99 protein-coding genes, 1 tRNA gene and 1 pseudogene (1 of these 101 cut by a window edge) are annotated in these 108,669 nt (G+C 42.2%); 46 read left to right on the top strand and 55 right to left on the bottom strand.

Going from position 1 to position 108,669, the window contains the following annotated elements; all coding sequences use genetic code 11:
• The 5 genes from IEY40_RS14565 to hemC form a co-directional block, all read right to left on the bottom strand.
• Nucleotides 1-985 (bottom strand): retention module-containing protein (locus tag IEY40_RS14565; protein ID WP_188957402.1); only part of this gene is annotated, 985 nt, incomplete at its 3' end.
• Nucleotides 986-1,332: 347 nt separating this feature from the next.
• The gene (locus IEY40_RS14560) at nt 1,333-2,502 is read right to left on the bottom strand and encodes a heme biosynthesis HemY N-terminal domain-containing protein (protein WP_188957400.1); all 1,170 of its coding nucleotides are present in this window, start codon (nt 2,500-2,502) and stop codon (nt 1,333-1,335) included.
• Nucleotides 2,499-3,740, bottom strand: coding sequence for a uroporphyrinogen-III C-methyltransferase (locus tag IEY40_RS14555; protein WP_188957398.1), 1,242 nt, complete (start codon nt 3,738-3,740; stop codon nt 2,499-2,501). Before IEY40_RS14555 ends, IEY40_RS14560 begins: the two co-directional genes overlap by 4 nt.
• Before the next feature lie 75 nt (nt 3,741-3,815).
• Nucleotides 3,816-4,544 (bottom strand): uroporphyrinogen-III synthase, encoded by a 729-nt coding sequence (locus IEY40_RS14550; protein ID WP_188957396.1) that lies wholly within the window; start codon nt 4,542-4,544, stop codon nt 3,816-3,818.
• A gap of 25 nt (nt 4,545-4,569) precedes the next feature.
• Nucleotides 4,570-5,499: a hydroxymethylbilane synthase gene (hemC, locus tag IEY40_RS14545; protein ID WP_188957394.1), complete on the bottom strand. Its 930-nt coding sequence runs from the start codon at nt 5,497-5,499 to the stop codon at nt 4,570-4,572.
• A 289-nt stretch (nt 5,500-5,788) separates the two neighbouring features.
• Between hemC and IEY40_RS14540 the strand changes: the two genes are divergently transcribed.
• On the top strand, nt 5,789-8,245 hold the full coding sequence (locus IEY40_RS14540) for a class I adenylate cyclase (protein WP_188957419.1): 2,457 nt from the start codon (nt 5,789-5,791) through the stop codon (nt 8,243-8,245).
• An 82-nt stretch (nt 8,246-8,327) separates the two neighbouring features.
• Here the strand turns inward: IEY40_RS14540 and cyaY are convergent, their stop codons facing one another.
• A complete protein-coding gene (gene cyaY / locus IEY40_RS14535) occupies nt 8,328-8,663 on the bottom strand; it encodes an iron donor protein CyaY (RefSeq protein WP_188957393.1) in 336 nt (111 codons plus the stop codon).
• A 67-nt stretch (nt 8,664-8,730) separates the two neighbouring features.
• Here cyaY and lptM point away from each other — a divergent pair, with 67 nt between their 5' ends.
• The 6 genes from lptM to IEY40_RS14510 all read left to right on the top strand — a co-directional run bounded on the left by lptM (nt 8,731) and on the right by IEY40_RS14510 (nt 13,451).
• Nucleotides 8,731-8,898 (top strand): LPS translocon maturation chaperone LptM, encoded by a 168-nt coding sequence (gene lptM / locus IEY40_RS20310; RefSeq protein ID WP_368855375.1) that lies wholly within the window; start codon nt 8,731-8,733, stop codon nt 8,896-8,898.
• A gap of 47 nt (nt 8,899-8,945) precedes the next feature.
• Complete coding sequence (gene lysA / locus IEY40_RS14530; RefSeq protein WP_188957391.1) at nt 8,946-10,190, top strand: diaminopimelate decarboxylase; 1,245 nt, start codon at nt 8,946-8,948, stop codon at nt 10,188-10,190.
• 41 nt (nt 10,191-10,231) lie between these two features.
• The gene (gene dapF / locus IEY40_RS14525; RefSeq protein ID WP_188957389.1) at nt 10,232-11,059 is read left to right on the top strand and encodes a diaminopimelate epimerase; all 828 of its coding nucleotides are present in this window, start codon (nt 10,232-10,234) and stop codon (nt 11,057-11,059) included.
• Nucleotides 11,060-11,166: 107 nt separating this feature from the next.
• Nucleotides 11,167-11,796, top strand: a complete 630-nt coding sequence (locus IEY40_RS14520) for a DUF484 family protein (protein ID WP_229777121.1) — start codon at nt 11,167-11,169, stop codon at nt 11,794-11,796.
• 15 nt (nt 11,797-11,811) lie between these two features.
• On the top strand, nt 11,812-12,711 hold the full coding sequence (xerC, locus tag IEY40_RS14515; RefSeq protein WP_188957385.1) for a tyrosine recombinase XerC: 900 nt from the start codon (nt 11,812-11,814) through the stop codon (nt 12,709-12,711).
• Nucleotides 12,711-13,451: an HAD-IA family hydrolase gene (locus tag IEY40_RS14510; RefSeq protein WP_188957383.1), complete on the top strand. Its 741-nt coding sequence runs from the start codon at nt 12,711-12,713 to the stop codon at nt 13,449-13,451. The genes xerC and IEY40_RS14510 overlap by 1 nt, the downstream gene beginning before the upstream one ends.
• A 54-nt stretch (nt 13,452-13,505) precedes the next feature.
• On the opposite strand, the gene IEY40_RS14505 is transcribed toward IEY40_RS14510, so the two are convergent.
• The 6 genes and pseudogenes from IEY40_RS14505 to IEY40_RS14480 form a co-directional block, all read right to left on the bottom strand.
• Nucleotides 13,506-14,039 carry an AlbA family DNA-binding domain-containing protein gene (locus IEY40_RS14505; RefSeq protein WP_188957381.1) on the bottom strand — a complete coding sequence of 178 codons (534 nt, stop codon included), beginning with the start codon at nt 14,037-14,039 and terminating at the stop codon, nt 13,506-13,508.
• Nucleotides 14,040-14,244: 205 nt separating this feature from the next.
• Nucleotides 14,245-14,730: pseudogene (locus IEY40_RS14500) on the bottom strand (hemerythrin domain-containing protein); the annotation flags it as partial.
• Between the two features lie 131 nt (nt 14,731-14,861).
• Nucleotides 14,862-15,986 (bottom strand): Kelch repeat-containing protein, encoded by a 1,125-nt coding sequence (locus IEY40_RS14495; RefSeq protein ID WP_229777117.1) that lies wholly within the window; start codon nt 15,984-15,986, stop codon nt 14,862-14,864.
• 151 nt (nt 15,987-16,137) lie between these two features.
• Nucleotides 16,138-16,476 (bottom strand): hypothetical protein, encoded by a 339-nt coding sequence (locus IEY40_RS14490; protein WP_188957377.1) that lies wholly within the window; start codon nt 16,474-16,476, stop codon nt 16,138-16,140.
• Between the two features lie 8 nt (nt 16,477-16,484).
• On the bottom strand, nt 16,485-17,267 hold the full coding sequence (locus tag IEY40_RS14485; protein WP_188957375.1) for an anti-sigma factor family protein: 783 nt from the start codon (nt 17,265-17,267) through the stop codon (nt 16,485-16,487).
• Nucleotides 17,264-17,752: an RNA polymerase sigma factor gene (locus tag IEY40_RS14480; RefSeq protein WP_188957373.1), complete on the bottom strand. Its 489-nt coding sequence runs from the start codon at nt 17,750-17,752 to the stop codon at nt 17,264-17,266. The genes IEY40_RS14485 and IEY40_RS14480 overlap by 4 nt, the downstream gene beginning before the upstream one ends.
• Nucleotides 17,753-17,892: 140 nt before the next feature.
• On the opposite strand from IEY40_RS14480, the gene IEY40_RS14475 reads away from it, so the two are divergent.
• The gene (locus tag IEY40_RS14475; RefSeq protein ID WP_188957371.1) at nt 17,893-19,275 is read left to right on the top strand and encodes a S8 family serine peptidase; all 1,383 of its coding nucleotides are present in this window, start codon (nt 17,893-17,895) and stop codon (nt 19,273-19,275) included.
• Here IEY40_RS14475 and IEY40_RS14470 read toward each other — a convergent pair.
• From IEY40_RS14470 to prmA, 5 genes are all read right to left on the bottom strand, one after another.
• Nucleotides 19,258-20,190 carry a surface lipoprotein assembly modifier gene (locus IEY40_RS14470; RefSeq protein ID WP_188957369.1) on the bottom strand — a complete coding sequence of 311 codons (933 nt, stop codon included), beginning with the start codon at nt 20,188-20,190 and terminating at the stop codon, nt 19,258-19,260. The two genes, IEY40_RS14475 and IEY40_RS14470, sit on opposite strands and share 18 nt — an antisense overlap.
• 78 nt (nt 20,191-20,268) lie before the next feature.
• Nucleotides 20,269-21,171, bottom strand: a complete 903-nt coding sequence (locus IEY40_RS14465; RefSeq protein WP_188957367.1) for a hypothetical protein — start codon at nt 21,169-21,171, stop codon at nt 20,269-20,271.
• Between the two features lie 227 nt (nt 21,172-21,398).
• Entirely contained in the window at nt 21,399-21,704 is a 306-nt protein-coding gene (gene fis / locus IEY40_RS14460; RefSeq protein ID WP_011494902.1) for a DNA-binding transcriptional regulator Fis, read from the bottom strand.
• Between the two features lie 23 nt (nt 21,705-21,727).
• On the bottom strand, nt 21,728-22,690 hold the full coding sequence (gene dusB, locus IEY40_RS14455; protein WP_188957414.1) for a tRNA dihydrouridine synthase DusB: 963 nt from the start codon (nt 22,688-22,690) through the stop codon (nt 21,728-21,730).
• A 297-nt stretch (nt 22,691-22,987) separates the two neighbouring features.
• The gene (gene prmA / locus IEY40_RS14450; protein WP_188957365.1) at nt 22,988-23,869 is read right to left on the bottom strand and encodes a 50S ribosomal protein L11 methyltransferase; all 882 of its coding nucleotides are present in this window, start codon (nt 23,867-23,869) and stop codon (nt 22,988-22,990) included.
• A gap of 300 nt (nt 23,870-24,169) precedes the next feature.
• On the opposite strand from prmA, the gene IEY40_RS14445 reads away from it, so the two are divergent.
• The 4 genes from IEY40_RS14445 (at nt 24,170) to IEY40_RS14430 (ending at nt 28,513) form a co-directional block, all read left to right on the top strand.
• The gene (locus IEY40_RS14445) at nt 24,170-24,880 is read left to right on the top strand and encodes a fumarate reductase cytochrome b subunit (protein ID WP_188957412.1); all 711 of its coding nucleotides are present in this window, start codon (nt 24,170-24,172) and stop codon (nt 24,878-24,880) included.
• A gap of 12 nt (nt 24,881-24,892) precedes the next feature.
• Nucleotides 24,893-26,887, top strand: coding sequence for a fumarate reductase flavoprotein subunit (locus IEY40_RS14440; RefSeq protein WP_188957364.1), 1,995 nt, complete (start codon nt 24,893-24,895; stop codon nt 26,885-26,887).
• Complete coding sequence (locus IEY40_RS14435) at nt 26,884-27,621, top strand: fumarate reductase iron-sulfur subunit (protein ID WP_188957362.1); 738 nt, start codon at nt 26,884-26,886, stop codon at nt 27,619-27,621. Before IEY40_RS14440 ends, IEY40_RS14435 begins: the two co-directional genes overlap by 4 nt.
• Before the next feature lie 190 nt (nt 27,622-27,811).
• Nucleotides 27,812-28,513 (top strand): hypothetical protein, encoded by a 702-nt coding sequence (locus IEY40_RS14430; RefSeq protein ID WP_188957360.1) that lies wholly within the window; start codon nt 27,812-27,814, stop codon nt 28,511-28,513.
• Nucleotides 28,514-28,659: 146 nt separating this feature from the next.
• Here IEY40_RS14430 and rho read toward each other — a convergent pair whose 3' ends face one another.
• Together rho and trxA are read right to left on the bottom strand one after the other, a co-directional pair.
• A complete protein-coding gene (gene rho / locus IEY40_RS14425; RefSeq protein WP_188957358.1) occupies nt 28,660-29,922 on the bottom strand; it encodes a transcription termination factor Rho in 1,263 nt (420 codons plus the stop codon).
• Nucleotides 29,923-30,146: 224 nt separating this feature from the next.
• Nucleotides 30,147-30,473, bottom strand: coding sequence for a thioredoxin TrxA (trxA, locus tag IEY40_RS14420; protein WP_160051807.1), 327 nt, complete (start codon nt 30,471-30,473; stop codon nt 30,147-30,149).
• A gap of 153 nt (nt 30,474-30,626) precedes the next feature.
• Here trxA and rhlB point away from each other — a divergent pair, with 153 nt between their 5' ends.
• The gene (rhlB, locus tag IEY40_RS14415; RefSeq protein WP_188957356.1) at nt 30,627-31,934 is read left to right on the top strand and encodes an ATP-dependent RNA helicase RhlB; all 1,308 of its coding nucleotides are present in this window, start codon (nt 30,627-30,629) and stop codon (nt 31,932-31,934) included.
• Nucleotides 31,935-32,861, top strand: coding sequence for a Ppx/GppA phosphatase family protein (locus IEY40_RS14410; protein WP_188957354.1), 927 nt, complete (start codon nt 31,935-31,937; stop codon nt 32,859-32,861). It abuts the gene before it with no gap.
• 73 nt (nt 32,862-32,934) lie between these two features.
• On the opposite strand, the gene IEY40_RS14405 is transcribed toward IEY40_RS14410, so the two are convergent.
• The 13 genes from IEY40_RS14405 to rraA all read right to left on the bottom strand — a co-directional run bounded on the left by IEY40_RS14405 (nt 32,935) and on the right by rraA (nt 44,507).
• Nucleotides 32,935-33,486, bottom strand: coding sequence for a thioredoxin family protein (locus tag IEY40_RS14405; RefSeq protein WP_188957352.1), 552 nt, complete (start codon nt 33,484-33,486; stop codon nt 32,935-32,937).
• Between the two features lie 181 nt (nt 33,487-33,667).
• Nucleotides 33,668-34,678, bottom strand: coding sequence for a porphobilinogen synthase (hemB, locus tag IEY40_RS14400; RefSeq protein WP_188957350.1), 1,011 nt, complete (start codon nt 34,676-34,678; stop codon nt 33,668-33,670).
• A gap of 14 nt (nt 34,679-34,692) precedes the next feature.
• Nucleotides 34,693-36,618, bottom strand: a complete 1,926-nt coding sequence (locus IEY40_RS14395) for a sensor domain-containing diguanylate cyclase (RefSeq protein WP_188957348.1) — start codon at nt 36,616-36,618, stop codon at nt 34,693-34,695.
• On the bottom strand, nt 36,618-37,433 hold the full coding sequence (locus tag IEY40_RS14390; protein ID WP_188957346.1) for a TatD family hydrolase: 816 nt from the start codon (nt 37,431-37,433) through the stop codon (nt 36,618-36,620). Before IEY40_RS14390 ends, IEY40_RS14395 begins: the two co-directional genes overlap by 1 nt.
• 17 nt (nt 37,434-37,450) lie before the next feature.
• Nucleotides 37,451-38,005, bottom strand: a complete 555-nt coding sequence (locus tag IEY40_RS14385; RefSeq protein WP_188957344.1) for a hypothetical protein — start codon at nt 38,003-38,005, stop codon at nt 37,451-37,453.
• Between the two features lie 54 nt (nt 38,006-38,059).
• Nucleotides 38,060-38,812: a twin-arginine translocase subunit TatC gene (gene tatC, locus IEY40_RS14380; protein ID WP_188957342.1), complete on the bottom strand. Its 753-nt coding sequence runs from the start codon at nt 38,810-38,812 to the stop codon at nt 38,060-38,062.
• A gap of 3 nt (nt 38,813-38,815) precedes the next feature.
• The gene (gene tatB / locus IEY40_RS14375) at nt 38,816-39,229 is read right to left on the bottom strand and encodes a Sec-independent protein translocase protein TatB (RefSeq protein ID WP_188957340.1); all 414 of its coding nucleotides are present in this window, start codon (nt 39,227-39,229) and stop codon (nt 38,816-38,818) included.
• Between the two features lie 6 nt (nt 39,230-39,235).
• Entirely contained in the window at nt 39,236-39,481 is a 246-nt protein-coding gene (gene tatA / locus IEY40_RS14370) for a Sec-independent protein translocase subunit TatA (protein WP_188957338.1), read from the bottom strand.
• A 110-nt stretch (nt 39,482-39,591) separates the two neighbouring features.
• Entirely contained in the window at nt 39,592-41,241 is a 1,650-nt protein-coding gene (gene ubiB, locus IEY40_RS14365) for a ubiquinone biosynthesis regulatory protein kinase UbiB (protein ID WP_188957336.1), read from the bottom strand.
• Nucleotides 41,238-41,858: a ubiquinone biosynthesis accessory factor UbiJ gene (locus IEY40_RS14360; protein WP_188957333.1), complete on the bottom strand. Its 621-nt coding sequence runs from the start codon at nt 41,856-41,858 to the stop codon at nt 41,238-41,240. The genes ubiB and IEY40_RS14360 overlap by 4 nt, the downstream gene beginning before the upstream one ends.
• Nucleotides 41,858-42,613, bottom strand: coding sequence for a bifunctional demethylmenaquinone methyltransferase/2-methoxy-6-polyprenyl-1,4-benzoquinol methylase UbiE (gene ubiE, locus IEY40_RS14355; RefSeq protein ID WP_188957331.1), 756 nt, complete (start codon nt 42,611-42,613; stop codon nt 41,858-41,860). The genes IEY40_RS14360 and ubiE overlap by 1 nt, the downstream gene beginning before the upstream one ends.
• Before the next feature lie 268 nt (nt 42,614-42,881).
• A complete protein-coding gene (locus IEY40_RS14350) occupies nt 42,882-43,910 on the bottom strand; it encodes a formimidoylglutamase (protein ID WP_188957329.1) in 1,029 nt (342 codons plus the stop codon).
• A 111-nt stretch (nt 43,911-44,021) separates the two neighbouring features.
• Nucleotides 44,022-44,507 carry a ribonuclease E activity regulator RraA gene (gene rraA / locus IEY40_RS14345; RefSeq protein WP_188957327.1) on the bottom strand — a complete coding sequence of 162 codons (486 nt, stop codon included), beginning with the start codon at nt 44,505-44,507 and terminating at the stop codon, nt 44,022-44,024.
• Nucleotides 44,508-44,890: 383 nt separating this feature from the next.
• Between rraA and IEY40_RS14340 the strand changes: the two genes are divergently transcribed.
• The 3 genes from IEY40_RS14340 to IEY40_RS14330 all read left to right on the top strand — a co-directional run bounded on the left by IEY40_RS14340 (nt 44,891) and on the right by IEY40_RS14330 (nt 47,030).
• The gene (locus IEY40_RS14340) at nt 44,891-45,139 is read left to right on the top strand and encodes a YgjV family protein (protein ID WP_188957325.1); all 249 of its coding nucleotides are present in this window, start codon (nt 44,891-44,893) and stop codon (nt 45,137-45,139) included.
• A gap of 256 nt (nt 45,140-45,395) precedes the next feature.
• Entirely contained in the window at nt 45,396-45,911 is a 516-nt protein-coding gene (locus tag IEY40_RS14335) for a phosphatase PAP2 family protein (RefSeq protein ID WP_188957323.1), read from the top strand.
• Nucleotides 45,912-45,980: 69 nt separating this feature from the next.
• On the top strand, nt 45,981-47,030 hold the full coding sequence (locus IEY40_RS14330; protein WP_188957321.1) for an MJ1255/VC2487 family glycosyltransferase: 1,050 nt from the start codon (nt 45,981-45,983) through the stop codon (nt 47,028-47,030).
• Nucleotides 47,031-47,111: 81 nt separating this feature from the next.
• Here the strand turns inward: IEY40_RS14330 and rsd are convergent, their stop codons facing one another.
• Nucleotides 47,112-47,579, bottom strand: a complete 468-nt coding sequence (gene rsd, locus IEY40_RS14325) for a sigma D regulator (RefSeq protein WP_188957319.1) — start codon at nt 47,577-47,579, stop codon at nt 47,112-47,114.
• A 452-nt stretch (nt 47,580-48,031) separates the two neighbouring features.
• On the opposite strand from rsd, the gene hemE reads away from it, so the two are divergent.
• The 4 genes from hemE (at nt 48,032) to IEY40_RS14305 (ending at nt 51,144) form a co-directional block, all read left to right on the top strand.
• The gene (gene hemE, locus IEY40_RS14320; protein WP_188957317.1) at nt 48,032-49,096 is read left to right on the top strand and encodes a uroporphyrinogen decarboxylase; all 1,065 of its coding nucleotides are present in this window, start codon (nt 48,032-48,034) and stop codon (nt 49,094-49,096) included.
• Between the two features lie 458 nt (nt 49,097-49,554).
• The gene (locus tag IEY40_RS14315) at nt 49,555-49,743 is read left to right on the top strand and encodes a YgaP family membrane protein (RefSeq protein ID WP_188957315.1); all 189 of its coding nucleotides are present in this window, start codon (nt 49,555-49,557) and stop codon (nt 49,741-49,743) included.
• A 167-nt stretch (nt 49,744-49,910) separates the two neighbouring features.
• The gene (locus tag IEY40_RS14310; RefSeq protein WP_188957313.1) at nt 49,911-50,513 is read left to right on the top strand and encodes a class I SAM-dependent methyltransferase; all 603 of its coding nucleotides are present in this window, start codon (nt 49,911-49,913) and stop codon (nt 50,511-50,513) included.
• 193 nt (nt 50,514-50,706) lie between these two features.
• On the top strand, nt 50,707-51,144 hold the full coding sequence (locus IEY40_RS14305; RefSeq protein WP_188957311.1) for an energy transducer TonB: 438 nt from the start codon (nt 50,707-50,709) through the stop codon (nt 51,142-51,144).
• Nucleotides 51,145-51,210: 66 nt separating this feature from the next.
• On the opposite strand, the gene IEY40_RS14300 is transcribed toward IEY40_RS14305, so the two are convergent.
• From IEY40_RS14300 to IEY40_RS14285, 4 genes are all read right to left on the bottom strand, one after another.
• Nucleotides 51,211-52,668 (bottom strand): sensor histidine kinase, encoded by a 1,458-nt coding sequence (locus tag IEY40_RS14300; protein WP_188957309.1) that lies wholly within the window; start codon nt 52,666-52,668, stop codon nt 51,211-51,213.
• A complete protein-coding gene (locus IEY40_RS14295) occupies nt 52,668-53,402 on the bottom strand; it encodes a response regulator transcription factor (protein WP_188957307.1) in 735 nt (244 codons plus the stop codon). Before IEY40_RS14295 ends, IEY40_RS14300 begins: the two co-directional genes overlap by 1 nt.
• An 83-nt stretch (nt 53,403-53,485) precedes the next feature.
• On the bottom strand, nt 53,486-54,205 hold the full coding sequence (locus tag IEY40_RS14290) for a spondin domain-containing protein (RefSeq protein ID WP_188957305.1): 720 nt from the start codon (nt 54,203-54,205) through the stop codon (nt 53,486-53,488).
• A gap of 11 nt (nt 54,206-54,216) precedes the next feature.
• On the bottom strand, nt 54,217-54,918 hold the full coding sequence (locus tag IEY40_RS14285) for a spondin domain-containing protein (protein ID WP_188957303.1): 702 nt from the start codon (nt 54,916-54,918) through the stop codon (nt 54,217-54,219).
• A gap of 144 nt (nt 54,919-55,062) precedes the next feature.
• On the opposite strand from IEY40_RS14285, the gene IEY40_RS14280 reads away from it, so the two are divergent.
• Together IEY40_RS14280 and IEY40_RS14275 are read left to right on the top strand one after the other, a co-directional pair.
• Entirely contained in the window at nt 55,063-55,614 is a 552-nt protein-coding gene (locus IEY40_RS14280; protein ID WP_188957301.1) for a GNAT family N-acetyltransferase, read from the top strand.
• A gap of 40 nt (nt 55,615-55,654) precedes the next feature.
• On the top strand, nt 55,655-56,995 hold the full coding sequence (locus IEY40_RS14275) for an NAD(P)/FAD-dependent oxidoreductase (RefSeq protein WP_188957299.1): 1,341 nt from the start codon (nt 55,655-55,657) through the stop codon (nt 56,993-56,995).
• Between the two features lie 36 nt (nt 56,996-57,031).
• Here IEY40_RS14275 and nhaC read toward each other — a convergent pair whose 3' ends face one another.
• The 5 genes from nhaC to purH all read right to left on the bottom strand — a co-directional run bounded on the left by nhaC (nt 57,032) and on the right by purH (nt 62,959).
• Nucleotides 57,032-58,531: a Na+/H+ antiporter NhaC gene (gene nhaC / locus IEY40_RS14270; protein WP_188957297.1), complete on the bottom strand. Its 1,500-nt coding sequence runs from the start codon at nt 58,529-58,531 to the stop codon at nt 57,032-57,034.
• A 347-nt stretch (nt 58,532-58,878) separates the two neighbouring features.
• Nucleotides 58,879-59,103: a hypothetical protein gene (locus IEY40_RS14265; protein WP_188957295.1), complete on the bottom strand. Its 225-nt coding sequence runs from the start codon at nt 59,101-59,103 to the stop codon at nt 58,879-58,881.
• A 339-nt stretch (nt 59,104-59,442) separates the two neighbouring features.
• Complete coding sequence (locus tag IEY40_RS14260; RefSeq protein WP_188957293.1) at nt 59,443-59,853, bottom strand: hypothetical protein; 411 nt, start codon at nt 59,851-59,853, stop codon at nt 59,443-59,445.
• A gap of 128 nt (nt 59,854-59,981) precedes the next feature.
• Entirely contained in the window at nt 59,982-61,283 is a 1,302-nt protein-coding gene (gene purD / locus IEY40_RS14255) for a phosphoribosylamine--glycine ligase (RefSeq protein WP_188957292.1), read from the bottom strand.
• An 86-nt stretch (nt 61,284-61,369) separates the two neighbouring features.
• Entirely contained in the window at nt 61,370-62,959 is a 1,590-nt protein-coding gene (purH, locus tag IEY40_RS14250; RefSeq protein WP_188957290.1) for a bifunctional phosphoribosylaminoimidazolecarboxamide formyltransferase/IMP cyclohydrolase, read from the bottom strand.
• 316 nt (nt 62,960-63,275) lie between these two features.
• On the opposite strand from purH, the gene zntR reads away from it, so the two are divergent.
• The 3 genes from zntR (at nt 63,276) to IEY40_RS14235 (ending at nt 67,638) form a co-directional block, all read left to right on the top strand.
• Nucleotides 63,276-63,737 carry a Zn(2+)-responsive transcriptional regulator gene (gene zntR / locus IEY40_RS14245; RefSeq protein ID WP_188957288.1) on the top strand — a complete coding sequence of 154 codons (462 nt, stop codon included), beginning with the start codon at nt 63,276-63,278 and terminating at the stop codon, nt 63,735-63,737.
• Between the two features lie 2 nt (nt 63,738-63,739).
• Nucleotides 63,740-65,245, top strand: coding sequence for an SO_0444 family Cu/Zn efflux transporter (locus IEY40_RS14240; protein ID WP_188957286.1), 1,506 nt, complete (start codon nt 63,740-63,742; stop codon nt 65,243-65,245).
• Nucleotides 65,246-65,628: 383 nt separating this feature from the next.
• Nucleotides 65,629-67,638, top strand: coding sequence for a multiheme c-type cytochrome (locus IEY40_RS14235; RefSeq protein WP_188957284.1), 2,010 nt, complete (start codon nt 65,629-65,631; stop codon nt 67,636-67,638).
• Between the two features lie 117 nt (nt 67,639-67,755).
• Here IEY40_RS14235 and IEY40_RS14230 read toward each other — a convergent pair whose 3' ends face one another.
• Complete coding sequence (locus IEY40_RS14230) at nt 67,756-68,562, bottom strand: S1/P1 nuclease (RefSeq protein WP_188957282.1); 807 nt, start codon at nt 68,560-68,562, stop codon at nt 67,756-67,758.
• 253 nt (nt 68,563-68,815) lie between these two features.
• On the opposite strand from IEY40_RS14230, the gene IEY40_RS14225 reads away from it, so the two are divergent.
• Nucleotides 68,816-71,989, top strand: a complete 3,174-nt coding sequence (locus IEY40_RS14225; RefSeq protein ID WP_188957280.1) for a TonB-dependent receptor — start codon at nt 68,816-68,818, stop codon at nt 71,987-71,989.
• A 68-nt stretch (nt 71,990-72,057) separates the two neighbouring features.
• On the opposite strand, the gene IEY40_RS20255 is transcribed toward IEY40_RS14225, so the two are convergent.
• Both IEY40_RS20255 and IEY40_RS14220 read right to left on the bottom strand, forming a co-directional pair.
• On the bottom strand, nt 72,058-72,180 hold the full coding sequence (locus IEY40_RS20255) for a hypothetical protein (RefSeq protein ID WP_268244202.1): 123 nt from the start codon (nt 72,178-72,180) through the stop codon (nt 72,058-72,060).
• 241 nt (nt 72,181-72,421) lie between these two features.
• Nucleotides 72,422-73,357 (bottom strand): LysR family transcriptional regulator, encoded by a 936-nt coding sequence (locus tag IEY40_RS14220; protein WP_188957278.1) that lies wholly within the window; start codon nt 73,355-73,357, stop codon nt 72,422-72,424.
• 96 nt (nt 73,358-73,453) lie between these two features.
• Between IEY40_RS14220 and IEY40_RS14215 the strand changes: the two genes are divergently transcribed.
• From IEY40_RS14215 to IEY40_RS14200, 4 genes are read left to right on the top strand one after another with little or no spacing between them, the layout of a single operon-like run.
• Nucleotides 73,454-74,548 (top strand): HlyD family secretion protein, encoded by a 1,095-nt coding sequence (locus IEY40_RS14215; RefSeq protein ID WP_188957276.1) that lies wholly within the window; start codon nt 73,454-73,456, stop codon nt 74,546-74,548.
• 1 nt (nt 74,549) lies between these two features.
• Nucleotides 74,550-76,166, top strand: coding sequence for a DHA2 family efflux MFS transporter permease subunit (locus IEY40_RS14210; protein WP_188957275.1), 1,617 nt, complete (start codon nt 74,550-74,552; stop codon nt 76,164-76,166).
• Between the two features lie 45 nt (nt 76,167-76,211).
• Nucleotides 76,212-76,673 carry a GNAT family N-acetyltransferase gene (locus IEY40_RS14205; protein ID WP_188957274.1) on the top strand — a complete coding sequence of 154 codons (462 nt, stop codon included), beginning with the start codon at nt 76,212-76,214 and terminating at the stop codon, nt 76,671-76,673.
• A gap of 16 nt (nt 76,674-76,689) precedes the next feature.
• A complete protein-coding gene (locus IEY40_RS14200; protein ID WP_188957273.1) occupies nt 76,690-77,007 on the top strand; it encodes a putative quinol monooxygenase in 318 nt (105 codons plus the stop codon).
• Nucleotides 77,008-77,139: 132 nt separating this feature from the next.
• Here IEY40_RS14200 and IEY40_RS14195 read toward each other — a convergent pair whose 3' ends face one another.
• Complete coding sequence (locus tag IEY40_RS14195) at nt 77,140-78,165, bottom strand: porin (RefSeq protein WP_188957272.1); 1,026 nt, start codon at nt 78,163-78,165, stop codon at nt 77,140-77,142.
• A gap of 524 nt (nt 78,166-78,689) precedes the next feature.
• Between IEY40_RS14195 and tcdA the strand changes: the two genes are divergently transcribed.
• Complete coding sequence (tcdA, locus tag IEY40_RS14190) at nt 78,690-79,487, top strand: tRNA cyclic N6-threonylcarbamoyladenosine(37) synthase TcdA (RefSeq protein ID WP_188957271.1); 798 nt, start codon at nt 78,690-78,692, stop codon at nt 79,485-79,487.
• Between the two features lie 385 nt (nt 79,488-79,872).
• Entirely contained in the window at nt 79,873-80,484 is a 612-nt protein-coding gene (locus IEY40_RS14185) for a superinfection exclusion B family protein (RefSeq protein WP_188957270.1), read from the top strand.
• Nucleotides 80,485-80,592: 108 nt separating this feature from the next.
• Here the strand turns inward: IEY40_RS14185 and IEY40_RS14180 are convergent, their stop codons facing one another.
• The gene (locus IEY40_RS14180; protein WP_188957269.1) at nt 80,593-80,724 is read right to left on the bottom strand and encodes a DUF3149 domain-containing protein; all 132 of its coding nucleotides are present in this window, start codon (nt 80,722-80,724) and stop codon (nt 80,593-80,595) included.
• Nucleotides 80,725-81,075: 351 nt separating this feature from the next.
• Between IEY40_RS14180 and IEY40_RS14175 the strand changes: the two genes are divergently transcribed.
• Nucleotides 81,076-81,160 (top strand) — tRNA-Leu (locus IEY40_RS14175).
• A 322-nt stretch (nt 81,161-81,482) separates the two neighbouring features.
• Here the strand turns inward: IEY40_RS14175 and IEY40_RS14170 are convergent.
• The 5 genes from IEY40_RS14170 to IEY40_RS14150 form a co-directional block, all read right to left on the bottom strand.
• A complete protein-coding gene (locus tag IEY40_RS14170; protein ID WP_188957268.1) occupies nt 81,483-85,109 on the bottom strand; it encodes a S8 family serine peptidase in 3,627 nt (1,208 codons plus the stop codon).
• A 230-nt stretch (nt 85,110-85,339) separates the two neighbouring features.
• Nucleotides 85,340-85,801 carry a transcriptional regulator AsnC gene (gene asnC / locus IEY40_RS14165; protein ID WP_160056051.1) on the bottom strand — a complete coding sequence of 154 codons (462 nt, stop codon included), beginning with the start codon at nt 85,799-85,801 and terminating at the stop codon, nt 85,340-85,342.
• Between the two features lie 111 nt (nt 85,802-85,912).
• The gene (gene rluA, locus IEY40_RS14160; RefSeq protein ID WP_188957267.1) at nt 85,913-86,590 is read right to left on the bottom strand and encodes a bifunctional tRNA pseudouridine(32) synthase/23S rRNA pseudouridine(746) synthase RluA; all 678 of its coding nucleotides are present in this window, start codon (nt 86,588-86,590) and stop codon (nt 85,913-85,915) included.
• A 134-nt stretch (nt 86,591-86,724) separates the two neighbouring features.
• Nucleotides 86,725-87,015, bottom strand: a complete 291-nt coding sequence (locus tag IEY40_RS14155) for a hypothetical protein (RefSeq protein WP_188957266.1) — start codon at nt 87,013-87,015, stop codon at nt 86,725-86,727.
• A gap of 17 nt (nt 87,016-87,032) precedes the next feature.
• Nucleotides 87,033-87,452, bottom strand: a complete 420-nt coding sequence (locus IEY40_RS14150) for a hypothetical protein (protein ID WP_188957265.1) — start codon at nt 87,450-87,452, stop codon at nt 87,033-87,035.
• 320 nt (nt 87,453-87,772) lie between these two features.
• Here IEY40_RS14150 and IEY40_RS14145 point away from each other — a divergent pair, with 320 nt between their 5' ends.
• Nucleotides 87,773-88,762, top strand: a complete 990-nt coding sequence (locus IEY40_RS14145; protein ID WP_188957264.1) for a 2-hydroxyacid dehydrogenase — start codon at nt 87,773-87,775, stop codon at nt 88,760-88,762.
• Nucleotides 88,763-88,814: 52 nt separating this feature from the next.
• Nucleotides 88,815-89,552 carry a dienelactone hydrolase family protein gene (locus IEY40_RS14140; protein WP_188957263.1) on the top strand — a complete coding sequence of 246 codons (738 nt, stop codon included), beginning with the start codon at nt 88,815-88,817 and terminating at the stop codon, nt 89,550-89,552.
• A 70-nt stretch (nt 89,553-89,622) separates the two neighbouring features.
• On the opposite strand, the gene IEY40_RS14135 is transcribed toward IEY40_RS14140, so the two are convergent.
• Nucleotides 89,623-90,162: a mechanosensitive ion channel domain-containing protein gene (locus tag IEY40_RS14135; protein ID WP_188957262.1), complete on the bottom strand. Its 540-nt coding sequence runs from the start codon at nt 90,160-90,162 to the stop codon at nt 89,623-89,625.
• Nucleotides 90,163-90,300: 138 nt separating this feature from the next.
• Between IEY40_RS14135 and IEY40_RS14130 the strand changes: the two genes are divergently transcribed.
• From IEY40_RS14130 to IEY40_RS14090, 9 genes are all read left to right on the top strand, one after another.
• On the top strand, nt 90,301-91,044 hold the full coding sequence (locus IEY40_RS14130) for a spermidine synthase (RefSeq protein ID WP_188957261.1): 744 nt from the start codon (nt 90,301-90,303) through the stop codon (nt 91,042-91,044).
• A gap of 226 nt (nt 91,045-91,270) precedes the next feature.
• Nucleotides 91,271-91,840 carry an alkyl hydroperoxide reductase subunit C gene (ahpC, locus tag IEY40_RS14125; RefSeq protein WP_188957260.1) on the top strand — a complete coding sequence of 190 codons (570 nt, stop codon included), beginning with the start codon at nt 91,271-91,273 and terminating at the stop codon, nt 91,838-91,840.
• Nucleotides 91,841-91,951: 111 nt separating this feature from the next.
• Entirely contained in the window at nt 91,952-93,517 is a 1,566-nt protein-coding gene (ahpF, locus tag IEY40_RS14120; protein WP_188957259.1) for an alkyl hydroperoxide reductase subunit F, read from the top strand.
• A gap of 611 nt (nt 93,518-94,128) precedes the next feature.
• On the top strand, nt 94,129-95,748 hold the full coding sequence (locus tag IEY40_RS14115) for a methyl-accepting chemotaxis protein (protein WP_188957258.1): 1,620 nt from the start codon (nt 94,129-94,131) through the stop codon (nt 95,746-95,748).
• Between the two features lie 271 nt (nt 95,749-96,019).
• A complete protein-coding gene (locus IEY40_RS14110) occupies nt 96,020-99,733 on the top strand; it encodes an ATP-binding protein (protein ID WP_188957257.1) in 3,714 nt (1,237 codons plus the stop codon).
• Nucleotides 99,733-100,386, top strand: coding sequence for a condensin complex protein MksE (locus tag IEY40_RS14105; protein ID WP_188957256.1), 654 nt, complete (start codon nt 99,733-99,735; stop codon nt 100,384-100,386). The genes IEY40_RS14110 and IEY40_RS14105 overlap by 1 nt, the downstream gene beginning before the upstream one ends.
• The gene (locus IEY40_RS14100; protein ID WP_188957255.1) at nt 100,383-101,603 is read left to right on the top strand and encodes a phosphoenolpyruvate carboxylase; all 1,221 of its coding nucleotides are present in this window, start codon (nt 100,383-100,385) and stop codon (nt 101,601-101,603) included. The genes IEY40_RS14105 and IEY40_RS14100 overlap by 4 nt, the downstream gene beginning before the upstream one ends.
• Nucleotides 101,591-102,535 carry a DUF7281 domain-containing protein gene (locus IEY40_RS14095; protein ID WP_188957254.1) on the top strand — a complete coding sequence of 315 codons (945 nt, stop codon included), beginning with the start codon at nt 101,591-101,593 and terminating at the stop codon, nt 102,533-102,535. The genes IEY40_RS14100 and IEY40_RS14095 overlap by 13 nt, the downstream gene beginning before the upstream one ends.
• A 284-nt stretch (nt 102,536-102,819) precedes the next feature.
• Complete coding sequence (locus tag IEY40_RS14090) at nt 102,820-104,079, top strand: dicarboxylate/amino acid:cation symporter (RefSeq protein ID WP_188738335.1); 1,260 nt, start codon at nt 102,820-102,822, stop codon at nt 104,077-104,079.
• Between the two features lie 73 nt (nt 104,080-104,152).
• Here IEY40_RS14090 and IEY40_RS14085 read toward each other — a convergent pair whose 3' ends face one another.
• Nucleotides 104,153-105,334, bottom strand: coding sequence for a tetratricopeptide repeat protein (locus IEY40_RS14085; RefSeq protein WP_188957252.1), 1,182 nt, complete (start codon nt 105,332-105,334; stop codon nt 104,153-104,155).
• 188 nt (nt 105,335-105,522) lie between these two features.
• Nucleotides 105,523-106,515 (bottom strand): class 1 fructose-bisphosphatase, encoded by a 993-nt coding sequence (locus IEY40_RS14080; RefSeq protein ID WP_188957251.1) that lies wholly within the window; start codon nt 106,513-106,515, stop codon nt 105,523-105,525.
• A 173-nt stretch (nt 106,516-106,688) separates the two neighbouring features.
• Here IEY40_RS14080 and IEY40_RS14075 point away from each other — a divergent pair, with 173 nt between their 5' ends.
• Nucleotides 106,689-108,669: the 5' portion of a S9 family peptidase gene (locus tag IEY40_RS14075; protein ID WP_188957249.1), read on the top strand. Its footprint extends 314 nt past the window's final position; only the first 1,981 of its 2,295 coding nucleotides appear in the window; it begins with the start codon at nt 106,689-106,691; its stop codon lies off the right edge, out of view.

Raw genomic sequence — 108,669 nt, 5'->3', positions numbered from 1 at the left:
ATGAACCATCAGCATTTAAGACGAGCACGCCATTTTCTAGGGTGACTTCGGTGCCAGCAGCATAACTTTGGCCATCAACTTCAAAGCTGACAACGCTTAAATCTGAATCAACATCGCTGTCGTTATCCAATACGTTACCGGTGGCAACGGTATCTTCAACAATGGTATTGCTGTCATTAACTAACACAGACGCATCATCAAGCGGCGTGACTTCAATGGTTAATGTGGCAGTAATACCTGTGTTGGTGGTGTAAGTGATCACAGGGACGCTGCCGTTCCAGTTTTCATTTGGTGTGAAGGTGTATGAACCATCAGCATTTAAGACTAGCACGCCATTTTCTAGGGTAACTTCGGTGCCTGCTGGGTAGGTTTCACCGTTAACTTCAAAACTCACTACGCTCAATGCTGAGTCAGCATCGGTGTCATTACTTAATACATTACCTGAAGCAATTTGGTCTTCGCTAACCGTGATTGAATCGTTGACTAAAACTGATGGGGAATCGTTTTCACCTACGCCTTCTTCCTGGATAACAGCTGTTGGGGCAGCCGCTTGTCCAGTCGTATCATAACCATTGTCAGCCAGTGTTTCGCTTCCATCACGTGATACAGCAACATAGCCTGAGTCACCCTGGTTGGCAGTTGGGGCACCAGCAGCGGTTTCGGGTAGTTCTGTTGTTGGGTCTTCACCAGAAGCAATAAGATCTTGTAGTGCTTCAATTTCATCTAATGCTGCTTGATCTGTAACCTGATCCTCTGCGCTAAAAGCAGTGGAAATCGTTTCATCTGCCGGAATTTCAGCACTATTGAAAATGGTGCCATCATCAAAAGTAATGACGAAACTAATGTTCTCGTCACTAGTTACTGCAGCTCCAGCAGGCACTGTTTGGCCTAGCTGAAGCTCAGTCGTTTGATTATTGATAGTCATAACTACTTTGCCTTCAGAGGCAGAAAGTATCCCGTTTTGTGATGTTTTAATCGATTCCATTTGAAGCTCCCAACAGCTTTGATATATCAGGTAATTAATACGTAAGTATGCGTGATCTTGGTCAAAGTATTATGAATATTTAAATTAAAAATAATTTAACCACAATCTAACAATTCTACCATGTTATAGGTAGCTGGTCAATTTTTTGACGTTGCATTTAGATTCAGTAACTTATTGATTATTAGTTTGTTAAACCAATATATGTAGTGATTAATATTGTAGGGTTTATCAGGGGTTAATGCTTTTACACTGTAATTCTTTTATCGGCACACATGAATTTTTCTGAATAAAAAACCCGCAACAAAGCGGGTCTGATATCTCTCTTAAAGTAAATTAATACTAAAGGACTACATGGCCATTGCCGCTTTACGGTAACTTTGTGCGGCTGGAGCATTTTCGCCTAGTTGCTCTTGAATTTGAGCCAGAGCAAGCCAAGATTGATGAGATGGTGTAATCCTGCACACATTTTGCCAATGGATTTTAGCTTGTTTAGCATCACGCTGTTGCATGGCAAGTTTGGCTAGGCACATTTGATAGTCGGCATCATTCTCATGAGTGCTTTCTAGACGTTCTAGTAACTTACGGATTTCTATGTCATCCGCGCTGACTAGATCTGGCAATGCCGTAAATAATAGCGATGTTGGTTGAGTTTTAAGCTGTTTGCTCAAAAGTTTTAACGCTTTATCTTGGCGTTTAAAAAGGTTTAAACCGTGAGCATAAGCCACAATAAGTTCATCCTGTTTACGCTCTGTTTTACTTAGCCAATGCCAACATTTTTCTAATTCAGCTTCTGATTCTTGTGCTGCATTAGCTAATAAAATTGCATTGGTTTGTGTCGCTAGTCCTTGCTGCTCGGTATCGTTTAATATTTTACGTTTAGCCACAATAGGTAACAGTAGTTTTAGTGCCTGCCAGTCTTGTTGTTGTTGATATAAATCCATCGCTAATTTTAAAACAGGGGCGCTACTTTTGCTCGTTGGGTTGAGTTTATCAACAATCGCCCTGGCTTTAGCTAACTCACCTTGCTTAATAAAATAGCGTGCACGAGAGGTATCTACTGCTGTTTTGGCAATTGGGTTTTTCTCTGCTTGAGTTAAGTAGTGGTCGCGAGCGGTGGTTTTACCTTGATAATGCGCCGCCCGAGCTGCAGCAAACAAGTTTAATAAAGGTATTTCACCCTGCTGAGCACCTTTAGCCATAGCCGTTTCAGCTGCTGGCCAATCTTCTTCGGCTACAGCCAAAGCGCCAATAAGAGTATGCTTTTTTGCGGCTTTTTGTCGCCATTTAGCGGGTAGGTAACGACTGCTTAAAATAATATTAAGCAGTAGTACCAATAACCATTCCACTAATTGCAATGCAAAATAAAAGATAATTAAACCCACAACAGCGGCAACTAAACTGGTTTCAATTTGATATTCGCCAATCGCAATATAAACATAACCGCTTTGGCCAATAATGAGCGGACTGACACATAATCCGATTAAAATAAGCAATACATACACTAAGGTTTTAATCATTGTGCAAGTTCCTCCGCAGGCATGATTTCACCGTAGGTAACCAGCTGTTGAAGCAATGGAGACGCTTGGAATTTGCTAAGAGTTATCTTCTCAACTTTTACCCTGGCAAGCTTATCTAATGCTTCAACAGTTTCTTTGGTTTTTGCATCTGTTAAATCAAAATATTGTTGTAACCATTTGTCAGCTAATGCAATGGATTGCTGATAATTATCTTGGTCAAATCGATATAAAGACAGCTGAGCTTGAAGTAATTTATTACGGATATTTTCAACTAAATACCACTGTTGTTCAGGTGATAAAAGTGGTTCTAAATCAGTGGTACGTTTACGGATAGTGACAAAACCGTCAGTTAAGTCATGCCAAGTGCGAGCAAGATTTTGTTGCCAATCGTCTATTGAATCTGTCATTGGCTGGGCATCTGAGTTTTCCTGAAAGTTCTCATCAACTCGATTTAGCGGCAGTAACGTTAATCTGTCAATTACAGTGTCTAATTCGAAAATCGTATTGGTAATGTCGGTTGTTTTTAATGATTTTACTTTGTTAATGTCATCTGCAAGAGCCTTACGTAAGGCCGTCAACGCTGGATCTTTCATGGCACTAATACGTTCATCTGCAGATTGTAATAGGCCCATTGCGGTTTGCGGGTCGTTTTCTAACCACAATTTTCTGCCAGCCATACGCACTAGATATTCAGCTTCAGATGCCATCCAATGATTTGGGCTACGCTGGGCAATAACCGCGACACGCTCTTGTAATAACTTGTTTGATTGCTGAAGTTCAGCGAGCTTTGTATAAGCTTTAGTATCATTAAGCTGTTGTTGTTCTAATGTGGAGAAACGCTTATTACTGGTCATCTCAACTTGCTGAATCTCATATTTTAATGATTGATTTAGCTTCGTTTGCTCAGTAATTGTTTGCCCTAACTGAGCCTGACCATTGTCTTGTTTATCGAGTTGCAGGTAAATCCAATAACAAGCCACGATAGCCAAAATTGCAATAATTAAACTGAATAATACACCAAGCCTAATCCACCAAGAGCTAGCTTTGGTTTTACGACGTTGATTGTTTATTTGGGTATCGTTACTCTGAGCGTTTTTGGTTTTTTTGTCAGTTGACGAGGAATTGGTAGTATTGTCTTTTTTAGCCACTGTTGGTTTTTCAACAGGGCTTGACGCTGGAGAAATGACTTTTTCGTCCTTGTTTGCTGGCGAATTTGGATCTTTTTTATTGTTTTCCATGAACAGTCCTTGAAAGCAAAAATACAACCAATAAAAGCAATATTAATTAATGCATGTCGATGCTACATAACAATATCATAACAAATTTAAGCCCAAGCTCATAAGTGTCGCTTGAGTATTTGCTCCATTAGCATTGGTAATATGGCTTAATCCCATTGCTTTTGCTTGTATTTCGACACGATTACTAGGGACTATGATATGACATGCGCGTAACCATGCAAATGATTCTTTTGGTACAAGGTCCACTAAGTTGGATAATATTTCACCACTGGTGACCACAATAGTATCAATACCAAATGATTTCCATTGTCGAGAAATGTCATGCCCATCAAGCGCTGGTGTGATGCGTTGATATACTTGCCAATAATCAACTTGGGCACCGCGTGCGGTTAACTGTTCTGCTAATGCCTCCCTGCCACCTACACCACGTACAATAAGGAAGGTTTGATTTTCTACATTTTGCAGTTGCGGTAAAGACAATAAACCTTCGCTGTCTTGACTAGTATCCGGTGAAGTGTAGGCATGAATGTTAAACTGTGCGAGGCTGTCTGCGGTTGCTTGGCCAACCGCAAAATAACGGCAGTGTTGTGGGAACTGTTGTTGCAGTTTTTGCGCTGCAAAATCGACAGCATTAGTACTAATAAACAGTAAATTTTCTGTCTGTTTTAGGCTTACCGAATCGAGTTGCTCAGTGGTTTCGGCTATCGCTAAAAGGGGAGTAACAAAGTAAGCAACACCACTAAGTGAGAGTTGCTCCTCCATTGCTTGATTGCGCCCGAGCGGGCGCGTTAGCAAGACTTTCATCGTCTGTTATCGTGATAACAAAAAATTAGCTGGCATAAACAGCATCTAAAATAGTTTTAGCGCCGCGACTTAATAAATCATCTGCCAAAGCTTGGCCTAAACTGACCGCATCAGTTTTAAGACCTGACACAGTGCCATTAATAATTTGGCTGCCATCAGGATTACCGACTAATCCGCGCAGGGTTAAGTTGTCACCTTCAATTTCAGCAAAAGCCCCAATAGGTACCTGGCATCCGCCTTCTAAACGGGTATTCATCGCACGCTCTGCAAGTACTCTATAACGTGTTTCTAGATGTTCAAGTGGGGCTAATAGTGCTTTAACACGTTCGTCATCAGTACGACATTCAATACCGACAGCGCCCTGACCATTTGCTGGCAATGATTCTTCAGCAGAGATAAAGCTAGCAATACGGTCATTGAGTTTTAGACGAATAAGCCCTGCCGCGGCAAGAATAATGGCATCATAGTCACCACTGTCTAGTTTGGCTAAGCGAGTGCCCACATTGCCACGCAAATCTTTGATGACTAAATCAGGGCGTGCAGCACGAATTTGGCATTGACGACGTAAGCTTGACGTTCCAACTACAGCGCCTTGGGGTAATTCGCTGATCGTTTTGTAGCTATTTGAAACAAATGCATCGCGAGGGTCTTCACGTTCACAAATCACTTGTAGGCCTAAACCCTCTGGAAAATCAACAGGTACGTCTTTCATAGAATGCACCGCAATATCGGCACGATTTTCTAGCATAGCAACTTCAAGCTCTTTGACAAACAAGCCTTTTCCACCCACTTTAGCTAATGGCGTATCTAAAATAACATCGCCTTTTGTGCTCATAGGTAACAGCTCAACCCGCAAACCAGGATGAATACGTTCTAGCTCAGCTTGCACAAATTCAGCTTGCCACATAGCCAGTGGACTTTTACGTGTTGCAATACGAATTACATTTTCAGACATAGTAGTAGATCCAAGTCAGATAGCCTTAGTTAAGCTAATGCTATCATTGCCCACGCTTTGATGTAACAAATCGATGCTAATTGTTTGAAGTCTGTGGCGCTTATTTGTCTTGTTTACATGCATTTAGTGTGAGACAAAAATACACTTGGCGTTACATTGATCACAGTTATGGTAAAATTGTGATGTTCAATATACTGTTGTTAATGATAAATTCGAATTATCAAAATCAGAATTGTTACCTAGGTAACGTAAAAATTAGCGTAAAGATATAAGGAAGTAGGCTTTGACTATGGTCACAGCATGTCATCAACAGGAGTTAGCACTGCAATTAAATAGTATTCGAGTTTCGCGAGTACTCAGTGTGTTGCCTCAAATGCAACAAGCATTATTCCATCTCATTCCGTTGATGTTGCAAGTTAATCATCCTGATTTGCCTGGCACACTAAATACTAAAACGCCTTGCGGTATCGATTTTTTCTCTTTATCTCACCACGCTATTGAAGCTTGTGAGGCAATGTCATTGGACGTTCCAGCTGTGATAGAGATGCAATCAACTGCTTTTGAAGGTGTTTACGCCATGGGGAGTACGGCTAGTTTTGGTCAAAACCCCAAGAGTGATATTGATGTATGGCTTGTGTATAAAAGCCACCTAACCAGTGCTGAACTCGATTTACTTAAGCATAAAAATAAATTGATGACAGATTGGTTTGCTGGTTTTGATTTTGAAGTCAATTTTTACCTTGTTCACCCGATGCAATTTAGGGATTCAAGCGCATTTGAAAGCAACCAGTCACTAGGGATTGAGCACAGTGGTACCAGTCAACATTGGTTATTGTTAGAAGAATTTTATCGCTCACATATTTGTTTAGCGGGTAAAACCGTTGCTTGGTGGCCAAGCGCCACTCAACAAATTACCGAGCAATATCCGCATCTGCTTTATTTCGGTGATATTAACTCTCTCCCTGCTGCAGAGTATTTCGGTGCATCGTTATGGCAGCTATATAAAGGCTTAAATAAACCACATAAAGCATTATTAAAGGTTTTGTTATTAGAAACCTACGCGTCGGAATATCCCAATACTACTCTCATTACTCAGCAGCTTTGGCAGTTGTGTGAACAGCAAAACTTTAGTTCAGATAACGATGCTTACTTATTGCTCTATTATCGAATTGAACGTTATTTACTGACCCAAGAAGATGACAATCGTTTAGAAATTGTGAGGCGTTGTTTTTACCTTAAATCTGGGGTTTTACTGTCGCAGTTACCCCCATCTTGGGGACGTGATTGGCGCTATAGTAAAATGCGCCATTTAGTCAATCAGTGGGGTTGGAATCCAGAACTTATTGCCATGTTAGATAACAGCCCTTATTGGCATTCTGGGCAATTAAAATGGTTTAATCAGCAATTAAGCGAATTGTTATTAACGAGTTATAAAAACCTGTTGCAGTTTGCTTCTAAGCAAGCACTAAGTGATCGTATGCGGGTAGAAGAGCTTGGTTTACTTGCTCGCAAGTTACACTCATCTTTTAGTGATGATGACCATATTTTACAGCCGCTTAATCGGTTATGGAGCTTATCGACAGCAGAAAAGGTTTTGGTTGTGCGCTATTGCGATGCGACATCGCGTTTTTACCTATATCGTCAAGTTCAAACCAACAATTCAGCGTCGTTTATCGAGGCTCGGGAGTCTTTTATTGGTGCCGATGCTAACCAAGTGATCCATGAGGCTGACAATGTGTGCAGCCTTGTGGCTTGGTCAGTTATGAACGGGCTTGCTACGTTCGATACGCAATGGGCTCAAGTCGGCAGAGGCTCTCACCGTGCTAATAAACTGGCGTATTTGAGCCATAAATTAATCCCTATCTTGCATAATGTCCCAGTCGTTTCTAAACGACATCTATGTGAGCCGTGGTTTTATCAAAAAATTATATTTGTGGTGAATATAGATGAGGATCCAACTGTAAAATGGCAGGGGCAAGAATTGATGTTCGACTACATCGATTTGAACGTGTTGTCATTTGGGCGTAATAAAATCAACATGCTATCTTCTGTTGCTGTGGTGTGTTTAAACAGCTGGGGAGAGTGGCAAAGCCACCGTTTTGATGGTGACACTGCATTATTAGAAGCCATCTCTTTTGTGGTTTTAGGCTTAAAACGCTCCGATGATAAAGTTGATTTGTCTGTTGTGAGTTGTTCGGCAAAATTAAAACAACCTATTTTTAACCAACTTAAAGTCTTGTTATTGCGTTGCTATGGATTAATGAAAAAGGTAAGTCAAACCAGTACATTAATGCATCAAATTACCATTGGTGAACACAGGTATGGGATGTACTTTAACTCATTAGGCATGATGTACCGTAAAATTGATACGGCAATAAAAAAGGATCTGGTAGAAAACTTAGTCTTGGCTAGGCCTGAATTAATTGATGACCCATATGCCAGTGTGCCTTCGGTTATCCAACAATTTATTGCCACAGGTGCCAAGCAATATTTTTTGCGTGAACGTAATGACATACTCGATGTATTTGTGGTGGATGAAAATAACCAACTAACACAACTGCAATATCCGCACACAAACATGAAGGAGTTTGTCAGTAAAGAAAGTCACTTATATGTGTTTAATGAGAAAAAACAGCGTTTACCGGTATTTAATATGCCACAGTTTTTTAAGCTGACTCGGATAGAAGGTGAGTTGCGGGTATTACCGTTTGGATTGTCCGATGACGAAATGGGTTCAGCATTTTAGTTGTGCTTTACGTTGTTGATGCCGATGATGATGAAAGTAAATGAGCTTAGTGTGAGTATATACTAAGCCCATTTATGTGTTTTTAAGGCTTAATATCTAACTCAATACCGCTTTGTTTTTTGATAGAATCAATCACAAAAGGCATAAACTCTAATCTGTTACGAGTGTCTAGCCATTTGCCATCAGTGTAATTGAAATGAAAACCACCAAACTTTGTCGCAATCCAAATCTCATGCAGCGGCTCTTGTTTGTTGATCACTATTTGTGAGCCATCTTCAAATGCTAATTGCAACACGTTACCGCTCGCATCAATATCGACATCGGCATCTTGGTCGTCAATGGCTCGTTCAACTGCGTTGTCAATCTCGCCAAACATTTCATCTGCTAATCGATGAAACTCAGTATCTGTCATAGTCATGCATTTCTGTCCTTTGCTTTCTGCGTTATGAATGCGATTATAAGACCATTATTCACTAGATGCACAGATGTTGAGAAAAATGAGACTGCTTTTATTTATTATGCTTGCTAGCCTATTCGTAACTGCATGTGGCCAAAAAGGTGTTTTATACAAAACACCGGAGCCTGTGGCCAACAAAGTTGCTTCGCAACCAGTAAGCACCAATGTGCCTGAAAAAGCAGAAACGACTGAATAACAACCCTCAATCTCACAACAAGAATAGCTTTTAAAAGGACCTGCATTTTGGATTACTTTTCATATCAAAATGATGCTTTATTCGCAGAAGAATGCGATGTAGCACAGCTAGCAAAGACACATGGCACCCCGTTGTATATTTATTCTCGCGCCACGTTAGAGCGCCATTGGCATGCTTTTAACAATGCAGTAGCCGATCATCCCCATCTTATTTGCTACGCAGTAAAGGCTAATTCAAATTTAGCAGTATTAAATGTGCTTGCTCGTTTAGGCAGTGGTTTTGATATTGTCTCTGGTGGTGAGTTGTCTCGGGTATTACAGGCAGGCGGCGATCCTAAAAAAGTGGTGTTTTCTGGTGTAGGTAAAACGGTTGCCGAAATGGAGCAAGCACTGCAACTAGGCATTTATTGTTTTAATGTTGAGTCTAGCGCGGAGCTTGAACAGCTTAATGCAGTCGCTGAGCGTTTAGGTAAAATAGCGCCTGTGTCACTGAGGATTAATCCAGACGTTGATGCTGGCACTCATCCCTATATTTCAACCGGTCTTAAAGAAAACAAATTCGGCATCGCGATGGAAGAAGCCGAAACCGTGTTTGCCCGTGCAGCGTCACTAGCGCATTTGCAGGTAAAAGGGGTGGATTGTCATATTGGTTCGCAGCTAACTGAAATTAAGCCGTTTTTAGACGCTATGGACCGCATGCTGGCATTAATTGATCGCTTAGCAAGTCAAGGTATTGTGATTGAACACTTCGACGTTGGCGGCGGCTTAGGTGTCACCTATAACGGCGAAACGCCTCCACATCCAGACGCTTATGCGGCGGCTTTGCTTGAACGTTTAGATGGTCGTACTTTGAAGTTAATTTTTGAGCCTGGACGTGCTATAGCTGCCAACGCGGGTATTTTTGTTACCCAAGTACTGTATTTAAAAGAAAACAGCGACAAACGCTTTGCGATTGTTGATGGCGCCATGAACGATCTTATCCGTCCATCACTTTATAGTGCTTGGCAAAATATTATTCCTGTACAACAAACAGATGCAGACAAGTTGGCTTATGATATTGTAGGGCCTGTATGTGAAACGGGCGATTTTTTAGGTAAAGACAGAGAGTTAGCGGTAAAAGCGGGTGATTTACTCGCTGTGCGTTCAAGTGGTGCATATGGTTTTGCGATGTCATCTAATTATAATTCACGCCCAAGAGTGGCCGAAATTATGGTTGATGGCGCTAAAGATGTTGTAGTGCGCCAGCGTGAAACTTTAGAGCAACTTTGGCAAGGCGAACACCTACTACCGTAAATTATCTTGTTGTCGGTATAACGTTTTATAAGGAAACTTTTGTGATCCATTTCACCAAAATGCATGGGCTAGGCAATGACTTTATGGTCGTTGACGGTGTAACACAGAACGTGTTTTTTTCGCCTGAGCAAATTCGACGTCTTGCCGATCGTAATTTTGGGATTGGTTTTGATCAATTGTTATTGGTTGAGCCGCCTTATGATCCGGATCTCGATTTTCATTATCGTATTTTTAATGCCGACGGCAGCGAAGTTGAGCAGTGTGGTAACGGTGCCCGCTGCTTTGCTCGATTTGTGCGAAACAAAGGCTTAACCCAAAAAAATAAAATTCGCGTGAGCACCAGCTCGGGTAAAATTACCCTGCGTATTGAACGAGATGGTCATATCACCGTCAATATGGGCGTACCCGTTATTGAACCAAGTCAGATACCATTTAAAGCCAAAAAAAGTGAAAAAACTTATTTGCTGCAAACGCCAACGCAAACTTATTTATGTGGTGCAATTTCAATGGGTAATCCTCATTGTGTCATTGAAGTGGAAGATGTGGACGCAGTCAATGTTGACGAAATTGGTAGCAGTTTGACTCGCCATGAACGTTTTCCAAAAGGTGTCAATGTTGGCTTTATGCAAATAGTGACCCCTAGCCATATAAAATTACGCGTCTATGAGCGTGGTGCCGCAGAAACGTTAGCCTGCGGTACAGGCGCTTGCGCAGCGGCTGCTGTAGGGCAATTACAAGATAAACTCGATAAGCAAGTTAGGGTCGATCTACCTGGTGGTAGTTTAGTGATAAATTGGGAAGGCGAGGGTAAGCCATTATGGATGACTGGCCCCGCTGAACACGTATACGATGGGCATATTCAACTATGAGTGACATTACCTCAGAAGCAGTAACTAAAGATGACATCAATGTCGACAGTGTTAGCAGTGCTAACGCGAAAGACATTAATACTATCGGCCATGATTTAGGTGCTGAAATGCTCACTAATATTCAGCAACTTCCCTTTGATGAAGTGCTAATCCGTGAGTATTTATTAGATAACCCTGACTTTTTTAATCGCTATCCTGAACTGCTGATCGCAATGCGGGTGCCACATGCAGAGCGCGGCGCTGTGTCATTGGTTGAACGTCGTCAAGAATTACTACGTCAACGCGTGAGCGAGCTAGAAGAAGAAATCACCTCTTTGATGAAAATTGCTACTCACAATGAAAAAATATTCAACTTTAATAATGAGTTATCTTTTAAGTTGTTGGCAAGTAAAGACTTAGGCGACTTGCGACAAGCTTTGTCTGAGGGCTTAAAGGGTGAGTTTGGCTTTAGTCATGTAAGGCTAATTACTGTGCATGATATTGATAGTGAATTAGCCAACATTTGGCGTCATCGTTTGCAAAGTGGTTATTATTTTGGTCGCTTAACTCAGTCAGAATCATCGCGTTTATTTGGCCGTGAAGTCGGCTCTGTTGCCTTGACTAAGTTGTCTGATAACAATGGCCAAGTGATTTTTGCCATTGCCAGCAAAGACCCAACTCATTTCCATCCAGACATGGACTCATTGCTGTTTAGTCAGTTACGCCATCTGTTAGATCATATATTACCGCAATTATAATTGAGGATCCGTCCCATGAAGCAAACAGACTGGCAGGCGATATTTAGCCAATATTTGACTTCAGAGCGGCAATTATCGGCATATACAGTGCGTAATTATCTATTTGAATTACGCCGTGTCGAAACTCAATTGGGCGAAGATACAGTATTAATGAGCGTGTCACGAGAGCAGTTGCAATCTGTTATTGCTGGCTTGCATCGTAAAGGCTTAAGCCCGCGCTCTTTATCTTTATGTTTATCTGCACTTAAACAGTTTTTCGACTTTTTACTCCATGAAGGCGCGGTAAAGGTTAATCCTGCCCATACACTAAGCGCCCCTAAACAAAACAAACCCTTGCCCAAAAATATGGATGTCGATGCGGTGAGTCATTTATTGTCAATTGATGGCACAGACCCTTTGAGCCTGCGCGACAAAGCGATTATGGAGCTATTTTACTCAAGCGGATTACGTTTAGCGGAACTCGCTAGCTTAGATTGTGCAGACATTAAGTTTGATCAAAGTGAAGTTAAAGTGACGGGTAAAGGCAGTAAACAACGTGTAGTGCCAATAGGACGAGTAGCGCTATTAGCGATAAAAACATGGCTTGGTTGCCGTGAGCAATTATCTCTGGCACAGGCAGGTGATGCTTTGTTTGTGAGCAGCCAAGGGAAACGTTTATCGCACAGAAGCATTCAAGCACGTATGGCTAAATGGGGCCAAGAACAGGCGATGTCAGTAAAAGTTCATCCGCATAAGTTGCGTCATTCGTTTGCAACCCATATGCTTGAATCAAGTCAAGATTTACGCGCTGTACAAGAGTTACTGGGTCACGCAAACTTATCGACCACGCAAATTTATACCAGTTTAGACTTTCAACATCTCGCTAAAGTTTATGATGGCGCGCATCCAAGAGCGAAAAAAGATAGGGGAAAATAATGACATATCAACAACAAGCTGCTTCTATTACCCAATATCAACGCCTACAACCTTTTAAAGCCATTAGCTTCGATTTAGATGACACTCTTTATAATAATCTTCCTTATGTTGTCCATGCTAGTGAGCAATTATTTGAACTTATCAATCGCAGTTATCCGGCTACAATGGCTTGGAATAGCACTCAGTGGCAACAGCTTAAGCACCATTTGTTTACCTTAAGACCCGAACTTGCGCACGACACCAGTGTCGCGCGGTATGCCATGTTGCATCAGGGTTTATTGCATTTCGGTTATTCTGAGATAGACGCCAGTCAGGGTGCGCAATTGGGCATGGATTGTTTTCATTATCATCGTAGTGATTTTACCGTCGCATCAGAGGTGCTAACGGTGTTGCAAAAACTCGGGCAATACTACCCGTTAATTGGGATCACCAATGGTAATGTAGACTCCAAACGAATTGGCTTAAGTGATGTGATGCAATTTGTACTACACCCAGGCCATGGTATTAAAATGAAACCGCATAGCGATATGTTTACGTTAGCCTGTAAGCAACTTGCTATTACGCCTGCACAGTTGCTGCATATTGGCGATCATCCATCGTCGGATATTGCTGGGGCTAAAATGGCGGGATGCCAGAGTGTTTGGCTTAACCCTTGTATGCAACAGCGACATAAAAAAGCGCAAACGGTATTACCTCATATTGAAATTAATCAATTAGATTTACTGCTTGAGTTACTTTAATTTACAGCTTGAATCACGCTCTATTGCTGGGCGTAAAGTGACGTTGTGAGTGGTTTATTTGTCTAATACTTTGCTATTATTTGTGACTCGTTGACTTAAGGTTATTTCGGCTTTTAGACTCATTTGTTCTACTTGTTCACGACTGGCATGCATATCGGCATCGCCTACGCGAAAATACGTGCCGCTGTAAGGATCGGTGCCTACATAAATTGGTCTGAGTTTTACATCAACACTCGGCACGTGAATACGGATGAGTTTTTTGGCCATAATTTCGATAATTTGCACATCTGTTGGCGCTAAAATATTGTGACTGATTTTTTTTGCGTCATTTAATATGGTCCAGATTTCACTCAACATAGGCATAGGGTTAACAATCCCTTCGATAGTAAATTGCCCTTGTTCTTCTTTCACGCCTAAAATAATTTCCCCGCCCAAGGTGTTAGCAAATGCACTGTAGCTTTCCCACATACCTTCTGGCAGTTTGCCTTTACCATCACGGCCACCCGCTAATTTAAACTCTACCTGTGCAGACTCTTGTAAGTTGGCGATATCATCTAAGGCGAATGTAGGATAATGATGTGGCGACATAATGAGTTCCGATAGTGCTGAATGTAGATGATGTCACTTTAAGAAGTTTTGTAAAAAAAAGGAAGTAAATCCGCAAGGGAGGGCACGGAGTTACTTCTTAAAATATACCGTTGGGGCTCGGTATAATGCCTATAACAAATACGCTGAGTAAATTCGTTAAGCCACAATAATGGCTTCATTGCCTGCTTTGATTAATGGCACTAGATCAAAGTGCCAGTGCTTTTGGGAAAAGCAGCATATTTTCAACATCAATATGATTTTGTAAATCAGCATCAAACTCTGCCAATGTGCGATAACAGGTTTGCCACGTGCTGCATACGCCAGCAGGAGGAGTGTAGTTATTCGTTAAGCTTCTGATGGTATCTAATATCTGGTCGGCATTATCGTGCTCATGCAGCATCATATTAATTGGATTACTAATGTGACCAAAACAGCCATGAGCTGGTTCGCCTAAGCTTAGTGATTTAATGGCTGGGAATAGAATTCGTTCTTCTTTCATTAAGTGCGGCATTAATTCGGCAATAAGGGCGTTAACAGCCTGTGCCAATGGTTTGATTTCATTATGTTCATCGCCATGTGCTCTTACCATTTTTTCAGTATATTCGGCTAGAAGTGGCGCCGTATCACGGATGTACTGATGGTGAGTCGCTTCAATATAATCAATTAAATCGACTAGCGATAACTGCTGTAATGCGGGTAAGGCGTGTTCAGTTAACATAGTTTTTCCAAAGATACACATAAATTACATGTATATTATGTGCATCTTTAAAAATCCTCAAATGTTAAAGTGAAAGTTGTTAGCTAACTCACAGAACCCATTAATTAATCGACATAGCAGGTTTCATTGGTATTGAGTGTGGTTGTTAGCACTTGGTCACTCACATTTTGTTGCGCAAGCATACCGCCAACCCGCAACAAAGTATTTTGCCAACAGAGCAATCCTCGATGATCCATACTCGGTTGAGACAAGGTATGTGGCGTTAGCCATTGTTTACTTGCTAAGTCGAAGCGGTATTGATATTTACCGGGTTCACTTGGCAGACCGTTATACCCAATGCCTGAATAGTTATATGGATTATCACTGCCACCTAAAAAGACGATCTGGCCACCTTTTGGAGTCTTTATTCCTGTTGCGGCCATACGATAATGTGCGGTTGGTGTATTTGACTGGCTTGCGGATTGGCCTGCTGGCAGATTTATAATTGAGTAATGCGGCAATAATTGCCAATCAATACGCAAGTGATTGTTAGGGTTAATCTCCCCCAATAAACACACTGGCGATGCTTGGTAGCTTCGACGTGCATTAATATTTGGCTGCACTTTAACCCCATCACATAACACTAATTGATTGCCCACTATTCCTACCGCTTGACCAAATACTGCTGGTGCAGGGATCGGGCTGGCTTGAGCCCAGATGTCGGTTTGGGTGTCATATACTTGGACTAAATTAACATTACCGTCGTTGTGCCAACCGCCAAACAGATAAATATAACGTTGCTGATAAGTTGCTGCAGTTGTGTCATCAACTGCAACAGGCATGTCTGCAATGCGTTGATAGCTGTTGTTACTAATCGAATATTGATAATTGTCCACAGTGCTTATTTCATCATGGTTTTCAGCAACGGTATAGCCACCAAATACATATGCATATTCTTTTATGCCAACAGCAACTGAGGCTAAACGGCCTGAGAGTGGTGCAACATGGGGTACCGCTTTTATAGATTGCCATTGAGGTGCGGTGCTATCGATAGCTAATGACCAGGCAAGATTATGTACATCTTGATAATCCTTACCTTTTCCTAGACCCATAAAACTCAGTAAATACGTTTGTTTATTAGCATGCACCATGGCGACAGCGTTATTACTCACCGCTTGTGGTAATAAAGGGGCCAGTTGAGTTGCAAATGCTGATGGCGTTACCATTGCTCCAACTATTACTCCTGCCATTACACAGGCCAAGCTTGGGGGCTTACAGAGGGTTTGAAAGCGAGGGGAGGTTAGCTTGGTTAAGCGCAACATGAGTTAAATCCTTTATTGATGTCGACTAAAATGAGTGTGTTGATTAGCGCCCGTAACTCATAAACGCTTCGTATTCAATTTACGGCTTAATGCCTTTACCCATACGTATTTCGACACTTTGTTTATAGGGTGTTTTTTTATTTTCGGCATCATTCTGTTCAACAATAATGTACCAATCAAAACCCATTTGGTCGGTTAATACCGATGCCTGAGTAGAGATATAAGTGTTTAGATTGGCTTTATTTTTACTGATAATGTCTAACATAAAATAATTGTCGGTAATTTTGCGCTCAAGATACTGATATCCATCTGCTTGACGATATTGCTCAGTGGTTGTGTTATTGGCACAACCACTGAGTAACAAAGTGGTAGCTAGTGTTATCAATAGCCAAACGGTTACCTTGATGGTTTTAAGCATTATCACTCTCATTTAGCCAGTTGTTGCAGTGCTTTTTGCTCTTGTACCATTGTGAGTGGCGCATCGGCAATAAGTTGATCTAACACTTCATCAAGTGCTGAGCCGCCGCTTGCTGTTTGATACAGAGCTTGATGATCGATTTGATGGTCAGGATCGCTCTTATATTCAACACTGGCCATTTGCTGCCATTGTCCTTGTTGTTGACAGGCGATTACATTGCTTTGTTGTGCTTGGTCTTGCACAGCATACTGGCGGCATAATTCGCCTTGTTGATTGTAAAAGCTGAGCTGAATAGTCAACACGCTGTCGTTATCTAGGATTGTGTCTATACCGCTTGGTAGGTGTGTAAGCTGTTCACTTATGTCATTTTGAAGCGATAAACTGTTTGCAGCCGCAATGTTGGTTTGACTCGGGCTTGGCGACTCGATTTGATAAACACCATATCCAGCTATAAGAGCTATTACGGCAACGGCAGCAGCATACTGCTGAACGTGCTGTTGCGCTTTACGCCACCAAGGAAACTCGACAACATTGTCTGTCACAAAAGTGTCTGTCACAGGATTGGCTGCAACAAGCTCTTCATCGGCTAATAATGCTTGAGTCGAAGCTGGAATAGGCTGTTGATCAATAGCTTGGTAATGCTCTTGTACCATCACATCAACCATGGCTAATTCAGCTAATCTTTCCGCAATCGCCTCATTATCAACAAGTGCCATTCTGACCCGTTCCATTTCCGCCTCTGGCAACTCGGCATCCAAAAAGGCTGATAAGGTTTCATCGCTTAAGTTCATGCCATGCTCCCGTTAGGTTGTTTAAAAAAGCTGACCATATTGGCTCTTGCTCTGGCAAGGCGACTCATAATAGTACCGGTTGGAATAGCTAAAATATCCGCCGCTTCACTGTAACTCATACCTTGTACCGCAATTAATGATAGCACTTCACGCTGTTCATCCGATAAGCTGTTCATGGCTTGGTTAACTTCACCTAGGGTGATGTCGTTAATGATATCTGCTTCACCGTCGCTGTAGTTTTCAGCTTGTAGTTCTGGTTTGGCGGTGGCCAATGTGCGCACTTTTTGTGAACGGTAGTCATCAATCCATTGATTGCGACATATTTTAAATGCCCACTTTACCAAAGGGACATCTTCTGGTGGTGGTGACTTTAGGATCCGCAACAGCGTATTTTGCACTAAGTCGTCGGCATCGGGCATCGAGCCCGTTAACGAGTAGGCAAAACGTCTTAATGCTGGCAGCAATGTGGTTAATTCTGTCTTCATGTTACATCTCGCGTTAAAGTCGACATATGTTGATAACGGGTCAATAGATTAATTTATTCCAATGAGAGGGAATTTTTTGTTGTTGTCAGACGTTTTTATCTTACACACTATACGCCAAGCTAGGTAAATCAATGAGAACAATGAAAAAATATAAACTCACATTATTGGGGCTTGCCTTGATGCCGATATGGGTATCTGCGCAGTTATTACCGATTACTGATTTGCCAAATACCATTGTGGAACACCTTGATCGCACTGTTAACCGTAATGCAGAGCGCCTACAAGAATTAAAACAACAACGCTTAATTGAGCAACAACTGCAAAAAACCATTGCTATCAAAGCCCAATTACTAGACCCATTAGTGCAGTTACCTAACGTATTACCCATATTCGATACACGTAAGCAGCTCGTGTGGAATGAGGTGAAAGTTGAGCAGGGGCATCGAGCTGTTGAGCGTGAATGGTTGATACTGTTATCGGCTGACCAATGGCAGCAAGTACTCGAGGTTGTACCGGTATTGAGTCAGTACGTACAAACCCGTAAAAGTTTAGACAGCTTAGATTTACAACTTATTAAGCTGCAAGTACCTGAGTCGTTAAACAATACACAATTACTGCGTCAGCAGTTGCCAGAATTGCTGGCACCGTATTTAAGCCGTAACTTTATTTACCAACCGCAATCAGACGTTATGGTGCCACAAGTCGATGCTGCGTTGGTTGTAAATGACAAGCCAGAGGCAATGTGTCAGATGCCTATTTCGTTAGGCATGGTTGATACTGCAATTAACCCTCATCACTATGCTTGGCCTAATGCGCAGGAAAATTTTGCGTTAATTCAACAACACTTTTTGCCAGCTGCAATCCCTACGTCATATAGCCATGGCACGGCCGTAGCAGGCGTTCTGGCAGGTGAAAGTGATGGGTTAAGCCCATTGTTGCCGTCATTAACGTTATACAGTGCAGGGGCTTTTTATGCGCAAAATGAATATCAGCAAGGGGCCACACTAGAGAGTATTTTGCAGGCGTTAAATTGGTTGGTCGCGCAAAATAATCGAGTGGTTAATATGAGCCTGACTGGACCAGATAACCCTGTATTAAGCGAAGTGGTTACTCTATTAGTCGCTAAGGAGATTATTTTAGTGGCTGCTGCGGGTAACGGCGGGCCAGCGGCTGCACCTTTGTATCCTGCCGCATATGATGGCGTGATAGCGGTAACCGCAGTGGATGATGCAAAAAGGCTTTATCGTTGGGCGAATCAAGGTGAGTATATTGATTTTGCGGCTACTGGGGTTAAGGTGTTAACCACTCGCGCTGATGGCAGCATCGGGCGCGAGAGTGGTACGTCTATGGCGACACCTGTAGTGAGCGCAAAAGTGGCGTGTTTATTAGCTTTGACACCAGAATTAACGCTGGCGCAAGTCGTACAGCAATTACAACAACAAGCGCAAGATTTAGGCGATCCAGGTAAAGACAATCAATATGGTTATGGCTTACTCACTCGGCCTTTAAAAGCTGGCTTGTAACATTAGCCCTGCACGGGTCTCATCGTAATCGGCAGTGCTTAAGGTTGAATGGAAATCACCATATTCAATAGACGTTAATATCGCCCAATGTTGCCCCAAATTCACTTCCCATTTGGCGTCATACTGTTGGTGTACATCATCTCGGTGACTACCATTATCTTGAGTTTGATAATCTCGCTGGCTCAGTTTGGCACCTAATTGAATTTTTTGTTGTATTTGCCATAACGAAAACTGATTGGACACTCGTGCGTTGAGCCCTGTCGCGGTATAACTGAACGACGAAGCTGTCGTATCTTCATCCTCATAGGACGCCCCCACTGAAATAAAGCGCTGGCCTTGATTAAAAAACCAAAAAGAGTCCACTGCTGCCGTATAGCTTTTTGCATCTCGTTCTTCTATTTGATCAAACTGCTTGTTTGCATGCATGATGCTTGGACGTAAAAACCAACTGTCAGATAAGCTGTGCATGCTATAGAGACTGAATTGATTTAAGGTTAAAAAGTTGCTGCCATCTAAATCGGCCTGGGCATGATAAACATTGGCGCCTATGGTGACAGTGGTAAGTGCATAACTCATATCGACAAAGGCTAATTGTAGGCGAGAATCATAATCACTGGCCGTTTGGTAGCTTTTATCATTGATACTGTAACCACTGTCTAGACGTAAGTTATCGCTAATTTGCCAACCAAGGTCGACTTGAGCATCGAGAACGACAGCATTATCGGACTCGCCACTCGCTTGCTCTAATTCACTGATGTTTACATTGGACTGATATTCCATACCCGCTTTAGCTTTACCACTAAATGACCAGGCATTGGCAGTGTCGTTTGCCCATACTTTTACCCCTAATAATGGGCTCGCACTGGCCAGTACGATAGCCGTTGAGAGTGCGGTATAACGAGTTAATAATGCCATAATGTGAAATCCTAAAGTCAACAGGGATAAGATAAGCCGGCAATACAGCCGGCATAAACGAGGTTAGCTTGGAATATGTTATAAACCGCTGGTTAATCTAATGGTGTTTTGAATCGTGTTATTGACTTCAGCACTTACGGTTTGACTGACTGCTTGGGTCACTTGTTCGCGTGCATTTTGTTGTACTAATTCACTCGCACTTGCTTGTAACTGCTGCTGCACAGTTGTTAATGCTGTGGCATTGACGGCAGCAGTGGTTGCTTGCGATACCGCGGCGTTGGTTGATTCTGATATAGCATTACTAGTGGCAGCAAGCGTATCGGCCGTCATGCTGCTTTGCAGGTTAGCTGCACCGTTAGCTGCAACAGTAGTCGTTAATTCAGTAGCGCCATTCACTGCGTTATCTAGTGCAAGCTCAGTTGAGCTAGCAGCCATTAGAGCACCATTCACTGAAGCAGCAGCTAATTGGGCTGATGTATCAGCGGTTGTGGTAACAGCAGTAGATGCAGATGCTAAAGTTTGTGTCGATAACATTTCTGCTGTCGCAGCAGTTTGACCGCTAAGTTCAGTTGCCAATGTCACTGAGCCATTAGTTAAGTCGTTAAGTTGAGAGCTGGCTATTTGAGACACAGAATCGACATTAGCGATTGTTGTGTCAACTGATGAGTTCACTGCCGCTAGCGTTTCAGTTGGCATTGGAAGCGTTAGTTCGCCGTTAGTAGATGTTGTTGAGCCAGCTGCCATTGATGCTGAGTCATTTGTTTCGCTCGTTTCTGTTGTGTCAGCGTTGCTATCGCTTGTTGTTGAAGCTTCATTGTTATTTTGTAGGTTAGCGCTTGCACTTAACTGTTGTGATTGATCTGAGTTAAATTGCACATCCGCTTGAGCAGAGGTTGATGTCGAGACAGATATTTCAGCACTCATTGCCATCGTTGAAAAACAGGCTAGTGCGATTAGAGTTGGAGTAAATAATGTTTTCATTGTAGTTTCCTCGTTGTTGTCGTGATTGACATAGTGATAACGAGACAACGACAGATTCTATTCCATTTATTTTAAAAAAATTAAAAATAAATTAAATCAATTCCGAAAAGTTTGATTAAGCTTCTGTAATTAAATGTTATTTTTTAGATGATAAGATGGATTAAAAATAAAACGGGCTTATCATTGCTGATAAGCCCGTTTCATTACAATCGCTTAGACGCTAGGTCTTAGTTCATGCCGTATTTCTTTAATTTCTTACGTAAAGTACCACGGTTGATACCTAACATATTAGCAGCGCGCGTTTGGTTGCCACGAGTGTGTTGCATAATGATGTCTAGTAAAGGAGCTTCAACTTCGCTCAATACCATTTCATATACTTCAGAAGCTTCCTGACCGTCTAACTGAGAGAAGAAGTTAGTTACGGCACGTTTAACTGCGTCACGTAATAACTGCGGCTTGATAGTGCCGTTTGCTGTTTCGATTTTGCCTACGGTAAGCTGGTGAACTTCTGTGTTAGTTGTCTGATCAAACATTCTATTCTGCTCTTTATTAAATTCTAAACTAATTCATCAAAATAACATTCCACGAGGGAATGTTGCTGGGCAGCGGTTTCAAGCCGATTGAAGTCAGCACGAAATTGGCGCTGTTCCTCATGGTTTAGGTACCACCCGACGTGCTTTCTAGCAAATCGGACACCTTTGTATTCGCCATATAAGTCGTAAAGTTTGTTAAGGTGTTCAAGCATCACTGTGCGTTGCTCGTCCGCCTTAATTGGCGCTAACTTTTTACCTGTTTCCAGGTAATATAGGATTTCTTTAAAAATCCAGGGCCTTCCTTGTGCACCTCTTCCTATCATCAGGGCATCGGCGCCGGTGTAGTCAAGAACAAACTTGGCTTTCTCCGGACTGTCGATATCCCCATTGGCGACAACAGGAATTGAGACATTCTGTTTGATTGCTTTAATTGTGTCGTACTCGGCAAAGCCTTTGTACATGCATTGTCTTGTGCGGCCGTGAACAGCTAACGAAACAATGCCACTTTGTTCGGCAATCTTGGCTATTTCAACACCATTACGATGTTCAGGTTCCCAGCCTGTTCGAATCTTTAACGTTACTGGCACATCGACTGCAGATACCACGGCTTGTAAAATCTCTTTTACTAAATCGGGGCTTTGCATGAGTGCTGAACCAGCAAACTTTTTATTCACTTTCTTTGCGGGGCAGCCCATATTGATGTCAATGATGTGCGCGCCTTGTTCAACGTTGAACCTTGCAGCATTGGCCATTAACTCAGGATCTGCACCTGCTATTTGTACGGAGCGAACACCTTCTTCACCAGAATGCGTCATGCGCTGGCGGCTTTTATCGCTGTCCCAAACTTCAGGATTAGATGAAAGCATTTCTGATACAGCTAAGGCAGCGCCGTAGCGTAAACAGAGATTTCGAAAGGCCTGATCGGTGACACCTGCCATTGGTGCCACAATCAGCTGATTAGACAGTTGATACGGGCCAATTTGCATTGCGAACTTCACCTTGCTCTTCAAAGGGGCGCTATAGTAGCCCTTTTTGGCGGCCATGAAAAGGTCAATAAATGACCTAAATGCAACTTTTTTGCTTGACTTTTATTGGCTGTCACATCTTTGACTAATAATTGGCATTTTTACATGTTGTTTGAGGGCTGGTGCGAGCTGTAGGTCAACTTTTTTATTGACGCTGGAAGTTTCTAGGCTTGTTAATAGGCTGTGAAAAATATTCAGTGGGTTATTTTGGTGATAAAACAACCCACTGTTGGCTTCATATTGATGCGAGTTAGGTATTTATTTACGTATACCGCTTAGTCGACTCCAGTCTTCTTTATGGCAAGCGGGATCCATATCAAACCATTGGCTATAAAAGTCAGACACATCTTGTGCTTGTTCCTGAAGTAGACCTGATAAAGCAAGCTTGCCACCGGTTTTGACCTTTTCGGCAATCAGCGGCGCTAACTCTTTTAATGGACCCGCTAAAATGTTGGCAACTAGCACATCGGCTTGTAAATTAGCAGGTTGGTCTTCAGGTAAATATAACGCTAATTGATCGACAACGTCATTTCGTTCTGCATTGGCTGTTGAGGCATCAATGGCTTGGTAGTCAATATCAACACCGGTGACTTTTTTAGCTCCCAGTTTGATGGCCGCAATCGCTAAAATACCTGAACCACAACCAAAATCGATTACTTCTTTGTTGCTCAAATCGAGACTGTCTAACCACTCTAAACATAACGCTGTAGTCGGGTGCGTTCCGGTTCCAAACGCTAAACCTGGGTCAAGAATAACGTTTACGGCTTGTGGGTCTGGAATTTCGCGCCAACTTGGGCATATCCACAAACGTTGGCCAAATTTAATTGGGTGGAAGCTGTCCATCCATTCACGTACCCAGTCTTTGTCTTCAACTTGCTCAATCTTATGGGTAAATCCTTTACCGAGAAATGGCATGGTTTCTAAAAGTTCGATAGTCGGTGTTAAGTCTGTATCGGCATCAAACAAAGCGATTAAGATAGTGTCTTGCCATAATGGCGTTTCACCTAATTTTGGCTCAAAAATAGGCTCGTCTTGGCCATCTTCGTAAGTAATGGAAACTGAACCTTGATCCATTAATAAGTCACCAAGCATGTCTGCATGGTCGCGATGGGTGTGAATGCGCAATTGGATCCAAGCCATGGAATGTTCCTAATCGATAAATTAATACAAGTATTGTTGGCCGTCATTATACCCAAACCTCCTGCATTTGTGCGTTTTCGTCGACACTTTATCTGGCTTATTTATAAAAGCATGCTGGTGGCAAGCTTGGCGTATGTGATCGGCTTCTAACAAACCAGTAAATATTGGTGAGCACAGTCACGGATTGTTTTGTGCACAGTGCCGTTGCCCCTGATCTCTTGCTATGGTCAATGTCTCTTATTGTGTCAGCACAGGATGTAATAATTTATGGCCGCGAACCCTTTGCCAGCAAAAGCTGTCATGAGTAGCAATAATGCAAAAGGATTTAGTCACCCTATTTGGGCTGCTAGGGCAGACAGATTACAAAGTGCGACTGGTGTATTGCTAGGGCTCTTTTTGATTATGCATCTGCACTTTGAGTCGAGTATTTTATTTGGCAAGGAGGCGTTTTATCAGGTAGCACAGTTTCTTGAAGGCGGTATTTTCAGCGAAACGGGTCATGGGTATCCTATCCTTACACAAATATTTTCAACATTTATGCTGCTGATTGTGATTGTTCATGCAGTCTTTGCTTTACGGCGTTTTCCTACACAAATTGGCCAGTGGCGAGCCCTGCGCCAGCAGATGAAGTTTTTACCTCACGAAGATACTAAGATTTGGTTTTGGCAAATGGTCACTGGTTTTTTACTGTTTTTCTTAGTGCCAGTCCATCTTTTTGCCATGATGACTAATCCTGAAATTGGCCCACACTTATCGGCTGAACGTGTCGTACATCAAAATGTGTGGATGTTATATGTACTGCTATTACCTGCTGTGACTGTACATGCCATTTTTGGTTTATATCGAGTATCGATTAAGTGGGGATTAACAACTCAACGCTTTGCGTTATTAAAGTTAGCTAAAGTTATTTTGGCGTATTTAATGGTGCTTGGTGTAGCAAGTTTAGTGGCATATATCATTATTGGTCGCTCATTGAGCTTACCAGTGGTGCCTTTTGTACCTGGTTCGTAATAAGGATATGTTGTGAAAATTATATATACCGATTCCTTAGTAGTAGGGGCAGGACTTGCAGGCCTTAGGGTTGCTATAGCGTCTAAAGAGCGTGGCCTCGACACCATTGTATTATCGCTTATTCCGGCTAAACGCTCTCATTCAGTCGCCGCTCAAGGTGGTATGCAAGCCAGTTTAGCCAATACCGTTAGTGGTATGGGTGACAATGAAGATGTGCATTTTCAAGACACCGTAAAAGGTTCTGACTGGGGCTGTGACCAGCAAGTTGCTCGAATGTTTACTCATTGTGCGCCTAAAGCGGTACGCGAGTTAGCGCACTGGGGAGTGCCGTGGAGCCGAGTCACTGAAGGTGACCGTGAGGTTATTGTTAATGCGCAAAAAGTCACCTTAACCGAGGCGAAAGAGGCGCATGGTTTAATTAATGCCCGTGATTTTGGCGGTACTCAAAAGTGGCGTACGTGTTATACCGCCGATGGCACAGGGCACTCACTATTATATGCTGTCGATAATCGCGCTATATCTATGGGTATTCCAGTGCATGAGCGCATGGAAGCACTAAAAATTATCCATGATGGTAAACGGTGTCATGGCGTGATTGCTCGCTGTTTAATTACCGGGGAAATTCGTGCTTATGTGGCTAAGTCGACCACTATAGCGACAGGTGGTTATGGCCGAATTTATGAAGTGTCGACCAATGCCATTATTTGCGAAGGGATTGGCCAGGCATTGGCACTTGAAACTGGTGTAGCAACATTAGGTAATATGGAAGCGGTACAGTTTCACCCTACTGCCATTGTGCCTGTAGGTATTTTAACCACAGAAGGTTGCCGGGGTGATGGGGGAGTATTGCGTGATAAAGATGGTCACCGCTTTATGCCAGACTACGAGCCTGATAAAAAAGAATTGGCATCACGCGACGTAGTATCGCGACGAATGACTGAGCATATGCGCAAAGGCAAGGGTGTAGATAGTCCTTATGGTCCACATTTATGGCTAGATATTACTTTGTTAGGCCAAAAGCACATTGATACCAATTTGCGCGAAGTAAAAGAGATCTGTCAGCACTTTTTAGGTATTGACCCTGTGACAGATTGGATCCCCGTAAGACCAACACAGCATTATTCAATGGGCGGTATTCGCACTAAAGCTAATGGCGAAAGCCCACAGTTGTCAGGACTTTTTAGTGTCGGTGAAGCTGCGTGTTGGGATATGCACGGTTTTAATCGCTTAGGCGGAAACTCATTGGCAGAAGCTGTGGTTGGCGGGATGATTATTGGCCAATACGTTGCTGATTACTGTCAACAAACAACCTTGAGTATTGATACCCAATTAATTGAAGACTTTGGCCAACAAATTGAGGTCGAAATAAACCAGTTAATCGACGGCAATGGCACTGAAAAAGCCATTACTTTGAAACAAGAGATGCAGAAGATAATGATGGATTATGTGGGGATCTTCCGCAATGGCACTCAACTCGAGCAAGCCGTTAACGAGCTGAGTGAACTGCTTAAACGCTCTCGTAATATTGGCTTAACGTGTAAAAAACGTCATGCAAACCCGGAGTTAGTTGATGCATTACGAGTAAGGCGAATGTTAAAAGTTGCTTTAACGGTGGCCAGCGGTGCTCATGCCCGCACAGAAAGCCGTGGTGCGCATTCGCGCGAAGATTTTCCTGAGCGAAATGACAAAGACTGGCTCAATAGAACCTTGAGTTCCTGGCCAAATGATGTTGCATTAACGCCTAAACTGACTTATGAAGCCATAGATGTGATGAGCATGGAGTTACCACCGGGCTATCGAGGTTACGGAACAAATAACGCCATTGCTCACCCAGATACCCAAAAACGGCAACAACAAATTGAGCAAGTGCTTGCTGGGCTTACTGAGCCAAACGATCGCCATGCAAAACAAGCCGCGTTGATGCCATATGAATTACCTGAACAATTTATGCCAGCTAATCAAAGGTTGTTTGATAACGTCGATGTTAAAGGAGAGCAAGCCAAATGAGCCAAGCCCGTCAATTGACGTTTTCGATTTTTCGTTACGATCCGCAAGATCCTAATGATAAACCACAAATGGTCCGTTATGTTATTACCGAAACCCCAGGCATGACGGTTTTTATAGCGTTGAATCAATTACGCGATACACAAGATCCATCGCTGCAATTTGATTTTGTCTGTCGAGCGGGTATTTGCGGTAGTTGCGCGATGGTCATTAATGGTAAACCAACGTTGGCTTGTCGCACGCTTACCGCCAATTTACCAACAGCAGAAATTCGTTTAATGCCGTTACCTGGTTTTGAGTTAATTGGTGACCTATCAGTTAATACGGGTAAGTTTATGCGCGAATTAGCTGAACGTTTGCAATTATGGTTACAACCAAACGATACCGACATGGATATTCATCGGATTGAAGCGCCTATGGCGCCAGAGGAAGCCGCTAAGCTTTATGAGCTTGAGCGTTGCGTAGAGTGCGGTGTTTGTGTGTCTGCGTGTGCGACTAAGCAAATGCGAGATACTTTTGTGGGCGCAGTAGGATTGATGAAAATAGCCCGTTTTGAGTTAGATAGCCGTGACAGTCGCAGTAGTGAAGACTTTTATCATGTTATAGGTAATCAAGACGGCGTATTTGGTTGTATGACTTTGTTGGGTTGCCAAGACGCTTGCCCTAAAGATTTACCCCATATGCAACAGATTGCCTACCTTCGCCGAAAAATGGCCATCAGTGTGACTAATCTATAATTAGGGTTAATGAATATTAATGTAAGCTAATATTTTTTAATTGTTTATAAAGCAGCTGGTTACTAAGTTATTAAGCTTGGTTGCCAGCTGTTTTCATTTTAGTGCGTTATACAGTATTGTTAACTTGTGCATTGCAGATTAACGTCAGCAATGATTCGCGATATATAGCGATTAAAAAAGGAGTTTAACAATGCAAGCTCAGTTTACTGTTCAAATCGGTTCATTTCATAAAATCAGCAAAATTCCTAACGCCTGGTCAAATGATGATTATTTACATCTTATGGCATTAATGGGCCTTGATGATGGCTTAGAAGGCATGGATTCTGCTGAGCTGCGAGAAATGTGCATGATGTCGCTTAATGACTTGGGCGACGTTGAAGCGGCGAAGATTGTCTTAAGCCATCTATTTATTGATGATGTTACCGAAGGAAAAATAGACCAACTTGCCAATGACATGACTGGCGACAGAATGTGGGAAGAGTATTCTGATTGCTTGTTCCACGAACGTTTCTTCAGTGCTTATGCCTTATTGCGTGAAGCGTTTAATGGTATTTTTGCCCAACCAACAGGGGTCGAATTTAGCGTTAATATTACTGCCGAAAATGCAGATGATTTAACCATATTCGATGAATCTTTGCATGCTGCAATGGTGCGTTTATTATCAGCAGGCTTAAGTCCTGATGCCTTGATGCACCGTTTGTATGAAGATCAGATTAAAGGCACTCATTTCCCTGAATCAGAAGGGATTTTATGGAAGCTTGAGCTTGTTGCAAGTGAAGGCTTATCGCGTCAATATAAAATGGTCAGCTCGGCATTTTGGTTTGAGCAATTTGCAAATGTTGAACAGTTTGATGCTAATAGCCATGCCGACACTGTTGATGAAGATGAATAGACTCATTACCCGCATTCGGAAATTATTGCTTTAGCTAAATTATCACTAGGTTGCTTAACGCTAAGAGTATTTCGCCATAAAAAGCACAAAAAAATGCCGCTAATTTAGCGGCATTTTTATGGTTATTTTTGCGTTCTAGTAAATAATTACTTGGCGCGCTTCATTGCAGTAAAGAATTCTTCGTTGGTTTTGGTCATAGCCAATTTATCAATTAAGAATTCCATTGCAGAAACTTCATCCATTGGATGTAGGATTTTACGTAAAATCCACATTTTCTGAAGTTCTTCAGATGTTGTGAGCTTCTCTTCACGGCGAGTACCAGAGCGATTAAAGTCAATCGCTGGGAATACACGCTTTTCAGCAGCTTTACGAGAAAGGTGTAACTCTTGGTTACCGGTACCTTTAAATTCTTCGTAAATAACTTCATCCATTTTCGAGCCAGTATCAACTAACGCAGTAGCGATAATAGTTAAACTGCCACCGTGTTCAATGTTACGTGCAGCACCAAAGAAACGCTTAGGACGATGTAGAGCGTTAGCATCAACACCACCAGTTAATACTTTACCAGATGATGGGATTACGGTGTTGTATGCACGTGCTAAACGAGTGATAGAGTCTAGCAAAATCACTACATCTTTTTTGTGCTCAACTAGGCGCTTAGCTTTTTCGATAACCATTTCAGCAACTTGAACGTGACGGCTTGCAGGTTCATCAAAGGTAGAAGCAATAACTTCGCCTTTAACCATGCGCTGCATTTCGGTTACTTCTTCAGGGCGTTCATCGATAAGCAATACCATCAACACCACATCAGGGTTGTTATAGGTAATACTTTGGGCAATGTTTTGCAGTAATAATGTTTTACCCGCTTTAGGCGGAGCAACAATCAAACCACGTTGGCCTTTACCGATAGGCGAGCAAAGATCAAGAATACGAGAGGTAATATCTTCAGTTGAACCATTACCACGCTCCATGCGAAGGCGTTCTTCTGCATGTAATGGGGTTAAGTTTTCAAATAAGATTTTATTACGTGAGCTTTCTGGCTTATCAAAGTTAACTTCGCTAACTTTTAACAGTGCAAAATATCTTTCGCCTTCTTTAGGTGGACGGATTTTACCAAAAATGGTGTCACCGGTGCGCATGTTAAAGCGGCGGATTTGGCTAGGTGAAACATAGATATCGTCAGGACCCGCAAGGTATGAGCCATCTGAACTTCTTAAAAATCCAAATCCATCTTGGAGGATTTCTAATACACCGCCACCGAAGATGTCTTCTCCGCTTTTAGCGTGAGCTTTTAAAATCGAGAAGATGATATCTTGCTTACGAGTACGAGCCATATTTTCTAATTTCATGCTTTCAGCAAGAGAAACTAGATCCGAAATGGGCGTGTCTTTTAATTCTGTTAAATTCATGTATGGGAGTCTTGTGTTACGCGACGAAGCTTACCGCAATCAATCAGTAAGGTTGAAAAGAAATTATATGATTGATAAACGAGAAGAGGTTAATTTGAAAAAATCTGATGAATAAATTAGCACTTTATATGTTAGCCGTCCAGAAATTTAGGTCGATTTTGATCTAAAAACGGCACAAATTGTATAAAACTTGTGCCGATTAACACTTTTAGTCTATTTGATACTTAGATTTGAGCGTCAATAAACTCTTTTAATTGTGTCTTAGACAATGCGCCAACTTTAGTCGCGACTAACTCGCCGCCTTTAAACATAAGCAGTGTAGGAATACCACGTACGCCATATTTAGCTGGTGACACATTGTTTTGGTCAACGTTTAGTTTTGCTACGACCAACTTGCCAGCATACTCTTCAGCAACGTCGTTTAAGATTGGGGCGATCATTTTACAAGGACCACACCACTCAGCCCAGAAGTCTACTAAAATCGGTAATTCAGACTTTAATACGTCGTTTTCAAAGCCGTCATCGCTAAGGTATACAATTTTATCACTCATGTTGTTCTCCAGATTTGGTTCCATTGCTAGTTTATTAATGGCTTACCATGTATATTGGGTCAGTTAAATAGCTTTTCAAGAGACCGTTTTAATAATGTAGCTATTTCAAACGATCGAATCTTTTTTTGCAACCCCTACAGGTATGCTTGTGCTATGAGCCAAACACATTTATCGACCCAAAAATTCGCCGACTTCCCTTTAAAGCCAGAAGTACTTTCGGCATTAAATGAAAACGGGTTTGAGTTTTGCACGCCAATTCAGGCGTTATCTTTACCGATTTTACTGAAAGCAAAAGACATCGCCGGACAAGCCCAAACCGGTACCGGTAAAACGATGGCGTTTTTAGTTGCCACGTTTAACCATTTGCTTACCGTTGCAGCGCCAGAGGGCCGCAAAGCAACCGAACCACGCGCTATTATCATGGCGCCAACCCGTGAGTTAGCAATACAAATTGCCAAAGATGCTAATTTACTTGCCAAACATACAGGCCTTAAAGTCGGTATTGTGTACGGTGGCGAAAGTTACGAAACACAGCGAGAAGTGTTAGACAAAGGTGTTGATCTTTTAATCGGCACCACTGGACGTATTATTGATTATGTTCGTCAAGGTGTGATTAGTTTAAATCACATTCAAGCGGTTGTGCTTGATGAAGCTGACCGCATGTTCGACTTAGGATTTATTAAAGACATTCGCTTTTTATTCCGCAGAATGCCTGATGCTCAGTCACGATTAAATATGTTGTTTTCTGCCACTTTGTCAATGAAAGTGCAGGAATTGGCTTATGATCACATGAACGATCCGGAAAAAGTTGAAATCGAACCGTTAGAAAAAACCTCCAAAAATATTAAAGAGGAAATTTTCTACCCGTCGATGGAAGACAAAATGCGCTTGCTGTTAAGCCTAATTGAAGAAGACTGGCCCGATAAAGCTATCGTGTTTTCAAACACGAAACACAGCTGTGAAAAGCTATGGTCTTATTTGGAAGGTGACGGGCATCGTGTTGGTTTGTTAACTGGCGATGTACCGCAAAAGAAGCGAATCCGTATTCTTGAGCAATTTACTACTGGTGATTTAGATATTTTAGTGGCGACTGATGTTGCTGCTCGCGGGTTACATATCTCTGATGTGTCACACGTATATAACTATGATTTACCAGATGATTGTGAAGACTATGTGCATCGTATTGGCCGTACTGGCCGCGCAGGTAAAACCGGCGTGTCTGTGAGTTTTGCGTGTGAGGAATACGCGCTTAACTTACCCGCAATTGAAACTTACATTAACCATTCAATTGCGGTGTCTAACTACGATCAAGATGCGTTATTGGATGATATTCCACCGCCAGTGCGTATCCATCGCAAGCATCCTACATCACGTACGCGTGATGGTGGTGCAAGCAAAGGTGCACATCGTAGCGGTGGCACTAACCGTCCGCCACGTCACAGGACTCGCAGACCACAGTAAATGCCATTTTCAAACGTATCTCAACCTTATGCGGCGATAACATTAGGCTCGAACAGTTTTAATATGTTGGTGGCTAATACAGTAGGCAATAAACCTACTGTTATCGCCAAATATAAACGTAAAGTCCGCCTTGCTGAAGGCATTGGCGACGATGGCATATTGTCTGAAGACGTTATTTTGCGTGGTTTAGATTGTTTGTCTATGTTTGCGTCTATGCTAGAGCAGCATAATATAGCCAGTGATAATGTTGCCGTATTTGCTACGGCGACATTACGCGTTATCAATAATGCCGATGAGTTTCATCGACGTGCTTTGCCAATTTTGCAGCATGAAATTGAAGTAATCTCAGGTTTGCGAGAAGCTGAATTGATTTATCAAGGCATGGTTGCTACGACACAAGGTGACGGTCGTCGCTTAGTGATTGATATTGGCGGAGCTAGCACAGAGTTTATTATTGGTGATGGCTGTAACGTTCTGTTTAAAATTAGTGTCCCCATGGGGTGCGTGTTGTTTAATCAACGTTTTTTTACTCAGTATCCATTACAAAATATCGATTTTGAACAAGCCATTGATTATGTCAATGTGATGCTAAGTGAATATCGCGAGCAACTGTTGGCGCTAGGATGGCAAGCGGTGCTTGGTGCTTCTGGTGCGGTGCAGTCGGTGGTGTCTGTGCTACAACATCGGCAAGCACCAACCATTATTAATCTAGCAATACTAAAGGATTTTCGTGCTGAAATTCTGGCGCAATGTGATTCTAATTTAAGCGGGATAAATGGTTTGGATGTTGAGCAAGCGCCCACATTTGCCTCTGGTGTGGCGATATTAATTGCTTTGTTTGAAAGCCTCAATATTAGTCGCTTACATCTTGCTGGTGGTGCTTTACGTGAAGGCGTGTTGCAATTGTTGGCCGACCGTATTAGCTAATTGCTTAGTTTCACAATAAAAATAGGTCGCCATGGCGACCTATTTTTTTGAGTATTGATTAATTTAAAAATAATTACTTTAAGATTTCAACTAGATCAGCTTCTAGTGTTACTTTTGGACGTTCAACAATACGGCCTAATTCATTACCTTGTTGCTTAACAATAAAAGTAGGAATACGGCTAAATGCATACTTGGCCGCTAATCCTTCAGGATCTTGTTTAGCGCGATCAACGCCAATATATTCAACTTGAATATTAGGGTTACCAGCTGCTTCGAGTACTCGCATAAAATGTGGTGTTTCACGATGGCAATCAGGGCACCAAGTACCGATAATCACAACAATTTGAGTTGGCACATCAATTGCGCTAAGTACGGCAACAGCTTGCGCATCAACTTGATAATTAGCAAAGCCATCAGCGTAGCCAGGTAATGTGCTGGTGAGCGTTTGTGGTTCAATTAAACCCGTTAAAATCACTTCTTCTTTCTCCTCGCTGCATGTCGCTATAAAGCCTTGCTGCTCTTCTTCAAATCCGCATCCAGAATTAGCTGATACGGTCATTGGTAACATTTGAGCACTGAAAAAGAGTGCGGTAGTCGCCAATAATGTTTTAACGTTATTGTGCATGATAATGCCTCACTTAAGAAGAGAATACTTAGGAAAATGCTTGAGTGTATTCAATCATGCTAATAAGGTTCTGTTAAGGCTAAGATGGTCTTGATGCTAGGTAGATCACTAAAAAATAAAGCCAATCATCAAGGTGATTGGCTTTATTTTTTATAATTGAAACTAAATTGAACAATTGATATTAATTATGTTCTTTTAGCCATTGTGCAGCACGTTTAGCAAAGTAGGTTAAAATGCCATCTGCACCAGCGCGTTTAAAGCAAAGCAGTGACTCCATGACAATGGCTTTCTCTGCTAACCAACCGTTTTGTATTGCTGCCATGTGCATGGCATATTCACCACTGACTTGATAAGCAAACGTTGGCACAGCAAGTTCTGTTTTTACACGGCGTACAATGTCTAAATAAGGCATGCCGGGTTTCACCATCACCATGTCAGCCCCTTCTTGGATATCTAGAGCAACTTCATGCAATGCTTCGTCACTATTGGCTGGGTCCATTTGATAGCTATGTTTATTGCCACCTTTTAGGTTGCCAGCAGAGCCCACTGCATCACGGAAAGGTCCATAGTAGCTTGAAGAATATTTAGCAGAATAAGCCATGATCTGGGTGTTCACAAAACCATTTTCTTCCAATGCTTGGCGGATTGCTCCAATGCGGCCGTCCATCATATCTGATGGTGCAACAATATCGGCGCCAGCTTCTGCGTGTGATAATGCCTGCTTAACTAATATTTCTGTCGTAATGTCGTTAAGGATGTAACCGGTATCATCAATAATGCCATCTTGGCCATGTGTGGTGAACGGGTCTAACGCGACGTCAGTCATAATACCTAACTGTGGGAAGGCTTGCTTTAATTCACGTACAGCGCGTTGCACTAAACCATCTGGATTGTATGACTCTTCAGCTAATAAACTTTTTTTGTCTACTGGTGTTACTGGGAATAAGGCGATTAATGGGATACCTAGTTCAACCAACTCAGCGGCTTCTTTTAGAAGTAAATCAATAGAGTATCTTTCAACACCTGGCATAGAGGCTACTTTTTCAGAACGTTGAAATCCCTCTAAGACAAACATTGGGTAAATCAGGTCATTAACCGTTAGGGTGTTTTCTGACATCAAACGACGACTAAAGTCATGTTTACGCATGCGGCGCATTCTGCGCTGAGGGAAGGCACTAGTAATAATATTCAATTTCGACTCCTGAGTTAGATCTGGTCTGCTTTTAGTGCGTAATAGCACACTTTATTTCTGCCACTGCGCTTAGCTTGGTACAGTGCTTTATCTGCTTGTTCAAGTAACAACATTGGATGCTCATCACTGTCGATAATATCGGCACTAACGCCAATACTAACCGTTAATGGAATATGTTGACCGTTATGAGTAATGTCTTGCTCACTGATTGCTTGGCGAATTTGTTCGGCAACTAATAGGGCACCTTCGCTATCGGTACTGGGTAGAATGATAGCAAACTCTTCACCGCCAAAACGTGATACGAGATCGGTTGGACGTTTTAAAAATTCAGTCAGTGTATGGGCAATCATTTTGATTGAATAGTCACCGGTAAGATGACCATATTGGTCGTTAATATTTTTAAATTTATCGATATCAATCATCAATAACGCCATCGGGGTTTGCTGTCTACGGCTAATACGGCCCTCTGCGATTAAGCGGCGATCAAATGCATTACGATTTTTAACGCCGGTGAGACTGTCAATGGTGTTTTGCTCGGTCAGTTTTTGATTCACTTCATGCAGTTCACGCAAGGTAATCTCTAATTCAAGGGTACGTTCTTGTACCATTTGTTCAAGTTTTTCACTGTTCTCCGCTTCTGCGTGCAATGCTTCGTCACGGGCTTCTCGGATCCGCTGTGCTTGTTCGAGTGCTTGTTGTTGAATTTTAAATTTAGCCTTGCGCTCATCGCTGTAACGCAATGCGAGTACCGCCGCCATAGTGAAAACCTCAAACATGAGGCCTATCATGGTAGGTGTTTGCGAAGCGATATCCAGTTTAAGTATGCCGAGATATAGCAGCACTGTAAGGATACAGCCAATTAATAAAGCCAGGCGGCCTAAGGCATATAAGGTTGCATTACGTTGACCGACAAAAGCTTGAATGAGTGAGAATGTGACGAGAATGGTGCTCATAGTTAACACCACAAACACTAAAATATAAATAGCCGAGCTGTAATCAATAAGAGGCATTATCACAGCTAAAGAAAACGAGATAACAGCCATGACTCGGCATATCCGTAGCATTTTTAGATTGTGATACTTAAACTGCAATGCTTTTTCAGTAAACATGAGTGAGAATCCCAATGTTAGCGGGATGATAATGGTAAATATGTACTGTTGCATAATGGGCCATTGCGGCCATAAATAGCGAAATGCCACACCGTATAAACTCGCTGTGAGTATGGTGAGTCCAAGAACATAACCACAGTAATAGCTATAACTGTATGAACTAGAGGCTAGTGCAATAAACAAACTAAATAAGCTAATGGCAATTAGTAGGCCTATTTGCAGGCCAATATATAAATTTTTGGTTTCTGTTAATTGGGTTAAGTCATTAGAAGACCATAAAACAAGCGGTAAGCTAATGCTACCAAGGCTGTCAATCTTGATATAAAACTTGTGAGTATCGCCCGGTTGTAATTCGATAGGGTATAAAAAAATATTACTCAGAAGTGGTCGCTGTTTAAACGGTAATGAGTCACCCATTTGTTGTGCACTAACAAGTTCACCATTAATAAAGTGATATATGACCACGCTATCAAGGAGTGGGTTGTCTAGAGCGATAATTCGCGAAAGATAATCGTCTGGGTTATATATACTGAATGTTATCCAATAATTTTCGACGCCGATATGCTGCGGCTGATCCCCTTCAAATTTCTTCCATGTACTTTCTGGTTGCTCTAATAGTTTGGTTAGTTGACTAATATTTTTACTTTTATTGATATAAATCCAATCTTGTAAATCAATTTTAGTGATTGAATCTGAGGTCAACCGGAGTGGAACGGTTTGTATGGTATTAGCCCAACTGAGTTGGCTTACAAGGAGTAAACAAACCCCCAAAAAAAGGCTGAGACAGTATGTAAATCTTGATGATAAACCTGTAAAGCTAGGGATGTTCATTAGTCTTCTCCCCTCTTCAGGGGAATTGGTAGCCCAAAAAAATTACAGCTGTTTTGAAAGCAATATTTCGCCAGTTCAGTTTCTGGTTGCTGACGGAGTTGCGCCATGACTTGAACAATATAGGGTAAATATTGCGGCAAATTCTTGCTGGATTTGGGCTTAGGTCGCATGCTGCGTGGCAATAAATATGGGCTGTCAGTTTCAGCCATAATGCGGTTGTTAGGGATAAGCGGCACTAACTGTGCGAGCTCTTGTCCACGACGTTCATCGCATATCCACCCGGTAATACCAATATATAAGTCAGATATTAAACAGGCTTCTAGCTCATCTTTAGTACCAGTAAAGCAATGGAGTAAGCCTTTCGGTAAGGCACTTCTATGTTCATTAACTATGGCTATAAAATCTTGATGAGCATCACGGCAGTGCATTAATACCGGCATATTAAGCTCACAGGCCAACGCTAACTGTGCTGCAAAAGCTTGCCGTTGAGCAGGTCTCGGTGAAAAGTCACGATTATAGTCGAGGCCACATTCTCCAATAGCGACAACATTTGGTTGCAAAGCCAGTTGTTTAAGCTTATTGCTGCTTTGTGAATCCCAACTCGAGGCTTGATGTGGGTGAACGCCCGCAGTACTGAATAGTTGTTGTGGATATTGTTGACTAACGGCGCAGGCTTCAGCGCTTTCATCTAAATCGCTACCAATAACAATTAACGGCGAAACATGGTGTTTCGCCGCATCATTAATGATTGAGTCAATGTCGTGTCTTAACCTTTCACTTAGTAGGTTAACCGCGATGTCGATGTATTGAGTCATAGAAGTAATAGCACTGGCTATTTTAGTCGTTTCACTCGGGTGGTAGCATTTCGCTCATCACTTCCAAGCAAAAATGAGTTTAAAGCACCTGTTTCAATATAAACATTTTGGCCCTTTTTCACTTTGTAACGTTCAGCATTAGTTTGCTGCCAAACCTGACCATTGTCTAAAGTAATAATAATTGCGCCGCTGGCAGATTTAGCTACTTTAGCAACAGTAAAGTAAAGTTTATCAACTTCATCCTCGATGACTTTTTTCTGCAAACCAAAATCTTCAACGTTAAGTTCTGGTGCCGCTTTTGGTGTCGCAATGGGTGATGCTGGTGTCACATTTGCTACCACTGGTTCAACCATTATCGGTGCTTTAGCCATTTCTGTTGGCTTAACCAAGGTTGGTGTAGTAGTGAATTCTGTACTTGTTTTTGCATTGGCTGCGAGCTGGTCATAACAACTTAAGCGTTCAGCATTATTCGTTTTGGTTGCACAAACAGACAATTGTTCGCCGAGTTGAGGGTTAGCTTGTGCATTAACTGACATCAACAAAATACCAGTCGCAATTAAACATAAACGCATTGTTTCTTCCTTATTATTTGTCTAGCTAAAAATGGCCAATTAAGGCCATTTTATTTAGCTATCAGCGTGCTCGTTCTCTGGCACGTCATCTTCTTCTTTTTTACTGTAAAAACGTGCAGCTATTAAACCGCCTTCAAACAATAACAGCATTGGTATCGCAAGCATAGTCTGAGAAATAATATCAGGAGGTGTTAGCAGCATACCAATCACAAACGCACCCACTACAATGTAAGGACGTTTTGCCCGCAGTTCATCTGGTGTAGTGACGCCAGCCCAACATAATAAAACCACGGCGACTGGGATTTCAAAGGCTAAACCAAAGGCAAAAAATAACTTCAGAATAAAGCTTAGGTAACTGCTGATATCCGTTGCTACTTGTACACCTTCAGGTGCAACACTGGTGAAAAAGCCAAATACAACAGGGAACACGATGTAATAAGCAAATGCGATGCCCAAATAAAATAACAAGGTGCTACTCGTCAGTAAAGGAACAACTAAGCGCTTTTCATGCTTGTATAACCCTGGCGCTACAAATGACCAAATTTGATAGAGCACATAAGGAATAGCAATAAAAAATGCGAGTACTAATGTCAGTTTAAAAGGAGCAAAAAACGGTGCAGCTACGTCTGTTGCAATCATGCTGCCAGTTTCAGGCAGTGAGCGCATTAGCGGTAGTGCAATATAGTGATAAATATCATTTGCCCAATACACAATCGAAATGAATACGAGTAACACACTGCCAATAGCTTTTAGCAATTTGTTGCGTAATTCAAGCAAATGGCTGATAAGCGGTTGCTGTTGTGACATGAATTATCCGTTAGATTTAGGAAGTGAACTGTTTTCGGATGTTTTTTCGGCTGCTTGTTCCGTAGTTGTGCTCGATGCCGCTGGTTTTTCGGTGGTCGATGCTACGGGGGAATCATTTTCGACCTTGTAAGGGCGATTAACAGATTCCGCGGCTTGTTTTAACTGCTCTATCGACTCTTTTAATTCAGGCGATAAATTGGCTAAACCTTTGCTTTCTGCTTTTTTTAAGTCAGCGTGTAATTGCTCGATTTTCAGTTCTTGTTCGAGTTCATCTTTAACAGAGTTAGCCATACGCTTTAGGGCGCGGATCCAACCTGTCACTGAACGTACCGCAACCGGTAGTCTTTCGGGGCCGAGTACCACAAGCCCCAAAACACCAATCAGCAGCAGCTCCATAAAGCCGATACCGTCAAACATAATAAATTACGCCTGTTTATCTTTAGATTCAGGTTGCTTTTCAGCTGCTTGTTGCGAAGTCGCTGCCGTTTGGTTTATTTCTTGATCTTTGTCTTCTATCGATTTTTTCTCATCTTCTGGAGACATGGCATTTTTAAAGCCTTTTACTGCCCCACCTAAATCACCGCCCAATGAGCGTAATTTTTTAGTACCAAATAATAAAATGACAATTAACGCAACGATTAGAAGCTGCCAAATACTGATGCCGCCCATGAAGATTATCCTCTTTAAATAAAAAATGGTTTTTGTAAAACGTTATCTTAGGAGTACACAATACCATCCAATTCTTTAAGTATTATGAACGTCTAATAAATTAGTGCTAGCTAAAATTTACGATTCTTTGGCCTAGATCGCCATCCAACTGCCCAAATTAATACACCCGCACCTATACAGGTATACGCAGGCCATAGTGTAGCGTTTTGAGATAATAAAATTGTGCCACAGATCAACAATACTGCAGATGTGATCAGCAGGTAATTACTCTTGTGTGATTTTTGTTGATAGCGCAAGTACTTATCTAACATCTGTTGCTGGGTGCCGAGTAGTTTTCGTCCCAGTTTTAAGTTGTCATAAATCAGCTCTGGGAACTCAGGTAATTTGTCTGCCCAAAATGGCGCATTAGATTTTACCTTGTTGAACATGGCTTTAGGGCCTACTTGTTCTGACATCCAATTTTCAAGAAATGGTTTGGCAGTTTGCCATAAGTCGAGTTGCGGATATAACTGACGACCTAACCCTTCGATGTAAAGGAGGGTTTTTTCAAGTAATACCAGTTGTGGTTGCACTACGATGTCAAAATGGCGCGCGGTACGAAATAGTTCTAACAATACATGACCAAATGAAATCTCGTCTAATGGCTTATTAAACATTGGCTCGCATACTACTTTTACGGCCTGTTCAAAGGCAATGATATCGGTGTGTTCTGATACCCAGCCCGATTCAATATAGAGTTGTGCGATGCGATGATAGTCACGATTAAAAAAGGCTAAAAAATTCTCCGCAAGGTAGCGCTTATCCACTTCTGTTAACGTGCCCATAATCCCGCAGTCTAAGCCAATATAAAATGGGTCATCAGGGTGTTCTCGGCTAATAAAAATGTTACCTGGGTGCATGTCGGCATGAAAAAAGTTATCGCGAAATACTTGGGTAAAAAACAGCTCTACGCCACGTTCTGCCAATAATTTAAAATTAGTACCTTGAGCTCGCAGTGCTTCTGTGTCGGATACTGGAATCCCGTAAATGCGCTCCATTACCATTAAGCGTTCGTAGCTGTGTTCTTCGTAAACAAAAGGCACATATAGTGCGTTTGAATCGATAAAGTTATTGCGAAGTTTTATTGCATTAAGGGCTTCAAGTTTAAGATTGAGCTCACCTAAAATTGTGGTTTGGTAATCTTCAATGACTTCTGCGGGGCGAAGGCGATTCCCTTCACCGAGTATCGCTTCAAGCAGATTAGCTGTTTGAGTCATCAATTGCAGATCAGCTAAGATTTGCTGCTCAACATTAGGGCGAAGCACTTTAAGAACGACGTCTTTACCGTTGGATTTTAAAATGGCGGTATGCACTTGCGAAATAGAGGCTGACGCTAATGGAGTATCATCAAAGTCATCGAAATAGGTGTCGATAGGGGCGCCAAGCTCAGCTTCTATTGCTTCGCGAGCCAAGGACGAATCAAACGGTGGCACTCTGTCTTGTAGCATGGCGAGTTGATAAGCCCATTCATCGTCGAGTAGATCTCGACGAGTCGATAGCATTTGTCCCAGCTTAATATAAACCGGTCCTAACTCCTGCATGGCTAATTTTAAACGCTCGGCAGCGGACTTATTTTTGTGTTTGTTACGCACCCAAAATAAGCCATTACGTAAAATGACAAAATACCAAGGCTTTTTGTGTCGAGGGATGAGGTCATCTAAGCCAAAATGCAATATGGTTTTAATGACATGGTAACCACGCCTGATACTTGCAAATGTCATTGAATTATTTGCTCTCTTAATTTGGCTATTTTAGCTTCGATACGTTCAGTTTGGCTTACTAGCTCTTCGAGATTATCACGGAAATGCAGCATCTCAATTTTGTGTGGTGCGAGGCGATACTCTTCTGTTGTCAATTGGCTGATATGCGAGCGAGTTTTTTGCATGACTTGCTTCACTTCTTGACCGAATTGCTTTACGCCAGTAACTAATTTATGAGTTGGAGCATCACCAATATAGCGAGATAAAGGTTCAGCAAAATCGAAATGAATATTGTGTAAGTAGTGACTAAGGCTTTGTAAAAGCTGGATATCACCATCGAGGCTGAGTTTATCTTGTTTAATCAACTCAGTTAAATTAGCCCCTTCGGTTAATTTATAAAGGGTTGATGCATCGGCATTAACGGTAACCGCGACATCACCTTCGTAATAACTCATGACCTGGATTTGCTTGGCAAAGATTAAGTAAATAGGCCAGCTTAACTGGCTTAGCTGAATACAAATCACCTTACCATGCAATGATTTCTGCCTAGCATAATCATCTTTAGCTTGTGGCGGTAATCGATTAAAACCGGTTTCGATAGCCGCACAAACTAACAAAGCAAACTGATTGGGCACCATTAGAACTTATAACCTTTGTGCAATGCCACAACACCATCGGTCATGTTGGTGTAGTCAACCTGTTCAAATCCGGCGTCGACCATCATTTGCTTCAGGGTTTCTTGATCGGGATGCATGCGAATCGACTCCGCTAGGTATTCATAGCTGTCGGCATCTTTAGTGATCAGTTCGCCCATTTTTGGCAACACTTTAAAGCTATACATGTCGTAAACTTTGCGCATTAATTCATGCTTAGGCGTTGAAAACTCCAGTACTAACAGTTTACCACCTGGTTTTAATACACGTTGCATTGAGCGTAATGCCGCATCTTTATCGGTCACATTACGTAAACCAAATGCAATGGTAATAATGTCGAAGTGGTTGTCTGGAAAAGGTAATGCTTCAGCATTGGCTTGTACGTAACTCACGTTATTCACTATGCCTTTATCTCGCAGTTTAGTGCGGCCCACTTTGAGCATCGAATCGTTGATATCGGCAAGTACAACTTGGCCACGATCGCCAACTAAATGCGAAAATTTAGCGGTTAAATCACCGGTGCCGCCAGCGAGGTCTAATACTTTCATTCCTGGGCGTGCTGCCGCCGTTTCAATAGTATGACGCTTCCAAAAGCGGTGAATACCAAAAGACATCACGTCATTCATAATGTCGTATTTAGCAGCGACAGAGTGAAACACATCCGCGACTAAATCAGCCTTTTTATCCGCTTCGACGGTTTTATATCCAAAATGAGTGTTCTTTGGTTCGCCCTCAGACATCGGTATATTCCTATAATGTGCGATTATTCATTGCGAGTGTAAGTAATAGCGAGTGTAAGTCATTGCGAATGATTGCTGAAACACTGTAGTGCTAGAGTGTGACAACAATCAATTAGTTGTCATGCATACACGTTCAGTGGGTCACATCATCTTAACACGCAGCAATGTGCTCGCGTCGATTAACCCTGATTAACGTCGCTATCAAAGGCTAAAAATTGCCATGCATTAGAGCATAAAATTAGCCTTTAATGAATAGCTTCTGGGGATTCTAATTCAAGCGCGCTAGCCGCCCTTGAATATAAGCATAAATTAACTCACTAAGGCCTTGGCCAACATCTCGATAACCTGCGTCTTGCCCCGCGTGATGGCATGCTGGTGCAGCCTCTGCAAAATGCACATAACTGCATGGGCAATGTTTGGCGATATAGTGCACATAATGGCAGGCATCGAGTAGCGGAATGCCGGCAAATGTGGCGGCACTACTAGGCATATTGGCAATAGCGTCAACATCGAGCTCTAATGCGACCGGTAATTGAGTTTGATTTAATCCTTTTGCAATGTGCTTTAAAGCCATTTCGAGTGGCAGTTCACGGCGCACCCAAATTTGTTGAAAACTATGCCATGTGGCACCAAAAAGGCTCAATTGTTCAAGTGTGGTCTCGGTATTTTTCAGTTCATGCAACCCTAAAATATGATAGTGATCTAATGCGCCGCTTGCGGCTGCATAACTAAAACCATTACCGCTATGACGTCCTTCTCTCGGTCTGAAATCACTGTGAGGATCTAGGTTTACCGCCGCAACCGGTAAGCCGTTATAGGCTTTGGTTGCCATTAATAAACCATATGCATTGTTGTGACCGCCACCAATCACTATTGGTTCTAATCCGGCTTGTAATATATGGGTTGTTGCTTCGATGACTAATTGGTCTAGCTCTGCAGTGGCTTGGCGAAGCTCACCAATGCTGGCTGTTGATTCTGGTGAAGGTATTAGGCTGATTTGTCCGAGGATAACGCACTCATTACCGTCTAAAAAACGATTAGATTGCTGATTAACAAATTGGCTGACACTCGCATTAAAGGCATCGTTTGCACCCGCACGGCCTAAATTTGCCCGAGGCCCAACATCTTCGGTTATTGCAAAAATGGCAAAGCGAGCACCCTGTGACGCGGCATATTGTGCATTTTGCTCAAGTGATAGTTCAGCGTTAGCCAGTAAAACCCGCTGACCTAATTTAGTCTCATTAGCTCTGATGTTGAGCAATTTCTGACAATGTTGTTCAGTAAATGCAGTAAACATAGTATGCCTCACTGTAAAATAGTCATAAAAAAAACCAGCATAGCTGGTTTTTTATGGGTTGTCGGCCAGCTACAATAATGTGTTTAGCAACGACTCGATATCGGTTAGGTATTATTCAATATCTAGCGGTTCTGGAGATAAAATCACTCCAGTATTGTCGGCATAAATGTGGTCGCCAGGTAAGAAAGTCACCCCACCAAAGTTAACCGGAATTTCAACTTCACCAACACCGTTACCTTCAGCACCAACAGGAATAGATGCAATGGCTTGAATACCAATATCAAGTTCTTCAAGTGCGTCAACATCGCGCACAGAACCATAAATAATAATGCCTTCCCAGTTGTTTGCTACAGCAAGTTCTGCAATTCTACCGTCTAGTAGTGCGCGTCTTAATGACCCGCCACCGTCAACTAATAGTACCTTGCCTTCACCATCTTCTTCTAAAGCGTCAGCAATCAGGCCGTTATCTTCAAAACATTTAATGGTACTGATTGAGCCACCGAAAGAGCTGCAACCACCATAGTTACTGAACATTGGTTCTACGACATCAACTACATCAATATACATGTCGCAGAGTTCTGAGGTGTTGTATTCCATATTTAACTCCTGTTAGGCAGCAAGGATAATTGCTGGGTAAAGCAAAGATAAATGAATTATATGAGCTTTTTACGAAAATAAAAGCCTTATCAATCACGCGATTGTTGTAAATCAACATATTGTGTAAATGCATTAAATGAGTTGATTAATCTAAATACAGAACAAGGATCAATTTTGGAAGTAATTTTCTTTCAATTTGAACCAATTAGTCGATATATGTTGATTTAGGTCATCCTAATACGTTTTTTAATTACATTTATCTCCGACATTTTGTTAGCATATTACTAAGTTTTTTAATGTTAGTTTAAATTTAATGCTAGCTTTAGGGGCATGGATCCCCCGTTACGCTTACGGAAGGCAGAGAGCCTGAAATTGAGGTTCTTATGGAAAATATCGATATGATTGAAGTCTTAGGATATGCAGCATCTGTAATGGTTGCTATTTCTTTGATGATGAAAGACATCATTTTATTAAGATGTTTAAATTTTCTGGGTTGTTCTTTCTTTGTTGCTTACGGGTATTCAATCGAAGCGTGGCCAGTCGCGGGTATGAATGCCTTCGTTGCCTGTATTAATATTTATCACTTAGTTAAAATTTACCGTAATAAACAGTTGCAACCTCAAACTGCCTAAATGACTGTTTAACGAAGTTAGTTATATTAACTAAGTCGATAAAAAACCTCTCAAGCTTATGTTTGGGAGGTTTTTGTTTTTACCGCCTCATCCAAAGCTGTGTTTACTATAGAAAATCATTCACTATTTCACTGTCATAAAACTTTAGGCTAACTGTCACCTCGCATTCATTGCGCCTCTTTACTATTTGACTTGTTAACAAATAAATAACCTTGCTCGGGTTGAATATGTCCCAGCGTTTGGCATGGAGTCAAGCATGAAGATAAGTATCAGTGAGTTAGATAAATATTGGTTTTATTGGATAGTGCAATTTAGTCGAGACAACCAACTAAGCCAAGCGGCTAAACGCGTGTCTGCAACTGGCGATGGTCAATACTATGTTTATTGGTCTGTCGCATTATTGTTTTTTCATCCTCAAGGGCAACAATTTTTTAATTTAGTGCTCGGCAGCTTTATTGTTGAATTTCCGCTGTATTTATTACTAAAAAATAGTATTAGGCGTCATCGTCCCTGCCATGCATTGGCCGATTTTGACTCAGGTTTTGAACCGTCTGATAAATTCAGCTTACCGTCTGGTCATACTGCTGGAGCGTTTGTGTTTGCCAGTGTCGTGCATGTGGTTTTTCCGTCATTGGCACCTATTGCCTTTGCTTGGGCGTGTTTTGTCGGGGCATCACGAATTGGCCTAGGCGTACATTACCCGTTAGATATTATTGCCGGAGCAGGGTTAGGGATGGGCTCTGTTATGTTGGTTGAGCAACTCATGTTGTAACAAAGCAAGTACATGAAGCTTAATTGTTATCATACTAGTCAACTCACACGTTGAGGACATTTACGTTATATGAAAATTTTGTACGGGGTTCAAGGTACGGGTAATGGCCATATTAGTCGTGCGCGAGTGATGGCCAAAGCGCTTGGTCAACATAATATAGATGTCGACTTTTTATTTTCAGGTCGCCCATCTGAACAGTACTTTGATATGCAATGTTTTGGCGATTACCAAACTCGTAACGGCATGACATTCATGACTGAAAATGGTCGAGTTAATGTGCCTCAAACTGCCAAGCAAAATCTAATGACTAATATTTTTTCTGAAATTAAGCAATTAGAGTTAACTGGTTACGACCTTGTATTAAATGACTTTGAACCTGTTACCGCTTGGGCTGCGCGTCAGCAAAGTGTGCCGTCGATTGCGATTAGTCATCAAGCTGCATTGCAACACGCTGTACCTAAGCAAGGCACAAATTGGTTTAATGAATTGCTCCTGAATCGTTTCGCACCAGTAGATATTTCACTCGGTTGTCATTGGCATCATTTTGGGTTTCCTATATTGCCGCCTTTTGTTGAGGTGTCAGCGAGTGGTGGCGATCATAGCCACCAAATATTAGTCTATTTACCGTTTGAGGACCCCGATCAGATTGTTGAATTTTTAACGCCGTTCGACCAATATCAATTTTTTGTTTATCACAGTACTAAGCCGTTAAAAGGTATTGGGCCGCATATTCATTGGCATGGTTTTAACCGAGAAGGGTTTAAGCAACATATGTCCAAGTGCGGAGGTGTGATTGGTAATGCGGGCTTTGAATTAGCCAGTGAGGCGATGACGTTAGGTAAAAAGCTGTTGGTTAAACCATTGATGGGGCAATTTGAGCAATTAGCGAATGTCGCAGCGCTGCAATTATTGGCCGCGGCCGAGAGCATGGAAAGCCTAGATTCTGTAATATTAAAGCGCTGGCTTAAGTCATCATCGCCTAATCCGATTGCTTATCCGCAAGTGGGTAATGCGTTAGTTGATTGGTTAAAAAAGGGCGATTGGCATCAGCCTGAAATGTTATGCAAAGATTTGTGGTCGCAAGTAGAACTACCCGAAAACTGGCATAAAAAGCAATAATGCCAGCAGAACCATAGGCATAAAAAGTACGAATGCTCGCACTTTTTGGGTAGCAGAGTACTGCTAATCGTTCCACAATGTTTACGAGTGGCGGTTGTGTAGCACTTCTAATAGCTGATCTTCTAGCTCGAAACGAGATTCCATGGCTTGTGCCAATTTCGATAGGTCTGTATCTAATTGATATAAAATGTTTTCGTCAGCGGCTTCGGTATATTTATCGTTAAAGTCCAACGCAGTATCGGTACTTTCACTAATTTGTGGCAATAAACCTTTGGCTGTATCTATGCTCGATTCGCCAAATTTCTCACAAGCTTTTACTACGTTATTGTAAACCTCAAAGTGGCCTTCAGACACATAGTCGACTAACTGATCGCAAAAGTCTTTAACTTGTTCAAGGCTTGGTAGCGACTTTTCTGTCCGAGAATATGGTGCAAGACCTGCGACAATAAAATACTGGATCAATAATTTTCTGCGGTGATTAAGCCACTGATCGATTAATTTGTTCGCGCCGCCCCAGCGTTGTTCTGCTTTTTCTAATTTTGTTAACATGTATTTTCTCTAATCAGCAACCTTTCTATAACACCTAATGTATTGGACAAAGTGTATTATGATCAACTGTTTTATTTATATTTTCAGGACCAACCAGCTAGAGGCGTTGAATACAGAGGGTAGGGATTATAAACAATAAAAAACCCCGTGATGGCAAGCCATCACGGGGTAACTAAGTTTTCAAAGGCTCGATTGATCGGGCTTCTTGATTGTTCTTGCTAGCGCACACTTTTTATACCAAACGACTAACTTTGGTGCAACGTTTAATCCTATATTTTGCGATTTACACGTCAGTATTGTGCGTTTTGTGAGCAACAAAGTGGATATGTTAAAAAATTAGCCACTAGATTTAGGAATAGCTCACATAAATCTCGCTTGAGTGGTTACATTAATCGCGTAAGTGCTAAACTAGCGCCCAGCAGAAATCATAACAGTCTAGGAAGAAAGCCCACATGGCAGAATTAAAAAATGATCGTTATTTACGTGCGTTGCTAAAGCAGCCAGTTGATGTCACTCCAGTATGGATGATGCGTCAAGCAGGTCGTTATTTACCAGAATACAAAGCAACTCGAGCTCAGGCTGGCGACTTTATGTCTTTATGCCGCAATGCTGAGTTGGCTTGCGAAGTGACATTACAACCGTTACGTCGTTATGATTTAGATGCTGCGATTTTATTCTCAGATATTTTGACTGTACCCGATGCAATGGGTCTTGGTTTGTACTTTGAAGCTGGCGAAGGTCCACGTTTTGAACGTCCAACAGATACGATTGATGCCATCAAAAAACTTTGCATCCCAGATCCCGAAGACGAGTTAGGTTACGTAATGCGTGCAGTGAGCACCATTCGTCGTGAACTTAACGGCGCAGTACCATTAATTGGCTTTTCAGGTTCACCTTGGACACTGGCCACTTATATGGTTGAAGGCGGTTCTAGCAAAACGTTCGAAAAAATCAAGCGTATGGCATATGCAGAACCTGCCGCATTGCACATGTTATTAGACAAGTTAGCTGACTCTGTAGTGTTATACCTTAATGCTCAAGTCGCTAACGGCGCACAATCGTTAATGATATTCGACTCGTGGGGTGGTGCGTTATCACATCACGCTTACCGAGAGTTCTCATTACGTTATATGCAAAAAATTGTTGATGGTTTAACCCGTTTTGCCGACGGCCGTAAAGTGCCAGTAACCTTGTTCACTAAAGGCGGTGGATTATGGTTAGAGTCTATGGCTGAAACTGGTTGTGATGCATTAGGTTTAGACTGGACTGTTGATATTGGTGATGCACGTCGTCGCGTAGGTCATAAAGTGGCGCTACAAGGCAACATGGATCCATCAATGTTGTATGCATCTCCTGAGCGTATTCATCAAGAAGTTGATCAAATTCTAGCGAGTTATGGTGAAGGTACTGGCCATGTATTTAATCTAGGCCATGGTATTCATCAACATGTTGATCCTGAACATGCCGGTGCATTTATCAATTCTGTGCATGAGTTATCTGGTAAATACCACAAGTAATTATTGGTATTGCCTAACAAAAAGCGAATCTTCGGATTCGCTTTTTTGTTTTGTAATGGCCATTTTTTGTCTTGGATTCTTTGTGCGCTCTAGCGAGTAGTAATCCGCATTATTCACCTCTGTCTATTTGTTTTATGTTTGAACCTTTTCCTTTATCCATTGGCTAATATTGACTCAGCATCTGTAATTAAAATGTGATTTGTAAAAGTTAATTTTGTGCTATTTTTTTGAGTCATAAAGGCATATTGTTAATGGTATAGATGAATAAGAAACACAGGTTTTAATGGTGTTAGCCAATCATTCTGTGCGGTAAAGCGCAAAATGGCTTTAGCGTTTAATTAGCAATAAATGAGTCATTATTGAGGTTAGTGGTTAACGATTCTAATATTCGTTTAGTGAATGATTTAGTCAATATTAAATCACAATCACAATCACAAACGGTGTAAGTGGAGGTTTATATGAAATGTAACGTAGGCAAAACAGATCGCATGATAAGGATAATACTTGGAACATGTATTATTGCTGTTGGTTTTTATAATCAGTCTTGGTGGGGAGTAGTTGGCATTGTTCCACTATTTACAGCAGCAATTGGCTGGTGTCCTGCTTATGTGCCTTTTGGCATATCAAGTTGCGAAACCAAGAAGTAAACTTAACACTTTAAGTATTATTGTGGGGTATGTCGTCAGAGGATGACTTGTTCTCATCATATTTAACCATTGATGTGTAGCGTGTACATGTACACAAGGGAACTTTGCGCGTTGTATTTAGCAACGGTTGAGGCTAGGTGTTAATTAGTTTAAATGTAGGAATGTCGATGTGGGATCAAAGATATAACGAACAAGACTTTGTATATGGAGTCGAACCTAATGATTTTTTAAAATCAGAGTATTCTCGCATACCTAAAGGTGGCAAAGTGCTGTGCTTAGCTGAGGGCGAAGGTCGAAATGCGGTGTTTTTGGCTAAGCAGGGTTACAAGGTTACTGCTGTCGATCAATCTCCAGTCGGACTTAAAAAAGCACAAGCACTTGCTGCAGAGTGCGGTGTAGACATTGCGACTGTTGTAGCCGATTTAAGTGACTATGATTTAGGTCACAATATGTGGGATGGCATAGTGTCAATATCTGCACATGTCCCGCCTTTATTACGTAAAACCCTCCATCTGCAAGCTGTTAATGCGTTAAACAATAACGGTGTATTTATTTTAGAAGCATATACTGAGCGTCATATTCATATGACAGGTATAGGCGGACCACCGGCGTCTAATAAAGAACTATTTATGTCTCTTGAAGAGTTAGAAACTGAGCTTAAAGGGCTAGAGTTTATAATTGGTATTGAAGTCGAAAGGCATATCTCTGAAGGGAAATATCATCAAGGAGACAGTGCTGTAGTGCAAATAGTGGGATGTAAAGCGGCTTAAATCAACCCAAGCGGTGGAGGCTAGCATTCATACTTTATCCGTCGGATATATTGCCTCCTGTTATATCCACTTACCAATAACAATGGATTTTACATTTAAGCAACAATTATTTATAGTATTATGTTGCTTAAATAAACAAGGTGGTTACAGCATCATCGGCTTTGATGAAATGAATAATACAAGGGAGTGTAAAATGAGATTGTTAGTCTTGGCAGTACTATTGAGTGCGGTGGTTTCGTGTCCTAGCGAAGCTAAAAGAATGAATATTTACGGTGAAATCCTCGTAACAAACATTACCCCAGAAAGTGGTGCAATGTGGACTCGCGTTAACCATAAAGCGCCAATGTATCCTATTGAACTTGCTAAGGCGCGAATGGTTGGCTGTACAATATTGTCATTTGATGTTGCTGAATCTGGTAAAGCTGAGAATATTCAAACAGACATTTCAATACCCAATACCAAGATTAGCCAACACGCAAAAAGTATTGTGAGCCAGTGGCAATGGCAAACTGATCAAACGCCAACCGTGAAAGAAAGTCATACTGTTCGTCTCGATTTTTGTTTAGGGCTGGAATCGCTAGAAAAGACTCAGCAAGCTTGTGCAAAACAAGTACAACTCTCATGTGAGTAATCGTTATCATCACCTCGAACTCACGTTTTTTTAAGTTGTCCCCGTGAACGTCTTAAGAGCTAATTGTTAGCTTTTTGTCACCAGCTCTATCTTAAATTCACTGCCAACGCCGGGTTGGCTGTCTATTTCAATTCTGCATTTTAATAAGCCTAATAATTGCCTGACAATGGCGAGTCCGACGCCGAGTTGTGGCAGGCTTTGATTTGCTTCATACGACAATGTGGTCATCGACAATTGTTTGAGGGCATCAACTTCATGTTTGTGCATGCCAGCGCCTGTGTCGCGCACGGTTAACCATTGTTGGCCATTGAGTTGCGTGTTGACGATTTGAATTTTGCCACCTGTTGGTGTGTAGCGCAGGGCGTTGTCGACTAAATTGTTGAGTATGCGGCGCATTAAAGTGGGGTCGGTATAGATTTGTCCTGCATGATTGATGTCAAAATCAAGCTGTACCCCCAGTTTTTTAGCTCGTGGGGTAAAGGTTTGCTCAATGTCGCTGAGTAATTCAGTTAAGTTAACCTGTTGCAATTGTGCGTCGATTTGGCCGTTTTCTAATGCGGCGAGTTCTAATAACTGGGCGAGCAATTGCTGTAAGGTTTGGCCTGAGTTTGCTGCATACTGGATCAGCGCTTGGTCGCGCTCATCTTCAGGTAAAATAAGCCAAGTATCGATATAGCCTAATAGCGCGGTAAGTGGGGTTTTTAGGTCATGGGACAAATGCAATAAAAAGTCATGCTTAGCTTGTTGCTGGCGCTTAACTTGCTGTTGTTGTAACTGGATCTCTTGCAGCAGGTGATTGATGTGATGACTCAGTTGGCTTATCTCTAAACTGCCACGATAACGCTGCGGTAGCATTAAATTTTCTGACATTGGGTTATCTTTTAGCTCAGTTAAGTCTTGGGCTAATTTTTGGATCGGACGAGTAAAATAGCGCAATAAAATAACAAAGAGCACCAAGGCAAAAATGATCCAAAAACCAATGGTGGCGCCCCAAATTTTAGGTTGGTTTTCTGCGTTGATAAGCGCTTGCCAGCTGTCGTAATCTTCACCTCCAATAATGACGTACAAATAGCCACTGTGCAGGCCTTCTGGTGTTACAAGTTTACTGACAGAGAATATCTTTTGCTTATCTTCACCGCGCGGATCGGTGCCAAGCACTGGCAGGTTTTCGCCGGCTAAAAACTGCTGAATAATATTAGTATCAACGCGGTGTTTTTTAATTTTTTCGTCTTTGGCATCATAAGCAATCACTTTGCCATCTGGATCTAGGGTATAAATTTCAAAACTTGGTCCTAACAACATAAAGTCATGAAAGGCTTCTTTAAGTGCGGCGTCAGAGGTGATGCCTTGAGATAATAGCGGGTTAATGTGGGCCATGTGTTCGGCCAATTCACGGTGAAGTGATTGTTGTATTTGATTACGGCTAAACTCATGGTTAAGTTGCAACCACTGCCATAAGGCGACAAATAACAATAATACGATCAGTGTAGCGGCTAGAAATAATCGGTTAAATAAGCGATTCATTAGTGGGTTTGCACCTCTGGTGGTGAAAATTTATAACCCACGCCCCATACTGTTTTCACTAAGTCGTGTTCGGGTGAGCACTGCGATAGTTTATTGCGTAATCGATTGATATGGCTATTCACAGTGTGCTCGTAACCATCGTAGTTATACCCCCATACTGCCTCGAGTAGTTGCATACGGCTAAAGACTTGTTGTGGGTGTTTTGCTAAAAATAATAGTAAATCAAATTCACGGGCTGTGAGGGTCAGTGCTTTATTAAATGCGGTGACTTCGCGAGTGCTGGAGTTAATTGTGACGCTGTTAAATTCAATCTGTTGAGTTTGCTCTTGTTGGGCTTTACCGCGTCTTAATAAGGCTTTTACGCGTGCGCGTAGTTCTAACACACTAAAGGGTTTTACCAGATAATCATCGGCTCCGGCCTCAAGACCTAATACCACATCGGCTTCTGAGTCTTTAGCGGTTAATAGCATTAGCGGGACTTCCTTACCGTCTTGGCGTAATTGTTCGCACAACATAATGCCGTCACCGTCGGGGAGCATGCGATCCAATAAAATTAAATCGAGCTTTTTGTGCTCAATAACCTGCATGGCTTGCTTTAAGGTGGTGGCGTGGTCGACGCTGTAGTTGAGTGCTTTGAGGTTTAGGATAATTAATTTAGCCAAGTCTTGTTCGTCTTCGACTAGCAAGATATGTTGCGGACAAACATGGCCATTATGTTTCGCGGTTCCATTCATTGTGACTTCCTCAAAGCAAATCTAGTAATTGCATTAATACTTAGACCTGCTTTGAGGAGAATAAATTTCAATGTGGTTGAAGTTTATTCAGTGCGCCTAATGGTGACAGCGAGTACTGGGTTATCAAAACGGTGCGATGCATCAAGAACTGAGTCATCTAAGCCGTCATACATTGAAATCACCCCTGGGTGAATATGAACAAAGTCAACATCATCACGTGAGGCGTTAAAGCCCTCGCCGCCATCAGCAGGACCAGGCATGGTGCCTTTGGCTTCGGTGTTTGCCTCGGTGCCAGCGTCATACGCCATAAACTTCATTGAGCTTGAGCCATCCACTTCCATGCCAGCAATGGTGTAGCTGTTTATGCCTGTAAAGGCATCGTTAGTGTTAACCAACATGGTGGCTAAGCTAATGCTGGCAACGTCTGCTTCATCTAAGGTTAAGGTCAATGTTTCTGACATACCAGGCATTAATAAGCCTGTGCCGTTGATACTGTTATTAATCAGGCTGAGTGCAGCAATATCTGCAGTATCGCCACCTTCGGCCATTTTCTCTATGGCTTCGCTGGCCATTTCACCGGCGTTCCACAACATGGCATCACTAGCATGAGCGGCTAAAATCACCGGCGACATGGGTTGATTAGCAGTCAGGTTAGTGACGGTAACCGTGAAAGTTTGCATCACTGGTGCTGGTGGCGTCTCGTCAACGGTGTCATTGTCATCATCACCACACGCAGTTAGTAAGGTGGCCGCTGCCAACATGGCCAGTAAACTGGGCTTTAATGTAAAGTCAGTGAGTTTCATGGGCTACCTCCTTATTTTACTGTTACCACAACTTTGGCAACAGGATTCAACCAGCGGTGTACGCGGCTGTCTAGATCACTCATGCCACCAGCAGGGTCCATGTCTCCTAATACGCCAGGATGAGTATGTACGTTGCTGTTTTCACTGTTGTCCATTACGCCTGTACCGTTAGCTCCACCATCGCCGCCAGGTGCTGCAGGAATACCTGGTACACCAGACATGCCACCACCATTAATGATTTCATCATTGGCTTCGGTGCCAGCATCATACGCATTAACGTACATAGTATAAGTGCCCGCTTCTGTTGGAATTTCCCAGCCATCTAGCCCTACAAAGGCATCGTTGGTAGGTAATACCATGGCAACAATTGATAAATGAGTGTTATCGCCAGTATCAAGCATCACTTCATTTACACTTGCACCAGCCGCTAGTAATCCCATAGCAGGGTTGGCTGATGTGACGCCAGCATTACCGATAACCGCGGCATCTAAATCGGCAATATCTCCACCTTCAGCCATTTTTTGTAAAGCTGCAGAGGCTTCTGTGCCCACTTGAAACAGATGACTGTCAGCGTCGTGAGCTGCGATCAAAAGAGGGGTAAAGTGATTTCCGTGGGTTAAATTGGTTACACTGACTTCAATATCAGCGGCTAGGGTGGGTAGGCTAAATAATCCAGCAGCCATAAGACTTGCAGTCACTAATGTACGTTTCATAACCGAGCTCCTTTTGTTTAATTGCATCTAGTATGCGGCAGGAGTTTCACCAGGTTATTGCCAAATTATCACAAAAGTTTAACATCGTAGCTGGCTATATTGGCGTGTGCTAAAGTGTGCCTAAACTGATAAGAAAATAAGATTATGATTAGAGAACTGACCCACGCTGACTTTGATGCAGTGATAGCGCTAGGTGAAATTGTCCACGGTAGTGGTTATATGGATATTGCTGAATTAACAGCCATTTATCACAAAGGTATTAAACATGGCATTAACGCCAATTTTGTCGCAATTGAAAACGAACAGCTTATTGGTTTCAGGTTAACCTATGCCGCAGGACAGTGGCCGCAAGATCAATGGTGCTCAGTAGACAAATGGGGCGTTGCATTTGCCGATGTGTGTTATTTCAAATCGAACACTATTGCCGAGTCTGCCCGTGGTAAAGGCCTTGGTGGGCAATTATTAGCGGCATCGAAAGCGGCGGTTATTGCTCAAGGTGCTAAAGCGGGAGTAAGCCATTTGTGGCAACAAAGCCCCAATAATGCGGCTGTGCGCTATTTTACTAAAGCGGGCGGACAGCTCATTACCGAACACCCACAGCGCTGGCATCAACGTTACATGGGTGAAGAGTATATGTGCGTGATCTGCGATCACGACTGCCACTGTGTCGCCTGTGAAATGCTGCTAGTTTTTTAGTGGGATTTACTGATTTCAATATAATAAGAAGAATAACAAAATGTACGATCCATTGGTTAACTCTCACCCTGATAATCAACCTTTTGCTCCTAGTTATTGGGCAACGACCCAAGTATTAGGTGAACCAGCTACCGCATTATCTGGTCGCCAACAAACGGATGTCGCGATTATTGGCGGCGGCTATACTGGGCTCTTAACCGCCTATTATTTGGCAAGTGAGTTTAATATTGATTGCCATGTATTAGAGGCCAACCAAGTGGGGTTTGGTGCTAGCGCGCGTAATGCTGGGTTTGTGTTAAAAGGCTCGGGCCGTTTAGGTTATGCTGCCATGACTCAACGTTGGGATTTAGCTACCACTAAGGGCATTTATGATGAGTTTACTCAAGCTGTTGCGCGAGTCGATGGTTTAATTAAACAACATAATATTGCCTGTGAGCCGCAAGAGACAGGCTACTTAAAAGTGGCACACAATCCAAAAGCGCTAATCACATTGCAAAATGCCGCTCACTATATTCAACAATACCTTGCTGATAGCCAAGATAGCGGCGCCGAATTTATAACCAGTCATGATTTTAGAGCACAATATTTAGACCATCATCAAGCCTATGGTGCCTTGCGTTTAAAAGATGGCTTTGGCCTTAACCCACTTAAATTATTGCTTGGTTATAAGGACATAGTTCAAGCCCAGGGCGTGACGATTTCTGAGCAGTCTTGTGTAGTTAAGTGGATTGAAGAGGGGGGTAAGCATCGATTAATCACCACTAACGGTGAGTTGGTAGCAAATAAGGTGATTATGGCGGGCAATGCTTATACGCCAAAGCGCTTTAGCAACAGAGTCGATGACAAGTTTTTACCCATATTAAGCAACGTGATTGTTACCGAGCCGCTTACAGCTCAAGAGCTTGCTGAGGCGGGTTTGCATACTCATCAAGTGACCATGGACACGCGTATTTTAAAATACTATTACCGTTTACTGCCCGACAACCGTTTATTGTTTGGTGGCCGTGGTGCTGTGTGGGGGAAAGACGCTGCAAATCCCGTTTATGGTGAGCGCTTAAAAATAGCATTAAACAAATGCTTCCCAAGTTTAACTAATAAAGCGATTGCCTATAACTGGACCGGCTGGATTGCCGCTGCGATGGACGATATGCCTCATGTGTATAGTAAGGGGGGAGTAGGATACAGCCTTGGGTATTGCGGTGCAGGTGTATCGTTTAGCAGCCAAGCTGCGTACCGGTTAGCACAAAGCATTGCGGGTGAAACCTTGCCCAATCTGCCTTTGTATCGGCAACCGTTACCGAAATTCCCCTTTACCCAAGCAAGACGCCTTGGGCAATGGGGTTATTATCATTATGGTTGGTTAAAGGACCGCTTTGGTTAACCGTCAATACTACTAAGCTACTAGGCTACTTATTAATTAGCCTACCACTTCGCCAGTGCTTATTTTGGTTTCGTCTAAAGGCTCAATTTTGAAATTAAAATAAGCATAAGATGCACTAATAAATGGACACACTAAATTAAAGAAGGCGTAGGGCAAATAAGCGATAGTCGCTACCCCAAGTGTACTGGCCATAAAGGCACCGCAGGTATTCCATGGTACTAACGGGCTGGTGACTGTAGCCGAGTCCTCTAATGAGCGACTTAAATTAACGGCGGCCAATTTACGACGTGTGTATTCCACTTTCAACATTCTGCCGGGTAGAACAATGGCGATATATTGGTCAGCAGTAATGATGTTCGCGCCAATGCACACCCCAAGAGTGGTAATAATCAAGCTAGCCGAACCTGTTACCACGGTGAGAATACTTTCTAAAATACGATTCAATAATCCAGTGACTTCCATAACGCCACCAAAGGCCATAGCACACAGAATTAACCATACAGTAGTGACCATGCTGCTCATGCCGCCACGGCTTAATAAACTGTCTAACACTTCGTCACCGGTATTGGCGACATAGCCGTCGAACATGGCTATCCATAGTCCTTTCACTAGCGCGACCATTGGTAATAATGTGTCGTCATGTACAAAGGCGATGACGTTATCAAACTGAAACAATGCCGCGCACACTGCGCCAGCTAAGGTTCCTAATATGACCGTTGGAAATGCGGGCATTTTGCGGTTAGCTAAATACAACACCACTAATAACGGAATTAACAAATGTATTCCTGGATGATAGGTTTTATCTAATAGCGCGAGTGTGTCGGTAAGTTGGTTTTCAATTGGTGCAGCATCGGCTGTTAAGCCTAAAAAAGTAAAACCGATAAGGGCAATAATGATACTTGGCACTGTGGTCCAGGTCATGTGGCGAATATGACTAAAAATGTCCGTTCCTGCAACTGCTGGAGCTAAGTTTGTTGTATCTGACATTGGCGACATTTTGTCACCAAAGTATGCACCACTGATGATAGCACCAGCAGTAATGTTAACGTCTAAGCCCATTGCCGACGAAATACCCACTAATGCGATACCGAGCGTACCGGCAACAGTCCACGAGCTGCCAATACTTAACGCCACTACTGCACATAACAAACAACAGGCAGCATAAAAGTAGTCAGGGTTAAGAATTTGCATACCATAATAAATCATTGTGGGTACGGTGCCAGCTAAAATCCAGGTACCAATGAGCGAGCCCACGCTAAACAAAATTAATAGCGCACCAGTGGCAACGCCAATGCTTTTAATAATGCCGCGTTCCATTTGGTTCCAGCTGTAGCCATTTTTATAACCGATAATCATCGCAATACACGCGGCTAACACTAATGCTATTTGGTTGGCGCCAGATGAGCTGTCTGAAGAAAACAGATATACCGCCGCACCAAGCATAATAATGAGTGCAAAAACGGGGATAAGTGCATCGAGTAATGAGGGCTGCTTATGGTTAGTGGGCGACGGCTTTGAAGGCGCGGCTTGAGACATACGATTTCCTTTATAATTATTATTTTGAGCAATATCTCATTCGTGTTAGCAGTCTTAATGCTATTTTAATAACTTAGTAACGAATTTGTAACAGGCCACATCCTGACAAAAAAAGGCCAATAAGTCGAATATTGTTATCGTGAACCAATGATTTGAATGAACAGTATTAAGTCAGGTGGCAGGGTATTGTGATTGCTTAGTTACTTGGGTTGGTTAAATATGCTGATATTGATTGAACGTTCGCATAAATATCCGCTAGGGGTATATGGTGGGACCAGTGATACCCTTGCTAGAATATCTCACTTTACTCAGTCTGATGAGTTATTTGATTGCGCGATACGAGTTAATTATTTGGGATGATTGAGGTGTTTAATGATGGCACTTTCAGCATCCGCTTTGTTGGCTTTCCCTTTCACTGGGCTGATATTGGTCATGGCACTGTGACCAGTCATATCTTCGGCGATATGTAACCAATCTGGATGCCAATAAAAAGTGGCTCCTGCTAATGTATTCCAGCCATGTACTCCTGATTTTTCACCTTTGTATATAAGGTCTTCGATAGAATATGACATTGTGTACTCCAAGCATTATTAATAAAGTTACTCGCGTTTAGTCATCGGATAGATAACCGCTTAACCAATTCGCTTTATATTAGAATGCACCTCATACAGCATGGTCTTTGTGATCTAGATCACAAAATATATTGTCTATGAGGATGGTGAATAGTATTTAATCTTTTGCGGTAATTAAGATATGAATCTTGCAGATCCGTCTCGACTAGGGCGTTAAGCTCATAATACGAGCCGTTTAGTACTTATTTTGTTCACATGACATGAAAGAGGGTTTACGGTTGTAAACATTTTATCATTCGAATCATTATCGCAATCAATATCAAGTTGCGACGAGTCTCTTTATTTCTCGTAATCGTTTACCCAAATATATTCTACATTACTATTTTCTACCTGCCAGAATGATTGGTAATGAACGTTTCCGTTGAGTGGCATCCAAGTCTCTTGAGCATGTTGGAATGTCAGTGAGTAAGCAATCTTTATGGGTTTAATCGCTCGGCCATATATGCCACCACACGAAAATGTATAGGGGCCTGTACCATAAATGAGTTGGTTATTAATGACAGAGTGTGGATAAATGATTGTCGGTAACGTGGAGAGATCCAATTGTGTATTGGCAGAAAATATCGCATCAACTCTGCCAGCGTCTAATGATGAAAGCGCCTCAGATTGAAGTGAAGAAAGACCATCGGCATAGGCTGTTTGAATACCCACAGAAGAAATGAAAATATAACCCCAACAGTGTTTTTTCATAGTGTTACCTGAGTGTAATATTCTTATTAAACATATCTCTTTAACACTGCCAAGGCCATAGAAATAAACAATCCCTGCGACGTTCACGTTGCAGGGATTGTTGTTAAACTTGACAACTAACCTATGGCTTACGCTTTACCTTGCTCACGTGCAATGGCGCGATAAGCAATATCAGTACGGAAATAAACGTCATCCCAATGGATGGCATCTACTAATGCATAAGCAGCTTGTTGGGCTTCAGTTACCGTGTTGCCTAATGCGGTAGCACACAGAACGCGGCCGCCATTTGTCACAACGTGGCCGTCTTTCATCTCGGTGCCAGCATGAAACACTTTACCGTTAACATCACCAAGGGTTAAGCCGTCAATCACATCACCTTTATTGTAGGTATCTGGATAACCGCCTGCGGCCATCACCACACCTACGGCTGCACGTGAGTCAAACTCTGCGGTGACTTTGTCTAATTCACCACGAGTTGCAGCAAGACAAAGCTCAACAATGTCAGACTGTAAACGCATCATAATGGGCTGGGTTTCTGGGTCGCCAAAGCGACAGTTGTATTCAAGTACTTTAGCGCTGCCATCTGGTGCAATCATTAAACCTGCGTACAAAAAGCCGGTGTAAACGTTGCCTTCAGCTGCCATGCCATCAACGGTTGGGCGGATAACATTGGCTATCGTCCAGTCGTGTACGGCTTGAGTGACCACTGGTGCAGGAGAGTATGCACCCATGCCGCCAGTGTTAGGGCCGTAATCGCCATTGTCGCGGGCTTTATGGTCCTGGCTGGTGGCCATGGCAAGAATGTTCTTGCCGTCTACCATTACAATAAAGCTGGCTTCTTCGCCTTTTAAAAACTCTTCAATAACCACGCGAGAACCCGCATCGCCAAATTTATTACCGGCAAGCATGTCATCAATAGCGGCATCGGCCTGGGCTTGATCGGCAGCGATAATCACGCCTTTACCGGCAGCTAATCCATCGGCTTTAATCACGACAGGGAAACCTGTTTTAGCGGTCAATGTAGCCGCATAAGCTTTAGCTGGCGTAATCTCAGTGAAGTTTGAATAGTCAGCCGTTGGAATGTTGTGGCGGGCCAAAAAGTCTTTAGTGAAGGCTTTTGACGATTCAAGCTGTGCAGCGCCTTTGGTTGGACCAAAAATCGGTAAACCAGCAGCATTAAAAGCATCAACAACGCCTAATGATAATGGCACTTCAGGGCCGACGATTGTTATCTCAATCTTGTTATCTTGAGCAAACTTAACTAAATCCGCGATAGCTTCAACTTGAATGGCCACGTTTTGTAATTTTGGTTCTAAAGACGTACCAGCGTTACCAGGTGCGACAAACACTTTTGTGACTTGTGCCGACTGAGCCGCTTTCCAGGCTAGCGCATGTTCACGACCGCCACCACCAATTATAAGTACCTGCATCTTTAATCACCCTTTTCATAAATTAAATAATATGATTCTTTAAACGAAAAAAGCAGCCAAAGAAGGCTGCTTGTCTCAAGTGGAATTTAGTGGCGGAAGTGACGCATGCCAGTAAATACCATGGCCATACCGTGCTCATCTGCCGCGGCAATGATTTCTTCATCGCGAATAGAGCCACCTGGCTGGATGATACAGCTAATCCCTGCAGCTGCGGCAGCATCGATACCGTCACGGAATGGGAAGAAAGCGTCTGACGCCATCACTGAGTTTTCAACCACTAGTCCTTCATCAGCCGCTTTAATACCTGCAATTTTTGCTGAGTAAACGCGGCTCATTTGGCCTGCACCGACACCGATTGTCATGCCGTCTTTGGCGTAAACGATGGCGTTAGATTTTACAAACTTAGCCACTTTCCAGCAGAACATTAAGTCTTTTAATTCATCAGCAGTTGGTTGACGCTTAGACACGACTTTAACGTCGTCTATGTTAACCATGCCCTGGTCGCGGTCTTGTACTAATAAGCCGCCATTCACGCGTTTGTAATCTAGGGTGGTGGTTTTGCTCGCCCACTCACCACACTCAAGTAAACGAACATTCACTTTAGCGGCAACGATATCGCGTGCTTCTTTGCTCACTTTAGGGGCAATAATCACTTCAACAAACTGACGGTCAACAATAGCTTGCGCCGTTTGTGCATCTAACTCTTGGTTGAAGGCAATGATGCCACCAAATGCTGATGTTGGATCGGTTTTAAACGCACGGTCATAGGCTTCTAATAAGTTAGCGCCTAGAGCCACACCGCAAGGGTTAGCGTGTTTAACGATAACGCAAGCAGGGCCTTCGAATTCTTTAACACATTCTAGTGCAGAGTCAGTGTCGGCGATATTGTTGTAAGACAGAGCTTTGCCTTGTAACTGAATCGCGCTGGCAACTGAAGCTTCATCAATTTGGGTATCAACATAAAATGCGGCTTTTTGATGACTGTTTTCACCGTAGCGTAAATCTTGCTTTTTAATGAACTGAGAATTAAACGTACGTGGAAAGGTTGAATCTTCGTGGCACTCATCGCTGCTGTGTGCTGGCACCATAGTACCGAAATAATTAGCGATCATTCCGTCGTAAGCAGCAGTGTGCTCAAATGCGGCAATGGCTAAGTCAAAGCGAGTTTCTAGCGTAGTGCTGCCATTGTTGGCTTGCATCTCTGCAATCACGCGACCGTAATCTTTAGCGTTAACCACAATCGTGGTGTCTTTGTGGTTTTTGGCGGTAGAGCGCACCATGGTTGGGCCGCCAATGTCGATGTTCTCAACCGCGTCAGCTAAGGTACAACCTGGTTTTGCCACAGTTTCAGCAAATGGGTATAAGTTAACGGCCACTAAATCGATTGGGTTAATGGCGTTTTGTTCCATTACCACTTCGTCAATGCCGCGACGGGCTAAAATGCCGCCGTGAATTTTGGGATGCAGCGTTTTAACACGACCATCCATAATTTCTGGGTGACCTGTGTAGTCAGAAACTTCAATTACCGGGATATTGTTGTCTGCAAGTAACTTTGCAGTACCGCCCGTAGATAAGAGTTCAACACCTTGTGCATGCAGCGCTTGTGCAAACTCAAGGATTCCAGTTTTATCTGATACGCTTAATAGCGCGCGACGAATTGGTCTGACATTATTCATGTAGGTACAGGGTCCACTAGTTTGATTTTAAGGATCTTTCGTAAAACAGAATTGTCTCAAGTCTGCTTTACCAAAGTCCCTCATGGTGTTGCGATAACACCACTAGATACTGTCTTAAGATCAGGCGGGCGTATTTTATCGTAAAGCGCATGCATTGGGTGTTTTTTCTGTGTGATTTCACAATATTGAAATAAGAACAAAGATAATAAAAAATAATCAACAATAAACCCTTGACCTTAGATTAAACTCCAAGGTTTATACTAAGGCAATATTCAGAAGCATTCACCTGAATAATTTTACGGGTAGGGGTTTTATTATGTATCGAATAGGCGAGCTATCAGCTTTGTACGACATCAAGGCTGACACGTTACGTTTTTACGAAAAACACGGTTTATTGTCACCGTCTAGTCGATCTGATTCTGGCTACCGGTTATATAACCACAGTGACTCTGAAAGGCTTAAGTTTATTTTGCGTGCTAAAGCGGTGGGTTTTTCGCTTAACGACATTGCCGATTTATTGTCAATTGAAGTGGATAAATCTAATCGGGCTTGTGCTGAAGTCAAAAGCTTAGTCGATAGCAAGCTTGAACAGGTTGAGGCTAAACTGGCCGAGCTACAACATTTTGCAACGTCGTTAAAAAGCTTGTCTAACACCTGTTGTGGCGGCCCTGATAGTGCCGAGCATTGCTCGATACTGGAAGCGTTAGAGTCGTCTGACAAACATATTATTGCCAAAAAAGAACATCATCATTTTGCTCATTCAGGTCATAAGGACTAAATATGTTATTGACCAATTTTGTTCATTTATTTTTAGAGTCCGCCCCCTGGTTATTGCTGGGATTAGTGTTAGCGGGTTTGTTAAAAGTGTTTGTGCCTATGGCATGGATGCAAAAGCAACTCGGTGGTCACGGGGTGAAAACGGTATTTAAGGCGGCATTATTAGGTGCGCCGTTACCTTTATGTTCATGCGGGGTTATTCCTGCTGCGGTTGGTTTACGTCGTGCTGGTGCTTCAAAAGCGGCAACCACGTCATTTTTGGTGTCAACGCCTGAAACAGGGGTTGACTCGATTACCGTATCTTATGTGTTACTCGGTCCTTTTATGGCCATAGTACGTCCCATTGCAGCCATTACTAGCGCTATTGTGGCTGGGTTGTTAGTTGGCCGCGATGACGATGATGGAGTGCCTTCAACGGCTAAAGCTCAATCGAACAATAAGCCTTTAGCTAAAGTTGAATCGTCTTGCTGTGCCAGTAAAAAGGTCGATACATCCAGCTCGTCTCAAGCACCTTTAGTTACTCACGATAACAATGCAGACATAGTTCAACATGCTGGCATTAAAATGACAGCCGTAAAAGCTGAGTCTGTATTAAGCCCTATGACTACTGCCAAATCATTAAGTACTGAGCAAGCGCCAAAGCAAAGCAGTTGTTGTGCGAGTAAGGTCGATACACCAATAGCAAAGGTTGATGCTCAGGCTGTACATAATCAAAGTGCACAGTCATGTTGTAGCGCAAACTCTAAAGCCGTAGAGCCTAAAGTAGAGGCGGTTAAATCCAGTTGTTGTAGTAGTCAAACAGAGCCCAAAGTCGAAGCAGCAAGCAGTTGTTGTGAGCCCAAGTCTGCTTCTGCGAGTCCAAATGCGACAGCAAGCAGTGAGGATGCTAGCTGCTGTGCATCAACTCAAGACATGGCAACCGAGCTTAAACAAAACAGTGTGTTTAGTCGGGTGTTATCAGGCTTACATTATGCCGCGACAGATTTAGTTAGAGACACCACTTTGTGGTTATTGGTTGGACTATTTTTTGCTGCGTTAGTGCAGACCTATGTTCCAGCTGATTTTCTCGTTAAGTGGGGCGACGGCATTTTAGCGATGTTAGTGATGGTGTTGGTGTCAATTCCCATGTATATCTGTGCTACGGCTTCTACACCTATTGCGGCGGGATTGTTATTGGCTGGCGTATCTCCTGGTGCCGTATTAGTGTTTATGATGGCGGGCCCAGCAACGAATATCGCGACACTCGGTGTTGTCACTAAAGAGTTAGGCAAGCGTGCGCTTTATGGTTATTTAGGCGGTGTTATCGGTGTGTCGTTAGCCTTTGGTGTGTTGGTTAACTATTTGGTTGATACCTTTGGTTTTGAAGTGATGCCGCAGATTGGTGAAGAGCACGCATTATTACCACAAGGTGTGGTGGCTGTTTCTGGTATTGTGTTAGCGATATTAATGGCCAAAGTATTGTGGGATATGATCCCTAAAGGCAATAAAGAAAAGAGTTGTTGCTCATAATTATTCATCGAAAAACATTGATGTTAATAGGCTAATCCTTAAAAAACCAGTGATAAATGTCACTGGTTTTTTTTATTGCATCTTTGATAAAAAATCCTGTGAGTGATAAATGAAATATCCTTTACTGTATCGGTAAAGAGCAATATCACTTCACTCATGGCGACTCTGTTATTATGCTAGGTATCCTTAAAAATAACTTAAAAAACAAACAATTTTTACGTATTATGATGCACCTCTTGATTTAACATTTATTACACACACCTGCACTTTTTTTGCATATTTATTGTGATACCCCTCTCCTTGCTTTTCTTAGATTTACACTACTATCGCCGTTGCAAGATACCTATAAAGTGATAAGTCGTTTAAGCGACGCTGGAGTGATAATGAAAACAATAAAAATGTGTAAAATAGCGCTATTAATTGCGCTTTCCATGGGGGTGATAGCCTGTGGTAGTGACGGTAAAGATGGAGTCGATGGTGCTGATGGTCAGGCTGGAACCCCCGGTCTACCTGGTGCGGATGCAACAGCTCCTACAGTGAGCGCTTCGACAGTAACCAATATTGAGTTTATTAATCATATTGTTACTGACGGTGTCGTCACTGTCGAATTTGGAATTACTAATGAATCTGGATATGCCATTACAGGCTTAACTGATGCATCGGTTTACCTTGCAGCCAAAACAGAAAACGGTATGCAACGTAGTCGAGATGGAAGTATTGGTGGTAATGCTACGGTCGGTGGGACCTCACCCACGACGGGCGCATCGTTAACGCTACTGGATAATGGTAATTATCAACTCGTCGCACCAATGGCAGGAGTGTTAGCAGATACTGAAGCATTAATCCGCCTTCAAGTCGGTGGTGGTGATATTGCTAAATCACCGTATGTGCTAATTGCGAAACCTGAGATGATGCATACTTCAACAACAGAAACATGCTATGCGTGCCATGTTGATTATGCTGAGTCCGATCTGAAACATGCGGGTTACGTAGCCTTAAACACTGACGGCGAAGTGGATTTTGTTGGCGGTTGTATGGTGTGTCATAACAATGTTGCACGCGATGTGGCGGCGGACGGTACATCATTAAATACTGGTGGTTATGCTAAAAATACCATGCAAATGTTGGGGCACATAAATCATCAGAATTTTGAAAAAGATTTTGAACCCGCCAACTGTTACACATGTCATGCCGAACCTGTAATGAATACCAGTCTTGCAGGTAATGGTTGCGTGGACTGTCATAATACAACAAGCAGTTCAAGTGCAGCAAAAGTATTGAGCAACAGCAACAGTAGTGACTTTGATGCAAGGGCATTCCACTTAAATAAAAGTGGCTTAGAAACCCTACAAGGTATGCGTGTCAGCTATACAGCTGAAACCACTGCTCCACAAAAGAATGATGCTGGAGTTTGGTGTACCACAATGTCGTTATTCAGCATTGATGGCGATACAAAAACTCAAGTTAATATTGGTGAACTATACAATAAAGACGGTGACACAACAGGTGCAACCAATGTGGTTGGTAAACCAATTGTTTATGCTGGCGCCTACTTGCATGGTTATTACAATGAATCAATCGTTGGCCGTTTTGCCGGTCACGGCAGCAATGAAATAAAAACTGATAACGCAGATGGTTCAAGAACGCATTGTTTCCCATCACCTTCAAGTGGTTTCGATAACGCGAGTATTATGGCAACAGCCCGTATTTCGTTAAGTTACCCTGGCTGGGTTCAAGATGATGGTAAAACATCAATGTCATTTACTGCATATTCTGATGCTGTAGATCAAACTAGCGGTGATATCGTTAAGTATGAGCGTCGTTTAGCCGTGACTGGTGATAGTTGTACAACTTGCCACAATAGCGAAACTAACTACCACAAAAATGGTGCTTACAACGATGGTGGCGATGATTGCGTAGCGTGTCATAACAATGGACAAGACCGAAGTGCTGCAAACTCTGCACCTGGTTTTGGCCCTATGGTACACAGTATGCACTGGGGGATTGGCAACACATTATCGGGTGCTAAAACCGATGTAGATGGTAATAACATTGCCAACTCTGCTACAGCATTAAATGCAATTAATTGTGTGTCTTGTCATGCCGATGGTATTGATTTAAATGCGATACCAAATCAATACATTCGAGCCAAAGCGTTCAATAATGGCGACCAAACTAAAATGGCTAGCCCTATTACAGCAAACTGTTTTGCCTGCCATAACAGCGCACAAGCATTGAACCACATGGAATTAAACGGTGGTGAAATTAGCGCAGAAAAAGGATCTGGTAACGATGGAAATTGGTTTACTCAACCTACTGGTGAATCATGCTCTACTTGTCATGCTGAAGGTCGTTCATTTGGTATTGAAAAATATCATAAGTTTGAAAGATAAGCATGATTATTGAGTTGGTCTATTTGGCTAACGAGATAATGTAATAATTACGGGGATCAATTGATCCCCGTTTTCATTCAGTTAACTTGTGATTAGCTATGATCGATTAGCTATGGATCAACTAAATATGGCATTGAGTTTTTCTGCTAAGCGGATCCCTGCTTGTTGCAGTCTTTTTTCAACAATAGGTTTATTGATAAATACATAGTTGTAACGTAAGTCATCTTCACCTTGATAATTCTGCTCCAGAATATAGGTTTTTTTACGTAAGTACTTAGACTCTTCAGCCCAATCATAATAACTCTGTCCAGACCATTGTTGGCGTTCAGCCTGGCTAATACGACTCAAAAAGTGACTGTATTCGGTATAGCTTAATTGTTGCTGCTCGATAATTTTGCTGTCCCATACTGCATGCAAATTGGTCTCTTGACCAAACCATTTCACATTTACTGCGTTTCCGCCTTTGTCGTGACTATGACCGACATGCAAAGGTTGGTGGATGTCGCCAACAAAATGCACATAAAACGCCAACGCTTGCCATTTATCTTGCTGGTTTGCTTTAGGGTTTTGTAATATTTTTTCAAAGCGTTCTAGGCTTTCAATGATGTCGCCATTATCGCTGCGTTTCACAGTTGTCCAAGTTTCATCATCAGCAATCGAGACATAGTGCCAAGGTGCGGCACGATCCCAGTTTTTGTCTGAGCGGATCTCATCTGCCCAGGTAGACATTTGCGCTAGACTTTCACCATTGGTAAGCAGATTAATCTGTTGCTTCGCCGTATCAGTTAAATTGTTCTGTGCAAGCTCGCCCACGATACGATGACCCAATTGTCCAAATGCTTTTGCGGGTGAGTTGATGCTTAATGATAAGCATAACCCTATGATTATCATTGAGCATTTGTGTAATAAAACCGAGTTGTTCATGTATGAATCCAATCTATTTTTTATTTGAAGGCGGCAACAATCATGTTGCAATTGAATCGCGAATATACAGTAGCGATATGACATTTTTATGTATATTTATCGTTGTATATTTGTTGTTTATTGTTTGTTTTTTGACATTAAATTGAAACAAAATCCGCCTAACATTCGCTCCTGCAGTTTTTACTGTATTTAAATACTAAGCCCAATTAAACGGGCAAAACATTAAAATATAAGAAATATTCAGGGGTTTGATATGTTATTTAGTCACAAAATGAGCCGCTTAGCGCTAGCGACGTGTTTTGCAATGGGGGTCGCATTACCCGCATCTGCAGCTGACACCGCATCAGATATTCGTGGTCAAATTACGGGTCCAGCAGGAAATGCTGTTTCTGATGCAAAAATTACCATTATTCACCAACCAACAGGAACGATAACCGAAGTACCTGTTACTGCTAACGGCCAATTTTCTGCCCGTGGATTACGTGTTGGTGGTCCATATATTATTAAAGTTGATTCAGATCAGTTTGCTGACACTGTCGAAGAAGATGTGTATCTACTGTTAGGTGAAACGTTCCGTTTTAACCGTACCTTAGAAGACGCTTCAGCTATGGAGCGTATTGGTGTTGTTGGTAGTGCAGGTTATTACCGTTCAGCGGGTAGTAACAGCGACTTTGGCGAACAAGACATTGCCAATGCTCCAGGTATTAGCCGCGATTTAAAAGATGTATTACGTCAAAATCCCATGGCAGTTGTGGGCACCGATGGTGTGTCGATGAGCGTGGCGGGTATGAACCCACGTTATAATACTTTTGTGGTTGACGGCATATCTCAAAACGATGATTTTGGTCTTAACTCTAATGGTTATCCAACTCAGCGTTCACCCATCTCTATCGATGCAGTTGAGAGCGTTGCGTTAAATGTGTCACCTTATACTGCCAGAAACGGCGGTTTTACGGGGGCACAAATTAATGCTGTAACTAAGTCGGGTACTAATGATTTATCTGGTTCCGTTTTTTGGGAAACGACTAACGACAGCATGGCCGGCGACGGTAAAAATCAAGACACGGGTGAGAAGATTGAGCAAGATTTTGAAGAGACTACCTTTGGCGGTACGGTTGGCTTTCCGTTAATTGAAGATAAGTTGTTTTTCTTTGGTTCATACGAAAACTTTGATGCTCCTCAGTCTGCTGAGTGGGGCCCTGCAGGCGCTGGGTATGCTAATGATTCTGATATTACAGCTGACGAGTTAGCTCAAGTTGAACAAATTGCGCAGACAGTTTATGGCTTAGATAGCATTGGTGGTTACACCACAACGCCACAAGAAAAAGATGAAAAAATCTTAGCGAAGATTGATTGGAACATTAACGAGCAACATCGCGCGAGTTTTACGTATCAATCGACGGTAGGTAACTTAACTAATAACATGAGCTCGAGCTCATCATCGTTAAAGCTATCAAGCACTTGGTACGATAAAGAAGAAACATTAGAAACCTACGCTGCTAACTTATATAGCGATTGGACTGATGATTTTAGTACTGAAATCAAAGTAGCTTATAAAGATACCACTACAAAATCAAAAACCATTGATGACTTAGGCATAGGCATGGTGTCGGTACAAACCTATGATCGTGCTAGTGATTATGTGGTATTTGGAACAGATAAGTCTCGTCAAGCCAATGAGTTAAACAACCAAAATCTTGAACTGCGCTTTGTGGGTGATTATTACCTTGGAGATCATGAAATTGGCTTTGGTGCCCAGTACAACAATGTTGAAGTATTTAACTTATTTGCCCAAAACGTGACGGGAAATTGGTCATTTAATACTATTGAAGACTTTGAAAATGGTGCAGTAGACCAGTTCTTCTACTCTAATGCGATGTCTGGTAATCCTGACGATGTGGGGGCAGCCTTTAATATGGATACTTTGGCATTATTTGCTGAAGATGCCTGGGCAATCACACCTGATCTAACGCTGACTTACGGCATGCGTTATGAAACAATTAGTATGTCAGATTCTCCAGCCCTGAACCAAAATTTTGTTGAACGTTACGGTTTTGCTAATAATGAAACGTTAGATGGCCAAGATATTTGGTTACCGCGTGTTGGAGTTAACTACAAACTGACCGAAGATATCAGCTTACATGGCGGTGTTGGACGTTATACCGGTGGCTCACCAACGGTATGGGTTTCTAACAGTTTCTCAAATGATGGTAACAGCTTATTAAGTTACAACGATGGCTGGAACGCGGCATGGGGAACTCCTGACTTTGCCAATGTACCATCACAAGCACAAGATGGCTTAGTGGGTGGCGACGGCAATGTGAATGCAATTGATCCTGACTTTGAACTACCTTCAGATTGGCGCGCTAGCGTTGGATTTGACAGTACCTGGGACTTGGGTGCATTAGGTGATGACTGGTTTGTTGGTGCTGAGTTTTTATATGTTAAAAAAGAAAATGACCTTGCTTGGGTTGATTTAGCTCGTCGTCAGGTGGCTACCGATGATACAGGTCGTGTTGTTTATGAAACATGGGATCCACTTGCAAATGACGGCGCTGGCGGAAACACTGAACGTTACGACATTATGCTAACCAATGCAGACAAGGATGGTTCAAGTAAAACCTTTAGTTTGTCGTTAGCTAAAAATTGGGATATGGGCCTGAGTATGCGTGCAGGTTATGCCTATAACTCAGTCAAAGAAGGTAACCAAGGTTCGTCATCAACAGCAACTTCAAATTACCAATATACACCAGTGCAATATGACCGAAACGCTACCACAATGGGGACGGGCTATTATGAGACCCCACATCGTTTTACGTTTAGCTTAGGTTATGACGTAGAGTTTGTTGCAGGATATAACTCTAGCTTTAATTTATTCTACGAAGCGCGTGAAGGTAACCCAATGACATGGGTACTGGGTTCATACAGAGACGGTAACTTAGGTGATCAATCAAGCTTTGCTAATGCCTCATATTACTTACCTTATATTCCTACGGGGGCAGATGATGCCAATGTTGAGTATGCTGATGGGTTAACTTATGAAGCCTTTAAAGCTGCTGTTGACGAAATTGGGCTGGGTAAATATGCCGGTGGGATAGCACCTAAAGGAACAGATAATCAACCTTGGATACACCAGCTTGATTTCCGCTTTACTCAAGAGTTGCCTGGCTTTAGCGATGAGCATAAAGGTATCTTGTATTTTGATATTAAAAACGTACTTAATCTTGTGAATGATGATTGGGGCGTAGTTGAATATCAAAGTTATGGCACTTCAACGTTAGTGGACCATGCATATAATGCAGACACAGGAGTTTACACTTACTCTGTCCCTTACGGTCAAGATGGTATCGAAACAGATAATCAAAACAGTTATGACATCAATAAATCTGCTTGGCAGTTAAAAGTGGGTGTTAAGTATAAATTCTAATGCGTTTATAGGCCTAAAAAAATACCGAGCTCATGGCTCGGTATTTTTTTATCTCACATCAGGCTAGGCTATTTGCCTTTGATGACTGAAGAACTTGGTGCTTTTTTCGCTTCTTTTGCTGCTCGCTTTTCTTTTAAAGATAGCAACGGTTGTTTTTTTGACTCTTTTGAATTATTACGTTCTTTGCTCATGTTATTTACTCCGTGTATGGCGCAGGGCTTTGATCACTCTGTAAAAGTTTTAAACAATATATGAATCACAATATCAAGTATAAGTAATGCGAATATAGCGTTGAGATAAGTATCCTGTTGGCTAAAAGCTTAAATCGATACTAGCACCAAGTTGACTAAAAATATCTATAACATCGATAGATTATTTAGCGCTAGACCTAGATTACAAAAGCATAAAGATATAAGTGTCAGTCAGTCAATTCTAGTGTGACTCCATATGAATAAAGTCGGGGATTTCTAGTACATTATCGCCCCAATTTTCAATAAGCGCAGCATAAAGAAACTCCATAAAAACAATATATTTACGCGGCATATATACCCGTTGAGGAAAGCTTAATGTTACTTTAGTTTGTGCCATTGGAAAGGCTTCTAAAATCGGGGTGAGTTGCTGATTGGTTATTGCATCTTGTGCGATGATCACTGGTACAGCAGTGATTCCAAGCCCTTCGATGGCGGCTTCTCGTGCAAATGTGACATTATTTACTTTAAGCTGAGCGGGCGGATCTAAGTCGAGCCACTGACTGCCATCGAAGATGCGCCAGCCACCATTGATGTGTGCCGATTGCAATTTTATCGCGGTGTGATTCATTAAATCTTGTGGAACTTTTGGCGTGCCATGACGTTTAAGATAGTCGGGGCTAGCCATCAGTTGCCTACTCGCAATAACCAGTGAATAACTTTGTAATTTAGGATCATGTATCTCTGTTATTTGGAATAAAAAATCCACTCCTTCTTCAATTACATCCACTTTACGGTTAGTTAGCTCTGCATCGATTGTGATGTTGGGGTAAGCGGCAAGAAAACGCGCGAAAATACGCCCAAGAAATAATTGTCCTAATTCGATAGGGCTGATGATTTTTAAATTGCCTTTAATGTCTTGTTGGCTCGCGCTTAATAGGTCTTCTGCACTTTGTAAATCTTGCAGAATTTTATTGATGCGATGGTAATAACTTGATCCGGCTTCAGTGAGTTTTAATGCTCGAGTAGTGCGAAATAATAGCTGAACCCCCACATCTGCTTCTAATTCGGCAATCTTACGGCTGACCGTCGCTTTAGTGATCCCTAAAGCTTTAGCCGCTCCAGTAAAACTGCCTTGTTCTACTACTTGCGAGAAAATCTGAACACGATTGAGATCCATATTGTTACACCTGTGGAACAGTGGGTTGAATTTTAGCTATCTAATAAATTACACGAAACAGTAGTAAACTTGAAGGTAATAAATTAGGAGTTCAGCATGTCTATTAATAAACGTTTTATCATAGTGCCAAGTATTATTCTGGCGGTCGTTATCGCAGGCGTTTATTGGTGGTTACAAGTGCGGTTTATTGAGTCGACCGATAACGCCTATGTAGAGTCAGATATTTCAAGTATTAGTGTCAAAGTACCTGGGTATATTGTGCAATCGCTTGTGAGCGATAATCAACATGTGAACCAAGGTGATGTACTTGCACAATTAGAAGACAGTCAATTTGTGGCGCGTGTTGCGCAAAGTCAGGCTGTGTTAGCGAGTTCGCAAGCTAATTTACAGACACTGGCGGCTAAAGTGGATTTACAACAAGCGCTAATTAATCAGGCTAAAGCGGCTGTGGTAGCATCGCAATCGGATCAATTAATTGCTAAGCAGCAGCTAGCACGATCGCAAAAGCTGAAAGTGAGTAATTACAGCTCGCAAAATGATGTTGATCAACTGCAAGCTAATTTTGATTCGGCATCGGCACATGTTGATGAAGCGCAAGCGGCATTAGTGGCGAAACAACGTGAATTGTCAGTGTTTAATGCCCAGTTATTACAGGCTCAAGCTGACGTTGACCAAGCTCAAGCCAGTGTTGAATTAGCCAATATTCAATTAACCGACACTCAAATTACCGCGCCATTTTCTGGGGTTATTGGTAAGCGTGGTGCTTTAGTTGGGCAATACGTGCAACCCGGACAAGCATTGTTTAGCTTAGTGCCTGATTCTCAGGTTTGGATAACGGCTAATTTTAAAGAAACTCAAATTGCACATATGCAGCCTGGTCAGGCGGTTAAAGTTACACTGGATGCCTATCCAGATGAAGAGTTTAATGGCTTTATCGACAGCTTAGCGCCAGCATCTGGTTCTAAATTTAGCTTGTTGCCTGCTGAGAATGCTACCGGTAATTTTACTAAAATTGTTCAACGTATTCCGGTGCGGATCCGTATTGATAACCAGAATTCCACGATAACACCACCCCGTATTTTACCTGGACTGAGTGCAGTCGTTAAGGTCGATACCGAGAGTGTAACTGAAGTACATGCCACCGCTAAGGCGATATTTAATGATTCGGTCGCTGTAACTGCAGGGCGTTAATATGGGCCAGTCAGTGGCAGTGGTCGATGTTAATCAAGTGGCCAACGATAAACCGACAGGGTATCAACGTGGTAGTTATCGCTCATGGATTGCGGTAGCGGGTGGGCTTATTGGTGCATTTATGGCGATTTTGGATATTCAAATCACCAATGCATCAATGAAGGAGATTCAAGGCAGTTTAGGTGCGACGTTAGAAGAAGGTAGCTGGATCGCGACCGCGTATTTGGTCGCCGAAATGATCGCTATTCCGTTGTCCGGCTGGCTCAGCACGGGTTTATCGACCAGGCGTTATTTACTGTGGACGACAGCGGCCTTTATTGTTGCATCGATATTGTGCTCCATGTCCTGGAATCTTGAGTCTATGATTGCCTTTCGTGCATTACAGGGCTTTTTTGGTGGCGCACTTATTCCATTAGCTTTTCGACTTATTCTCGAATTTTTACCCGACAATAAACGTGCTATGGGCATGGCGTTGTTTGGCGTTACAGCCACATTTGCACCGTCTATTGGCCCAACACTGGGCGGTTGGTTAACTGAGCAATTTAGTTGGCATTATCTTTTTTATATTAATGTACCGCCGGGCATATTGGTAATGGTGATGCTGGCGTATGGGTTAGAGCGTAAACCCATTATTTGGGACAAACTCAAAAATGCAGATTACTCCGGTATTATCACAATGGCGCTGGGAATGGGCTGTTTAGAGGTCGTGCTTGAAGAAGGTAATCGTAAAGATTGGTTTGGCTCTGAGCTTATTCGCAATCTCGCGATTATTGCAGTGATTAACATCGGTTTATTTATTTGGATCCAACTACGCAAATCTCAACCTTTGGTGAATATTCGGCTGCTTGGACAACGCGACTTTGCACTGTCGACCGTGGCGTATTTTTTATTGGGTATGGCATTATTTGGAGCCATTTATTTAATCCCGTTATATCTGTCGCAAATTCATGACTACACACCGCTTGAAATTGGTGAAGTGATCATGTGGATGGGATTTCCGCAGTTATTAGTTTTACCGTTAGTGCCTAAATTGATGCAGCGTTTTGATCCTCGTTACTTAGCTGCCATTGGCTTTGCGTTGTTCTCAATCAGTTATTATATGAATAGCCATATGACGATTGATTATGCTGGTGACCAAATGATTACTGCACAAATTGTTAGGGCGCTAGGGCAGCCGTTTATTTTAGTGCCGATTGGTATTTTAGCGACGATGCATCTTCATGCACACGAAAATGCTTCAGCATCGACGGTATTGAACGTGATGCGTAATCTCGGTGGCGCTTTTGGTATTGCGCTGGTGGCGACGTTAAGCGATAACTTGTCCCGTATGCATTTAGCACATATCAAAGAGACATTGCCAGCCGTGAGTGCACAAGCATATCAATATATTAATGACACTAGTTTGTTATTACAAAGTGCAGGTTCAGACAGTGTCAGTGCAGGTAATCAAGCCTATGCTTTACTGGCAAAAAGTATGACGCAACAGGCATATGTTCAAGCTTATAACGACGTATTTTTTATTATGTCGTGTTTGCTTTTTATCGCGGTCATTGCGGTGTTATTAATTCGAAAACCGGCCGCAAAAAGTGGCTCTGAACAACCTAATGAAATGCATTAATCATGTTAGTATTATATTAATTAGTACAACAGATTAAGGTGAAAAATGTCGTTAACATGGTTAGACGTTGGCTTTACTGAGTTGTCTTTAGAGCAACTCTATGGGGTGTTACAACTACGTGTAGAAGTGTTTGTTGTAGAACAAAATTGTCCTTACCCTGAATTAGATGGTAAAGACAAAGATGTGCAAGCAAGGCATTTATTCGCCATTAACAATCAGCAAGAAATTGTAGCTTACAGTCGTATACTTGCGCCGAATGTCAGTTACCCTCAAGCCAGTATAGGTCGTGTGGTCGTTGCCAAATCAGCACGAGGTCAGGGCGTAGCTAATCAATTAATGCAGCGTGCGATAACCATTGCAAAACAACGCTGGCCAAATGATCATATACAAATTGGTGCCCAAGATTATTTACGTCATTTTTATCAACATCTTGGTTTTGTTGTTAATTCTGAAGTGTATCTTGAAGACGGCATACCACATCTTGATATGTTGCTCACTTATTCATAAATGTTAAGGAATATAAATGTCTGATTATTCAATTAATACTCAACAAGTAGTGTGCGTTGCGCAGTTTGTAGCTAAAGAAGGTAAGCGTGACGCGTTAGTGGCAGCATTAGCCAGCTTAGTACCTGATACTCGTCGTGAGTTAGGGTGTATTCGCTATGAATTAAATGTCAGTGTTGAAGATGAGCGTAAAGTGGCTTTTGTTGAAAAATTTGTCGATCGTGCTGCGTTTGACAAACATTGTGCTAAAGATGCAATTGAGCACTACTTTCACAATGTGATGCCAGAGCTTGTTGAGTCGCATCATGTAGAAGTATTCAATCAAGTTATAGTGTAAGGCGCTTAAGCCGTCGTTGTAACTCTTCTATAGGTGCTTACTAAAATATACTTATATAAAAATGCCAGTCTAATGAGACTGGCATTTTTTATCATTAATGTCGCCTAGCTTCTTATGCCGGCATCAAAATGATTAAAAGTCGTAACGTGCGCCAACAGTGAAGACGTTATCATCTTCTAAATCAACAGTTGCTGTACCGACTTTATGCTCGCCTTCATACATTGCATAATGGCCATAAACTAGCGTTGACTTAGAAATACGGTAGTCAGCACCAATTGTAATATTAGTTACGTCAACATCAGTGCCAGTGGCATCTTTAATGTTTTTGTAGTACTTACCAAAACCAGCATCGTCTTGACCATATTCAGCTTTTAAGTTTACGCCGTTTAAGTCATAAGATACGTTAACGAAGAAAGAGTCACCTTCTTGATCTGTTGTTTGGCTTTCAGTGTTTTGATATAGGCCACCCACTTTGAAGTCACCTAATTTAACTTGTGCAACACCACGGTATGCATCAATGCCACCGATAGTGTTATACGCAGCTGCTACATAGTAATTGTGGGCTTTAAGGCCTTTATCACCTAGCGTTGCACTTAATGCGTACTGGTCTTCATCAGAACCTTCGTAGTTATCATCCATTAAATAGGTCGCATTTAATGTGAGCAAACCACCGATCATCGGAGAGTAATACCAAATACCGTCCGCTTTACGATCTTGACCAGCAACCATACGGTCGATATCAGCGTTGAAGTTACCGAATAAATCGATGCCACCTTCAGACTGTTTAAATACCGTGTCATTACGGCCTACAAGAACAGTACCTGCATTAGTTTTTAAACCAAGGAAAGTGTTACGTGATTTGAATGTTACATCATCGCCACTGCTATCTTCAGTTTGAGTGGTGTTTTCTACTTGAAATTCCATTTGGTATAGGATTTCAACACCGTCACTAATTTTTTCACTACCTTTTACACCTAAGTTAGAGAAGTTATTCTCTAACACAGTACCTTCTTTACCATTTTGCGTTGTTGAGCCGTTATCAGAATTAGTTACAGCTAAATCTAAACGACCATAGAAACTTGGGCCTTCAGCAAGTGTAGCGAAAGAAACTAGTGTAAGTACTGAGGCTACTGATGCAGAGATTAAGGTCTTTTTCATCTTTCATGCTCCCTAGAACGTTATGTTCTATATTCCATTTTTCATGGTTTTAGTTAGTGAAGTCGTTGCAGATACTATCCTGTAACAATCTGGTGCAGATTTTTACAGATTTAGCAGTGTCATAGTGTGGGCTAGATCAAATAAACTAGTCCTACCTAAAAATTTGTGCAGAAAACTGTGACAACGACGATAATTTATCAATTATTGTCACATTTTTGTGCAGATATACCTCTTTTGGGATGTTCCTATTTATTAATAAATAGGCTAGCGCACAACAATAAAAGCGGTAATAAGCTAGTTTAGCGTATGTTAATTTAATTGTTGAACATATTAACGACTTGGATCACTAGACCTTAGTCTAGTAAGGTTGATAATTAATCAAATAGAGCGGCTGCTATAAAAAGTCGCTGCATCAAAATAGTGCAACTCAGTCAGTTACCCATTTATCGACAACAAGCATTTAGCTTTAGTGTGAAATCAGCTAGAATCGCCACCGAAATTGGTCGTTAATTGAGGCGTAACCCATGTTATCTGAATCTTATACTCATCGTTTTGCTGGCGTGGGCCGTTTATACGGTCAAGCGGCATTGACGACTTTCTCACAAGCACATGTTGTGGTTGTTGGGATTGGCGGAGTAGGGACATGGGTCGCAGAAGCGCTAGTTCGCAGTGGTATAGGGCAAATTACACTCATCGATTTAGATGATATTTGCGTGACAAACACCAATCGCCAAATTCATGCGTTAACGTCGACTATTGGTCAGTCGAAAGTTGAGGTGATGGCAAAGCGGATTAACGAGATAAATCCTGAGTGTATAGTGAATCAAGTAGAAGATTTTGTGACGTTAGATAACTTAGGTGAATATTTTGTTCCGGTATCGCAAGGCGGCACGATTGATTATGTCATTGATTGTATTGATGCCGTTAAGCAAAAGGCTGGCCTTATTGCTTGGTGTAAACGTAATAAAATCCCGTTAGTGACTATAGGTGGAGCTGGTGGCCAAACTGATCCGACGTTAATTCAAGTCACCGACTTGGCTAAAACTGTCCAAGATCCCTTATTGGCCAAAGTGCGCAATATACTGCGTAAAGAATACAATTTTAGTAAAAACGTTCAACGTCGCTTCGCCGTTGATGCCGTTTTTTCAACGCAGCATTTAGTTTATCCGCAAGCTGATGGCAGTGTGTGTAATACCAAAGCAACAGCAGAAGGTAGTATGCGCATGGACTGCGCCTCAGGATTTGGCGCAATCACTATGGTAACTGGGACTTTTGCTTTTGTTGCCGTGAGCCGAGTCTTAGCTAAATTAGCCGCCAAGTAAGGCATTGGGTTACACACCTATAATGGCTCTGTACATCTATTAGCTTAATTTGCGGTGTATCTAGCCGCTCCCTCATCGTGTTCGCATCACTTTAGTAGCCCTATTCACCGTCTTTTATATCGAGATGTTTTGTCGGATATACCATGACTCATTGAAATCTGCTTTGTTGAACAGTTCTATAGCATTTAAAAAATCACAGTATCGATATTGAAAAACGTGGGTTATTTGGCTCTTTTAGCACTCTTATTTCGACTTATATAGGTGAGTAATCAGATAGGTATCTTTATAATCAATCACTTAAGTGTCAGCGCATACACTTTGTTCTCTTGGCACTATTTTTGCTTTGTTTGAGTTAAGTTCAAAAATCTGACACTGCGAGTAAGCTATGATGAAAATGAATATAGGTTCGATGAATTTACTGAACGGCAAGCGTGTGTTCGTCAGTGTAATGGCATGGGGAGTCGTGACCTGTGCAGCTTTGCTTTTTGCCCCAAAAGATATTTTGGCTAGCCTGGCGTTAGCAAATATTGTGAGTGATTATGGCCAGTTTATTGGGTTAGGTTTAATCATAGGTGTCGCCTATTTTCTTAGTCAATTATTTGCATTTGTGGTTGATGAGGCAATTGTCAACTTACGTCAGAAACGCACAGTTGAAACCATTGAAGCCAAGGTGAAGTTATTAGATCCGGCCGAAAGAGCTTTATTACGAGAGTTTTTCTTGCAAGGGCAAACTATTTTGACACTGCCGCAAAATGAGTTAGCAGTGAAAAATCTAGTTAATACTAATATTCTAGAAACATTAGGTAATGAGCGTCATTACGCCATCCAGGGACCGACAGCTGACTATAAAATTTCGATGCAGGCGCGTGTTTATCTAAACCGTGATGTATTGCGTTTACCGGCTGGAGAACCTAGTGCAGAAGAAATGAGTTATCTTATTAAAACTAGACCGCATTTTGTTAATGGTCTTGTGCAAGCAAGAAAACATGCCGCATAAAGCACGTAGATATCAATAAAAAATGGGGGCTATAAAGCCCCCTAATTGTATCATTCGCAAGGAAGTATTGAACATTAAGCAGTAAAATAACTTAACCGATTTAGAGACTCACTTAACCGGAGCAGACTTTACAACAAACATCCACATGAGATAGGACATGATTCCGAATGTGCAAAAAATTACAATCATAGAAAGTAACCCTATTGCGTTTCCAAACATTAAATCTAACCAAAATGCCATGATTCTTATCCTCTCAATGTGAAATCATGTTTATCATAAAGTTAAAAAATGATACCAATAATGATCTCGATCAAGCTTCCTATCCTCAGTATTAGCATTTCGTTAATTTTGCTAAAGAGCTCACAAAAACAACTGTAAAAAATAGATTAGGGCATACGAATGACTTTTGAACAATCAGTTGGTTTTTACATAAAAGAATCATTAAAGGGCTTGCCATTGTCAAAAGCAAAGGTATAATCGCCAACATTCAATTGTGACAGTAACAATTGAATAGTATTTTATGAAGCAGTAAGTTCTGCAAAGTGATTTATTCAGATTATTTTGCACAGTTTATAAAGCAACTAAGATTTTGCCTGAGTGATGAAATTGGTATACATGGGGGATTCAAAATCCCCTGCTTCACGGCGTGTCGGTTCGAGTCCGACCTCAGGTACCATTATTTAAAAGCCCTGTTCTTAATTGAACGGGGCCTTTTTGTATCTGCCATTTAGTTATTTCCATTAACACTCTCGCCATTAAGGTATCAGACCGTTAACCTTGTTCAGCAGTTGTCTCTTAACGCCAGGGTTTTAAGCATTAGATCAGTATGATTTTTTATGCTTACATAACCATAATGCACGGTATTAATATAATCGATAACTTTTTATACCACTGTCTCCCCTATATTTAACGGTAAACGTAAAGCATAAAAAAACCAGCTACAAATGCAGCTGGTTTTTAAGATTAATTTGGTAAACCAAATTATAGATTCCTGATGATTAGTGCTTACGACGACGTAATGCAGCTAATGGTAATAATAGTGCTGTTAACCAGCCCATAGAACCACCAGAAGATTTCTCTTCTTTTTCAGTAACGGTAATTGTTGCTGTTCCTGCATCACTTTCTAAACGAGTGTCAGATGCTGTTACAGAGAACTTAATCGTGCTACTACCTGATGGGGCAGTAAAGCTGATCTTTTCGCCACCATTAGTAAAGGTTACTGAAGGACCACTAGTTTGTACCCAGTTGTACGTTAGTGTGTCACCGTCAGCATCACTACCATTGGCTTTAGCTGTAACAACAAAACCTTCAGTACTTGTCATGCCTGTAGGCGCAACAGTAGGTTTAGTGTTGTTAATCATTACCGATACCATAGCGGTGTCAGAACGATTTCCCATAGTATCGATAGCAACAACTTGTGCTTCCATGGTTTCGCTAGTTTGGTCAATAACGGCTGTGTCGCTTAGGCTAACTTTACCTTTCGCATCGATCACGAACATGCTTGAGTTTGAGCCGACAACAATGAACTCAGATACTGGGCTGGTTAACATGTCTGGGTCAGTTGCAATAACTTGACCAAGCACAGTACCCGCAGCAGCACCTTTATCGACATAAAGAACTAGGTCTTCAACAGTAGGAGCTACGTTACCTTCATCTGTAGTGTTTGCTACTACTGACATAGAGCCATTATCAGAAAGTAGCATGTAACCCAATGAGTTGCTGCCTACTTCGGTAACTAGCATTGCGCTTTCACCTGGTTTAAGTTCAGTAACGGCTTCGCCTTCAGCATCGACTAAACCTGCATAAGCATCTGGAGCCAATAGTGTTAATGTTCCTTCTGCTTCATCACCTAAGCCAGTAGGTGTTGGTGCGTAATCAGCTTCTTCAACACGGAAACGAACAGTAACTGATGTGCCTAAATCTGAAGCGGTAAGGCCAACATCTTCAAAACATACTTTAGTTGTTAAGAAGTCATTGCCTGTGACATGGTATGCAGGCTCTAAGGTACCGCTGCCTGTTCCAAATGGAACAACAAACCCATATAAAGAACGTGGGTATGCGTCATTAAACCATTGAAGGTTTACTGTTGTTGCAGTGTAATCCCATTCACCATCGTTATCTAAGTCGTAGTCAACGTTATAACTTGCAACTAAACCATGCACCATTGGATCTCGCATTTGGAAGGTATTCCAAATAGCGATCCCTTCGTCACAAGAAGTACTACCAGAAAGCTCACTTGATGCGCTAATCAAATCATGACGAATAGACATGTCTTTTGGACTAGTCGCAGTCAGTGGAGCACTGAATGGATCTGTAATAGACGTTGCGCCAGTATTTGTTAATGTTCTTACAATACCATCAGCTGTAACTTCAGTTGAAACAGAGGCTGCTGCAGCTGCTTTTGGTAAAATGTGATAAACCACATGTAAAGCTTGTTCTTCACCTTCCATAAACTTAATTGCACCGTCGTATTCAGACAATGTTAATGCATCTGAAGCATCATCTGCTTCACCGCTCAGTTCGTATGAAGATGTAAGTGTCCATTCTGGTAACTTAGTTGGATCAATTGTTACTGTTACGTCGAAGGTTTTAGTTTGTCCTGCAGGGATTTTGATACTTGCAGGCATATCAAAACTAACCGCACCAGATTCGATATCATCAGCAAAACGTTGCTCTGCCATTAATGTGTAGGTTTTTTCTTCTGCAGAGAAGTTCTTCACTGAAATAGTTTTTGTCATTGATGTTGTTTCACTTAATGAAACAAGACCAAATGCTAAAGCTGCTTGCATGGTATCTTTATCATATGCAACAACAGGCAGGTTGATTGACTTTTCTACGTCAACCAGACCTGAACCGATATAACTGATTGGGGCTAATGCAGCATCTTCATTTAACGAGGTTGGTTCAACTGTTACATTTAAATTAGCCGCATTCATCATCGTGGCTTTAATTTCTAGCGCACTACGATTTGGTAAGGCTTCTTTAACGATACTCATTGCACCAGCTGTAATTGGGCTAGAGAACGATGTACCGCTAATTGGAGATAAACCATCACCTAAACCAGGGTGCGCTGTCATGATAGAAGTGCCTGGAGCTGTAATCTCTGGTTTTAACGTTCCAGCAATTGAAGGTCCACGAGATGTAAATGTAGCAATAGCTCCTGCCGTTGTTACTTCAACAGATGAAATTGTGAAAACAACATCACCTTCAGCAAGTGCAGCTTTAATTACATCACCATCTTCTTTAGAAATCATTACAGATGGGATCGTAATATCTGTATTGGTTCCGCCCATAGTGAATGCACCATCACCTGCAACGTTATTTGCGACAATAACAAATGCTGCACCATTCTCTTGAGCATTGAACACTTTATCTACGAAACCACAGCTACCGCGATCAACTATCACTGTTTTGCCAGTAAAATCGACGTCGTCAGCAAATGGGGTACATGCATTTAAATTAGTCGTTGGTACAACCAATGGCGCTGAAGTGTTATCAAAGGAAAATGCATTACTTGTGTTAAAGCCTGCACTAATAACTTCTATATCAACACCGGCTACAGATGCATCGATTTTTCCAATGGGGGTAGTTGGATGCGTCATTGCGCCAACAGATAAAGCATTCGCAGAAGTACTCGGGCCGCCCACCACGAATGGTGTTGAACCGTCGTTACCTGCTGAAATTACAAGGTTTACACCTAGCTCAACCATTTCATCAATCAGTTCTTGAACCGCACCTTCTTTAGAATCACCAAAGTCGCCACCTAATGACATATTGACGGTATCAACACGGTCAGAAATATCACCATCACCATTTGGATCCATGGCTGCTTCTAATGCGTAAAGCTGAGCAAGACCAGGACAACCTGAATCACACACAGAGTAAACGTATAATTCTACATCTGGTGCAACACCAACAACAGAGTGGCTTACATGTGTACCGTGGTTGGTATCTACATCAATTGGGTTTGGATCATTATTGATAAAGTCATAACCGCCCGCCACTTTTCCTTGTGGCCAATTTGGCATCTCAGCTTTTGCTGCTACAGCTGCTTGGTAGTCGGCAATAACACCTGTACCGCCTAATGCTGCATGAGTGTAATCAACACCCGTGTCTAACACGGCAACTTTTTGACCTTTACCAGAGGCAATTCCCGCTTCGATTACAGCAGTTGCGCCAATATAATCAGCACTATCAGCTACATGTAACTCGTAATCATAGATAGGCAGAATATCAGCGACGTCAGAATTTTTTAGCAGTGATAATAATTGCTTTTTATCTGCTTTAACTAAAATAGAATTAACTAGTTTTGATGTTTGGCCAACTACTTCAATGTCAGCATCTAAACTGTTAATGACGCTTAGTACACGTGATTGAGACTCTTGAACTGATGCAAATGCTTGTGTTGATGAAACTTTTGATAAACGAGATTGCTCTGAAACTGACTGAGTGTTCAGTTTGATCATCCAAGCCGATACGGTTGATTGCTTTTCTGATTTAGTGGCTTTTAAACCGGCATATTCATCGAGAGATTGGTTAGTAGTGTTGTATTTATTAGCAGGCTCTGCAAAGCAAGCGCCAGATATAAGTGCGGCCGAGATGGCTAGGGCTAGTTTTGTCTTCACAACTTCTTCCTTGTTATTAGACATCACTCAATGAGTAGGTATCGCGGTAACACGATGATTATTAAGTGATGTAATGGATAATGCTTAATGTTTATGTGCTGCACTCTTTGATGCATCAGCAGCATTTGTAGCACACTTAATTAACAAAAGTCACACTATAAGTTAATAAAAAGGTAATTAAATGTTAACAGCAGGCGTGTTGTAAAAAGCTGAGGAGGTGTGAGGGTTGGTTAAGGTTTAACCGCTCTAATGATAGGGTTTTGGAGGCTAATCAGTGTTTCGGTTGATTGGATTTCATCAATTGATTGAATGCGATTTATTAGCACATGTTGCAAACCATCGATAGATTGGCACATTACCTTTACAAAAACCGAGTAATTTCCGGTAGTGTAATAGGCTTCTACGACTTCTTCTAATGCATTAAGTTTTGCTATCGCTGCAGGATAGTCACCAGCACTTTTTAAGTTAATACCAATAAAGCAGCATACATCATAGCCAAGCGCTTTCGGGTTAACAGTAATTTGTGCACCGGTAATAATGCCAGCTTGTTTCATTTTTTCAACCCGGACATGAATAGTGCCAGCACTCACACTAAATCGCTTTGCTAGTTCAGCAAATGGCGTACGTGCATCTTCCATCAGTGCCGTAAGGATCTGGTTATCTAAATCGTCGCGTTGAAATGAGCTATCCACAGTATTGAGCCTGCTACACCATTAATTGGCCATAAATCTACGTCTTTCATTGCATAATAGCCAGTAAAATTAGTAGTGATATTAACAATGTTTAATTTTGATATTGTTAGGTTACTGATCTGCAGTCGGAAGTATAAATTCGGCTGACGCTTCGAAATGCATTTTTTGCTCTGTATACGGGTGGGTAATGGTTAATGCTGCAGCATGAAGTAATAATCTTGGCGACTGACTTTTAGCGAGTGGGTCAGCATAAAAGCCATCTCCCAATATTGGATGACCTAATGCCATCATATGAACCCGCAATTGGTGTGAACGGCCTGTAATGGGAGTGAGTTTTACCAATGTTGATTTAGCGGCATAACTGACCACTTCAACTAGGGTAGTTGAGGGTTTACCAACGTTATGGTCAACTTTCTGTTTTGGGCGATTAGGCCAATCACAAATCAGCGGTAAATCTACGTGAGTGACACTTTTGCTAACATGACCCGCCACGCGTGCATAATAGGTTTTAGCTGTTTCACGATCCCGAAACTGCCTTTTAAGCTCGCGTTCAGCGCTGCGACGAAGTGCAACCACTATGACACCAGATGTAGCCATGTCGAGTCGATGAACAATCTGTGCGTTCGGGTGTGCCGCTAATACGCGAGAATAAACACTGTCATGATAAATCGCTTCTCTACCCGGAACAGACAACAACCCAGACGGCTTATCGATGACGATAATATCTTTATCTTCATGGAGTATGTTTAGCCAAGGCGTGGTGGGCGGGTTGTAAATAAAGTCAGCCATGATGGGTCTCGTCAATAGGCAGTGGATGACGAGCTATCAATAACGTCAGTTATGTTGGTGCTCGCCAGTCAATTCGTGGCAACGATACCGTTAGACATCAAGATACGCAAGTATTGCGTAACGATAAAAAGTGCTTAAGAAAATGCGTGGCCGTTAACGTGCATGATGGTGAATGTCCATACGACAAACGCCAGTGGGATATGCACTAAAGCGTAAAAGCATTGGTCAAGACGTTGCATGCCTTTTGACAACAAAATGAGGTATAAATGTGCACAAATGGCAGCAGGGAAGAGTAAAAACAGCGGATATAAAGCAAAGGGGCTCGCATCGGCAAAAATAGCATGACTTAAAATAGCCCAAATAACCATTACACCTGTGGTGATGGGTGGCAATGCAGTTCGATATTGTTCTGGGTAAGGGAACATCCCATGTCCTTATTTGGCTAGCCTTTGATTTCTTTACGACTTTGAATCACTTTTCGGTGCACAATTGAGTAATGACGTAACCCAGCAGGACCGTGAGATACAATAACAGATAATAGAATAATAAAGATGACTAATTCAGATTTGCACTGACTTATTTGAATAAAGAAACCTAACAAGATGATTTTTAATAAGGTTAATATGCCCTTTAGCTGGATAAGCCAACGCCAGTCGCGAATAATCTCCCAACTCATTAGCAACACTCCAGAACAAATAGCGGCGAGCCAATAGTTAAACCACAGTGATAAATCAAGGTCAAACATGATGCCTCCACCACTGCCGACGACGCCAATAATGTGTATGGCCCTTAGCGTAGTTTTACTGATACGTTCAATCCAAAATCGTCCTTCTGATACGGGCATGTTTTTGTTGTTTTTCATGGGTTACTTTCATGGTTTAAAATACTTCAATAATAACAAGCCGCGCTAATATAAACAGTGATACACGCGCCAGTTTTGCAGTTTAGTCGCGTTGATATCCTTTGTCGGGATAACATTGCGGTTTGATTAATGCTTGTCAAATAAACGCATAATGTCGTGACTATACTGTATAAAGCCTCAACGTCAGTTGGATCACAATTTGGTGCTTATCTAATGTGATATTAACGACAATACCCCTGAATTCACATACAATTAACTTATCTTTTAGATTAAGCCTCATGCTTAAGCCTGCCATTTACAACCGGTAAAATTGGATACTTATGAGAATTGGATTTTTTAGCGCGAAGCCTTACGATATTGTGCATTTTAATCGTACTAATAAGCAGTTTAATGTTGATATCGAATACTTTGATTACCGCCTATGCATGCAAAACGTTAAGTTGGCCGAAGGTTACGAAGTAGTCTGTGCATTCGTTAACGACTCGTTATGCGAAGAAGTCTTAGTGGAGTTAGCTAAAGGCGGAACAAAGATTATTGCCATGCGTTGTGCAGGTTTTAACAATGTCGATTTAATTGCCGCTGAGCGTTTAGGTATGCAAGTTGTCAATGTGCCAGCTTATTCTCCTGAGTCAGTTGCAGAGCATTCGGTCGCATTAATGTTAACTTTAAATCGCAAAATTCATAAAGCCTATCAACGTACTCGAGATGCAAACTTTGCATTATCAGGTTTAGTGGGTTTTAACATGTTTGGCAAAACCGTTGGTGTTATTGGCACAGGTAAAATTGGTGTCGCGACGATTAAAATTTTATTGGGCTTTGGCTGTAAAGTGATTGCATACGATCCATACCCAAATCAAGCGGTCATTGACCTTGGGATTGAGTATGTCGACTTAGACACGCTGTACCCTCAATGCGACATCATCACGTTGCATTGCCCACTGACAAAAGATAATCACCATTTACTGAATCAAATGACGTTCAATAAAATGAAACCGGGTGTCATGGTCATTAATACCAGTCGTGGTGGTTTACTCAATGCATTTGATGCGATGGAAGCATTAAAAGATGGTCATATCGGTTCACTTGGGCTTGATGTTTACGAGAACGAGAAAGGACTTTTCTTTGAAGATAAATCGAGTGAGATTATTCAAGATGATGTATTCCGTCGCTTATCAGCTTGCCATAATGTGATTTTTACTGGTCATCAGGCATTTTTAACTGACGAAGCGCTCAATGCAATCGCGTCAACGACATTGACAAACGTAACCAAGTTAATGCTAGGTCAGGTATGTGGTAACGAGTTGTTTTAATATTGCTAACGGCTAACATTCATCACCAGCATGACAATGGAATGGGGACAATATGATTACTAAAACTGAAGTACACGACATTGCAACGCCTACTGGTGTTATGCGAACCACCTTGTATCGTCCCGATAGTAAAGGTCAATTCGCGACGATTATTTTTTATTCAGAAATATTTCAACAAACAGCTCCAATTGCACGTTCTGCCGCGATTCTTGCCGGTCATGGCTTTGTTGTTTTAGTTCCAGAAGTGTTCCATGAGTTAAATCCTATTGGTACCATATTAGCTTATGATGATGCCGGTAAAGACAAAGGTAATGCTGATAAATGGGCTAAACCATTAGAGCAGCATGACACTGATACTCAAGCCTTAGTCGACTTTGCCCGTGCGCAGTCTTTTTGTTCCGATAAAGTTGGCTCAATGGGTGTCTGTATTGGTGGTCACTTGGCTTATCGTGCTGCCTTAAACCCAGATATTAGCGGTGCTTTTTGTTTGTACCCTACCGACATTCATTCAAATACCTTACCGTGCCAAGAAGGTAATGACTCACTGACTCGCTCAGGTGATATTAAAGGTGAGTTAGTGATGGTGTTTGGTAAGCAAGACCCACATGTCAGTAAAGAAGGGCGTAAGCTTATTTACCAAAAACTTGAGCAAGTAAATGCAAACTTTACCTGGCTTGAGGTTAATGCTCAGCATGCCTTTATGCGTGATGAGGGTGAACGTTACGATGCAGCATTAGCATTACAAATGTATTTGCAAGCAGTGGCTTTTTTTCATCGAGTACTAAATTAGTAAGTTTAAATCGTATAGTCAAAAGGCGCATAAGCGCCTTTTTTTATATATGCTATGCCATGGCGCTAGATTATTTACGCTTTGGTATCACCCGTCTTACTGAAGGGACTTTTTTAGCAGAATGTTCATTCGCGAGTTTAACTACCCCTTTTTGAAGTAATAAACTATTTGGGTAAGTCATCACATCACCTGAATCGCGTTTAATCAGAATATGAAACAGTGATATTTCAACAATCACACCAGACATATCTTCATCTTTTTCAACAATTCGAATGCGATCGCCTATGCGATATGGAAAGGCAAAAAATATCAACACACCAGCAGTAATGTTGCTAAGAATCGACCACTGTGCAAATAACGCCACACCTAATACCGCAAAAGCCGATGACACAAATAACGACACGTCTTGATAACCTAAACCTAGCGATACTGTCATGAATGACATCGTGACGAAAAACATAAAATAAGAAATCAGCCGAGTCACTAAACGACTTCGTACTTCATTAACTTGTTTTTTATCAGCTTGAAGCCTGATCCACTTGCTTACGTGACGTTGAGCAAAAAAGAATACTGCTAGATATAAAATACACATCAACAACTGGTTAAACATGGTGGTTTCCTGTTTGATTAATATAACGTCTTTAAGCATTAAAACCATAATGGGCTCGGACTTGCTCACCATTGTTGGGGTACAATATGGTTTTATTGTTGGCTAAATGTAAAGCCAATCCTCCCCGCAGAGTGAAGTATGTCCGAGTATAAAGTATTGCATGTCGACAGTGATAGTTTTGGAGATTTTTGTGTGCTCGATGATGGTAATTATAGAGTGCTATCGTTTGGTGATAATGACGAGCAAAGCAAAATGGACAAAGCAGAGCCTCACGTACCACAACACACTTATGTGCAAGCCATGCTGTCGGTATTGTTATTTACTCAACCAAAGAGTGTGATTATTTTAGGTTTAGGCGGCGGAGCTTTAGTGCATTCGCTTCGTCATGTCGATGCGGCGATTAAAATTACCGCGGTAGAATTACGCGAACGAGTCATTGATGTGGCTAAACGATTTTTCCAGTTACCGCTGAGTAAAAAGCTCACGTTGATCCATCAAGACGCCAATCTCTTTCTAGCGCAAGCCGAACATAAAAAAGTCGATGTTATTTTTGCCGACATATACAGTAATAAAGGCGTAGATAAGCAACAATTAACAGATGTATTTATTGGGCAAACTAAGCAGCTGTTAAAAGCCGATGGCTTTTTAGTGCTCAATTGCTGGAAAGAGCACAGCCGTGATACTCAATTACGCGACACTCTTTATAGCCATTTTACCCATGTCTACGCCTGCTTAACAGGCGGCGGAAATTGGGTTGTTTACGCCACAAATGCTAGCAATACCTTTGCTCAAGCTAATAATAAGCAAGCATTACAAAGCTTATCGCAAAAGCTCGATACCAATATTAGCCGTGTGTTAACACGCTTTGGAGTGTGGGAGTAGCGAGCCTTGATTATTTTATCGGCGCCGTATCTATGTGGCGTTCGGTTTTGTTGATTAAGAAAAAGTTCAATATGAAAAACCGATTAAGGTGATAGTTTTTATCCGTTATACTTAATCGTCATCCATCGCTATTATGATTCACATCAGATGACGAGCAGCTTGTTCATCATCTCCGACACCACAAGGTTGTCGGGTTTACTTGAATCTTAATCCAATGGAGCATGACATGACACAATCTATCATCAACAGCACTATCAAGCCATTCAAAGCAACTGCATTTCACAACGGTTCATTCGTTGAAGTCACTGAGCAAGACTTGCTAGGCAAATGGTCTGTAGTATTTTTCTACCCAGCTGACTTTACTTTCGTTTGTCCTACAGAGCTAGGCGACATGGCAGACCATTATGAAAAGCTACAAGCAATGGGCGTAGAAGTTTATTCTGTGTCAACAGACACTCACTTTACTCACAAAGCATGGCATTCAAGTTCAGACACTATCGGTAAAATTACTTACCCAATGATCGGTGACCCAACTGGCACAATTACTCGCAACTTTGGTGTGATGATTGAAGAAGACGGCTTAGCACTGCGTGGTACTTTTGTTATCAACCCAGAAGGCCAAGTTAAAGTTGCTGAAATTCATGACCTAGGTATTGGCCGTAGCGCTTCAGAACTTGTTCGTAAAATTCAAGCTGCACAGTATGTTGCATCACACGACGGTGAAGTATGTCCAGCTAAATGGCAGCCAGGTGAAGAAACTCTAGCTCCTTCAATTGATCTAGTAGGTAAAATCTAACCATTAAGATCACCCTTAGGTTAGAAATATCATCTCCAGTTGGTCGGTGCTCCCCCGGCGCCGACTAACACTCTCCACTTTTTTCGAATTTTCCCATTTTTAGGAGTTGTTATGTTAGATGCGAATGTAAAAAATCAACTGAAAACCTATCTGCAAAACCTCAAGCGCCCAGTTGAACTTGTCGTGTCTGCAGATGACTCAAAAAAAGCAAAAGAATTAACCAGTTTAGCGCAAGATATCGTTGATTCATCTGATCTCGTTTCAATGACATATCAAGACGGTAAGCGCACACCAAGTATGAGTGTGATTAACCCACAAAACGCAAGCAACATTACCTTTGCTGGTTTACCAATGGGTCACGAATTTACCTCTTTAGTACTCGCACTTTTACACAGCGGCGGACATCCGATTAAATTGGATGCGGATATCATCGAACAGATCCGTCAATTACCTGGTGAATTTCACTTTGAAACCTATGTGTCGTTAAGTTGCCAAACCTGCCCAGAAGTGATTCAGGCATTAAACATGATGGCAGCAATTAACCCAAATATTACTAATGTGATGATCGACGGTGCACTATTCCAAGATGAAGTGACCGAACGCAATATCATGTCAGTACCATCAGTATTTTTAAATGGCGAAGCATTCTCTGTCGGTGCGATTAGCGTTGTCGAAGTACTGAATAAATTAGATAAAAATGCAGCGGGTAGACAAGCTGAACAGTTAAACCAAAAGTCAGCATTCGATATGTTGGTTGTAGGCGGTGGTCCAGCAGGCGCAGCAGCTGCAATCTACTCGGCTCGTAAAGGCTTAAACACCGGTATTGTTGCTGATAAGTTTGGTGGCCAAGTGGCTGAAACTGTTGGAATTGAAAACTTTATCTCTGTGTCTAAAACAGAAGGCCCAAAACTGGTTGCTAACTTAGAAGCACACGTTAAAGATTATGAAGTCGATATTATGGCTAACCAACGTGCATTAAGCCTCGCTAAAAATGGTCTATTTAATGTGACGCTAGAAAGCGGCGCAACGTTAAGCAGTAAAACGGTGTTATTAGCAACGGGCGCACGTTGGAGAGAAATGAACGTGCCTGGTGAAAAAGAATACCGTGGTAAAGGCGTTGCATATTGTCCACACTGTGACGGCCCATTATTTAAAGGCAAACGTGTCGCGGTTATCGGCGGTGGTAATTCTGGTATTGAGGCCGCTATCGATTTAGCCAACATTGTCGAGCATGTTACCGTGCTTGAGTTTGATAGTAAGTTACGTGCAGATGAAGTACTGCAGCGTAAAGCCAAATCAATGGGGAATATTACTATTATCACTCAAGCCATGACCACAGAAGTGAAAGGCGATGGTACGCGTGTTACTAGTTTGGTTTATACCGACCGTGCAAGCGGTGAAAGTAAAGAAGTCATCTTAGCCGGTATCTTTGTGCAAATTGGTTTAGTACCAAACACTGAGTGGTTAAAAGGTGTAGTTGATATGACACCTCGCGGCGAGATCATCGTCGATGAGCGCGGTCAAACATCGATTCCTGGCGTGTTTGCTGCCGGTGATGTGACCCACACACCATACAAGCAAATCATTATTGCCATGGGCAGCGGCGCAACAGCATCTCTAGGCGCGTTTGATTACTTAATCAGGCACTCAGAAGAAACTGATGTAAAAGCAGCGTAATAAACAGGTAATCTTTACAGTATAAAAAAGAGTCAGCGTAGCTGACTCTTTTTGTTTGTGTCACGCGAGTCTGCTGGTCTTTACTGGTTGAATATTGTTCGAGTTAAAAACGTTTTTAGCCGAACTCTTCGGGCAGCATGTGTTGATCATTTTACGGCGTTATCGACTTTTTATGTGCATAACTATACCTCAGAGTCGCTGCCTTGCAGTGATATATATGGGCAATGGCCAACATTCGCTGAGAAACTAACGTTGAAAATCAACCTACTCTAATAATCAACTGTATTGATCAAATTAGGGCTATTTGCCTTAACGAGAAACAGCAATAAAGTTAACTTCATTAGATAAAGTTCAAGTATATTTAAACTAGGCCGATATTGAGTTACAAGTCGATTTTGAAGTAATCATTAATTTCATTATTGGTAAATTAATAACCATAAAAAGTATTGCTATAGTTAAGCCTATGAATACCGATGCATATCGTCCGATGTGCACGATATATCTCAAGGGAATCAACCGGTGACACTCTTCGCAATCGTGCTATTGACGTTGTTAAACTGGCAGCGTTAAGTCTAATTTTCATATATTGAAGGACGCTTTGGGGGCGAAATATGAGTTGGTTTAGTAACATGTCAATTTTTAAAAAAGTAGGGCTGATATTTGTTTTGTCAGTGATTATTTTTGCGGTCAACCTGGCGATCAGCACGGTTGCGATTAATAAAAACCGCGACACCTTGTCGTTTATGGAAACCAAAGTGGCGCAGCGAGTAGAGCTCGCCAACCAAAACGTAATTTATATACAGCGTTTAGATGAGTTATACACGCAGGCGGTGTCTTTTGCTGATGAAGACTTACTCGAAAACGCCAATAAAACGTTTACATCTCTTAAAGATAACCTGAGTAATTTGTCTGCCACTGACCCACAAAAGACGTTGATGTTGGGGCAGTTATCCCAACAATTAAATGAATACAACAACATGACCCTGTCTTTAGCTAAAGGCATGCTCGATGGCACTATCGATATGGCCGATGTGGGGCAAATTAGCCAGACAAAAGCCAAAGTGTTTGCATCATTAACCAAGGGCATCACAGCCTATAAAGCCGACAAAGTTGATGAGTTTAGCTTGACCATTAAAGAGGCCAGCGATCGCTCTGAACAAAGTTTATACCTTACATTAAGTATTGGTCTTGCCTTACTGGTGTTAATGGCTATTGCGACGATTTCAATTGCGAAAGCCATCAGCGGTTCTGCTGGCGATGTGGCTCAATCATTGGGCGAACTCGCTGACGGAAAAGGTAATTTACGTCATCAATTAACCGTTGCAGGTACCGATGAGCTTGGCCAAGTATCGAGTAATTTTAATCGTTTTTTACGTTTACTTGCCGAGTCGATTGAGCGCGTCGTTAATGTGACGAGCCCACTGTTAGACAGTGCGTCATCACTAAAAGAGCGCATGACAGTTGCGACTAAGGCGACTAAAAAACAAAGTCAGGATGCTAAAACTGTTCATATGTCGATGGAAGAAATGCGCCATTCAGTGAATGATATTTCCCACAGTGCCCAGCAGGCGGCAGAAGCCGCCCAAGTTGCAGAACAAGAAGCAACAGAAGGTTTGGCCGTTGTGCAGCGTACAGTGAGAATTTCTCAAGAGTTAAACTCTGGCATTGAGCTGGCATCAAACTCAATCAATGAGTTAGCGAAAGACACTGAAAGTGTAGGGTCTATTCTAAATGTGATTACCTCTATTGCAGAGCAAACCAACTTATTGGCGTTAAACGCTGCTATTGAAGCGGCACGCGCGGGTGAGCATGGTCGTGGTTTTGCTGTCGTTGCTGACGAAGTGCGTGCATTGGCGTCAAAAACAGCCGATGCAACTAAAGAAATTCGTGGCGTGCTAGATAAACTCAAAGTAGCAGCTGAGTCGTCTGTTAGTACGATGGATGTGGCCATCACTAAATCGTCTGAAAACGAACGCTTTGCTAAAGATACCGGTGAAGTGTTGAGTTCAATTCAGTCTAAAATTGTTAGCATCAACAGCATGAATACTCATATTGCCTCTGCAACAGAGCAACAGTCCCTTGTTGCCGCGCAAGTGGCAAATAACGTGGTTGAAATGAATGCCTCATTTGAGCAAACTTTAGGTATTTTGGCTGAAGTACAGGGCATTTCTCAAGGGCTAGACGGCTTTGCTAACGAGCTCAATAACGCGACCTCTCAGTTTAAGTTGTAAATGTCAGTTTTCAATTAATCCGCAGCAACATAAACGCAGAGCAAACGCTCTGCGTTTTTATTTGTGTTATACAAGCGCGAATTGAGCACTATCACAGCAATTGTGTGTAATTGCGCTAATGTAAGCGTCACTTTTTTTTGAAATAGCGTATTATCACGGCAAAAATTGCCTCAAGACGATGTTTGTTTTACTTTAATCACCTTGAGATCATTGATGTTAGTTATTGTGCTTATTTTTCACTGTAATGTGAGCTGTTTGGAAAAGGATTATCATGCCAAGCTTGATTAGAATCGTATTAATTAATACTCACCTGCCAGGTGTGGTTGAATTGCTATTAAAAGGCCACACTAACATTTGTGGTACTAACGCGTCAGGTAAAACGACTCTACAGCGACTAGTGCCGGTATTTTATGGTGAATACCCAAGTCGTGTGGTGCCGTCAACCCGTGACAGCTTTGAACGTTGGTATTTACCGCACGATTCTAGCTACATTATTTATGAATACCAAAAAGATGATGGCTTACTATATCAAGCAGTATTAGCGTCAGCTGGCGACGGTAAAGGGGTTAATTATCGCTTTATTGCCCGCGGTTTTGAGCTTGAGGATTACATTAAATCCCGCAATGGCGATACCATTATTTGCCACTCGATGGCTGAACTTGGCCGTGAAGTTAAACGTGAAGGCATCGCGCACACTAACTTACTTAATACTCGCGAGTTCCGTGCCATTATTCAAAACGATCGCAGTTTACTTAATACTGGCAGTAACCGAAACGAGCTGCGTACTTATGCTCGACAGTTCTCGTTATGCGATGGCGAACACAGCCTGCGCCATATTGAAAAGCTGGCTAAAGCCGTGCATTCAAAAGAAGGTAAAATGGAAACGGTCAAATCCATGATCGCCGCCATTTTAGAAGAAGACGGGGTGAATCCACCCACTTCACGCCTTAATCCCCAGCGCGTAGAAACCTGGATACGTGAGAGTCAGTTAGTACAAGGTTTTGAGCAAATTCGTCCAGAATATGACAAGCTTGAGCAAGAATTTAACCAACTACTGAGCGCCGAATTACGTTTAGCCAGTTTATCGCGCGGCTACCGTGGTGATGAAACCCTTGAAGCTGATCGCCAAGATCGTAATCAAACCTTAGGCAAAGAATTAAATCTAAAACTGCGTTTACTCGACGACGAGTGGAAAGATGTCCGCGACGAACTCAACCAGGAGTTGTCAGCCGCTAAAGGTGATGTCGGCAAGTTTGAATATGAGTTAGATGCGATTGAAGATCAGCACGCTGCTTTTTTAGACGCAGACATTGAACAAGCTAAAGCCGATCTAGATAATCTACCTAATTGGCGCAGTGACGTTGAAAACTTACAAGAGCGCCATAAGCTACAAACTGAAAAACACCAAGATATTGAAGCTGCTTTTAATGCTCGTCGCAGTAAAATTGCCGAGCAACTTCACCGTGAGCTTGAGTCGCTACATACCGAACAAGACACTCAACGTGAAGCGCGTGATAAACAGCGTGAGCTAGCCAGTGACGATTTAGCTAAACTAGAGCAGCAATGGCGCGAGCAAACTGACGCGGGTAAAGCCAAGTTTAGTGAACAAGAATATCAACTTAAATTGCAGGCTGCAGAGCTTAAGCATCAAGTTGATGGCGTGACGTACACTGAAGATGAAAAGATGCGCTTGGCTATTTTTGATGAGCGCATCAGCCTTGCCGACGAAGAGCAAGAAACCTGTAATGCCAAAGTTGAGCGTTTAACCACCGAAGAACGTAAGCAGCGCGCTAAGCGAGACCAAGCTAACGAAGCACTGCGCATTGCTAGCATTCGCGTGAGTGAGCGCGAAAATGCCAAAGAAGAATTGCATCACATGCTATTTCCACAGTCGCATACACTGTTGGAGTTTTTACGCAAAGAAGCCCAAGGTTGGGAGCAATCATTTGGTAAGGTTATTGCGCCAGAGTTGTTACATCGCAGTGATTTACATCCAAGCCTAACCAAAGACAGTAGCGACAGTTTATTTGGGGTACACCTAGACCTTAACGCCATTGACGTGCCTGAATACGCGGCAACAGAGCAAGATTTGCGTATCCGTTTTGCTAAAGCCGAAGAAGCACTGCAAAGCGCCCAAGAAATACATGCCGAAGCTGAAGATCAGCTGGTGGTCATGAACAGTGCGCTGGATACCATAACCCGTGAGCTGACATTTGCCCGTACTGCCTATAAAAATAGCCGAGAAGATTTACGCCGACTCTTTGATGAAAAGCGCAGCGAGCAACAAAAGATCAATCAAGCCGTAGCCGATCGCAAAACCGAATCTGGCAAGCGCTTAGTGCAACTTGAAAACGAATTAAAGCAGCTGCATAACCAGCGCCTTGAATGGCTAGCCGAGCAAAAAGATCAGGCGTTAGAAGCGCGCATGGACAAAAATGCTTACTGGCAAGAAGTTGTGGGCGCTATCGACAATCAACTTGGGCAAATTAAAGCCAATATTGAACAGCGTCGTGCTAATGCCAAAACAGAGCAAAAAGCCTGCGAAACCTGGTACAAAAATGAGCTGAAATCACGTGGTGTCGACGAAGGCACTATTTTAGCGCTTAAAAAGCAAATTCGTGAGCTTGAGGCAAACATAAGTCAGGCAGAACAACGTCGTAGCGACGTGTTACGTTATGACGATTGGTACCAACATACCTGGTTAGTGCGCAAGCCTAAATTGCAAGCACAGCTGGCAGATGTTAAACGGGCCGCACTTGAGTTTGAACAGCAATTAAAAGCCAAAACCGCTGAAATTAAACAGCGACGTACTAGCCTAGAAACCGATCGAAAAGCTTGTGATGCAGCACAGGTTGAAGCATCTGAAAACCTCACTAAGCTGCGCGCGGTAATGCGTAAGTTGGCCGAGCTGAAGTTACCAGCCAATAACGACGAAGCCATGGGTAGTATTGGCGAGCGTTTACGCCAAGGCGAAGACTTATTGCTAAAGCGTGATTATTTAATGGGCTCGGTGAAGCAATATGTAGAGCACTTCGATTCTGTGATTGCCAGTAAATCAGGCTCAAGTTTAGCTGAATTTTGGGAGCGGGCACGTGACGAGTCTAGCTTTGTCAATGACAAAGGCATTCGTCTACTCGACTACCGTAAGCTAGTGCCACAGCTTGAGCAGTTACTCAATGTGATGGTGCCGCAATCATTAATGGCGATCCGCGAGCAAGGGCGTATTTTTGGTATCGACTTAACTGCGTTTTACGACGTATTAACTGATATCGACCGCCGCATTGCCAGCCAAAGTGCGCGTATTACCCGTGAAGTGGGTGAAGAGTTGTTCCTTGATGGCGTATCTGAGTCAGCAGTGAGGATTCGCTCACGCATCAGTGAACTCGAGTTCTGGCCTGAACTTGAAGTCTTTGTTAAAGCCTTTAAAGCCTGGAAAGCCGATGGCTTTAGCCAGTTGCCTGACGAACACTACACTAACTCAATGCGTCGCGCGTTAGACATTATTGGTCGCGCCGCATTAACCGGTGGTATCGCCAAGCTATTGGAAATCGAATTGCGCTTAAAAGAGGGCAACAGCGATCTTATTATTCGTACTGACCGCCAGTTAAACGAATCATCTAGCCACGGTATGGCATACCTGATTTTATGTAAGTTCTTGTTGGCATTTACCCGTTTATTGCGCGGCAAAGCCCATGTGACCATTCATTGGCCTATTGATGAGCTCGGCACCTTGCATCACACCAACGTGAAGAAGATTTTTGACGCCTGTGAAAACAATAACATTAGCGTGTTAGGGGCATTCCCGAACCCAGAATCTGAAGTGCTTAACTTATTTGCTAATCGCTACATTATTAATAAACAAACTAAAAAACTGCAGGTGGTTAAACCTAAAACCAACCCTCTTGCAGAGCGATTGTCACAACGAAATGCTGAAACTGCACATTCTGAAAACATTCACCCAGCAACGGCTAAGGAGCACAGTTAATGTCAGACTCAAATGAAACAACCTTAGTGGGAACCAGTGCGTTAATCGAGCAGCTGTTGCGTGGTGAGTTTATTTGCCGAGTCACTAACGAAGACGGTTGGCGCGCACTAAAAAATAACAGCACCCGCGAGCGGATTGAAACTTACTTAAATCAAATTAACCGCACTTTGGCCAGCGCGGGTGAAGGTGAAGTGTTCTTTTGTGGCTATTTACAGCTTGGTGATGCTGAGCGCAAAGTGGTTTCATCGCAGTTTAAAGACATTTGTTCAGCATTAATTCCGCTGGTGGAATGGTTAGTGTTAGTGCAAGAGGCCAGCGGTCAGGATGCGCCTTTAAGCGAAGGTGCACCGATACGCTTAACTGATTTACAAGCTCGAATCGAAGATACTCCAGCATTTAGAGAGCAACTGACAAAGCTTAGCCAGTACCGTTTATTTGGCTCCAGCAGCAGCAATGTCGATGGCCAAATTAAGCTAGTGTTTAAGCGCTTAGTTGAGCTGGGTTATTTGACTAAACCCAACAGCGAGAAACAAATTTACATCGCCACCGGCAAGCTTGATTACTTATATGAAGTGATCCGTTTTATTGACGAAACCGAAGGCCTAAGCCTTGAGGCGCAAGCTGAAACTGCGACCCAAAGGGAGTTAATATGAGCAGCAACTTACACCAGGCCGGGGTAAAGCTGCTCAAACAACTCGGGCGGCATGCCGATGTGATCATGGATGCTTATTTAGCGGGGTCGATTAACGACACCGCTCATGATTCAGGCGTGATTGAAAAACTCAAAAAAAGCGGCATTTTGTGGCGACCAGAGCCAGACCAAGAGCTGCGTTTAAAGCGCTCAGTTCGAGCTTTGCTCGAAGAAGCCTTAAGCGATGAGCGTAACCGCCAAATTGACTCAAATGTTGGCTCGTCTTTAGCGACCATTAAAACCCTGGCCGATCACTATAAAGAGGCGCGTCATAATATTGATCACAGCGCAGCAGAAGCTTATTTAGCGGACTTAAACGAACACGTTTACAGCTTTACCGATAGCTTACGCTATTCAATTAGGGTGTTATGGGGCCGCATTAATAACGAGTTTGGTTATGTCGGGACGATCAGTGCCAAAATTCGCGAAAATGAATTAGCGCAAAGCCAGGTATCTGACTTACTCAATGGCCTCGAGATGTTCCAGTTTAGCGAGCTGGGTGAAATTGCCGGTGATATCCGCGAGTTGCGCCGTTTATTAATGACCAGCCTACAAGAAACCCTAAGCCAGTGCACTCAAGAACTGAGTATTGTGCAGGGCAGGTTATATGAGTTATTAGGCCGCTTTAGGCAAATTCAAGGTCGTACACGGTTACTCAAAGGCTGGTTACTGCACACTGACATGCACCCTGATTATCAAGTTGATAATCATGTTGGTCATAAAGCGATCCCAAATTTATTTAATTGTGCTGAAGCACTGTTGGCGCCAGCCAGCGTCGATGTGAGTAACCCACATCATGAGCTGGAGTTAATGAGTTTAGTTGCGCAAGTTAAAGCCATTAGCCGTGATGCATTACCGCACATTGCACGTGAGCAAAACGTTACCTTTGAAATGGGCGACAGTGAAGACTTTGATATCCCAGAAAATCCACTCAAAATTGCCGTGGATGAATATTTCTGTGAGGTGATTGATTCTGGTTTACGTCAATCAGCATTGAGTTATTTAACCGAAAAACAATTGACCTGGGATGCTGAAAGTTGGCTTTATCAAGTGATAGGTGGTTATGAAGGTTTAGCCGATGAGCATAAAAATTACTTTGAATTAGAACCAATAGGCAAGCCAGATCCTGTGTATAACGGTAATTTTATCATCCATGATGTTGAGTTATGGCTAGCGTAAGCCAGAGTCAATTACAGTTATTGGGCCGCGCGGCAAAACAACAATTGCCGCGCGTGGCTTTTAATGCAAGTTGGAAAAAACTCTATCAGATATGGCAAATCGGTGAGCCGGATGGCGCAGAAAAATACCTATATTTAACCAGCAAAGATTACGCATTACTGCGAAAAATGGCGCATATTGACTCAGGGTTAGACATTTTATCGCTTGATTTTGATGTGCCTAGAGATCAAATGGCGCAGCAAAGCGCCAATGAAAAGTACGCTAATATCAGCCCAGAGGCCGATTATGTGCTAATTAAGCTTGCTCCGCAGCTCGCTAGGTACATTATGGGGGATGCGATACCCCATATTTTGAGTGCACAACACAGCGCATTGCGATTAAAAGTCGATACCGCTGTCGCGCTATGTCAACAGCTTAAACTCTCACAACTTATTGTGGTCGAAAACCTCGACAGTTTTGACAATCTATTTGCTTATTCATTTACACCCGAGCTACAACCAATTATCGATAGTTGTATGGTGTTGTATCGTGGCAGTCATGACTATTCACCCGCAGGAAGAAAGCGCTTTTTACGTTTAATAGAGCCGATGCACATAAATGTGATTGCCTTTACCGATCTAGATCCTGCTGGGCTTATGATTGCGAATACCTTAAATGGGTGCCGGAGCATGATAGTGCCACAACAAGCACTTTCTTCACCGAATGAGCTGCTTGCGATTAGCCAAATCAATTCAGTCGCAGACTTTAATAAACAACACAAACAACTTACTTATTTAAAGAATGTCTCATCGCCAACGGCTGAAAATGCTGCTGCATACACGGCCCAATGGATAACGTTAGTCAATTGGATTAGCCATCATAGTGTGAGTATCAAACAGCAGCATATGTTGGCAAAATCATTATCATTGAGTTTGCTTAGCATCAAGTTGTAACCCCCATCTGTTGCGGTGCACTGGTTTCCCTGTTGCTTGCGCCATTGTAAATGCCATGTGGCAATTCAATAAATAGCCCAGAATCGTTTTTGTAATACCTTGTTATTACATACTTTTGTGATTTTTGTTTACTAAGCGCTGATAAAGTAATCACTTTTGTTGATAAGGCGATTGAAATATATTGCGCTATGTCTCAGTATTTCATCGATCGAAAAGAATAATCGCCAGGATTGGCATAACAATAAGCAGCAACATAAGTTGCCATTTCGAATGGGAAATAACAGATGACAAAATCACTTTCGGCCCGGATTTTTATCGGTCTATTTTTGGGTGTGCTACTTGGCAGTATTGTACAGTTTGCACTGGCCGACAACGCCTTCTTCGGCGGAACCCTAGTTACTTTTGCAAGCGGTATTGGCACCATGTTCGTGAATATGATCATGATGTTAGTCGTTCCTTTAGTGTTTGTGAGCATTGTGTGCGGCGTGTGTGAGTTACAAGATTTAAAAAGTTTTGGCCGTTTAGGGGGCAAAACCTTTGGTTTTTATATCATCAACACTGTGGTTGCTATTGTTGCCGCATTTGCAGTGGCAATGATCTTTGAACCTGGTAAAGGCGTTGACATGTCGAGCAGTGATTCTGTTGATATTACTGCAACCGAATTACCAGATTTAATGTCGCTTATTGTGAGCATTGTACCTAATAATCCATTTTCTGCGTTTACCTCTGGCAACATGTTACAAGTGATTTTTATGGCACTGTTGATGGGTGGTGTCATTAAATCAATGGGCTCATCGGTTGAAGGTGCAGTGAAAGGCTTTCAAACTGCCAATAAAATTATGATGCGCTTAATTTCAGTGGTCATGAGCCTTGCGCCATACGGTGTATTCGCCCTAATGTTTAAATTAGGCGCCACCTTAGAACCTGAAATCTTTGTCAGTGTGGTTGAATATTTAGTGCTGATTTTAGCCTTATTATTGATTTGGATTTTTATTGTTTATCCTATCGCTGTCAGTCTATTTACCCCCGTTTCGGCTAAAACGTTTCGTGATAAAATTCAAGAACAGATATTGTTCTCGCTTTCAACGGCGAGCTCTAATGCCACTATCCCTGTGACCATGCGCACCTTAACCGACAAACTGGGCGTAAGCCAGGCGGTTGCCGGTTTTGGCGTGCCACTAGGGGCTACGATGAACATGGGTGGCGTGTCGATTTACATCACTATCGCTATTTTCTTTGTGGCCAACGCGTTTGGTATGCCGATCAGCAATGATCAAATTCCGTCACTATTATTCAGCGTGTTTTTGCTCTCTGTTGGTGCTGGTGGTGTACCAGGTGGTGGCATGGTAATGATTGGGGTATTGATTTATCAAATGGGCTTGCCGGTAGAAGCGTTTGTGATTGTTGCAGCACTTGACCGTATTATTGATATGGTACTGACATCTTGTAACGTAGTAGGTGACACCGCGGTACTGACTATTGTTGACCAGACCGAGAAAAAGCACCAAGTGACAGAAGAGAGCTTAGTGGCAGCAAAAGAATAAGTTTAGCGAGTGAGTGATACAAAACGGCCTGTTATGCAGGTCGTTTTGTTATGATTATTTTCATTTTAAAGCATTACCTATGCTGCATTTTGTTTTCAATAGTAGACATAATTTTAAATGTAGTATTTTCCAGATCATTTAATCCACGATGGGCTATTAGTTCATATGATCGGTTAATTAATCGATACGCTTGTGGGTAGTTAAACTCTACTACTTCAAGCTCTGCTAAATCGTTGAGAGCCTGGCTTTGTCCAATGGGATAACCCATCATTTGATGATACTCTATGGCTTTTTTAAACTGCTCTCTGGCGTCGTTATTGCGACCAATCCTTTGGTTAATAACACCTGCGAGTTGAGAAATATAGCCTAATGTTAGCCAATCTTTAACTTTTGCAGCATTAGTTTTAGCTAGGTTTAGCACCCCTAAAGCTTGCTCAATTTTGTTAGTTTCAATATAGCTTTGGGCTAGTAATAACCTAAGTTGGGCTAATTCTCGATGTTCGCTCAGACGTTCTGCTGTATTAATAGCCGCTGCTAATGTGCTATCAAGCTGTTCAAACTGATGTTGTTGTAATTGAATATTGCCTAATAGGCGGCTCGCCAGCAGGTTGTTAGGCGAGTTTTGAATAACCTCAGCTAAAAGTTTTTCTGCACCTAATAAATCACCTTGCTGGCTCAATGTTATGGCCTGTATTAATTGAGCTGAATGTAATCTAGAGTGATACTCTTTAGCTAATTTTTTATTATTAGGATTAAGAATATTTGTTATTAACTTAGCCGTTAATTGTATTACTTGCTCAATACTTGCTGCGCTAACTGTTGATGTGTCACTTTGGTTTTGGTCATGTAATGTATACGTAAGTTGATACTGGTTATCGCTGATGTTAATACTGGATTCAATGACTAATACTGCGCCAGAAATCGCCATAATTTTGTTAATGTCAGAAGAGGTAACGTTATCAGTTTTATCGAGCCGCGAAGTGATATTAATGACATCTTCAGCTTGCAGTTGAGGGTAACTTACACCCAGGGTTAACTGGTGAATAAGCACATCCATGGCGGCATAGGCATTCCATTGAGTATCGACATCTGTGATTGATTTTGGAGTGACAATCTTGACCGGAAGAACCAACACCGCACCAGATACCAGAGGTTTGGGTTTAATATTGGACAAGTAAACATAAGCACCAATACCAATCAGCAGCAAAATTATTACGGCACTAAAATATTTATACGAGGTTGGTGCCTGTGGCATTGCGATAGTCCTTTATCAATATCGAATAAATTAACTTAGTGGTTAATTAAGTTAATGTAAAGATAAGCTTATCTTTTGTATTGTAGTGACTTAGGTGCTCTTGTGTTGTATAGAGTGTCGAATACTTTATTTAAAGACAGCGTAAAAATGAAAAACCGCCAAAAGGCGGTTTTTGAAAACTGAGTCAGTTAGTCAATCGATGGTTCTTCACTGTAATCAATACCGTGATAACTTAAACATGTATCGACTTCATTCGCGCTACCTAAAATAACGGCAACACGTTGGTGGATTTCAGTCGGTTGAATATCCAAAATCGTTTCATAACCTGTAGAGGCTTTTCCGCCTGCTTGTTCAACGAGCAATGCCATAGGATTGGCTTCATACATTAGGCGCAACTTAAAAGGTTTAGCTGGGTTTTTATTGTCTGTTGGGTAGGTAAAAATACCGCCGCGGCATAATACTCGATGCACATCACCCACCATAGCGGCAATCCAACGCATGTTAAAAGACTGCTCGCGCGGGCCTATTTTACCCAGTAGCAAGTCAGCAATGTAGGTTTGCATTGGCGCTTCCCAAAAGCGCTGGTTAGACATGTTAATTGCAAACTCAGCCGTATCAGGTGTTATTTGCACATTGTCGTTGGTCAATAGAAAGGTTTGGCTGTCCGGGTCTAAGGTATAAAATTGTGTACCTTTGCCTGTGGTTAGCGCCATCATAGTTGATGGGCCATAAAGCACATAGCCGGCAGCGACTTGCTTACGTCCAGCTTGTAAAAAGCTTTGCTCGTTAAACTCACCAGCAGGTGCGGGTAATACCGAGAAAATAGTGCCAACAAGCGAATTAATGTCGATATTAGATGAGCCATCCAATGGATCAAAACTCACTAGGTACTCACCTTGTGCATTGGCTGCTACAACGTAATCCTCTTCTTCAGATGCAATGCCGCGCACTGTAGTGTCAGCTTTTAAAGCATCTTTAAGCATGTCGTTAGTGATGACATCCAGTTTTTTCTGGGTTTCACCTTGAACATTTTCTTGCTCTGTTGCGCCTAATACACCTGCTAACGCGCCGTGACGAACAGCACCGCTAATGGCAATTGAGGTTTCAGCTAAGGTGAATAGTAATTGCGTTAATGACGCATTTACGGCTTGAGCACTAAGGGTTTGGGCCAAAGTCTGCATGATTTTTCCTATGAAATTTCGCGAGGTTAAGGTCGATGTTTTAAATTTAATTCTTATGAGTAAATCATACCCCACAATGACGCTAATTTCAGCGATTGTTATCTGAGGTTTTGGTTTTACAGTAAATTCAGGCAAAATGTTGACTGATTGATTGCCCCCAAGGATTAATAATAATGACAACAACATGGAAGCAGCATGCTTTAGCGGCAATGACTGCCGTACCATTACTCTTTACTAGCCAGATTTCTCAAGCAGCGCAAGGCAGTACAATGACACCATTAACCACCGAACAGTTAACGGCAATAAAAGGCAATAACACGCCACTGACTATTGAACGCATTCATGCCTCACCTGCATTGGCTGGTTCCAGTCCGCGCGGACTGGCATTGTCTCCAGATGGAAAGCGCGTCACTTACCTATCGAGTCGTGCCGATAACCAACATTTTTATGATTTATGGCAAATGGACATTGCCACTGGCCAGCGCAGCATTTTGATCAATGCCGATAAATTAGCGGATGGCGAACTGTCTGATGAAGAAAAAGCTCGCCGTGAACGTCAGCGAATTTATGGCGAAGGGATCATGGAATATTTTTGGTCTGAAAACAGTCAAAGCATTTTAATTCCAGCCGCAGGGCAATTGTATTTATACGATGTTATTAGCAATAAGGTGACTGAGCTTAATACAGGAGAGGGCTTTGCCACCGATGCGCGTCTGTCGCCTAAAGGCCACTATGTATCATTTGTGCGCGATCAAAACCTGTTTATGTTAGCTCTCGATACACAGAAAGTGATCGCGTTAACTACTGATGGGAAAGGCCCTATTAAGAATGCCATGGCAGAGTTTGTTGCCCAGGAAGAAATGGATCGCATGACCGGTTATTGGTGGGCACCAGATGAGTCAGCAATCGCTTTTACTCGCATTGATGAATCAGGTGTTGAGTTAGTCACCCGTAATGAGATTTATGCCGACGGCATTAAATTAACTGAGCAACGCTATCCTTATGCAGGTAAAGCGAACGTTGAAATTGCCCTTGGTGTGGTGAATTTACAAGATAAGAGCATTAATTGGATTGATTTAGGTAAACAAAAAGACATGTATTTACCGCGTGTTGATTGGTTACCAGACAGTAAGCATGTGTCTTTTCAGTGGCAAAGTCGTGATCAACAAGCATTAGACTTGCGCATTGCTGCACTTAGTCAACCAGAGCAAGCTAACACTGTGATTGAAGAGCGCAGTAAAGCGTGGGTAAATCTGAATAATGACCTGCATTTTTTAAAGCAGCAGTCAGCATTTATTTGGGGATCTGAGCGTGATGGGTTTAACCATCTGTATTTGTTTGACCTACAGGGTAAACAGCTTAAACAATTAACTCAGGGAGATTGGGCTGTTGATGCGCTTGAGTTTGTCGATGAAGCCAGCGGTTGGGTGTATTTTAGTGGCCGTAAAGACAGTGTTGTTGAGCGTCATTTATATCGGGTTAATTTAAACAAAGGTGCCGATTCAATCGAGCGAATTAGTCAAAATGCTGGGATGCATGCTGCGGTTTTTGCTGACAAAAGCCCTGTGTATTTAGATTACTTTAGTAGTTTACAGCAGCCGCCACAGATCAGCTTACACAACGACAGTGGCAGTCGGTTAGCCTGGGTTGAACAAAATAAAATCAATAGCGACCATCCGTTATATGATTTGGCTGGGCTATGGCAAATGCCTGAGTTTGGCCAGTTGAAGGCAGAAGATGGACAGCCATTAATGTACCGTTTATTTAAGCCTGTGCCGTTTGATGCCAATAAAAAGTACCCAGTGGTGGTGCGTGTTTATGGCGGACCGCACGCCCAGTTAGTGGTGAACAGCTGGAGCGAGGCAGATTACTTTACTCAATATTTATTGCAACAAGGTTATGCTGTATTTCAATTAGATAACCGAGGCTCGGCCCACCGTGGTACTGAGTTTGAGTATGTGATTTATCAAAATATGGGCGATGCTGAGGTAAACGATCAAAAGGTGGGCGTCGATTACTTACGTAGTTTGCCATTTATTGATGGTGAAAACGTGGCTATTTATGGCCACAGCTACGGCGGGTACATGGCATTAATGAGCCAATTTAAGGCTCCAGATTATTTTAAAGCGGCCATTTCTGGGGCGCCAGTTACCG

Source organism: Shewanella ulleungensis, assembly GCF_014648315.1.
GTDB classification, from domain to species: Bacteria; Pseudomonadota; Gammaproteobacteria; order Enterobacterales; family Shewanellaceae; genus Shewanella; species Shewanella ulleungensis.
The sequence above is the reverse complement of the archived record's forward strand: the minus strand, read 5'-3'. Positions and strand labels throughout refer to the sequence as shown.

Coding starts and splice junctions, on each gene's coding strand:
- IEY40_RS14550 (WP_188957396.1), bottom strand. CDS start 4,544: ATGAAAGTCTTGCTAACGCGCCCGCTCGGGCGCAATCAAGCAATGGAG.
- IEY40_RS14330 (WP_188957321.1), top strand. CDS start 45,981: ATGAAAATTTTGTACGGGGTTCAAGGTACGGGTAATGGCCATATTAGT.
- IEY40_RS14490 (WP_188957377.1), bottom strand. CDS start 16,476: ATGCTTAAAACCATCAAGGTAACCGTTTGGCTATTGATAACACTAGCT.
- rsd (WP_188957319.1), bottom strand. CDS start 47,579: ATGTTAACAAAATTAGAAAAAGCAGAACAACGCTGGGGCGGCGCGAAC.
- dusB (WP_188957414.1), bottom strand. CDS start 22,690: ATGCAAATTGGCCCGTATCAACTGTCTAATCAGCTGATTGTGGCACCA.
- IEY40_RS14180 (WP_188957269.1), bottom strand. CDS start 80,724: ATGGCATTTTGGTTAGATTTAATGTTTGGAAACGCAATAGGGTTACTT.
- IEY40_RS14540 (WP_188957419.1), top strand. CDS start 5,789: ATGGTCACAGCATGTCATCAACAGGAGTTAGCACTGCAATTAAATAGT.
- zntR (WP_188957288.1), top strand. CDS start 63,276: ATGTATCGAATAGGCGAGCTATCAGCTTTGTACGACATCAAGGCTGAC.
- ubiB (WP_188957336.1), bottom strand. CDS start 41,241: ATGACATTTGCAAGTATCAGGCGTGGTTACCATGTCATTAAAACCATA.
- rluA (WP_188957267.1), bottom strand. CDS start 86,590: ATGGCTGACTTTATTTACAACCCGCCCACCACGCCTTGGCTAAACATA.
- IEY40_RS14095 (WP_188957254.1), top strand. CDS start 101,591: ATGGCTAGCGTAAGCCAGAGTCAATTACAGTTATTGGGCCGCGCGGCA.
- IEY40_RS14150 (WP_188957265.1), bottom strand. CDS start 87,452: ATGAAAAACAACAAAAACATGCCCGTATCAGAAGGACGATTTTGGATT.
- IEY40_RS14195 (WP_188957272.1), bottom strand. CDS start 78,165: ATGAAAAAGACCTTAATCTCTGCATCAGTAGCCTCAGTACTTACACTA.
- hemE (WP_188957317.1), top strand. CDS start 48,032: ATGGCAGAATTAAAAAATGATCGTTATTTACGTGCGTTGCTAAAGCAG.
- tatB (WP_188957340.1), bottom strand. CDS start 39,229: ATGTTTGACGGTATCGGCTTTATGGAGCTGCTGCTGATTGGTGTTTTG.
- ahpC (WP_188957260.1), top strand. CDS start 91,271: ATGACACAATCTATCATCAACAGCACTATCAAGCCATTCAAAGCAACT.
- IEY40_RS14350 (WP_188957329.1), bottom strand. CDS start 43,910: ATGTTTACTGCATTTACTGAACAACATTGTCAGAAATTGCTCAACATC.
- IEY40_RS14395 (WP_188957348.1), bottom strand. CDS start 36,618: ATGAACATCCCTAGCTTTACAGGTTTATCATCAAGATTTACATACTGT.
- purH (WP_188957290.1), bottom strand. CDS start 62,959: ATGAATAATGTCAGACCAATTCGTCGCGCGCTATTAAGCGTATCAGAT.
- IEY40_RS14560 (WP_188957400.1), bottom strand. CDS start 2,502: ATGATTAAAACCTTAGTGTATGTATTGCTTATTTTAATCGGATTATGT.
- IEY40_RS14305 (WP_188957311.1), top strand. CDS start 50,707: ATGAGATTGTTAGTCTTGGCAGTACTATTGAGTGCGGTGGTTTCGTGT.
- trxA (WP_160051807.1), bottom strand. CDS start 30,473: ATGAGTGATAAAATTGTATACCTTAGCGATGACGGCTTTGAAAACGAC.
- IEY40_RS14145 (WP_188957264.1), top strand. CDS start 87,773: ATGAGAATTGGATTTTTTAGCGCGAAGCCTTACGATATTGTGCATTTT.
- IEY40_RS14410 (WP_188957354.1), top strand. CDS start 31,935: ATGCCATTTTCAAACGTATCTCAACCTTATGCGGCGATAACATTAGGC.
- IEY40_RS14510 (WP_188957383.1), top strand. CDS start 12,711: ATGACATATCAACAACAAGCTGCTTCTATTACCCAATATCAACGCCTA.
- IEY40_RS14275 (WP_188957299.1), top strand. CDS start 55,655: ATGTACGATCCATTGGTTAACTCTCACCCTGATAATCAACCTTTTGCT.
- IEY40_RS14555 (WP_188957398.1), bottom strand. CDS start 3,740: ATGGAAAACAATAAAAAAGATCCAAATTCGCCAGCAAACAAGGACGAA.
- IEY40_RS14480 (WP_188957373.1), bottom strand. CDS start 17,752: ATGAAGACAGAATTAACCACATTGCTGCCAGCATTAAGACGTTTTGCC.
- IEY40_RS14505 (WP_188957381.1), bottom strand. CDS start 14,039: ATGTCGCCACATCATTATCCTACATTCGCCTTAGATGATATCGCCAAC.
- rraA (WP_188957327.1), bottom strand. CDS start 44,507: ATGGAATACAACACCTCAGAACTCTGCGACATGTATATTGATGTAGTT.
- IEY40_RS14495 (WP_229777117.1), bottom strand. CDS start 15,986: ATGGCAGGAGTAATAGTTGGAGCAATGGTAACGCCATCAGCATTTGCA.
- rho (WP_188957358.1), bottom strand. CDS start 29,922: ATGAATTTAACAGAATTAAAAGACACGCCCATTTCGGATCTAGTTTCT.
- tatC (WP_188957342.1), bottom strand. CDS start 38,812: ATGTCACAACAGCAACCGCTTATCAGCCATTTGCTTGAATTACGCAAC.
- IEY40_RS14310 (WP_188957313.1), top strand. CDS start 49,911: ATGTGGGATCAAAGATATAACGAACAAGACTTTGTATATGGAGTCGAA.
- IEY40_RS14155 (WP_188957266.1), bottom strand. CDS start 87,015: ATGTTCCCTTACCCAGAACAATATCGAACTGCATTGCCACCCATCACC.
- IEY40_RS14085 (WP_188957252.1), bottom strand. CDS start 105,334: ATGCCACAGGCACCAACCTCGTATAAATATTTTAGTGCCGTAATAATT.
- IEY40_RS14300 (WP_188957309.1), bottom strand. CDS start 52,668: ATGAATCGCTTATTTAACCGATTATTTCTAGCCGCTACACTGATCGTA.
- rhlB (WP_188957356.1), top strand. CDS start 30,627: ATGAGCCAAACACATTTATCGACCCAAAAATTCGCCGACTTCCCTTTA.
- ubiE (WP_188957331.1), bottom strand. CDS start 42,613: ATGTCTGAGGGCGAACCAAAGAACACTCATTTTGGATATAAAACCGTC.
- IEY40_RS14115 (WP_188957258.1), top strand. CDS start 94,129: ATGAGTTGGTTTAGTAACATGTCAATTTTTAAAAAAGTAGGGCTGATA.
- IEY40_RS14405 (WP_188957352.1), bottom strand. CDS start 33,486: ATGCACAATAACGTTAAAACATTATTGGCGACTACCGCACTCTTTTTC.
- IEY40_RS14100 (WP_188957255.1), top strand. CDS start 100,383: ATGAGCAGCAACTTACACCAGGCCGGGGTAAAGCTGCTCAAACAACTC.
- IEY40_RS14435 (WP_188957362.1), top strand. CDS start 26,884: ATGAGCCAAGCCCGTCAATTGACGTTTTCGATTTTTCGTTACGATCCG.
- IEY40_RS14105 (WP_188957256.1), top strand. CDS start 99,733: ATGTCAGACTCAAATGAAACAACCTTAGTGGGAACCAGTGCGTTAATC.
- IEY40_RS20255 (WP_268244202.1), bottom strand. CDS start 72,180: ATGAGCAAAGAACGTAATAATTCAAAAGAGTCAAAAAAACAACCGTTG.
- IEY40_RS14285 (WP_188957303.1), bottom strand. CDS start 54,918: ATGAAACGTACATTAGTGACTGCAAGTCTTATGGCTGCTGGATTATTT.
- IEY40_RS14110 (WP_188957257.1), top strand. CDS start 96,020: ATGCCAAGCTTGATTAGAATCGTATTAATTAATACTCACCTGCCAGGT.
- IEY40_RS14235 (WP_188957284.1), top strand. CDS start 65,629: ATGAAAACAATAAAAATGTGTAAAATAGCGCTATTAATTGCGCTTTCC.
- IEY40_RS14445 (WP_188957412.1), top strand. CDS start 24,170: ATGAGTAGCAATAATGCAAAAGGATTTAGTCACCCTATTTGGGCTGCT.
- purD (WP_188957292.1), bottom strand. CDS start 61,283: ATGCAGGTACTTATAATTGGTGGTGGCGGTCGTGAACATGCGCTAGCC.
- IEY40_RS14210 (WP_188957275.1), top strand. CDS start 74,550: ATGGGCCAGTCAGTGGCAGTGGTCGATGTTAATCAAGTGGCCAACGAT.
- IEY40_RS14140 (WP_188957263.1), top strand. CDS start 88,815: ATGATTACTAAAACTGAAGTACACGACATTGCAACGCCTACTGGTGTT.
- IEY40_RS14240 (WP_188957286.1), top strand. CDS start 63,740: ATGTTATTGACCAATTTTGTTCATTTATTTTTAGAGTCCGCCCCCTGG.
- IEY40_RS14080 (WP_188957251.1), bottom strand. CDS start 106,515: ATGCAGACTTTGGCCCAAACCCTTAGTGCTCAAGCCGTAAATGCGTCA.
- IEY40_RS14475 (WP_188957371.1), top strand. CDS start 17,893: ATGAAAAAATATAAACTCACATTATTGGGGCTTGCCTTGATGCCGATA.
- hemC (WP_188957394.1), bottom strand. CDS start 5,499: ATGTCTGAAAATGTAATTCGTATTGCAACACGTAAAAGTCCACTGGCT.
- tatA (WP_188957338.1), bottom strand. CDS start 39,481: ATGGGCGGCATCAGTATTTGGCAGCTTCTAATCGTTGCGTTAATTGTC.
- IEY40_RS14385 (WP_188957344.1), bottom strand. CDS start 38,005: ATGCGTTTATGTTTAATTGCGACTGGTATTTTGTTGATGTCAGTTAAT.
- IEY40_RS14135 (WP_188957262.1), bottom strand. CDS start 90,162: ATGTTTAACCAGTTGTTGATGTGTATTTTATATCTAGCAGTATTCTTT.
- tcdA (WP_188957271.1), top strand. CDS start 78,690: ATGTTATCTGAATCTTATACTCATCGTTTTGCTGGCGTGGGCCGTTTA.
- IEY40_RS14280 (WP_188957301.1), top strand. CDS start 55,063: ATGATTAGAGAACTGACCCACGCTGACTTTGATGCAGTGATAGCGCTA.
- IEY40_RS14295 (WP_188957307.1), bottom strand. CDS start 53,402: ATGAATGGAACCGCGAAACATAATGGCCATGTTTGTCCGCAACATATC.
- IEY40_RS14290 (WP_188957305.1), bottom strand. CDS start 54,205: ATGAAACTCACTGACTTTACATTAAAGCCCAGTTTACTGGCCATGTTG.
- IEY40_RS14470 (WP_188957369.1), bottom strand. CDS start 20,190: ATGGCATTATTAACTCGTTATACCGCACTCTCAACGGCTATCGTACTG.
- IEY40_RS14520 (WP_229777121.1), top strand. CDS start 11,167: ATGCTCACTAATATTCAGCAACTTCCCTTTGATGAAGTGCTAATCCGT.
- IEY40_RS14265 (WP_188957295.1), bottom strand. CDS start 59,103: ATGTCATATTCTATCGAAGACCTTATATACAAAGGTGAAAAATCAGGA.
- xerC (WP_188957385.1), top strand. CDS start 11,812: ATGAAGCAAACAGACTGGCAGGCGATATTTAGCCAATATTTGACTTCA.
- IEY40_RS14205 (WP_188957274.1), top strand. CDS start 76,212: ATGTCGTTAACATGGTTAGACGTTGGCTTTACTGAGTTGTCTTTAGAG.
- IEY40_RS14430 (WP_188957360.1), top strand. CDS start 27,812: ATGCAAGCTCAGTTTACTGTTCAAATCGGTTCATTTCATAAAATCAGC.
- IEY40_RS14200 (WP_188957273.1), top strand. CDS start 76,690: ATGTCTGATTATTCAATTAATACTCAACAAGTAGTGTGCGTTGCGCAG.
- lptM (WP_368855375.1), top strand. CDS start 8,731: ATGTTGAGAAAAATGAGACTGCTTTTATTTATTATGCTTGCTAGCCTA.
- IEY40_RS14130 (WP_188957261.1), top strand. CDS start 90,301: ATGTCCGAGTATAAAGTATTGCATGTCGACAGTGATAGTTTTGGAGAT.
- ahpF (WP_188957259.1), top strand. CDS start 91,952: ATGTTAGATGCGAATGTAAAAAATCAACTGAAAACCTATCTGCAAAAC.
- IEY40_RS14185 (WP_188957270.1), top strand. CDS start 79,873: ATGATGAAAATGAATATAGGTTCGATGAATTTACTGAACGGCAAGCGT.
- prmA (WP_188957365.1), bottom strand. CDS start 23,869: ATGGCTTGGATCCAATTGCGCATTCACACCCATCGCGACCATGCAGAC.
- IEY40_RS14215 (WP_188957276.1), top strand. CDS start 73,454: ATGTCTATTAATAAACGTTTTATCATAGTGCCAAGTATTATTCTGGCG.
- fis (WP_011494902.1), bottom strand. CDS start 21,704: ATGTTTGATCAGACAACTAACACAGAAGTTCACCAGCTTACCGTAGGC.
- IEY40_RS14465 (WP_188957367.1), bottom strand. CDS start 21,171: ATGAAAACATTATTTACTCCAACTCTAATCGCACTAGCCTGTTTTTCA.
- IEY40_RS14225 (WP_188957280.1), top strand. CDS start 68,816: ATGTTATTTAGTCACAAAATGAGCCGCTTAGCGCTAGCGACGTGTTTT.
- cyaY (WP_188957393.1), bottom strand. CDS start 8,663: ATGACTATGACAGATACTGAGTTTCATCGATTAGCAGATGAAATGTTT.
- IEY40_RS14360 (WP_188957333.1), bottom strand. CDS start 41,858: ATGGTGCCCAATCAGTTTGCTTTGTTAGTTTGTGCGGCTATCGAAACC.
- IEY40_RS14335 (WP_188957323.1), top strand. CDS start 45,396: ATGAAGATAAGTATCAGTGAGTTAGATAAATATTGGTTTTATTGGATA.
- IEY40_RS14260 (WP_188957293.1), bottom strand. CDS start 59,853: ATGAAAAAACACTGTTGGGGTTATATTTTCATTTCTTCTGTGGGTATT.
- IEY40_RS14090 (WP_188738335.1), top strand. CDS start 102,820: ATGACAAAATCACTTTCGGCCCGGATTTTTATCGGTCTATTTTTGGGT.
- nhaC (WP_188957297.1), bottom strand. CDS start 58,531: ATGTCTCAAGCCGCGCCTTCAAAGCCGTCGCCCACTAACCATAAGCAG.
- IEY40_RS14485 (WP_188957375.1), bottom strand. CDS start 17,267: ATGAACTTAAGCGATGAAACCTTATCAGCCTTTTTGGATGCCGAGTTG.
- IEY40_RS14340 (WP_188957325.1), top strand. CDS start 44,891: ATGGAAAATATCGATATGATTGAAGTCTTAGGATATGCAGCATCTGTA.
- IEY40_RS14230 (WP_188957282.1), bottom strand. CDS start 68,562: ATGAACAACTCGGTTTTATTACACAAATGCTCAATGATAATCATAGGG.
- IEY40_RS14390 (WP_188957346.1), bottom strand. CDS start 37,433: ATGACTCAATACATCGACATCGCGGTTAACCTACTAAGTGAAAGGTTA.
- IEY40_RS14315 (WP_188957315.1), top strand. CDS start 49,555: ATGAAATGTAACGTAGGCAAAACAGATCGCATGATAAGGATAATACTT.
- IEY40_RS14220 (WP_188957278.1), bottom strand. CDS start 73,357: ATGGATCTCAATCGTGTTCAGATTTTCTCGCAAGTAGTAGAACAAGGC.